Below are 113,485 nucleotides of genomic sequence, written 5' to 3' on the forward strand. Positions count from 1 at the left end.
CCGGTGCCGCCGCCGCTGGTGGCCCAGGTGAAGGCCTGGGCCGTGGCATCCCACTTGGCCACAAACACGTCATTGCTGCCCGCGCTGGTCAGGCGCGTGCCGCCAAAGCTCACCGAGCCCAAGAAGTTGCCCGTGATAAACACGTTGCCCCGGCTGTCGGTGGCCGTGGCGCGGGTGATGGAGGTGCCGCCCGTGCCGGGCTGGTTGTTGTTGCCGCTCAGGGCCAACTGCCAGGCGGGGGCCGGGGTCTGGGCCTGCGCCGCCCAGGGCAGCAGGGTCAGCAGCAACAAGAGGTGCCCCGCCACCAGCCGGCGGGTGCGGGCCGCGCAGGCGGCCAAAGAGAAGAAGTGCTTCATGCAAGCAACAGGACTGCCACGTCCGGGGGAAAAGGCCAGGACAAGAGCAACCGTTGCTGAAGGTCCGGTAGAAGATTGGGGAGAAGGTATTCCGGCAAAGCTACTACCGTTGAGGTTAGGTAACCAAGCGGGCGGGCGGGTTTTTGTCGGCAGCGGTGGCCCTAACGGCCTAAGTGCTACCGTTCCCACCCAGGCCCCGGGGCCGGCCCGGCCGGCTGGCCCCACGGCCCCGGCCGGCACGCAAAAAGCCGCCGCCCCGGCGGGGGCGGCGGCTTTTGCTCCAGGTGTATTGTGGGCCGGGCCGGGGGGACCTCACCCCCCGGCCCCCTCTCCTTGGGAGAGGGGGAGCCACGGCGGCGCGGCCGGAACCCTGGCAATTGACTGACGGCCGGCTCCCCCTCTCCCAAGGAGAGGGGGCGGGGGGTGAGGTCCCCACCACCCGCCCCCTACTGCACGATGCGCGCCAGCACCTCCGTGAAGGGCTGCTGGTCGGTGTCGCCGCCCACGGCGGCTACTTTGCAGTAGACCCGGTCGGCGGTTTTGCAGGCCGTGAGCAGCGCGTCGCCCTCGCGCACCACCACCACATACCACTCAATGTCGGGTAGGGTAGCATCGAGCGAGTAGAGATACTTGAGGGCCACGGCGTGGGGCGGGCGCTTGGCCTTGGCGCAGAGCGTGCCGGCCTGGGGCCCATCCACGAGCTGAAACTTGCCGGGCACCTCCAGCGTGGTGTGCCGCTCGCGCTCCTTGCTCAGGGTGAGGCCCGTGGAGAGCAGGGCCGCCTCATCGGTGGCGTAGAGGGAGTTGGCCAGCACAGCCACGGCGTTCAGGGCCTGGTTGAGGGCCAGGCGCAGCTGGGCCAGCTCGGCGGTCTGGGTAGGGGTGGCGTGCAGAATGCTCACGGCCGCCAGATACGGCGTCAGGGCGGCCTGCAGGGCATCGGTCTGGGGCTTGGCTTTGGGAAAGCGGGCGTTGCCCACCATGTTGGTCAGGCAGTTCTGGGCCAGCGGCCCGATGTCCATTTTGCTAACGGCATCATATGCGGTAATCAGTTTGCGGGAATTCATGGGAAGAAAGCAGGAAGAATAAAACAGCTAAACAACAGGCCGGTTGGCCGCGAAGCACTCGGTTTCTTCCTCACCACAGGGCCCCTTGCCGCTGCCCGATGCCGTTTTGCCGTTGGGCAACAGGCCGTTGCCCAACGGCAAAACGGTTTTGGTCTTGGGCAACGGCGTGTTGCCCAACGGCAAAATGATTTTGGTCGAGAGTAAAATGATTTTGCCCAAGACCAAAACCGTTTTGGTCGAGAGTAAAATCGTTTTGCCCAACGGCAAAATCATTTTGGTCTTGGGCAAAACGGTTTTGCCGTTGGGCAACACGCCGTTGCCCAACGGCAAAACCGTTTTGGTCGCAAGGAAAATGGTTTCGGTCTTGGGCAACGCGGCGTTGGCCCGCGCCAGAACGCAGGTAGTCCCGGCCGGCGCCCTGAGCAGGGAGAGGCATCCGCCAACCCGGACCGCCAGGCCGCCGGCCGCGCCGCCAAACGAGGGGCCGGGGGCAGGCACCACGGCCCGCCGGGGCCTTAGCGGCCCGCCAATGATAACCGGATAAACACACAGGACAGTAGCTACTTAGTCTATAAACGCGCCGGCCGCCGACGGGCTCCCCGCAGGGGGAGTCGCGCCTACGGCCGCGCCGCATTAAATATAGCTACCCGGGTTTCACTTCGTCTATTCGGCCGCCGAATTATTTTCCGGGGGCAGGCTCAGGCGCAGCAGGTTCAGCACCGCGCTGGTGGCGTACTCAATGTTGAGCTGGCGGCCGCGGTTGAAACTGATCTGGCGGGCCAGGGTCTGGTGCGCGTCGGCGTAGGCCAGCCAGAAGGTGCCCACGGGCTTGTCGGGGGTGCCGCCGTCGGGGCCGGCAATGCCGCTAGTGGCCAGGGCCACATCGGTGCCCAGGCGCTGGCGGGCGCCCTCGGCCATCTGGCGCACCACCGCCTCGCTCACCGCACCATGTGCAGCCAGGGTTTCGGTGCCCACACCCAGAAGGCTGGTTTTGACCGCGTTATCGTAGGCCACGATGCTGCCCCGGAAGTAGCGCGAGCTGCCCGCCACGCTGGTAAGCTTGTGGGCCACGTAGCCGCCGGTGCAGCTCTCGGCCGTGCCGATGGTGAGGCCGCGGGCGGCCAGCAGCTCGCCCACGGCCTGCTCCAGGGGGATGTCGGTTTCGGCGAAGATGTGGTTGCCCAGCTTCTCCCGCAGCGCCGGCAGCAGGGCCAGCATCCGGCCGCGCAGGTCGGGCTGGCCGTCGGCCTGGCCGGTAAGGCGCAGGCGCACGGCCCCCAGGCTGGGCAGGTAGGCCAGCTTCATATTGGGCGGCAGCGCGGCTTCCCAGTCGGCAATCTTCTCGGCCAGAAACGACTCGCCCAGGCCCACCGTCTGCACCACCACGTGCTCGATGGGCGGCACCTGGAAGTGGCGGGCCAGGCGCGGCAGCACCGTGTCGGTCATCATGCGCTTCATCTCGAAAGGCACGCCGGGCATACTCACAAACACGGTGCCCCGGTCCTCGAACCACATGCCGGGGGCGGTGCCCACCAGGTTGCGGATGGGCACGCAGGTGGCGGGCAGGTAGGCCTGCTGGCGGTTCACCTCCAGCATGGGCCGATTGAAGCGGGCAAAGATGGCTTCCACATCGCGCAGGGAGGCCTCGTGCAATACCAGCTCGGTGCCGAAGTACTCAGTGAGGATGTGCTTGGTCAGGTCGTCCTTGGTGGGGCCCAGGCCGCCGGTGGTCAGCACCACGTCGGCGCGGGTGCGGGCCAGGTCCAGGGCCGTCACAATTTCATCGGCGCGGTCCGACACGCTGGTAATCTGCCGCACCCGGATGCCGAGCTTGCCCAGCTCCTGCCCCAGAAAAGCGGAGTTGGTATCAATGACCTGTCCGTAGAGCAGTTCGTCGCCGATGGTGATGATTTCCGCGTTGGGCAGCTTGGGCATGGGGCGCAGGTTAGGAAGAAGAGGGAATTTGGTGCAATTTGTGCCCTTGAGCGAATAAGACCACCACAAAGGGCGTCTGGTTTTCGTTTTTTTTCTCTCTATGACCCGTTTTCGTATCCTCGTAGCCGTGGCGGCCCTGTCGCTGGCCGGTGCTCATGCCACCCAGGCCCAGACCACCAAGAAGACCACCACCACCAAAAAGACGACCACCGCCAAGAAGCCGGCCGTTAAGCCCAAGACTACGACCACCACCAAAACCACGGTGAAAGCCCCCGCGCCGGTGGTGCCCACGCTGCCACCCCTCACCGCCGACGATGCCAACTCGGCCCTGCACGAGGCCCTGACCACCAGCGTGACCAAGGCCGTGGCCGAGGCTAGCGCCGCCGACGGCTTCAACGCCAACGCCGACATTCGCCTGACGACCCCGCCCGAGGCCGAGCTGGTAGCCACCACCCTGCGCACGCTACGTCTGGGGGCTTTGGTCGATAATTTCGAGGTGGCTCTGAACCACGCCGCCGAAGCCGCCGCCGGGCAGGCCAAGCCCATCTTCGTGAATGCCATCCAGGGCCTCACGTTCTCCGATGCGCTGGGCCTGCTCACCACCCGCGAGCCCGACGCGGCCACCACGTATCTGCACGAGAAAACCGAGCCCCAGCTGCGGGCCGCCTTCACACCCATCATGCAGACAGCCCTGGAGCAGGCTGGTGCCACCCGGCTCTACGCCGAGATGGTGGCCCGCTACAACCGCATTCCGCTGGTCACCAAGCTCGACCCCAGCCTGACGCCCTACGCCACCCAGCAGACCATCAACGGCCTGTTCAGCCTCATTGCTTCCGAGGAAGGCCGCATCCGCATGAACCCGGCCGCCCGCACCTCCGAGCTGCTGAGCCGCACCTTCGGCCGCGGCAAGTAGCCGAAGCAGCAAAGCACCACTACCAAAAGGATTCGGCGCGCCACTTCCGGCGCGCCGAATCCTTTTTTGTTGGTGGCCGCGGCAGTGGTTTTTGGTCCGGTTTCTGTCTTAGCCCCGACACCGGCCGCGTTGGCTGGCTCCGTCTGCTCTTGCCTCGTTATGAAAAACCTCCGCTATTCCCTGCTCGTAGCCGCCGTGCTGGGGCTGCAAGTAAGCGCCTCGGCCCAGGTAATCCGGCTGCCCAAAATCGGCGACATCCTGCTGCCCAAGCCCGGTACTACTACCCGTACCACTACGCCTGGCGCCCCCGGCAGAGGCAGCCTGAGCCAGAACGAGGCCGCCCTGGGCCTGAAGGAAGCCCTCACCCAGGGCATCACCAAAGGTGCCGACCAGGCCTCGCGGCAGGATGGCTTCTACCTCAATAAGCTCATCCGCATCCCGTTCCCGCCTGATGCCCAGCGCGTGGCCACCACGCTCCGCGCCATCGGCCTGGGCGCCCAGGTCGATAAGTTCGAGCTGTCGCTCAACCGCGGGGCAGAAGACGCGGCCAAAAGCGCCAAGCCCATCTTTATTTCGGCTATCAAAAGCCTCACCTTCAGCGACGTGTGGGGCATCCTCACGGGCCAGAAGGACGCGGCCACCAACTACCTGCGCCGCACCACCACCGACCAGCTCACCACGGCTTTCAAGCCCATCATCCAGCAGAGCCTGGATAAGGTGAGCGCCACCCAGTACTACTCCGGCCTGGTGACGCGCTACAACCAGATTCCGCTGGTGAAGCCCGTGAACCCCGACCTGAACCAGTATGCCACCGAAAAAGCCATCGGCGGCCTGTTCACGCTCATTGCCCAGGAAGAAGCCAACATCCGCGAAAACCCCGTGGCCCGCACCACCCAGCTGCTGCGCCGCGTGTTCGGCGGGTCGTAGAGACCACCAAACCAAAAGACCTGTCATCCTGAGCAAAGCGAAGGACCTTCCTCGGTTAAGCGACAAACCTTTTGAAATGAGCAAAGCCCTTTACCACGCGAATGGTAAAGGGCTTTGGGCGTTGAAAGGCGAGTGCAGTAAACTGGGAGGAAGGTCCTTCGCTTTGCTCAGGATGACAGGTCTTTTGGTTTCACAAGCCAAGCGGCGACTTAATAATCGTCGTCGTCGTAGCGGCCTTTGCTGCGGCCGCGGCTGGTGTAGGTTTCTTCCTCGTCATCATCGGCAAACTCGTCGTCCTCGTCGTCGAGGCTGGAGAAGCTGCGGCTGCCGTCAGGATCTTCGGCGGCTTCGGCGGTGGCAAATTCGTCCTCCGTCATGCTGGCCAGGTCCAGGGCCTCGTCGTGGGACGAGCCTGTGTCGCGCCACATCAGGTAGTCGGCGTATTTGGCCGAAAGCCGGTCTTCGGAGCTGCCGCGGGTGGCCGCACCGCCGGATTTGGCAAAATTATCCAGCTCGTCGTCGTCGCCGAGCAGATCATCGTCGAGGTCGTCGTATTGTCTCATAGCCGTGTCAGGGCACTAATGGGTGAAAAAATGGAAAAAACTACGAAAGGCTTCCGGGCGCGAAGATACGGCACGACCGGGTTTGGGTTAATTGTCGGAGGGGAAAATAAGTTTCCCAAAGTGCCGCAGGATGCTCAAACCGGCAACTCCAGCCGCCGGTACACTTCGGCCAGCGGCAGCTCCAGGCTCAGCGCGGGCAGGGGCACTACGGCCTCCAGACCCTGGTACTCCTGAAACAGCCAGCTGCCCGCCGCCGCCCGCGAGTACACGGCAATGCTGACCCGCTGGCTGTCAACCAACACATAATGCTGCAGACTGGCAATGCTCTTGTAAAGCATGAACTTGCTGCCCCGATCGTTCTTGCCGGTGCTTTCCGACAGCACTTCCGCCAGCACCACCGGGTTGAGCAACGTGTCGAGGTAAGCTTCTTCCAGATACTCTTCTTTCCCGCATACCACCGATACGTCGGGGTAGGTGTAGAGGCCGTTGGCGGCCACATGCACGCGCATATCACTCGGAAACACGCTGCATTTGTCGCCAATACGGTTTCCCAGGCTAATAATCAGGTTTGAAACCAGCAGGTTGTGCGCCCGGCTGGCTCCCGACATGGCGAATACCTCGCCTTCATAATACAGGCTCTTGAAGTCGGCTGCCCGCTCAGCGGCCAGGTATTCTTCAGGCGTAATGTACGGTTTAGCTTGGGCTGACATCGGCGTGGGGTTTCACCAAAAATACGCAGCCGCCCCGACAATCGTAGCGCATCACCGGGCAGCCTGCGCCCCAAAATCCGTGACGCTGAGCTGCTGCGGGCAGAAATCGTATTCCTCCGGCACGTTGGAGCTGACCAGCACCAGGCGGCCGGGGGCGGTGGCGTGCACATGCTCACGATACCAGTCCATGCCGGTGCGGTCGAGGTTGGTGGTGGGCTCGTCGAGCAGGAGCAGAGGCGTATCGGCGTAGAGGGCCAGGGCCAGCTTGAGGCGCTGCTTCATGCCCGAGGAAAAGTCGCGGATCAGCTTGTGGCGCGACTTTTCCAGGTACATCAGCCCAATAAGGGCCTGGGGGCTGAGGCTGGGGCGCAGGGGCTTGAAGCGGGTATGAAAGTGCAGCAGCTCCGTCAGGGTCAGCTCCTCAATCAGCTCCAGATACGGGGCGCAGTAGGCCAGCAGGGGCGGCACGTCTTCCACGGCCACGGCGCGGCCGGCGTGCGAGTAGGCCAAAGTACCTTCGGAAGAGAGCAGCTGGCCGGAAATGGTGTTGAGCAGGGTGCTTTTGCCCGAGCCGTTGGGTCCCAGAATAGCGGTGGCGGTGCCGGGCTCGAAAACGTGGGTCAGGCCGCGGAAAATCCAATCCCGCTGGAAGCGCTTGCCCAGCCCGTTGGCTTCGATGCGCACCGCGTTAGTCGGCGCTGCTGCCGTTGCGGGAGTAGCCTTTGATCACGCCGCGGCCGGAGTTGCGCACGAAGTTCACCACCTCGTCGCGCTCGGGCGAGGGCAGCAGCTCCAGCTCAATCTTGTCCAGCGCGTCGTTGTTGTTCAGGCCGCTCATAAACAGCAGGCGGTAGAGCATCTGAATTTCGCTGATTTTCTGATCGGAAAACCCGCGGCGGCGCAGGCCGATGGAGTTGATGCCGCTGTAGGTGAGCGGCTCGCGGCCGGCTTTCACAAACGGCGGCACGTCTTTGCGCACCAGCGAGCCGCCCGAAATCATGGCATGCTGGCCCACTTTCACGAACTGGTGCACCGCCGAAGTGCCCCCAATGATGGCGTAGTCGCCGATTTCGACGTGGCCGGCCAGCTGCACGCCGTTGGCCAGCACGCAGTGGTTGCCGATGATGCAGTCGTGGGCCACGTGCACGTAGGCCATCAGCAGGCAGTTGGCGCCCACCACGGTCTTGAGCCGGTCCACGGTGCCGCGGTTCACCGTCACGCACTCCCGAATCACGGTGTTGTCGCCGATGTGAACGGTGGTTTTTTCGCCGGCAAACTTCAGGTCTTGGGGCATGGCGGCAATGACGGCGCCGGGGAAGATCTTGCAGTTTTTGCCGATGCGGGCCCCCGACATAATGGTCACGTTGGGCCCAATCCAGGTGCCTTCCCCGATTTCCACATCCTTGTCGATGGTCGTAAATGGTTCGACCACAACATTTTGGGCAATCTTGGCTTCGGGGTGAATGTAGGCGAGCGGCTGGTTCATTCTTTTCAATTAAAAATTGAGAATTAAAAATTAAGAATTGAAGCAAATGGCCTGTTCGCAAAGAGCCAGGGAAGCCATTTTTAATTCTTCATTCTTCATTTTTAATTTTCCTTCTTGACGATGGCGGCGCTCATTTCAGCTTCCATCACCACTTTGCCATTCACAAAGGCCTGGCCTTTCATTTTGGCGATGCCGCGCTTTACAGGGGCTAACAGCACGCAGCGGAAAATGATGGTGTCACCGGGCTTCACCATCTTGCGGAAGCGGCAGTTTTCGATGCCGATGAAGTAGGGCGTGTAGTTTTCCGGGTCGGGCACGGTGTTCAATACCAGAATGCCGCCGGTCTGAGCCATGGCCTCTACCTGCAGCACGCCCGGAAAAACGGGGTTGCCGGGGTAGTGGCCCTGGAAAAACGGCTCGTTCATCGTCACGTTCTTGATGCTCGTAACGGTGGTGGCATCCAGATGAATCACCTTGTCGATCAGCAGGAACGGGTAGCGGTGGGGCAGCACCTGCATGATCTGGTTGATGTCCATCACGGGCTCCCGGTTCGGGTCGTAGGTGGGCACCGGGGAGGCGTTGGCCTCCATCATCTTCTTCTTGATCTTCTTGGCAAAAGCCACGTTGGCGGCGTGGCCGGGGCGGGCGGCCAGAATCTGGCCCTTCAGCGGCCGACCCACCAGGGCCAGGTCGCCGACCAAGTCGAGGAGCTTGTGGCGGGCGGGCTCGTTTTTGTAGCGCAGGTCCACATTATTCAAAATGCCTTCCTTCTTCACGGCCACTTTGGGCTTGCCCAGCATGGTGGCCAGTCCGTCCAGCTCGTCTTCGCTCACCACGCGGTCCACCACCACAATGGCGTTGCTTAAATCGCCGCCCTTGATCAGGTTAGACTTGTAGAGCGCCTCCAACTCGTGCAGAAAGCAGAACGTGCGCGACGACGAGATTTCGGCCGTGAACTGCGAAATGTCGTTCAGCGAAGCGTGCTGCGAGCCCAGCACCGGCGAGTTGTAGTCCACCATCACCGTGAGGCGGTAGTCGTTCAGGGGCAGGGCGGCAATTTCCACGGCCCGGCCGTGCTCCACGTAGCGGATTTCCTCCGGAATCTCGAAGTAGTTGCGCAGCGCGTTCTGCTCTTCGAGGCCGGCTTCCATGATAGCCCGGATGAACTCGTAGCTGGAGCCATCCATGATGGGGGGCTCGGGGCCGTCGAGCTGAATCAGCACGTTATCAATCTGCAACCCGACCAGCGCGGCCAGCGTGTGCTCCACGGTATTCACGCGGGCGCCGTTCTGCTCGATGGTGGTGCCGCGGCTCAGATCCACTACGTTGTCCACGTCGGCATCCACGATGGGCTGGCCGGGCAAATCGATGCGCTGAAACTTATAGCCGTGGTTGACGGGCGCGGGGCAAAACGTCATGTTGGCCGTAACGCCGGTGTGCAGCCCAATCCCGCTCACGGTCACCGGGGCCTTTATCGTGTGTTGCTTGTCGTTCATTTGATCGGTTGTCAGTTGTTAGTTGTCTGTTGTCAGCTACCGGACTATCCTAAACAGAACTGACCTGACAACTGGCAACGAGCAACTGACAACTAAATAGGGCTGCAAAGCTAGGGCTTTTCCGTCGTCTGATTCTTATTCTCCAGATCACTCAGGCGGCGCTCCAGCTCGGGCAGGTGGCGGAAAACGGCGTTGGCCCGCAGGCTGTCGCGCAGGGCGAAGGCCGGGGAGCCCTGCAGCAGAATGCCTTCCGTCTTGGTGGATTTGCCCACGCCCGACTGCGCCGTAACGGTGGTGCGGTTGGCCAGCGTGAGGTGGCCGGCAATGCCGGTTTGGCCCGCCAGCACGCAGAAATCCCCGATTTTGGTGGAGCCCGAAATGCCCGACTGCGCCGCCACCACCGTGTGGCGCCCAATTTCCACGTTGTGGGCAATCTGCACGAGGTTATCAATCTTGGCCCCTTCGCGGATGATGGTGGCGCCCATCGTGGCGCAGTCGATGGTGGCATTGGCCCCGATGCTCACGTTGTCTTCCAGCACCACGTTGCCGATCTGCGGAATAGCACGGTAGGAGCCATCGGGCTGGGGTGCGAAGCCGAAGCCATCGGAGCCGACAACGGCGCCGGCGTGCACGGTGCAGCGGGCCCCAATGACGGTTTCGGCGTAAATTTTGGCCCCGGCATAGATGATGGTGCCGTCGCCGATTACGCACCGGTCGCCGATGTAGGCGTGGGGAAAAATCACCACATCGCGGCCGATGCGGCAGTTTTCGCCGATGTAGGAAAACGCGCCGCGGTAGTGGTTGTCGCCGATTTCGGAGCCGCTGCCCAGAAAGGCGGGCTCCTCCACGCCGCGCCGGCCGGTGCGGGTGGCCTGCTGGTAAAATTCGAGCAGGGTGGTAAAGCTGGTGTAGGGGTCGTCTACGCGAATCAGGGCCGTTTGCACGGGCTTGTGCAGCACCTGCGTGCGGCTCACAATCACGGCCGACGCGCCGGTGGTGTACAGGTAGGGCTCATACTTGGCATTGGCCAGAAAGGACAACGCGCCCGCCCGGGCTTCCTCGATTTTTGCCAACCGGTCAATGCGCTGCGTGGCGTCGCCTTCGACTGCGCCGTGCAGGACCTCCGCAATCTGGCCTACGGTAAATTCCATGGGTCAAAAGTAGCGGTTGGTTTTCGGTTTTTGGTTTTTGGCCGTCGAGGCTTGGTCTTTTTCGGCTGTCATCCTGAGCAAAGCGAAGGACCTTATGCCAGTGGAACGAGTCGTACTAACGATGATCGTTCTACACTGATAAGGTCCTTCGCAGGCTCACGATGACAGCCGAAAAAAATCAAGCCCCCACCAAACCAAGACTCTACCCCGCAATTTCCTTCGGGTAGCAGATGTAGTGCTTTTCCACGCGCTGGCCCAGGGCGCGGATGTTGGGCAAATCGGAGGCTTCGGCTACGTTCACGACGTGGCCGCGCTTGGTGAGTACCTCGATGGCATCCTTGCCGTCGGCGTCGTAGGCGTTGTTGCTGATGCGGCCGGCGAGCATGAGCTGGCTGGCGTCTTCCAGGGAAAGCCCGAAATGCTCGGTAATCAGCTCTACTACGCCCGCCTTGAACTCCTTGTCGAAGGGCTCGGTCTGGAGGATGATCTTGAAGAGCTTGCGGTCCAGAATGCTGCGCGCCATGTAGCTGAGGACTTTATCGGGGTGGTTTACCCACAGCTTTACGCCGCTCCACACGTCGGTATCGTCGAGCTGCACGAAGCGGTGCAGCACGGTGTCGTCCTGCTCAAAATCGGTGATGGTGACGGGCTTGCTCAGGAAAAAGTGCAGGTCGGGGGAGGCGGGCACCTCGTGGCCGGAGCGCACCAAGTCGCGGGCCCGCTGAATGATGCGGATAATCATTTGCTCGGCGCTGGTCACGGTTTTGTGCAGATACACCTGCCAGTACATCAGCCGCCGGCTCACCAGGAAATTCTCGATGCTGTACACGGCTTTTTCCTCCAGCACCAGCTTTTCATCGACCACCGTGAGCATCTTGATGAGGCGGTCGGCGCCGGGGCGGCCTTCCTGCACGCCGGTATAGAAGGAGTCACGGTTGAGGTAGTCGAGGCGGTCCATATCGAGCTGGCTGCTGACGAGCTGGTGGAAAAATGGCCTCTCGTAGGTGCCCTGGAAGATGCGGATGGCCAGATCGAGCTTGCCGCCATGCTCGGCGTTGAGCTTCTGCATCAGGTGCAGGCTCAGGTGCTCGTGGTGCACTTCGTGGAAAATGGCCGTTTCCAGGGCATGGGAGAGGGGGCCGTGGCCGATGTCGTGGAGCAGAATAGCAATGAGGGCGGCCTCGCCTTCCTTAGCCGAAATCTTCACGCCCTTGTCTTTGAGCGTGCGCAGGGCCAGCGTCATCAGGTGCATGGCTCCCAGCGCGTGGTGGAAGCGCGTGTGCAGCGCCCCCGGATACACAAACATGGTGAGGCCGAGCTGCTGAATGCGGCGCAGGCGCTGAAAATACGGATGCTCAATGAGGTCGAACAGCAGCTCAGTGGAGATGGTGACGAAGCCGTAAACCGGGTCGTTGAAGATCTTTTTTTTGTTCAATGGAGCAAATCTGGAGCACCGCCTTTGCGGCGGGCGTAGGAGCAGATAAAGACAAGGTTGGCGAGCCCGAATACGGCTGCCGCGGAAATCTGGGCCCGGCGGCTCCGGAACCCAAACCAACAATTTTTGGCTTCTTTACGGTGGAGTTAGCCCCGGAATAGCGGCTGGCGGTAATTTTTCATAACCAAAAGCCTCGGATTGGGAGTAAAGCTACTTATTGAACTTCATTTGCAACCTGGCCGCGCCGTTTCCCCTCCTTTGGGAGCGTAATCAGGCCGGGATTCGGCAAATGCAGCTGGTTTCACCCAACGCGTGGCTTGTAGCCGCGCCGTTTCCCATAAGTGCCTCTAAGACCCCAACATGCAGCGTTACTCCATACTCTGGGCCGATGATGAAATCGACCTGCTCAAGCCGCACATTCTCTTCCTGACCGAAAAGGGCTACGACGTGACCGGCGTAAATTCTGGGGCCGACGCCATCGAGCAGGTGCAGGAGCAGAATTTCGACATCGTATTTCTGGATGAGAACATGCCCGGCCTCACAGGCCTGGAAACCCTCACCGAAATCAAGGCCGCCAAGCCCACGCTGCCGGTCATTATGATTACTAAGAGCGAGGAAGAGCACATCATGGAGGATGCCATCGGCTCCAAGATTGCCGACTACCTCATCAAGCCCGTCAACCCGAACCAGATTCTGCTGAGCGTGAAAAAGGTGCTCGACAACAAGCGCCTGATTTCGGAGAAAACCAACAGCAGCTACCAGCGCGACTTCCGCCAGCTCGGCATGCAGCTCGGCGACCGGCTCTCGCCCCAGGAGTGGGCCGATGTATATAAGAAGCTCGTGTACTGGGAGTTGGAGATTGATGAAACCGAGGGCAAGAGCATGGCCGAGGTCTTCAACATGCAGAAGGACGAGGCCAATAACTACTTCTCCAAGTTCATTATGGACAACTACGAGGAGTGGGTGAACAAGGAAGTGGACGACGCGCCGCTGATGTCGCACGAGCTGTTCAAGGAGCGCGTGTTCCCGTATCTGAAGGAAACCGGCGACACGCCCGTGTACTTCCTGCTCATCGACAACCTGCGCTACGACCAGTGGAAAACGCTGGAGCCCATTATTGCCGAGCTGTTCACGGTGGATCAGGAGGAAATGTACTATTCCATTCTGCCCACCACCACGGCCTACGCCCGCAACGCCATCTTCTCAGGCATGATGCCCGGCGAAATTCAGAAGAAGTATCCCAACCTGTGGGTGAACGACGACGACGACGAGGGCAAGAACCTCAACGAGGCCGAGTTCATGGAAATCATGTTCCAGAAGGCCAACCAGAAGTACAAGTTCAGCTACAACAAGGTCACCAACCTGCAGGCCGGCAAGGACTTAGTAGGCAAGATGAGCAACCTGCACAACCAGTACAAGTGCAACGTCATCGTCTACAACTTCGTGGATATGCTCTCGCACGCCCGCACCGACATGGCCATGATCCGGGAGCTGGCCGCCGACGAATCGGCCTACCGCAGCCTGACCAAGTCGTGGTTTCTGCACTCGCCGCTGTATGAAATCATCCAGCAGATTGCCGAGAAAAAGGGCAAGATGATCATCACCACCGACCACGGCACCATCCGCGTGAAGCGCCCCTTCAAGATCGTGGGCGACCGGAACACCAACACCAACCTGCGCTACAAGCACGGCAAGAACCTGGGCTTCACCGACAAGGACGTGTACGTGGTGCGCAAGCCGGAGCGCATCTTCCTGCCCCGCGAAAACGTGAGCACCGCCTACGTCTTCACCCTGGGCGACTACTTCTTCGCCTACCCCAACAACTACAACTACTACGTGAACTACTACAAGGACACGTTCCAGCACGGCGGCATCTCCCTAGAAGAGGTGATTATCCCCTACATCACGCTGAGTCCAAAGGGGTAGTAGAGGCGGTTTTTACATATATGCGCAGTGGCGGGGTTCTTCGGAGTCCCGCCGCTTTTTTGTGGCCTAGAGCCAACCGACCCCGATAGCAGCCAGGGTTGGCGCGGAGTCAAACTGGGTAGGATGAAGCCGAAAACGGGAGGACTGGCGAAATCTTTTTCGCTCAGCACAAAGGATACTGCTTATTCCGAAATCAATTTCGGCGGTATGGGCTCTGAGAGGCTGGAAATGGACTTTGGCAGGCTGGCCCAGGGTTTGGAAAAAGGAGGGAGGAATTAATCCTTCACCCCAAACCGCTTGCGCCATGCACAACATAGATCGAACCCTGCAGGAGCTGGAAAGCCCGCTGGCCGGGGAATTTGAAAACGAATACGAGTACGGCGCCCAGGGCGAGTACGGCCAGGAGCTGGAGCTGGGGCAGGAGTTCAGCGGCGAAACCTATGAAACCAGCCAACAGGAGCAGCAGGAGCTGGAAATGGCCTACCAGCTGCTCGAAGTCAGCACGGAGCAGGAGCTGAGCCAGTTTCTGAGCAGCCTGATCAGCAAGGCGACCGGGGCGGCCTCGCGCTTCGTGGCTTCGCCGGCCGGCCGGGGCGTGGGCCAGTACCTGGTCGATTTTGGCAAGAAAACGCTGCCCCAGCTGGCAGGCCAATACGGCGGGCAGGCCGGGGGCTCGGCCGGCGGCCGGCTCGGTGCGGCCATCGGAGGGCGGTTTGGGGCTACCGGGGCCCGCCTGGGCAATTGGGCCGGGCAGAAAGCCGGCAGCTGGGCCGGCACCCAGGCCGGCGACTGGCTGGCCGGCAACGCCCAACGCATCTTCAACCTGGAACTGGAGGCCCTGAGCCCCGAAAACCAGGAGCTGGAAATCGCGCAGTCCTTCGTGCGCTTCGCCACCGACGTGGCCAAGCGCGCCAGCCAGGCCGTGCAGCAGAACCCCGGCATCAGCCTGGGCCAGCTCGGCCAGCAGGTGCTCAACGCCTCGGCGGCCCGGCACGCGCCCGGCCTGCTTCGCGGCGGCCTAAAGCCCGCCGCGCCCACCGCCGCCCGCCCCCGCGCCAACAGCGGCACCTGGGTCCGGCGCGGCAACGCGCTGGTAATTCTAAACGCCTAAACGGTGAGATGGTGAGATAGTGAGTTGGTGAGATAGTGAGTTGTCGTTCTGCTGGCGCGGAACGGCGCTACCGGCACCAGCTGCGTCACCAGCGCGGATTGAACATCAAACTCACCATCTCACCATCTCACTATTTCACCACTTCACCACTTCACCACTTCACCCTTCACCACTTCGCAATTTCACTCTTTACCCCTACAGTCATGTACAACAACGAGTTTGCGCAGGAATTTGAGGCCGCCCTTGGCCAGGAGCAGCAGGAGTATGGCTCCCACGAAACCTATGAGTTCAACCCCGAATTCGTGGGGGAAATGAGCGGCGAGACGTTCGAGATGAACGGGGAGCAGGAGCTCAACGAAACCCAGGAAATGGAGCTGGCTCACGAGCTGCTCGAAGTTAGCAATGAGCAGGAGCTGAACATGTTCTTGGGCAAGCTGATCAAGAGCGCGGGGAGGGCCGTCGGCAACTTTGCCCGCTCGTCGGTGGGGCGGGGGCTGGGCAACATCCTCAAAACCGTGGCCAAAAAGGCGCTGCCCATTGCCGGCGGGGCGCTGGGCTCCCTGGTTGGGGGGCCGCTGGGCGGCATGATCGGCAATAAGCTGGGCTCGGCAGCCAGCAACCTCTTCGAGCTGGAGCTGGAAGGGCTAAGCCCCGAAGACCAGGAGTTTGAAATGGCCCGCGCCTATGTGCGCTTCGCCAACTCTGCGGCCAGCCGCGCCGCCAACATGCAGCGCCGCCGGCCCGGCATGGCTTCCGCCGGCCTGCTGCGCCTGGCCCTGGGCCAGGCCGCCCGCCAGCACGCGCCGGGGCTGCTGCGGCAGCGTGCCTACTACGGCCGCCGGCCCCGCCGGGGCTACGCGGCCAATGGCTACGCGCCCCAGGATATGAACGGCAACGGCTTCGATCAGAACGGCTTCGGGCAGGATGGCAACGATGACAATGGTTCGGGCGGCTTCGGAATGCAGGGCACCTGGACGCGCCGGGGCCGCACGCTGACGATTCAGCTCTAGGCCATGCGCCGCGCCGCCGACACCCAGTTTCTGGTCAATGAGGCCCTGGCGCTGCTGAGCCGGCTGCAAACGGTCCGCTCATTTGCGCTTAGCACGCCCATGGTGCTGGCCGCAGCCGTGTCGGCGCCTGCGCAGGCGGCCATCAACAGCCACCTGGCCCACATTGCCTTCGGGCTGCGCCGCAAGCTGAAAGCCTTTATCAGCTGGCTGCGCAGCCCCGAAAGCCAGGCCACCGACGCCGAGAAAGCCCAGGCCCGCTACGTGCTGCTCAAGCTGCGCTTCAACAGCCTGCTCGACCAGTTCGACATCTTCGCCGACGTGCTCAGCCAGCGCGGCGAGCACGGCACCGGCACCTGGCTGGCCGGCCTCGACGTGCTGGCCGAAGATGCCCTGCACCTGCCCGGCGGCTACTACGAGCCCCCGCCGCTGATCTGCTTTCTGGAGCGCGGGCACGGGGCCGCCATCCGCCGGGCCCGCACCCGCCTGCCCGGCGGCGACGACAACCCGGTGGGCGTGATTCAGATTCCGCGGGAGCGGATGGTGGGCAGCGGCATCGCCTCCTCGCTCATTCATGAAGTGGGCCACCAAGGCTCCGAGCTGCTGGACCTGACCACCACCATCCGGGCCGAAATCGATAAGAAAGTGGCGGCCGGCGGCCCGGCGAAGGTGGCCTGGCAGCTGCTGAGTCGCTGGCTCAACGAAATCCTGTCGGACTTCTGGGCGCTGGGCCACCTGGGCATCGGGGCCACCTACGGCCTGATGAGCGTGGTGAGCTTGCCCAGCTACTTCGTCTTCCGCATCGGCACCGACGGGCCCCACCCGTTTCCCTGGATCCGGGTGCGCCTGAGCATTGCCCTAGGCGAGGCCCTGTTCCCGCACCGGCAGTGGGCCGACCTCACCCGGCAGTGGTCGGCGTTGTACCCTACCGATGGGCTGCCCTCGGGCAAGCAGCAGCTGATCGGGCAGCTGGTGGCGCTGCTGCCGGAGTTTGCCCAGCTGGTGGTGCGGCACCGCTCGCCAAGCCTGCGCGGGCAGCCGCTGGCGGGGCTGTTTCCGGTGGCCCAGCGGCAGCCGGCGCGGCTGCGGGCGTTGTACCGGCAGTGGCAGGCCCGGCCCGCGCTGCGCGAAGACTGCGCGCCCTCGCTGGTGTTTGCCGTCATCGGGCAGGCCAAGGCCGACGGCCGCATTACGGCCGGCGAGGAGGCGCGGGTACTCACCGGCCTGCTCACCCGCTGGGCACTGAACCGGGCCCGCAACTACTGCGGACTAGCCCCGCCCGCCGGGGCCCCGCCGCCCGCCGGCGCTTCTTCCCCTCACCCTTTAATCAGCAGAAGTCATGAACCGCAATTTAGTAACTGATGCCACCCAGGTTTCGCTCGGCGACAGCTCCACGCTGACGCTGGAACTGAGCACGGAAGCGGCGGAAACCTCGCTCAGCAAGGCGCTGAGCGGCCCCGACGCGAAGGGCAGCCTGTATCTGGCCTTCGACAACCTGACCTCCGATGCCCAGGTCCAGGGCTTCAACTTCGACTATAAGGTCGAAAAGGACCTGCTCATCATCAAGCCCCGCTCAGTAATGACGGGCGGCGACCTGTTCAGCAAGCTGAGGCTGCTGACGGATAAAATCAGCCTGAAAAGCCTGTCGTCGGTGACTATCGAGTGGCAGGTGGATGGCTGGGAGCAGGAGGGCACCTACCACCTCACCGGCCACGTGCGGGTGGGCGACAACGGGGAAAACCGGGACTTCGGCCCCGAGAAGCTCCAGGTGGCCGAGCTGGAAGCCGAGCGGCCCGTGCGCGTGACCTTGGGCGAGGCCAGCCGCGAAGACACTTCCGATGAAGGCCTCTGGGACCTCATCAAGCGCCGCACCCTCGACTTCAACCGCTACCGCGCCTTCATCGACAGCGTGCTGTGCAACGTGGACTCGCCGAATTACGCGCAGATAGTGGCAGCCAACAGCCGCGTGCCTTTCAACCGGCTGGCTTCCTACGCCATGCTGCGCCACGCCACCGAGCTGTATCTGATGCAGGAGGCCGGCCTGGCCGTGACGATGCCCACCTTCCCGCTGCCCGGCGGGGGCGGCAACCTGAACCTGCCGCCGCGCCGCAGCTCGGCCGCCGCCCGCCGCCTCAGCGACGCCCGCCGCAGCCTCAGCGAGCTGCGCGAGGAATACCTGCAGGAACTTGAAAAGGAGGAAGGCCGCGTGCTGCCTTATTTCAACCTGATCAAGCAGAAGCTCTCCGAAGTACCGCTCAAAACCACCAGCGACCTGGGCGGCCTGGGCCCGGATGTCTGCTACGGCATTCTGAAATCCAAGCTGGAAGCCCCGCCGCTGCTGGAGCTGATCTGGTCGTACTGGCACGAGGAGGGCGGGCTGGTGCAAACTATGAACGCCATCAGCCTGCGCTTCCAGAACGTGCGCCAGCACGGCCGCGGCCAGGATCCGCTGGCGGGGCTCAACATCGACCCGCTGCGCCCGCTCAGCAACCTGATCTGGGGCTACATCGAGGATGAGCGCAACCGCCTGACCCTGAACCGCCGCAACCTGGAGTACCAGTACGAATATGGCATCGGGCTCATCGGGCGGGCCGTGCAGACCATTCCGGTGGCCGAGCACCGCACGTTTTTCCTGCGCGGGTTCCACAGCCTGCTGCGGGCCGCCACCGAGTTCTACCAGCAGGCCAACTTCACCACCGTCATCCCCGACGGCTTCCCGGTGCTCAACCACCTGCGCGAGGTGCACCTGGTGCTGGCCGAAGGGGCTCACAACCAGTACGGCGACCTGCCCTGGACGGCCCGGGCCGAGATGCTGGTGCAGCAGTGGCTGCTGGCCCGGCCCGAGATGCGCGAGTTTCTGGGCGGCCGCGTGATGGTGCCCTACACCGAGCCCTGGATGGACCGGGTGGACAACATGAAGCAGCTGCAGGGCTGGAACCCGGCCAACGTCAGCCACTTCCACGACCTGGGCACCTTCGGCGAGCAGCTGCTGCTGAGCATCCGCTACGGCTCCTGGAACGACCCGAGTGTGGGGGCCGCCAACGCCGCCAACTGGGCCCACAGCTGGCGTCACGCCATTCAGCGCTACATCCACGCCTACAAGGCCGTCACCGGCGTCGACCTGGCTTCCGACATCGTGGATGCCCGCCTGAACCTGCCCGACAACGAGGAGCGCTACCTTGAGCCCGCCCAGCTGATTGAGCGGCAAACGGCCATGCAGCAACAGCAGCTGCGCCGCAACCAGCGGCTCAGCGGCCCCATGGCCTCGCCCAACTTCGGGCAGGCGCTGCCGGGCCGGGTGCCCCTGCCCCGCGGCAACGGCTTCCTGGAGTAGGCCGTGGACTTTACCTCGGCGTTGTACCTGGGGGCTCGGCCCGTCACGTTTCCCGCCGGCCTGCTGCTCACTTCGGGCCGGCCGGCGGCGCTGCAAGAGCCGCCCTGGCAGCGCCAAGTAGGTCAGGCGGTGGCCCGGCGGCAGGGCCTGGAAGCGGGCCTGCTGGCCCCCTCCACGCTCCACCTGTTCTGGGACGTATTCCGGTTAGCGCCCCGCTCGGCCGTTATTTTTATCGATCAGACCATGTACCCGGTGGGGCAGTGGGGCAGCCAGCGGGCCGCGCTGCGCGGGCTGCCGGTGGTGCCCTTCCGCGCCGCCGACCTGCCGGGGCTGGCGCGCCGGCTGCACGTCTGCCGACAGCAGGGCCGAACCCCCTGGCTGCTGACGGACGGCTGGAACCTGGCGGCCGGCCGCCCGGCCCCGCTGGCCCGCTACCTGGCCCTGCTCGCCCCGGACCCCGCCGGCGTGCTGCTAGTTGATGACACGCAGGCGTTCGGCGTGCTGGGGGCGCGGCCCGATGATGCGATGCCGCTGGGCTCCGGCGGGGGCGGGAGCCTGCCGTACCTGGGGCTGCGCAGCGGCAAGATTCTCACCATCACCTCCCTGGCCAAGGGCCTCGGGGTGCCGGTGGCGGTGCTGGCCGGCAGCGCCGCCCGGCTGGCCTGCTTCGAGCGGCGCAGTGAGGTGCGGGTGCATACCAGCCCGGTTTCCAACCTGCACGCCTGGGCCGCCCAGGAGGCGCTACGCCACGATGCCCGCCACGGCGACGCCGCCCGGCACCAGCTCGGGCAGCGCATCACCGCGTTTCGGCAGGCGCTGACCACGGCCGAAATTGAGCCGCTGGGCGGAATGTTTCCGGTGCAGCGGCTGCTTTTGCCCCGCGCTACGGCGGCCCTGGCGCTGCACGAGCAGCTGCGCCGGCAGGGTATCCGGGCGCTGCTGCTGGCCGATGAGGGGCGGCCCGCCGTGCCCCAGCTAGCCTTCTGCCTGCGCGCCGACCACTCGCCGGCCGACATCGGCCGCGTTACGCGCTGCCTGGCGGCGCTGGCCCGCTCCACCGACTGGTTTTCCCCGACTGCCCATGTCCTTATCCGCCATGAACATGCTCCTGAACTCTAACGCCACCCACCGCTCCGGGACTACGGCCAGCGCCGTTGCCAACGTGTATACCAAGGGCGGGCAAACCCTGCGCGTACCGCTGCGCCGGGCGCCCGCCGGCCCCGGCTGCGCCGGCCACCCCGAGCAGCAGCTCATGCGCTGGTTTAACCGCCGGGCGGCCGCCGAGCCGGGCTTTCCGGTGCGGGTGCGCAGTATTCTGATTATCAGCACTACCAGCGGCTGCGCGCCGTGCCGGCAAGCGCTGCTGCGGTTTCTGGGCCGCTACCGGCTGGCCGAGAAGCTGCGGCTGCTGGTCCGCCCCGGCTCCGCGGGTGGCTGCGGATGCCGCCGCTGCCGGTCGGCGGCTAATGTAGCAGCAGAAACCACGCTGCTGGAATCATGGCTGGGTGAGCTGGCTCCGGAAATGGCGGGGGAAAGTGTTGTTCAGGAAGCCGTGGGGCCGTACCGGCAGGTGCGGGGGCACCACATCCACCAGTCGGCCAGCTACGGGGTGGGCGGGGCGGCCCGCACCAACCCCAACCACCGAGCGGCCGTGGCCATTGCCCAGGGCGTACCCGGCTTCACCCACGCCCAGCATCACCGGGCCGCGGCGCTGCAGCGCTACCTCAACCAGGCGTACCGGGGTAAAAATCTGCGCCAGCAAACGGGCGGCGTCAGGGTGCAGGGCGGCGGAACCGGCCGGCTGGCGCCCGCGGCCAACCCGTGGTTTGAGGATCAGAAAGCCTACTACGCCCTGCGCGCCGCCGGCAAAACGCCGGCCGAAGCGTTGCGGCTCGTGCAGCTGTCGGCCCGGCAGCTGGCGGCGGCCGGGAGCCGGCCGGTGCGGGTGCCCAGCCGCTGAAACCCTCTATTTCCTTTTCGCCATGCTGATCATCGACTGCCACTGCCACGCGGGCAAAGGCGACGGCCTCACCGGCCCCTGGGACACCGACGCGCCGCTGGAGCATTACCTCGGCTGGGCCCGCGAAGCCGGCATTCAGCGCACGGTGCTCTTCGCCGCTTTTCATTCCGACTATGCCCTGGCCAACCGCCAGGTAGCCCGGCTGGTGCGCCAGAATCCGGCGCGGTTCTACGGCTTTGCCTTCGTGCACGCCCAGCGCGACCGGGGCCGGGTGCTGGAAATGGTGACCACGGCCGTGCAGCAGTACGGCTTCGTGGGCATCAAGTGCCACCGCTACGACGCGCGCATCAGCCGCGAAATCTGCGACGTGGCCCGCGCTTTCCGCCTGCCGGTGCTCTACGACGTGGTGGGCGAAATTGCGGTGGTGGAGCTGCTGGGCGAGCAGTACCCTGACGTGAACTTCATCATCCCGCACCTGGGCTCTTTTTCCGACGACTGGCGCGCCCAGGCCGGCCTAATCGACCAGCTCGTGCGCTTCCCCAACATCTACACCGACACCAGCGGAGTGCGCCGCTTCGACATCCTGGAGCGGGCCGTGGCGCGGGCCGGGGCCCGCAAGTTCCTGTTCGGCTCCGACGGCCCCTGGCTGCACCCCGGCGTGGAGCTGGCCAAAATCGAAGCCCTGCACCTGCCGGAAGCCGATGCCCGGCAGGTGCTGGCCGGCAACCTGCTGCGCCTCATCGGCCAGGTGCGCCCCGAGCCGGCCCGCCCCCCGCGCATCGCCGTAGCCGCCGAAGCCGCCACCGAATGGCGCGACCCGTGGCTTATGGTGAAATTGTGAGATGGTGAAATTGTGAGATGGTGAGATAGTGAGATGGTGAGATAGTGAGATGGTGAGATAGTGAGATGGTGAGTTGTCGTTCTGATTGCGTTAATGGCGCCGCCTGCGCAGATCCGCGCAAACGGAACGACAACTCACCATTTCACCATCTCACTATCTCACCACTTCACCATCTCCGGCTCGGCGCGGCGGTGCATCTGCAGGATTCTTTCGCTGCAGCCCAGGCGGTGAGCGGCCAGCTTGAGGTTGCCGTTTTCGTGCCGGATGGCTACTTTCTTGGCTATTTCCGTTACCTGGTCCTTGATTTCCTTCAGGCCCAGGCCCTGGTAGAGCAGCCGCTTTATGCCCGCCTCCAGGTCGTCGCCCTCCAGGGTGGGGCCCAGGTGGGCGAAATCGGGCCAGTCGGAGCGCGGAATGTCGCCGATGGTGATGGGGCCTTCGCCGAGGTGCTTGCTGGCAATGCGGTTGATGAGCTGCTGCAGCTCGCGCACATTGCCGGGGTAGTCGCGCAGCAGCAGGAAGTCGTACACCTGCCGGTCGACGGGCTGCCGGATGTGGTGCTGCTGGCGGAAAAAGTGCTCGGCCAGCACCACGATGTCCTCTTTCCGCTCGCGCAGGGGTGGCAGCTGGCACGTCCAGCCCGACACGCGGTAGTACAGATCCTGGCGGAACGTGCCCCGATGCACCTCGGTCAGCAGGTCGCGGTTGGTGGCACTCACCAGCCGGAAGCGGGCCCGGCGCCAGGTGTTGCTGCCCACGCGCTTGTAGGTGCCTTCCTGCAAAGCCCGCAGCAGCTCGGCCTGCAGCGGCAGGGGCAGCTCGCCCAGCTCATCCAAGAACAGCGTGCCCTCGTGGGCCAGGGCCAGGGCCCCGTCGCGGGTGCTGATGGCGTTGGTGAAGGCCCCTTTCTCGTGCCCAAACAGCTCGGAGCCCGACAGGCCCGGAATCAGGGTAGTGCAGTCTACTACCACGCACTCGCGCTTGGCGGGGCGGGGGTCGAGGCAGTGAATTTCCTGGGCCACCAGCTCCTTGCCCGTGCCGCTTTCGCCCATCACCAGCACCTGGCAGTCAGACAGGGCCATGTCCACGATCTGGCGCAGCGTATTCAGCCAGCACCGGCTCTGGCCCACCAGGCGCAGCTGCAGGTCGGCCACTTTTTCCTCCAGCGCCTGCCAGTATGCGAGGCGGGAGCGGATAATCTGCACCGGCTTTTCCACCTCCGTCCAGCAAAATACCTCCGCCACGCCCCCGCGCAGCAGGGCCCAGGTGGTGGTAGTGGGCAGCAGCCCCAGGGCTACGGCAATAATTTTGGTATCGGCATACAAAGTATAGGCTTCCAAGGCCTCCTGAATTTCGGGGAGGGAGGCTTCGGGGTCGAGAAAGATGATGCCCGCGCCTTCGGGCGTGTTGCCCAGGTGCACGGCTTCCAGCCCGATGCCCCCATGTTCCAGAGTCCCGATAATATCGACCAGCGGGCCTTGCTGGCTGGTAAAAGGCATAAACCACAGAGCAAATTCAGCCATAGCAAAGGGGGATTGGTGGCACGGGGCCACACCACAGTAGCGGCCCCGGCCTTCCGGGGTATCCTTTCGCAATAGGTTGAAGAAAACAGGCCGAAGCGCCTTCGGGAAATGCTGCGTACATGCCGGCAGGCCGCCTGGTGGGCAAGTGCAGCAGCGGGCCGAAGCGGAGTAGTTGAAGAGGGAAGATAAGAAAATCGAAGATAATATAGGCTAACATGAATATGTGGTGGTAGCCCGGGTCAAGGCCCGCCACCACGCCCTGCCAACCACAAAAACGGCCCCGCACCTTCGGATGTGCGGGGCCGTTGGCCCGGAAAAACCTGCCTGGGTGGGCTCAGGACCCACCCGCCCGGCGCTTTTCCTCCTCGGCCCCGCCGTTGCGGCGGCGCGAAGGGCTCAGCTTGTCGTTGCCGAAGCGGTAGGAGAAGCTCAGCGTGATGATGCGCTGGTCGCCGCGCTGGTAGAAGCGCTCCACGTAATTGTCGTAGGCCGAGGTGGCGCGGATTTTATTCGTGAACAGCACGTCGGTAGCATTGAGCTTGAGGGTGCCCTTCCGGTCCCACACGGCTTTCTGCACGCCCAGGCTCAGCTGCCCGTTGGGCCGCAGGTCGAAGAAGCCGTACTGCTCCCGCGACTGGTACAGGCCGTTGGCTTCTGCGCCCCAGCCCTTGCCGAAGGTGAAGGTGCTGTTGCTGCTCAGCGTGAAGGCCGCGCGGCCGCGGTTCAGGGCGGTGCCGGCCAGGCTGCCCTCGAAGCGGTTGTAGTAGAGCACGGCGTTGTTGTACACCGTCCACCACTTGGTCAGGTCCACGGGCGCGGTCAGGGTGAGGGCGTAGTAGTGCTGGCGGCCCAGGTTCACGTTCGTGGATACCACGGTGCTGTCGGTTTCGGGCTGCACCACGTCGATGATGGGGTTCTGGGTGATGCTGTAGCTCAGGCCGGTGGTGAATTTCTGCCGGAAAGTGTGGTTCAGCTCCAGGTTGTAGCTGGTCTGGGGCCGTAGGTTGGGGTTGCCGCTACCGGAAGTCGTGGGGTCTACAATAACGCGGAAGGGGTTGAGCTGGCCGTAGGAAGGCCGGTCGATGCGGCGGCTCAGGGAGACGGATACTTCGTGCTTGTCGCTAAGGGTTTGCTTGAGCGAGGCGCTGGGAAAGAGCTGGAAATAGTCGCGGCGGAAGCGCAGGTCGCCCACCACCTGCTGGCCGGTGGCGGTGGTTTGCTCGCCGCGCAGACCCGCCTGGGCGCTCAGCTTGCCCACGGTCTGGCTATAGCTCACGTAGCCCGCCGAAATCCGCTCGTCGTATTTGAAGCGGTTGGAGCGGCCCGCGTCCAGCGTCCGGATGCCGTCCACGGTATTCTCAAACCGCACGTCGTTGTCCGAAGTCACCAGGCTGAGCTTGGCCCCGGCTTCCAGCCGCGCCTGCTTGCTCAGCGGCCGGGTGTAGTCCGCCTTCACCGACTGAATAGTGAGCACGCCGCTCTGGTCGCTGTTCACCAGCGTCGGCGGTCGGCTCAGTAGCTCGGAGCGCGTCGCTACGTCCTGCAGGCGGTGGGTGCGGTAGCGGGCGTAGTCTGCATCGGCGGTCAGCTCGGCGCTGCCGCCGGAGTCGGGGGCGAAGGTGTGCTTGAAGTTGAGGTTGGCGGCAGCGTTGGGCGAGACAAAGCGGCGGCTCAGCGTGCCCGCGTACCGGTCGCGCACAGTGCCGTCGGCGGCGTAGAGCGTGGTGAGGTTGGTGCCTGGCATCCGCTTGAGGCGCGAATCCAGCCCGCTGATAATCGCGCCCACCACGGTTTTTTCGGTCAGATTATAGTCAGCCCCCGCTTTCCAGCTATTCGACTCCGACTCCGGATACTGCCGGTTCACCTGGTCGCTGCTGCCCGTGAGCACCCGGCGGCCGTCCTGCAGCTGATAGAAGTCCCGGTGAATATCGAGCTTGCCAAGCCCGTTGCGGTTGGCGTAGCTATAGGAGCCGAACAGGTTGAGGTCTTTTTGCTTATGGTTCAGGCTCAGACCACCGTTGAGCTTGCCGTAGTAGCCGCGCCCGTAGGCCACGTTGGCGCTGCCGTTGGTGCCCTGGCGCTGGTCTTTTTTCAGGTTGATGGCAATGATGCCCGCCCCGCCCTGGGCGTCATACTTGGCAGGCGGGTTGGTTATCAGCTCGATACTTTTCACCTGATCGGCGGGCAGGGCGCGCAGGTAATCGGCCAGCTCGGTGCCGGTCATGGGCTGGCGCTTGCCGTCGATGAGCACCAGCAGGCCCTGCTTGCCGCGCAAAGCGAGGTTGTCGTTGCCATCCACGGTCACGCCGGGGGAGCGGGCCAGCACGTCCAGGCTGGTGTTGCCGGCGGCTAGCGGGCTGCCCTCCACGTTCACGATGGTGCGGTCGGCCTGGCGTTCAAACAGCGGCTTTTGGCCCACCACCTTCACTTCCTTCAGGGCCGTGGCCCCGCTGGCTTTCAGCACGATGGCGGGCAGTTCGAGCCCGGCGGCCGGCAGCTCTACCGGCCCCAGCCAGCGTCGCACGTAGCCCACCTGCGCCGCCGAAACCAGGTAGCGCCCGGTCGGCACCTGATCGAACCGGAACTGGCCCTGCGCATCGCTGAACTCGGTTTTCACCACCGCCGAGTCGGGCCGGTGCAGCGTGAGGGTGGCAAACTCCATGGCGGCCCCGGCGGCCGTCTGCACGGTACCGGTGAGGGTGGCGCGGGTCTGGGCCGCGGCCGGCCCGGCGCACAGCCAGCCGGAAATGAAGTGCACAAGAAGCCCGGACCAGCGCCAGGGCCGGCCTGAAATGCGTGTTTTCATGGGAAGAAGCGGGATAGTGGGGCCAGCGGGAAACCCGGCCGGCGCTGGTTAGCGGGGAGTAGAGTAAGGCGACGAAGCACTGGCGTAGCTCGCCCGGTGGCTGTGCGCGGCAGCTCCGGGGTCTTCTACGAATGTCTTCGTAGTAAACATACGAATGATTTCGTATATACAAGAGAAACCCCGGAAATTTTGCCGGAAATACTGCCGGATCGGGTAGCTTCGCCGCTGCAAACTCACCCGCTGCCGCCTTTCCTCATGCACCTGACCATCCCCATTGCCTCGCTCGACGATTTGCCCCAGGCCGCCGCGCAGGTACAAGCCGCCCTGGGCGAGCACAAAATCATTCTGCTGGAAGGGGAGATGGGGGCGGGCAAAACTACCTTTATCAAGGCCCTGTGCCACCAGCTGGGCGTGCCCGACTACGTGAGCAGCCCCACCTTCGCGCTGGTAAACGAGTACCGCGACGCGCAGAATCGGCCCATCTACCACTTCGACTTCTACCGCCTCGACGACCCGCAGGAAGCCATCAACATCGGGGCGCAGGAGTACTTCGATTCTGGCTATCTTTGTCTGATCGAGTGGCCCAGCCGCGTGGGGGCGCTGCTGCCCGCCAACCGGCTGCTCCTCACGCTCACCGTCACCGGACCCTCTTCGAGGGAATTGAGAATTACAAATGAGCAATGAGCAAGCCGCTGTTGAAAAGGCATTGCTCATTGCTCATTGCTCATTGATAATTGATCAAGATGCCCGAAGCCGTACCACCCGGATTTGAGTCGCTGGCCACGAGCCGCGCCTACTTCACGCAGGAATCCATGCTGGCCGTGGAAACGCGCAAGCGGAAGCTGTTTATCGGGCTGCCGCGCGAGACGTCGCTGCAGGAAAATCGCATCTGCCTCACGCCCGAGGCCGTGAAGCATCTGGTGCAGGACGGGCACGAAGTGCTGATGGAAAGCGGAGCCGGCGAGCCCAGCAAGTACTCCGACCACGACTATTCCGAAGCCGGGGCCAGCATTGCCTATTCGCAGAAAGAGGTGTACGAGGCCGATATCATCCTGAAAGTAGCGCCCCCCAGCCAGACCGAAATCGACTACATGCGCTCCAACCAGACGCTGATTTCGGCGCTGCAGTTCGGCTCGCTCACCCCCGAATTTATCACGGCCCTCACGCGCAAAAAGGTGAATGCCATTAGCTTTGAGCTGATTAAGGACCCCTCGGGTGCGCGGCCGGTGGTGCGGGCCATGAGCGAAATTGCCGGCTCGACGGTGATGCTGATTGCGGCCGAATACCTGGCCCGGTCCAACGAGGGTAAGGGCATCATTCTGGGCGGCATAACGGGCGTGCCGCCGTCGCAGGTAGTTATTCTGGGCGCGGGCACCGTGGCCGAGTACGCTGCCCGCGCCGCTACTGGCCTGGGCGCCGAGGTGAAGGTGTTCGACAATCACCTCTACAAGCTGCGCCGCCTCAAGCACAACCTGGGCACGATGATGCTCTATACCAGTACCTTAGACACGGTGGTGCTCAACCAGCAGATCCGCCGTGCCGACGTGGTAATCGGGGCGCTGAACGCCGAGGATGGCCGCATTCCTTTTATGGTGCCCGAAAGCGTGGTGGCCAGCATGGCGCCCGGCTCCGTCATCATTGATGTGAGCATCGATCAGGGCGGCTGCTTCGAAACCTCGGAGATGACCAGCCACAGCAAACCCGTGTTCCGCAAATACGACGTGGTGCACTACTGCGTGCCCAACATCGCCTCGCGCGTGCCGCGCACGGCCACCAACGCGCTGAGCAACATTTTCACGCCCATGCTGCAGGAAATCAGTCAGCACGGCGGCATCAACGAGGTGCTGTTTACGAATGAGCATTTCCGCTCCGGGGTGTACGTCTACAAAGGCTCGCTTACGAATGCCGCTATCGCGAAGAAATTTAATATGCGGTATAAGGAGCTGAGCTTGATGATTGCCGTGCGTAACTAGGACCACGGATTCGCGCGGATTTCACGGATTTTACGGATTTTGTGGACGGGTTTCCTGGCTGGCTGGCGCGAGTTTAGGCGCAGCCGTAACTCGTGCCGGAATATAGCGGGAGGCTGCGCCTCCCCCGTCAGAACAAAATCGTTGGTATCTGTCGGCGTGGTGCCGGCTTGTCGCTGGCGCGGCAGTGGAGGTACAACCTCCACGAAATAAGTAGTCACGAGTTACGGCTGCGCCTAAACTCGCGCCAGCTTGAGCGCCAGCTTAATGGCAGGCTAATGCCTTATTCCCCGGCCAGCAGCAGCGTTTTCCAGGCTTCCTGCAGCTTGCCTTCCGCCAGAAACTGCTGGCCCAAAAGCGTCAGCTGCTTTCGAAGTTCCGGTGCGTCGGTGCGGTATTTATTCATTGTGTAGCTTACCAGCGGCTCCTGCCGGAAATCGGCTACCTGTTCCGGCGTGGGCAGAGCGCTCTGCTCGATGTTGGCCAAGCGGCCTAGGTTGTTGCCGGTGAGCAGGTCGGAGTTGCGGATGTGCGCCGGGAGCTGGTCGATGCCGATACCCAGGCTGCGGTTGGGTTTGGGCACTTCAAACAGGCTGCTGCCCGAGGCCCGGCAGTACCAGTCGCCACCGAGGCGGGCAATGGCGTCGAGCTTGAACGGGTCGATGCCCAGGCCGGAGGGCAGCACGATATCCTCGCGGAAGTGGGCCATGACCACCCGGCAGATGATTAGGTTGCCGGCCCCGTTGTTCTGGCCCAACTCAATGATCTGCTCCACCACGCACTCGAAAGCAGCCGGCGCTTCGGCCACGCGGGGGGGCCGCACGCGCTGGCTTGGTAGCTCCGTAAAACCAGCCTTCACGAACTCATTTACGCCCTTCTCATACTCCGTACTGGCCAACGACATCTGCTCTACCATGGCGTAGTCGCAGATATGAATCACGACTTCGGGCACCTCGCGCACGTTTTGCAGGGTGTGCTTCTGCGAGTTGTCGCGCACCCGATTGGCGGGCGAAAACACCAGAATCGGCGGGTTGGAGCCGAAGGCGTTGAAGAAGCTGTAGGGGCTCAGGTTCACGCTGCCATCGGCCGAGATGGTGCTGGCGAAGGCCACGGGACGGGGGGCAATGGCCCCCACCAGAAACGGGTGTAGCTCGCTGGGCTTGAGCTGGGCGGGGTCGATGGTGCGGAAGGAGGGGTGCATGGCGCTGGAAAAGGAGGGGGGCGAAGTTCGGGGTTCGGAAGAAATAAACGCGCTGGTATTTTTAGACCGTCGGCGTTGCCTGCTGCCGTGGGACGGAGAAACCGGCCCTGAGTTGGCTGCGCTGCCCTATCTTTACTACTCCAGAATAGCCTCACGCGGTCCTCCGCTTTCCTGCCCGCCCCGCCATGTCTCAGCCGGCCTGCCCCAAATGCGAATCGGTGGAAGCTACCAAAAGCGGCATAGTGGGCGGCCGGCAGCGGTACAAGTGCCGGAACTGCGGCTACCACTTTTCGGTGGCAAAGCTGGGGCGCGAGGTGAACACCTACTACGTTGTGAAGGCCCTGCAGCTGTATGTGGAGGGCGTGAGCTACCGCGAGATTGAGCGCCTGCTGGGCGTGAGCCACGTGAGCGTGATGAACTGGGTGAAGAAGTACGGCGTGAAGGCCCCGCGCCAGACCGCTCATCACCCCACTTACCACATCCTGACCCAGCAAGAGCTGGCCGAGTACTTTCAGAAGCCGGAAAACCTGCAGGGGGCGGGGCTGGTGGTCACGGAGCTGGGCGACAACTACCTGCTGTTTCGGTGGGAGCGGCTGAAGGCAAGCTGAGCCTGAGTGCCTGGCAAGCCTGGTGGCCGGCAGTATCCCGGAGGCCCCTCGGCTGCTCCGGAGGCCCCTCGGCTGCTCCGGAGGCCGCTCCGAAGCACCGGATTGGCAATCGGCTGCTTCGGTTTGCCATTCCGGTGCTCCGGATTGCCAACCTGGTGCAGCGGATTGCCGTTCCGGTGCTCCGGTTTGCCACTCCGGAGCATCGGTTTACCAAACCGGAGTACCGGATTGCCGTTCCGGTGCTTCGGATTGGCAAACCGCCGCACCAGGTTGGCAATCCGGCAGGGTGGGGCTTTGGTGCAGAAGCTGCCGACAACCAGATTTTTCCGTTTTTTTAGAGGCTACTTGCGTTGGGGGCGGTTTGCGTTGGCAAAAAACCGCCCAGCCCTGGGGCAGCAGCCGGCGTGCGGCGCCGCTACCCCACAGTTGGTGGCCTGCCCCACGAACGCAAACCGCTTGCAGGCAGTAAAACAAGTACACTCCCTCAACCCCCCGCCCTCATGCCCGTACCCCATCCCCGCCTCCACAGCTTCGCCGAGTACGAAGAAGCCTACCGCCGCAGCGTCGAAAACCCTGAGCAGTTCTGGGCCGAGGTGGCCGAACCGTTTACCTGGCGGCGCAAGTGGGATACCGTGCTCAAAGCCGACCTGGTAGGCGGCCACAACGAATGGTATAGCGGGGCCAAGCTCAACATCACTGAAAACTGCCTCGACCGCCACCTGGCCACCCGCGGCAACAAGCTGGCCCTGATCTGGGAGCCCAACGACCCCAAAACCCGCCAGATTCGCTATACCTACCGCGAGCTGCACCAGCACGTGTGCCAGTTTGCCAACGTGCTGCTGAATAACGGCGTGGAAAAAGGCGACCGGGTGTGCCTGTACATGCCCATGATTCCGCAGCTGGCCATTGCCGTGCTGGCCTGCGCCCGCATCGGGGCCGTGCATTCGGTCATCTTCGCCGGCTTTTCGGCCACTGCCATTGCCGACCGCGTGAACGATGCCCAGGCCACCGTGGTGCTCACCGCCGACGGCCTGAACCGCGGCCCCAAGCAGATTCCGGTGAAGCGCGTGGTGGACGAGGCCCTGGAAAACTGCCCCTCCGTGCGCCGCGTGATAGTAGTGGAGCACCTGGGCTGGCCCGTGCAGATGCGGGAGGGCCGCGACGTGTGGTATCACGAAGAAGCCAGAGAAGCCGCCAAAACCTGTCCCGCCGAGGAGATGGACGCCGAGGATATGCTCTTCATCCTCTACACTTCGGGCAGCACCGGCAAGCCCAAAGGCGTGGTGCACACCACCGCCGGCTACATGGTGTGGGCCGACTACACCTTCCGCAACGTGTTTCAGGTGCAGGAAAACGACGTGTACTGGTGCACCGCCGATATCGGCTGGGTCACGGGCCACTCGTATCTGCTCTACGGCCCCTTGCTCAGCGGCAGCACCACGCTCCTGTTCGAGGGCGTGCCCACCTACCCCGATGCCGGCCGCTTCTGGGAAGTTATCGACAAGCACGGCGTCAACGTGTTCTACACTGCCCCCACGGCCATTCGCAGCCTGATGGCCACGCCCCTAGACAACGTGCTGAGCTACTCGCTCGACTCGCTACGGGTGCTGGGCACGGTGGGCGAGCCGATTAATGAGGAAGCCTGGCACTGGTACCACACCCATGTGGGCAAAGAGCGCTGCCCCGTCGTGGATACGTGGTGGCAGACCGAAACCGGGGGCATCATGATTTCGGCGCTGGCCGGCATTTCGCCCCTCCGGCCCACCCACGCTGGCCAGCCCCTGCCCGGCGTGCAGCCTGTGCTGCTCACCCAGGAGGGCCAGGAAATCCAGGGCAACGACGAGGAAGGCTACCTGGCCATCAAGTTTCCGTGGCCCGGCATCATCCGCACCACCTACGGCGACCATGAGCGCGCCCGCCAGACTTACTTCGGCCCGTATCCCGGCTACTACTTCACCGGCGACGGTGCCCGCCGCGACTCGACCGGCCTCTACCGCATCATCGGCCGCGTCGACGACGTGATAAACGTGTCGGGCCACCGCTTTGGCACCGCCGAAATCGAGAATGCCATCAACCAGAACGCCCACGTGGTGGAAAGCGCCGTGGTGGGCTATCCGCACGACGTGAAAGGGCAGGGCATCTACGCCTTCGTCATCTGCCGCGAGCCGGTCGGCAAGGCCGACGCGGGGCACGTGGAGGCCAGCATCATCGAAACCGTGGTGGCCGAAATCGGCAAAATCGCCAAGCCGGATAAGATCCAAATCGTGTCGGGTCTGCCCAAAACCCGTTCCGGCAAGATCATGCGCCGCATCCTGCGCAAAGTAGCCGAGGGCGAAACCACCAACCTCGGCGACATCACCACCCTGCTCGACCCCGGCGTGGTAGAGGAGATTATTCAGGGGAAGAAGTAGTGAAAAAGGAACGGCCAAGCGGCCGTTCCTTTTTCTGTTAAGTTTACTAGCCTAACATGCAACGGAGCCTACCATGAATATTGAACTGGAACAGGAAGCGGATGGCCGTTGGCTGGCCGAAGTGCTGGAATTACCGGGCGTACTGGCCTATGGCGCTACCCGCGAAACGGCGCTGCTCCAAGCGCAAGCCCTAGCCTTGCGCGTCATTGCCGAGCGGCTGGAGCATGGCGAGGTCGTACCGGAGCTGGCGGCCCTGTTTGCGGTAGCGGCATGAGCCAGTGGCCAGCTTCCAAGGCCCGTCAAGTATTGGCGGCGCTCTTGCGGCTGGGCTGGCAGCTGAAGCGGCAGTCGGGCTCGCACCGCACTTTAGCACGCGAGGGCTGGCCCGATTACGTGTTTGCCTTCCATGATGGAGAGGAAATAGGTCCCGCTATGCTGGCCCGCATTGCCAAACGCACCGGGCTGGAACCTAAGAATCTATGAGGTCTTCCAAAAACAAATAAATCCCAGCTGGTAGGCTACCAGCCGGGATTTTCTGTTTTTAGCGCAAAGCCAACAGGTAGCTTAGCCGCTGTAGTCGCCGGTAGTGTAGCGCTGGCGGGGCTTGGGCCCTTTGAACTGCTGGCGCTTGGTTTTGCCCGACGATGACAGCCACACGGCCAGGCCCGCGCCGATGGCCGTCACGGTGGCCAGCTTCATAATCAGGCCCGAGCGGTTGTACTTCCAGTCCACATCGTAGCCTTTTTCGGCCCAGATATTCGGCACCTTGCCGTGGGCTAAGTCCTCTACAAGGCCTTCCACCATGTTCACCCGGTCGGCCACCACCAGGGGCAGCCAGTGGCGGTAGCGGTTTTCGCTGTAGCCGAAGGCAAAGCGGCGAATCAGGCCGCTGAGCCCCTTAGGCGGCTCCGGCGTACCGAACACCGCCGAAACCTGCGGCCGCTCCGATGACTTGAGCAGCTCAATATCCACGGGCTGCAAAGACTTGGGACGGTGCTTGCTGTCGGGATCCTGCCCCACGTTCATGCGGGCCCGCATGGGGTAAGTGGGGTCGTTTTTGGGGTCAGCATCCACGCCCCAGCCCTTGATCTGCTTGGGGTCGATGGGCGTATTTACTTTGGTCGTTTCCATGGTCGGCGGTGCTTACTGGTTGACGGTAGGGGGTATCATCACGGTTTTAATGCAGTTGTCCAGCTTGGCGGAGAACATGCGGTAGCCGTCGGCCACTTCCTCCAGCGGAATGCGGTGGGTGATAAGGCCCTTAGGATTGAGCGTGCCGTTCTGCACGTGCTCGATCAGGCGGGGCAGCAGGCGCTTCACCGAGGTCTGGTTGCCGCGCATCGTCAGTCCCTTGTTCATCATGTTGCCGATAGGCACCAGGTTATCCGTCGGCCCATACACGCCCACAATAGACAATACGCCGCCCTTTTTCACCGAGTTGATGGCCCAGTGCAGGGCCGTGGCCGAGCCGGCCTGCAGCAGCAGCTTGCGGCCCGTGATGGTCTGCAGCGCGTTGCCCTGGGCTTCGGCTCCTACCGCGTCAATCACGCAGTCGGCACCCATCCAGTCGGTTATTTTCTTGATGAACATCACCGGATCGTTCATCTCCCGGTAGTTGTAGGCCTCGCAGTAGGAGTAGCTGCGGGCGAAGTCGAGGCGGTAATCCTCCTTGTCGATGATGATGACGCGGCCGGCCCCGAACAGCCACGCGCAGCGGGCCGCCATGATGCCGATGGGTCCGGCTCCGAACACCACCACCGTGTCGCCGGTCTGGATGCCGGCCATCTCGGCGGCCTGGTAGCCGGTGGGCACCACGTCGGTGAGCAGCACGGCATCATCCAGGTCCATGTCAGCCGGAATGATGGTGGGGCCCACGTTGGCGTAGGGCACCCGGGCGTACTCGGCCTGGCCGCCGTTAAAGCCGCCGGCCGTGTGCGAGTACCCGAAAATAGCCCCCACGGCCGTCGATTCGGTGTTCGACTCGTGGCAGTTGCCATACATGCCCTGGCGGCAGAAGTGGCACTCGCCGCAGGCAATGTTGAAGGGCACCAGCACCCGGTCGCCCACTTTTACCTTGGTCACGTCCTTGCCGACTTCCACGATTTCGCCCACAAACTCGTGGCCGAAGGTGGAGCCCACGCGGGTGTCGGGCACGTTGCCATTATACAGATGCAGGTCGGAGCCGCAGATGCAGGTGCGCAGCACCTTCACGATGGCATCCTGCGGATGCTTGATTTCCGGCATGGGTTTCTGCACGGCACGGACCCGTCTAGGGCCCCGGTATTCCATTGCGAGCATAGTAGTTGTGGTTATTGGTGCAGGTAGGACGTTTCTCCGGCTGGGCGTTACCGGTAGCTTCGGGCCAGCTTGGGCCCAATGCCCGGGCAGAGCAGAGTAGCCTTAGCATACTGTGCAATAATTCTAAAGTTTCAGGCAAGGATACAATAAGTGGTAATATTTTGAATATCAAAGCCTTGTCCGGAATAAAACTCCGTTCGCACCAAAGCCTGATCATTTCAGCTTCCTTACCGTTTAACCCACTTCTATGCAAAACGCCAGCCTTTTCCGCCGCGAAACCCACCTGGCCCGCCTCGCCGAAACGCCGGAGTGGGACGTGCTCATCATTGGGGGCGGGGCCACCGGGCTGGGCGTGGCCGTGGATGCCGCCAGCCGCGGCTACCGCACCCTGCTGCTGGAGCGCGCCGATTTTGCCCAGGGCACCAGCAGCCGCAGCACCAAGCTGGCGCACGGCGGCGTGCGCTACCTGGCTCAGGGCAACGTAGGGCTAGTGCGCGAGGCCCTGCGCGAGCGGGGTCGAATGCTGCGCAATGCCCCGCACCTGGTGCGCCGCCAGGCCTTCGTAATTCCGTGTTATCGCTGGTGGGAGCGAGGCTGGTATCTGCTGGGGCTGAAGCTCTACGATATGCTGGCCGGCCGCTTCGGCATCGGCGGCTCCAGGGCGTTGAGCGCGGCCAAAACCCTGCGCCACCTGCCCGGGCTGCAGCCCGCGGGTCTGCGCGGCGGCGTGCTCTACTACGACGGCCAGTTCGACGATGCCCGCCTGGCCCTCGCGCTGGCCCGCACCGCCGCCGACCAGGGCGCCACCGTGCTCAACTACATAACCCTTACTGCCCTGCGCAAAGACGCGGCCGGCCGCATAACCGGCGCCACCGCCCGCGACGAGGAAACCGGCCAGCCCTACGAGCTGCGCGCCAAAGTAGTCGTCAATGCCACCGGCGTGTTCGTGGATGAAGTACTGTGCCTCGACCAGCCCGCCGCCGCGCCGCTGGTGCGTCCCAGCCAGGGCGTGCACGTGGTGTTGCCCCGGACGTTTCTGCCCGGCCCTGAGGCCCTAATGATACCGCGCACCCCCGATGGCCGGGTGCTCTTTGCCGTGCCCTGGCAGGGCCGCGTAGTGGTAGGCACCACCGATACGCTGGTAGCCCAGGCCGCCGCCGAGCCCCGCGCCCTACCCGCCGAAATCGACTTCATCCTGGACAGCGCCGGCCGCTACCTGGCCCGCCCGCCCCAGCGCGCCGACGTGCTCAGCACCTGGGCCGGCCTGCGCCCACTGGCCGCGCCCTCCACCGCCGGTGCCGCTACCAAGGAGATTTCGCGCAGTCACAAGCTGCTCGTGGCGGCCTCGGGGCTGCTCACCATCACCGGCGGCAAATGGACCACCTACCGCCAAATGGCTGAGGACGTAGTGGACCGCGCCAGTCAGCTCGGCCCGCTGCCCGCCCGCCCGTGCCGCACCGCGGAGCTGCCCCTGCACGGCGCGCCGGCCGCCGGCGCTACGCCAGCTACCAATGATCCGCTGGCCGCCTACGGAACTGACGCCCCGGCGCTGCGGCAGCTGCTCCAGGAAAACCCCGCCTGGGCCGCGCCGCTGGCTCCCGGCTTTCCATTTCTCCAAGCCGAAGTGGTGTGGGCTGCCCGCCACGAAATGGCCCGCACCGTGGCCGACGTGCTGGCCCGCCGCCTGCGTTTGCTGTTTCTGGATGCCGCCGCCGCCCAGGCTGCCGCGCCAGTGGTAGCTGCGCTGCTAGCTGCCGAGCTGGGGCAGGATGAAGCCTGGCAGCAGCAGCAGTTGGCCGAGTTTCGGGCGCTGACCGCCGGGTATTTGTTGCCCTGATGATCGGTAGGAGAATTCAGAAATAGAAGGCATGCAAGGTCATGTATGGGCTGAGCAAAGGCAAGTACAGTTCCCAGTCATTTTTACTTACTTACATGCAGCCAGCATTTTTCGGCTCACCCTCCTTGCGAACTGCTATGCTTAATCCCGAAGAAATACTGCCGCAGCCCGAGCCTACAAAACCGGAAAGTCTGGAAGAGTCTATTCTGGAGATGCTCCATCTGTTTGACCCTACCACGGCCCTGCACGAGCTGGAGGCGCTGGATGAGCTGGAGCACCAGCCAAACCCGCCTGATGCAGAACCGGGGAAAATCGAAACCCCGCCTCAGCCCTGAAGAGCATTTAGCAGCGGCTTTTAAGCTATGAGCCTGTTGTAGAGACGTATACTTGCGTCTTGTCGTTGAATGATAGCCCGTCGAATGGCGCGGCCGACGAGACGCAAGTATGCGTCTCTACACCGTTCGATGAACTCAACTGCCTTCTTATCTTTTCGTCCAAACACTGAACGCCGCCCTGATAAACAGGGCGGCGTTCAGTGTTTCAAAGCAAGCGGCTTTGCTACAGTAGGTTCGCTGGCAAAACTGTGCCGCGCACCTCGCCGAAGCCCAGGCGCAGGCCCTCGTTTTCGCAGTAGCCGCGCATGGTTACCGTGTCGCCATCGGCCAGAAACTTGCGCTCCGCGCCGTTGGCCAGGTGCAGCGGTTTGGTGCCTTTCCAGGCCAGCTCCAGCATCGAGCCGAACGAGTCGGGGGTGTGGCCGCTGATGGTGCCGCTGGCGTACAGGTCGCCGGCCTGCAGGTTGCAGCCGTTGCTGGTCTGGTGGGTGAGCTGCTGGGCCATGCTCCAGTACATATACCGGAAATTGGAGCGGCAGACCGTGGTTTCGGGGCCGTCGGCGGGCTGAATGGTCACTTCCAGATTAATGTCGAAGTTGTGCTCGCCGGACTGGCGCAGGTAGAGCAGCGGCTCGGGCTCCTGCTCGGGGCCGGCCACGCGGAAGGGCTCCAGCGCATCGAGCATCACCACCCACGGCGACACGCTGCTGCCGAAGCTCTTGCCCAGAAACGGCCCCAGCGGCACGTATTCCCAGCTCTGAATGTCGCGGGCGCTCCAGTCGTTGAACAGCACCAGCCCGAAGATGTGCTCCTCGGCGTATTGCAGCGGCACGGGGTGGCCCAGCTCGGTATCCTTGCCGCCCACGAAGGCGACTTCCAGCTCAAAGTCAAGCTGCTGGGAGGGGCCGAAGGTGGGCGCGGCGGCATCCGGGGCCTTGCGCTGGCCGTTGGGCCGCCGGATAGCAGTGCCCGATACCACGATGCTGCTGGCCCGGCCGTGGTAGCCGATGGGAATATGCCGCCAGTTGGGCAGCAGCGCGTTGGCCGGGTCGCGGAACATGATGCCCACGTTGGTGGCGTGCTCGATGCTGGAGTAGAAGTCGGTGTAGTTGGCCGGCTTCACGGGGCGGCGCATCGTCACCTCGCTCTGGCGCACGAGGCAGGTGTGCATGGCCTCCTCGTTGTCGCGCAGGGCCACGTTGTCGTGGCGCAGCAGCTCCGATACGCGCAGGCGCACGGCCCGCCAGGTGGGCCGGCCCAGGCGGATAAAGGCATTGAGCGAGGGCCGCCGGAACACCTTGGGCTGGGTCGGAATGTCGAGGTCCTCGAAGAAGCCGAACTGGCTCACCGCGTACAGATCCAGCACGTAGTCGCCGATGGCCACGCCCACGCGGGGGCCGCGCTCCGGGGTTTCGAAGATGCCGAAGGGCAGGTTCTGAATCGGGAAATCGTGGCCGGCGGGAATGTCGATCCAGGAGCGTAGCGCGGGGTTGTTCGGGTTGGGCATCGGGCGTGGTTGGGGTGGAGGAGGGGCAAAGGTAAACGAGTGGGGGAATCGGCGCGCTGGTTAGGAGAAATCTGCCCGAAGTTTCTACCTTGAGCCGCCTCTTTGGCCACGGATTGCTGCTACGGTAGCTTGGGGCTCAGTTGCGGCAAGTTGGTTGCCGTTGATATGATTGCCGCGGGTGGGAAATGGCAGAGTTACGGCCATACAGATGTTACCGACAATTCCTAAAGCCCTAGTGAAAATACTCAAATATGGAAATCATCGACACAAATATTTTATATTATAAGTTTAAAAATCCGAAATATCATATTGATATTCAAAGCAAGAACATTAGTTCTATTAATGCTCTTGAGTTTTTAAAAAATATTGAGAAAATTAACACAAATTCAGCTAAGTATTACATACCTTTGAACAATGGATTAAATTTTCGCTTTGGCATTTCGCTTTCAAAATTTCATAAAAATAGAGCATTCAACAAAAGACTGTCTGATTATGTAACTTTCGAATTTAATAATGACTTCCCTAGTTATAATTTGTATAATAATCTTTCTATTCAGCAGGTAATTAATAATAAACAAAACGAACTTTTAAAATCTTCAATAAATTTCCTGGCAAAAGAAGATTTTAAAGATATATATTCTAAATATAATTTTTTAATAGCCTGCAGCTTGAATTGTATTGCTCTTGAACAAATAGATGTTGACTTAGCTCTAGAGTTGTTAAGCAAGTTTCTGTTAAACCATTCTCTGAAAGATGATTTTAGAAATTGCTGGAATGACTTATTAATTGCTTCAATTGCGGTTAATAGAAATATGAATTTGATTTCAAAAGACAAATTGTTAAATAAATTTGTTTCAGAAGAATTTGGAATTAAAGAAAAAAAAATAACCAATGAAATAACTGAATATGACTTCTCTTCAAATGAAGTGTCCGAACGGAAGCATGAAAAATTTGAAAGTAAAGGATATATAAACAGAAGTTGGAATTATCGATTGAAAACAAAATAGGGATGTTGATAGTAAGAATTATGCATCATGAGGATTGAAGTGAAAATAATAAAAAATAGTTTTTCAATTGAATTTTAGCAATGATATCGGCTTTTGTGCTTCTATTTTCTGCCTAAACGTAAAGCCCTGAGCCTTTATAGAAGATTTAGCTAGTCTCATTCGGCTGTTATCATAAACTTATAAATAAAAAGGGCCAACTACAACAGCCGGCCCTTCCAAAAAAACAAATAACCAAAAATCACCTAACCTGCCCGGCCGGCTGCTCCTCCATCGGCGTCAGATTAATAGCCACCACCGACCGGATTTCCGGCACGGCCTTTTTCACCGATTCCTCCACGCCGGCTTTCAGCGTCATCGGTGACATGGGGCAGGTGCCGCAGGCCCCGAGCAGCTCCAGGTGCAGCACCATATCGTCGGTGATGGTGAGCACGCGCACGTTGCCGCCGTCGGCGGCCAGGTAGGGCCGGATGGTATCCAGGGCCTGCTCCACGCGGGGCAGCAGCGGGTGATTTTCGACGGCGGCGGTAGGAGAAGTCATATGGGAAGTAACTAGCGAAGGCAAGGCGAAGTTCGGGAAAGTTAGCGGTTCATCTCCACCACCTGCGTGCGGGGCGCTACGGCATTGCGGATGGAAATCTGCCGGGCCACTTCCTCGGCCAGCTGCTCAAATACGGCTCCGGCGGCGGTGCCGGGCTGCAGAATGGCCGGCGTGCCCTGGTCGCCGTTTTCGCGGATGCTCTGCACCAGCGGGATATGGCCCAGCAGCGGCACCTCGTGCTTGTCGGCTAGGGCTTTGCCGCCGCCTTCGCCGAAGATGAAGTACTTGTTGTCGGGCAGCTCGGCGGGCGTAAACCAGGCCATGTTCTCCACCACGCCCAGCACCGGCACGTTGATCTGGGGCTGGCGGAACATCTGCAGGCCTTTCTGCGCATCGGCCAGGGCTACTTTCTGCGGCGTAGTCACGATGATGGCCCCCGTGACGGGCAGCGTCTGCACCAGGGTGAGGTGGATGTCGGATGTTCCGGGGGGCATGTCGATGAGCAGGTAGTCCAGGTCACCCCATTCTACCTCCGTGATGAACTGCTTCAGCGCCGACGAAGCCATTGGGCCGCGCCACACGATGGCGCTGTCGGGCGGGGCCAGGAAGCCGATGCTCATGATGCGCACGCCGAACTTGACGATGGGCTGAATCAGGTTTTTGCCGTCGGGGGCCTGGTACACGTAGGGCTTCTCGTTTTCGACGCCGAACATGACCGGCATGCTCGGCCCGGAAATGTCGGCGTCGATCAGGCCGACTTTGGCGCCGCTGTTGGCCAGGGCAATGGCCAGGTTGGCCGTAACGGTGCTTTTGCCCACGCCGCCCTTGCCGGAAGCCACGGCAATGATGTTTTTGACGCCATTGAGCACAGCCGAGTTGGCGGCCCGGGCGGTAGTCACGCGCGAGGTCAGGTTCACCTTCACCTCCGCGTCCTTGTCCACCATCGTATGAATGGCGCGCACGCAGGCGTTGTGAATCAGCTCTTTGAGCGGGCAGGCCGGCGTGGTCAGGATGACGGAAAAAGATACGGTGTTGCCGTCGATGTGCACGTCCTCAATCATGTTGAGCGTGACGAGGTCCTTGCCCAGATCGGGCTCCTCCACGTAGCTCAGGGCTTTGAGGACGGCTTCTTTGGTGATGGTTGCCATTATAAATCGGTCGGGAAGTGCGGATTCGAAGCACAAAGATAACCCGGAAATGCGGGCGGAGGTTGTAGGGCGGGAGGGAAGCTAAAGCTAGGGCTAAGCTCCCCTCCTTTTTTCAAGGAGGGGTTGGGGGTGGTTCCGGCGTTGAACGAAACATCCAGGCCGTGGTGCGTAGGCTAGGCGTGGTTCAATCGTTGCAGTCGTCAGAACAAACTAGCCTAAACGCCCACTATCGTTGCAGTCGTTAGTTTTAACCAAGATGAAAACCACCTCCCGCCACAACCGCTCCGAGCTGAAAGCCGCGCGCCACGACCTCCGCGCCAACCTCACGCCTGCCGAAGCCACCCTCTGGCGGGCTCTGCAAAACAGCCAGCTGGACGGCCGCAAGTTTCGCCGCCAGCATAGTATTGGAAGCTACATCCTGGATTTCTACTGCCCTGGTGAAAGGCTGGCCGTGGAGCTGGACGGCCAAGGGCACTACACGGTTTCCGGCGAAGCCAGTGACCTGGAGCGTGCAAACTATCTGCAGAGTGTCGGTATCCGGGTGGTGCGGTTCGAGAATAAGCGGGTATTTGAGCAGCTGAAATTTGTGTTGGAGGGCATCCGGCAGGCGTTTCGGTCCTGATGGTTTGTTCTGACGACTGCAACGAGTGAACCACCCCCAACCCCTCCTTGAAAAAAGGAGGGGAGCTTAGCCTTAGCTTCTAACTCCTAAATCCTAGCTTCTCCCCATCACAACCTCGTACCTTCGTAAGCCCGAACCTTCACCACCCGTTGCCCGCACACCTTGGCCCGCATCCCCAAAGAAACCATTGACCAGATCATTCACCTCGCCGACATCGTGGAGGTGGTGGGTGATTTCGTGAGCCTGAAGAAAAAGGGCCATAATATGTGGGCCTGCTGCCCGTTTCACCACGAAAAGTCGCCGTCTTTCTCCGTGGCGCCGGCCAAGGGGCTGTACAAGTGCTTCGGCTGCGGCAAGGCCGGCGGGGTGGTGCAGTTCATCATGGATATTGAGGGCAGCAGCTACGTGGAGGCCCTGAAGTATCTGGCCAAAAAGTACGGGGTCGAGATTCAGGAGGAGGAGAAGACGCCCGAGCAGCAGCTGGCGCAGAATGAGAAGGACTCCCAGTTTATCGTGTCGAACTGGGCCAAGGACCACTACCACCGGCTGCTGCTGGAGAGCGAGGAAGGGCAGAGCATCGGGCTGAGCTACCTGCGCCAGCGGGGACTGAACCAGAGTACCATCCAGACCTTCGAGCTAGGCTACTCACTCGACGCCTGGGACGACCTGCTGAAATCGGCGCAGAAGGAAGGATTTCAGGCCAAGTACCTCGAAAAAACCGGCCTCACCATCATCCGCGAGGATGAGCAGGGCAAGGACTCCGGCCGCCGCTACGACCGGTTCCGGGGCCGCGTCATGTTCCCAATTCACAACGTGTCGGGCCGGGTTATCGGCTTCGGGGCCCGCACGCTCAAGGCCAACGACAAGACCGCCAAGTATTTGAACTCGCCCGAGTCGGACATCTACCACAAGTCGGATGTGCTGTACGGGCTCTACCAGGCCCGGCAGGCCATCCGCTCGGAGGAAGTGTGCTACCTCGTGGAGGGCTACCTCGACGTGCTGAGCCTGTATCAGGGCGGCATCAAAAACGTGGTGGCCTCGTCGGGCACTTCGCTCACCGAAAGCCAGATCCGGCTTATCGGGCGCTATTCGGAAAACGTGACGGTGCTCTACGACGGCGACGCGGCCGGCATCCGGGCCTCGCTGCGCGGCATAGATATGCTGCTCGAAGGCGGCCTGAACGTGCGCGTGGTGCTCTTTCCCGACGGCGACGACCCCGACAGCTACATCCGCAAAGTGGGCGACCAGCGCTTCAAGGAGCACCTGGAAAGCGCCAGCCAGGACTTCATCAGCTTCAAAACGGCTGTGGTGGCCAAGGAAGCCGCTCAGGATCCGGTAAAGAAGGCCGAAGCCATCCGCGACGTGCTGCAGAGCATTGCCAAAGTGCCCGACCCGATCAAGCGCCAGGTGTTTCTGCAGCAGACCTCGGGCGCGTTCGGCATCGACGAGCAGGTGCTCATTACGGAGTATAACAAGCTGGTCAAAACCGCTACCCAGAAGGCGCCTACCTCGGGCGGCGGTGCGGGCGCGGGCAGCCACAACGGCGGCAACAGCACCTGGTCGAATGGCCAGCCTGCGGCCGCGCCGCGGGTGCCCGCGCCCTCCATGAGCCCGGAGGAAGAGGCGGAAATGGCCATGTACGGCGCTATGCCCGAGAATTTTGCCACCATGGGCGGTGGCACCATCACCGCCCCGGCCGACGACGACATGGAGCCGGTGCCGGACCTGGTGCAGGTGTGCGAGCGGGAAATCGTGCGGCTGCTGGTCCTGTATGCCGCCCAGCCGCTCACGGAGGAAATTGCCGTGGCCCAGTACATCTTCGGGCAGCTGGAAGAAACGCCCCTGCGCACCCCGCTCTACGCCGACCTGATGCACCTGTGCCGCCAGGAAATGGAGCAGGGCCGCTGGCCTGAAGTGCGCAACCTGATCCAGCACAGCCGCGCCGATATCCGCGCCGTGGTGAGTGATTTGGCCACCGAAAAGTATGACCTGAGCCCGAACTGGAGCACCCACCAGATCTACGTGCCCCGCGAGCTGGACCAGCTCCAGCAAGCCTGCGACAACGCCATTCTGCGCCTCAACAAAGTGAACGTGCAGCGCGAGCTGGCTATCCAGCTCGACGCCCTGCGCCACCCGATGGATGAATTGACGATGCTCGAAACCCTGGGCAACATCAAGCTGCTCAAGGAGATGGACAACCGCCTCGGCGACCTGCTCGGCACCGTCATTCCGCGCGGCGCCATGTAGCTTGCGCCTGTCATTGCGAGCAAAGCGAAGCAATCCGTCCTCTGAAACGTAGAAAGCCTTGTTGACCCACAAAGCCCCGGCGCAGGCTTACGTCAGGGCTTTGTAGGCTAACAAGGCTTACTTTGTTGCTCAGGACGGATTGCTTCGTCCTTCGTCCTCGCAATGACAGGCAGTTTCACCATTCCATGACCTCCCATAACAACCTCCTTGCGCTCTGGAAGCGGGCCAACCTGAACCGGTTTGTGCTGGCGCTGGTGCTGGCCGGAGTCAGCTTCGGGGCGGGCATTCTGGGCTTCATGGTCATCGAAGACTACAGCCTGCTCGATGCCGTGTACATGACCATGATTACCGTGTCCACGGTCGGGTTTGGCGAGCTGCACCCCATGTCGGCGGCGGGGCGGCTGTTTGTTTCCATCTACATCTTCTTCAACTTGCTGGTCATCGCCTACCTCGTGTCGGTGCTGACTACCTATATCTTCGACGGCGAGCTGCGCACCATTTTCAAGATGTTTAAATCTGACCACGAAATCCGCGGCTTTTCCAACCATGTTATCGTCTGCGGGTTTGGCCGCAACGGGCGCAAGGCCTACCACGAGCTGCGCGCCAACGGGGCCCGCGTGGTGGTGATTGAGCAAAGCCCGGACCTGCTGCGCGATGAGGTGGACGAGGACGGCAGCACGATTTTCGCCGTGTTCGGCGATGCTACCACCGACGAAACCCTGCGCGCCGCCGGCGTGGAGCGGGCCCGCGCCCTCATCACGGCCCTGCCCAAAGACGCCGACAACGTGTTTGTGGCCCTTACGGCCCGCGAGCTGAACCCGAGCCTCAAAATCATTGCCCGCGCCAGTCTCAAAACTTCCGAAAGCAAGCTGCTGCGCGCCGGTGCCGACTCGGTGGTGATGCCCGACGAAATCGGGGGCTCGCACATGGCCAACCTGGTGATGCGCCCTGAAGTGATTCGCTTTCTGGAAATGATTAATGGCCTGGGCCCCAATAAGCTGCGCCTGGAAGAGTTGAGCTACCGCGACCTGCGCAGCGAGTGGCAGGGCATGAGCATCCGGGAGCTGGATATCCGCTCCCGCACCGGCGCCACCGTTATCGGACTCAAGCTGAATGCCGGCGAATTTGTGGTGAGCCCCAACGCCGACACCCGCCCCGGCCCCGGCGATATTCTGCTGGTGCTGGGCACCGATGAGCAGGTGAAAGCCCTGGTGCTGCAGTTCAAGAATATGAATCCGCAGTACCGGAACCGGGGCTGATGAGGGCCAAAATGCGGCCGGCCGCGCCAACGCATAGCCTTTCTGCGTAGCTTTGCAGCCCCTAAAAACCGGCTTCCTTTCCGCTTCCCGTGCGCATTCTCCAAGTCTGTCCCCGCGTCCCGTTTCCGCCCCACGACGGCGGGGCCATTGCCATGCACGACGTGGCCGCCGGGCTGGCCCGGCAGGGCCACGCCGTTACAGTGCTGGCCATCAACACGCCCAAGCACTTCCAAGACGACGACGCGCTGGCCCACCTGGAAGGCGTGCGCCTGGTCACGGTGCCCGTCGATACCAGCCTTTCGCCGGGGCGGGCGCTCAAAAACCTGCTCACCAGCTCCCTGCCCTACAATGTGGAGCGCTTCGTGAGCCCGGCCGTGGCCGCGCGCCTCACGGAACTGCTGCAAAATGAGTCGTTTGATGTGGTGCAGATCGAGGGCACGTTTGTGGCGTGGTACGTGGACGTGGTGAAGCGCGTGGCCCCCGCGGTGCCAGTGGTGCTGCGGGCGCACAACCTAGAGCACACCATCTGGCAGATGCTGGCCGAGCGCGAAATGAACCCGCTGAAGCGCGTTTATCTGGGCCACATGGCGCGGCGGCTGAAGAAGTTTGAGGAAGAATATCTGTGCCGGTTCGATGCGGTGGCCGCCATCACCGAGCCCGACCAGCGCCGCCTGCGGGCCCTGGGCGCGCCCGAGCCGGTGGTGTTCGTGCCCGCCGGCGTCGATATGAGCCGCTTCCAGGTGGATGCGGCCATCCGGCCCAAGCCCCGCACGCTGTTCATGATCGGCTCGCTCGACTGGCTGCCCAACCAGGAAGGGCTCGACTGGCTGCTGCGCGAAGTATGGCCCCAGGCGCACGCCCAGATGCCCGAGCTGGAGCTGCACATTGCGGGCAAAAACATGCCGGCCCGGTTTCAGAATCTGACGCTGAAAAATGTGTTCGTGCACGGCTTTGTAGCATCGGCGTCGGCATTTATGCAGCAGTATGAGGTGATGCTGGTGCCGCTGCTCTCGGGCGGGGGCATGCGCATCAAAATCATTGAGGGCATGGCCCTGGGCAAGTGCATCATCAGCACGGGGCTGGGCTCGGAGGGTATTTTTGTGCGCAACGGTCACGACATCGTGCTCTGCGACGAGCCCTCGGAGTGGGTGCGCCGCCTGGGCAGCTACTACCGCGGCGAGCTGGGCCACGCGGCCATCGGGCAGGAGGCCGCCCGCACCATTGCCCGCCTCTACGACAACGGCCGCGTGGTGGAAAGCTTCCTGGACCTGTACAGCGTGGTGGGCCGCCGCGTGCAAACCGCGTAAGTCTGCCCCGCCCATGAAGCTGCTCGTTCTGCTGTCCCGGTTCCCGTTTCCGCTCGATAAAGGCGACAAGCTGCGGGCTTACCACCAGCTCCGCTACCTGGCCCGCCACCACGAAATCTGCCTGCTGGCCCTCACCGATGAGGCCGTGACGCCCGAGGCCGAAGCTGCCGTGCGCCCGCTGTGCCGGGGTGGCCTGCACGTGCATACGCTGCACAAGCCCGGCATTGCCGCCAATATGGCCCGCGCCCTGGCCACCGGCCGCCCGCTGCAGGTGGGCTACTTCTACGACAGCGCCGCTCAGCGCCGCCTCGATGCGCTGCTGCGCGAGTTTCAGCCCCGGCACATTTACTGCCAGCTCATTCGGATGGCCGAATACCTGCGCCCCCACGCCGGCCGCTACCCCATGACGCTGGACTACATGGACGTGTTTTCGGCCGGCATGGCCCGGCGGGCCGGCAATGCGCCCGCCTGGCAGCGCCCCGTCATGGCCCTGGAAGCCCGCCGCCTGCTGGCCTACGAGGCCGAGGCGTTTGGCTGGTTTCAGCACCACTCCATCATTTCCGACCAGGACCGCCAGCTCATTAACCATCCGCAGCGCCAGCAGATCCACGTCGTGCTCAATGGCATTGATACCGATTTCTTCCAGCCCACCGTCCGGCCCAAGGAGCACGATATTGTATTTTGCGGCAACATGAGCTACCACCCCAACGTGGATGCGGCCGTGTTTCTGGCCACCGAAATCCTGCCGTTGGTGCAGCAGGCCCACCCCGCGGCCCGGCTGCTCATTGCGGGCACCACGCCCGCCCCGCGGGTGCTGGCGCTGGCCTCGCCGCACGTCAGCATCAGCGGCTGGCTGCCCGATATTCGGGATGCGTATGCGTCGGCGCGGGTATTTGTGGCCCCCATGCGCGTGGGCACGGGCCTGCAAAACAAGCTTCTCGAAGCCATGGCCATGCGCCTGCCCTGCGTGACGACGCCGCTGGCCAACAACGCCCTGCGCGGCACGCCCGGCCAGGATTTGCTGGTTGGCGAAACCGCCGCCGAGCTGGCCGCCCATATCACGCGCCTACTGGCCGAAGCGCCGCTGGCCGAGGCACTGGCCGCGAGAGGGCAGGAGTTTGTGCGGCAGCAGTACAACTGGGCCGCCGCCACGCGCAAGCTGGAAGTGTTATTTGAGGAGTAACTTCCGGCCCTGTCATCCTGAGCAAAGCGAAGGACCTTACAGAATAAGAACGACAGGCGGAACGACGACTTGTTCTGGCATGATAAGGTCCTTCGCAAGCTCAGGATGACAGGGCTGGGGGTTAATCCAACCAAACGGCTCCGTTTCCGCATCCCCACGCCGCAAAGCCCGCCGATACCCCGTAACTTCGCCCCGCCGTTGCCGGTTGTATTGCCGGAGCCCCCGTTATTCCACCCGCTCCCCACTTCCCATGCTTGATTCCATTGAAGACGCCATTGCCGATATCCGGGCGGGCAAAGTTGTAATCGTTGTTGATGATGAGGACCGCGAGAATGAGGGCGACTTTATCTGCGCCGCCCGCTGCGCCACGCCCGAGGTTATCAACTTCATGGCCACCCACGGCCGCGGGCTGGTATGCGCGCCCATCACTGAGGCCCGCTGCGAGGAGCTGGGGCTGGAATTGATGGTAGGCCGCAACACGGCTCTGCACGCCACGCCCTTCACTGTGAGCATCGATTTGCTCAAGAACGGCGTGACCACCGGCATTTCGGCCTCCGACCGCTCCAAAACCATTCTGGCTCTCATCGACCCCGAAACCAAGCCCGAGGAGCTGGGCAAGCCGGGCCACATCTTCCCGCTGAAAGCCCGCAAGGAAGGCGTGCTGCGCCGCGCCGGTCACACCGAGGCGGCCGTCGATCTGGCCCGCCTGGCCGGGTTCGAGCCGGCCGGCGTGCTGGTTGAGATTCTGAAAGAAGACGGCGAAATGGCCCGCCTGCCTGATCTGGAATTGGTGGCCAAAAAGTGGGACCTGAAGCTGATTTCGGTGCAGGACCTGATCAAATACCGCCTGCAGAAGGAAAGCCTCATCACCCGCGACATCTCGGTGCAGATGCCCACCGCCCACGGCGACTTCGAGCTGTTTGCCTTCACCCAGCGCTCCACCAACGCCCAGCACCTGGCCCTGGTGAAAGGCGACATCAGCGGCGACGAGCCCGTGCTGGTGCGCGTGCACAGCTCCTGCGTCACCGGCGACATCTTCGGCTCCTGCCGCTGCGACTGCGGCCCCCAGCTGCACCAGGCCATGGAGCAGATTGAGCGCGAAGGCCGCGGCGTGGTGGTGTATATGAACCAGGAAGGCCGCGGCATTGGCCTGCTGAACAAGCTGCGGGCCTACAAGCTCCAGGAAAACGGCCGCGACACGGTGGAAGCCAACATCGAGCTGGGCTTCGGCATGGATGAGCGCGACTACGGCGTGGGCGCGCAGATTCTGCGCGACCTGGGTATCTCCAAGATGCGCCTGCTCACCAACAACCCCCGCAAGCGCACCGGCCTGGTCGGCTACGGCCTCGAAATCGTGGACACGGTGCCCATCGAAATTGTACCCAACAAGCACAACGAGAGCTACCTGGCCACCAAGCGCGACAAGCTGGGCCACACCATCCTCACCAAAGACCGCACCGCCCACGCCGACCCGGACGCGGCGGTATCAGTGGGGTAGGAGCAGCCCCTTCCCCAACGCCCGCTTTTTCTAACGCCCCGCACGACATCGTGCGGGGCGTTTTTGTTGGGGGCGTCGCCGCTGAAGTTGTTGTACCCGTACAACAGGGCTCCACTTCGCGCTGCAATTCCTGCCAATGCTCTTGCCCCAGATTATCATGCTCAGAAAGCTCCGCCAACGGTCGAAAGCCAACGCCCCGGATGGGGCGCTGCCCTCCCTGGAGCCGGCGAAAGCCATGCTCGATGGCGTTAAAAACGTGGCGCTCATCGTGGCCGGCATTCTCAGCGCGGGCATGGGGCTGAAGGGTTTTCTGCTCTCGAGCCATTTCATTGATGGCGGGGCCACGGGCGTGTCGATGCTGCTGGCGGCGGGGCTGCAGTTTCCGCTGGCCTGGGGCATTCTGCTGATTAATCTGCCATTTCTGCTGCTGGGCTATCGGCAGATCGGGCTGCGGTTTGCTCTGAAAAGCGCGGCGGCCATTGCCGGGCTGGCCCTGTGCCTGGTAGTGGTGCCCTACCCGGATGTAACGCCCGATCTGCTGATTACGGCCGTGTTTGGCGGCGTTTTCATCGGAGCGGGCATCGGGCTGGCCATGCGCGGCGGGGCCGTGCTCGACGGCACCGAAATCGTAGCCCTGCTCATCAGCCGGCGTAGCTCCCTGCTCAAAGTAAGTGATGTGGTGCTGCTGCTCAACATCGTTATTTTCGGAGTGGCGGCGTTTGTGCTGGGCGTTACGGAGGCGCTCTACTCCATCCTGACGTACGTGGCCGCTTCCAAAACCCTCGATTTTATTCTCACGGGCATCGAGCAATACACGGGCGTTACCATCATTTCCAGGCGTAGCGAAGATATCCGGCACGTTATCACGCGGTGGCTGGGCGGGGGCGTCACTATCTACAAGGGCGAAAGCGGCTACGGCCGGCGCGGCGAGCAGGAGCAGATGGACATTGTTTTCACCGTCGTGACGCGGCTGGAGCTGCCCCGGCTGCGGGAAGAAGTAAACCGCCTCGACCCGCGCGCTTTCATCGTGCAGCACCGCGTGGATGATGCCGTGGGCGGCATGCTCAAGCGCCGGCCGCTGCACTAGCGCCGCGCTGGGGCATTGGCAGTATGGCAAGGCTACGCCGCCACCGGCCCCGATTTTTCTTTCCCCACGCGGCCCAGGTGGGTATCGTGGAAGCTGGTGCCATACTTCAGCCCGTAGCCCAGCAGCCGGTCGAAGGCAAGATGAAACAGCAGCACGCAGCCGGCCAGCAGCAACGTGGGCTGCGCCAGCCACCACCCGGCCACACCCAGCGCCAGGGCAGCCACCTTGTTATGAGCTAGATTATAACAGAAAGCGCCCGCGCGCGGGCCGGCCAGGTAGCCCAGCATACTCAGGTCGGGCAGCAGGAACAGGGCAGGCAGCACCCACCAGGCGTAGGGCAGGCGGCTGAAAACCAACAGGGCCAGCAGCAGCTCGGCCAGGTCTTCGGATTTGAGCAGAATTTTCATGGCGTAAGGGCGTTGAGGCGAACAGGAATTAACTCCTCAAAGGTCTGCCCCTCAGCTGCCGCCCAACGATAACAAACGCTAAGAAACGCGCCTACCCACTCCGGCGCACCCGGGCCCGGATGCGGCTCAAGGACACGGGCGTGATGCCCATGTAATTGGCTACCAAGTGCTGGGGCACCCGCTCCAGAATCTTGGTTTTGCCACTGGCCAGCAGGGCCCGATACCGCTCCTCGGGTGAAAGCAGCAGCAGTTCCGTCAGGCGGTCATCGGTGCCCAGCAGGTGGTATTCGGCCAGGCGGCGGCCAAACCGCTCGTAGGCCGGCACCTCGTCGTAGAGGCGACGCAGCACGGCGTAGTCGAACACCACCAACTCAGTGTCGGCGAGGGCCTGAATGCTGAGCCGGCTGGGCTGGCCGGTAAGGCAGCCGGCGTAATCGGCCAACAGGTGGTTTTCAAAGAAGAAATACGTGGTGCGCTCCTCGCCATCGGGGCGGGGATAATAGAGGCGGCAGGCCCCGTGCAGGAGCAGGGCCACCTCGGAGCAGGTTTCGCCGGCTTGTACAAAATGCTCCCCTTTGGCCAGCCGGCGCGGGCGCAGGGCCAGAGCCAGCAGGTCCCACTCGGCCGCGGTGAGCGTGGGCACAAAGCGGAGCAGATAGGCGCGAAGTGGGTGCATAGGCCGCAGGGCGGGAAAACGGGCCGGAAAGCCCTCCGCCAAGGGAAAACCAGAGTATCGGGCCGGGTTATCTCCGGACCGGGCGGGTTTCGTGGTTCAGCAGATACAGCAGCACGCCGTTGGTCCAGCCGAAGCCATCCTGCAGCGGATATTCGCCGCCACCGGCGGGCAGGCTCGTGTTCTGCACGTTGTATTTTTCCAGCAGCTTGCCGGTTTGCCGAAACACGCGCGTATTCAGGCGCACCCAGCGGTGGGCGATGGTATCGGCCAGGACCTGGTGCTGGTAGCGGGCGAGGCCCTGAATGGCCAGATACTGCAGCGGGGCCCAGGCATTGGGCGCATCCCACTGCTGGCCGCTGGCATTGAGAGTCGTGATGAGGCCGCCATCCTTCAGAAAATCAGCTTTCAGGCCGGCGGCAACCCGTTTGGCCTGTGCCGGAGTAGCTACGCCGAAAGCCAGCGGAAACACGCCTGCCAGCGTGCGGATGGCAGCCGGGCGGCGCTGGGGCAGGTCATAATCGGTGTACCAGCCGGCGGTTTCGTTCCAGCAGTAGCGGCGGATGGCGGCTTGGCGCTTGTCGGCCTTCAGCTGCCAGGTGCGGGCCGCGGCGGGCTGCTGCTGGGCGGTGTAGGCACGGGCCAGGGTTTGCTCCAGCGTGAGCAGCAGGCAGTTCAGATCGACGGGCACCAGCTCGGTGGTGCGGATGGAAGCCAGCGTGCCGGCCGGCCCGAACCAGCGGGTGCTGAAATCCCAGCCGGAAGCCGCCGCCGCCCGGATGTTGCGGTAGAGTAGGGCGGGGTTGGCGTGGCCCCGGGCGGCGGCCACATCTTCGGCGTACGACTCTTCGCGGGGCTCGGTGCTGGTGTCCCAGTAGCGGTTCAGCAGCTCGCCGCCGGGCAGGCGCACCACGCGGCGGGTGGCGGCACCGGGGGCCAGGGAGTCGGCCCCGGCCATCCAGTAGGCATATTCGCGCAGCAATGCCGGTTGGTAGCGCCGCAGCACCGAGTCGCCCTGCTCCTGGGCCAGCAGCTGCACCATAAGGGCAAAGAAGGGCGGCTGCGAGCGGGTGAGGTAGTAAGTACGGTTGCCGTTCGGAATGAAGCCGTAGCGGGTGAGCAGGAACGCAAAATTGTCGGTCATGCTGCGCAGCAGGGCCGGACGGCGGGCTTCGCGCAGGCCCAGCATCGTGAAATACGAATCCCAGTAGTACACCTCCCGAAACCGTCCGCCCGGCACCAGGTAGGGCCGGGGCAGCGGCAGCAACGACGAGTACCGCGCCACCGAATCGGGCGGGCGGCGCTCCAGCACGCGCCAGAGCGTATCGAGGTGGGCCCGCAAACCGGCGGCCACGTTGCTGCGGTACGTGGCGGTATCGGCCACGGGCAGGCGGAAGCGGGCTTTGGTGAAGCGGCCCAGATCGAAGCCCGGCTGCCGGCGCTGCTGCTCGTAGTCGGCCACGATGCGGGCCGGGCTGGCCAGCGGCACCATGTCCACGAAGGTCTTATTATCAGCAAACACGCGGCCCAGCTGCACGGCCTCAAACAGGCCGGGGTAAAGCTGCCGGGGCGTGGGCTGCGCCTGCGCCGCCGCTTGCCAACCCAGAATCCCCAGCCACAACAGGAGCAGATTTCGCATAAGAAGAAGTTGAAAGGAACGAGTAATAGTAGCGCGAAAATTCGTTACGCGCCGGGCCGGGCGCAAAGTTGCCGCGCTGGCCGGAGCAAATGCGTCTGGGCCGCGCGGGCCGCTGCCGAAGCTGCCGACTTTTCGTGAACCCCGGCCCCAGTTCGCGGGTTCTGGCAGAAGCAGCCCGTGGCGGGCCGGTGCCCGAAAAACGCCGGCTCCGCAGTAGCGGCCGCACTTTTTTCGGCTATCTTTCTCCGGCTATGAAAACGCTCCGCCTTGCCTTTCTTCCGCTGCTCGCCGGCTGCCTGACGCTGGCCGGCCCTGCCCGCGCCCAGCGCACTTCCTACGTGCAGCAGTTTGCCGGCAGCACCGTACTGCTGGCCAGCGGCGACACTTTGCAGGGCCCCCTGGCGCTGCACCACAGCGAAGACGTGGTGCTCATCACCCTACCCGACAATACGGTGAGCACGCTTTCGGCCGTAGCCGTGCAAAGCTTCGCCGTGAAAGGTGAAAAAGAGCAGCGCCGCAATTCGTACGATGACTTCTACGATGCCCGCCAGGGCTACTACTACGGCAACCCCTACTACAACGGCCTGATGCCCCGCCAGCGCCGCGAGCGGGTGGATACCAGCCTAGTGCGCGTGTACCGCACATACCGCTGGAACCACGACAACGACTACAGCGACTTCAAGTCGCCGGCGTTTTTTGAGCAGCTCAGCCGGGGCCCGCAGGTGCTGCTGCGCCGCGAAATTCTGGTGGAGCGCCCCCTGAACTACGCGCCGGGGCCGTATGGTTACGGGGGCGGCCTCGGCGGTGTGCCACGCTACGCGGGCTCCTACACCGAAATTCAGGACAAGTTTTACCTCGGCACGCCCAAGGGCACCGTGGTGCCGCTGCGCAACCCCAAAAAAGACTTGCTGGCCCTCTTCCGGCCCCAGGCCCGGCAGCTGGAGCAATACGCCAAGGAAAACAAGCTCAGCTTCACCGAGCCCCGCGACCTGGCTTTTATTGTGAACTACGCTAATTACCTGCAGGCTCAGAAGTAGTTGAGTTTGTCAGCCCCGGCGGGGCGGCATGTCGGTAGAAACGGATGCCCGGAGCACCAAATTGTCCGAGTAGCCGCATCGCGGTGACAGGTTTGTAGAGGGTTTGGATCATTGCATGACAAAGCCGCGTAGCGGTGACAGAGTCGTTCGAGCGTTTCTGTCACCGCTACGCGGCTTTGGGTTTTCCGACAACTGGATTACTACAAACCTGTCACCGCTCTGCGGCTGATGGGCGCTGCGTTTACAAAAATCTATGAGCAGCGCTTCCCTACAAATCCCGGTTACGCAGAAGCAGGTAGCTCAGCAGCCAAAACAGCGCCGCGTACGCCAGGGCCAGCGGCAGCGCCTGGGTGGGCAGCAAGGCGCTGGACGGGCCCGTTACGGTATCGAGCAGCTCCTGGCCGGGCGTGGGAGTGAGGGCGGAAAAGACTTTGGTGGGGAAGTAGCGGTCAATTTCGTCGGGCACGAGCAGGCGGCTCAGCGGCTCCACCACCCAGGCATACAGCATGAAAGCCAGAATGGCCGGCCCGCTTTTGCGCAGCAGAAAAGCCAGCAGCGCCGCCAGGGCCAGGTAGCCCAGCGCCTGCGCCCCATACAGCAGCACCGCGCCCAGCTGCTGCCCGGCCTGCCCCGCCGAGGCCGGCGACCGGGTGAGGCCGAAAAATAACCCAACCGCCAGCACCGTCAGTACCCCGAAAGCTGCTAAAAGCGCTGAAACGGCCAGCTTGCCCTGCACCAGCGCCGCCACCGAGCTGCCATCAATAACCTGCTGGCGGAAGGTGCGGAACTGGAATTCATCGGTAATCAGGATGATGAGCAGGATGCCCAGCAGAAGGTTGAAGTAGCTGGCCACGTAGCTCAGCTTGTGCCACAGCTCCGGAAAGGCATACAGCGTGTTGCCCACCGGCTGCCCATTTATCACCACGCCGCTACCCACCGACACGAACAGCGCCAGCAGCGCCGCATATAGCAGCAGGATGAACCAGACCGTGCGGTAAGGCAGAATTTTACGAAGCTCAGCACGCAGCATTTTGGGGGAAGGTGAAGTTGTGAAAGGGTGAAGTTGTGAAGTTGTTGAACTCGTCTGTCATCCTGAGCCTGCGAAGGACCTTATCACGTCAGAACGATAATCGTAATAACGACTCGTTCTTATCTCATAAGGTCCTTCGCTCTGCTCAAAATGACAGACTGAGTGAATACACCATCTGCCTTATTTAGTCAGCTCCAGAAACTGTGCTTCCAGGGTGCGGTGGCGCAGCTCCAGGCCAGCCAGAATGATGCCCTGCGCGAACAGAGCCCGGTTTAGGTCGGCGGGGGAGTGGCCGGGGGCCAGTACGGCGCTGATGGTGCCGGCGGGCTCGGCCTTCACATCCGACACCCATGCGAGTTGGCTCAGGGCTTGCAGCAGGGCGGCGGGCGGCACGTCGGGGGCTACGCGCACGGCCACCCGGTCGGTGGCGGCCAGAATGCTGCTTACGGGGCCGGCCACGCGCAGCTCGCCGCGCTGCAGCACCGCCACGTGGGTGCAGACTTTCTCAATCTCATCGAGCAGATGGCTGGCGATGATGATGGTTTTGCCCTCGGCCGCCAGCCGCTGAATCAGCTCGCGCACCTCGGCAATGCCTTGGGGGTCGAGGCCGTTGGTGGGCTCGTCGAGCACCAGCACTTCGGGGTTGCCGAGCAGGGTAGAGGCTAGGGCCAGCCGCTGCTTCATACCCAGTGAAAAGCTCCGGAAAGCATCATGCTGACGGTCTTTGAGGTTCACCAGCGCCAGCGCTGTATCCACGGAGGCCGGGTCAGCGTGCTTGACGTCGGCGGCCAGCAGCAGGTTCTGGCGGGCCGAGAGGTAGGGGAAAAAGTTGGGCGTTTCGAGTAGAGCGCCCACGCGCCGCTTGCTCTGCGAGGAAAGCGGCTGCCCGAACCAGCGTACCGCGCCGCCGCTGGCCTGCAGCACGCCCAGCGCCAAGCCCAGCGTGGTGGTTTTGCCGCTGCCATTCGGCCCCAGCAGTCCATACACGCTGCCGGCCTCAATCTGCAGCGTAAGCCCGCGCAGCGCCTGCGTGCCGCCGTAGCTCTTGGAAAGATTATCGAGTTCGAGAATCATCTGGGAATTATGAAGAGTAGGAAGCCTGTCATTGCGAGCAACGCGAAGCAATCCGTCCTGGGCAACAAAGAAAGCCCTGTTAACTCACAAAGCCCTGACGTTAGCTCATGCGAGGGCGTAGTGGGTCAACAGGGCTTTTTACATTTCAGAGGACGGATTGCTTCGCGTTGCTCGCAATGACAGCGTTTAGTCAATCACCCTCGCTATCGGATAGCGCAGGTGCGACTTTTCGTAATGCGGTGACTGGCGGTACACCCAATCCAGTTGGGCCGCGCCGCTTTGGGCAAATACGGCATTCTGCGCCTTCAGCTTTTCCAAGCGCGCCCGCAGGGCCGGGTCCTGGCGCAGCAGCTCGGTGGCAATATCCTCGAACACATAGTCCGAGAAGTACTCCTTTTGCTGCAAGATGCTGTCGAAAAAGCCCCAAGCGAAGAATGAGTCGGTGGCTTGGGGCTCCAGCGCTTCTATAAGGTAGCGCGCGGCGGGCTGTTGGGTGGTAGCCACAAAGTCGCCGGCGCGAAAGGTGCGGGGCTGCTGCTCGGTGCGCAGCTCCACGGCCGTGTGCACGTAGTGGCCCTCGTAGGGGCGCGGGCCGGTTTTGTAGTCGGCAATGTAGTAGGTTTCGGCGGTGAGGGTAGTATCCTGAGTGAGCGTGCGGAGCTGCACGCCCGAGAGGCGCAGGCGCTCCAACACCTCGCCCCAGGCCTGCGGAATGATATAGGCCGCGGGCCGCGTCACGCTCACCGAGGGCCGGAACGTGTTATAGTAAGGCACGGAGCGCGTGTAGGGCTTGGTGCGGTCATAAAAAAGGCGCGGCTGCCCGCTCACGGCGCTGGGCTGCAGGCGGCCCTCGTAGCCCCGAAAAGTTATTTTTTCGGCCTGCGTGGTGTCCAGCCGCCAGGCCAGCGGGAAGGTGGTTTGGGTGCGCAGTTGGGCCTGGGCGGTGGCGCGGGCCTGGGCCAGCACGGCGGCCTGGGCGTGCACGGTGCGCACCATCAAATCCAAAAAGTCATACTGGGCCCGCACCCGCGGCGCGTAGGCTTTCAGCATGTGGGTTTCGGTGATAACGCCGATGGTATTGAACAAGGTGGTGTAGCCGGTGGCGTAGCGCGGCGTTTCCAGAAAGCCCACCAGGCCGCGGGCATCGGGCGTGCGGCCCTCAAAATCCACGTAGGGCGTCATGATGGTTTTGCGCCGGGCCATGCCGTCGTACAGCGCGGGCAGCAGGCTTTGCTGCAGATACTGGCCCAGCACCGGGTGCAGCTTGTCTTTCTGCGTGGCAATGAGCGTCATGGTATATTGATAATCAGCGCCATCGGAAGTGTGCGTATCCACGAACACATCGGGCTGCCAGCGCTGAAACAGCTGGGCGAAGCTGCGGGCATTGCGCGAGTCCTGCTTGAGGTAGTCGCGGTTCAGGTCGAGGTTGCGGGCGTTGCCGCGAAAGCCGTACTCCTCGGGGCCGTTCTGGTTGGCGCGAGTGGTGCTGTTGCGGCTGAGCATGCCATCCACATTGTAAGCCGGTATCACGACCAGCGTCACGTTTTCGAGCTGGCGGCGCAGCTCCTTTTTCTGCACGTAGTCGCGCACCAGGGCCATGCAGGCATCAATGCCCTCCGGCTCGCCGGGATGAATGCCGTTTTGAATGAACACCACGCGGCGGTTTTTGCCGCGCACCGAGGCCGGCTCCGCGTCGCCATCCAACGACACGATGACTTCGTGCAGGGGCTCGCCGCAGTCGGTGGGGCCGGCCGCGCGCATCGTTATTTCGGGGTATGACGCATCCAGCTTCCGGTAGTAGGCCAGGCACTCGGCGTAGGTGGCCGTAGTGTTGCCGTTGCCCTTCTCAAAGGGCGTGCGCCAGTCGTCTTTGGGCGCGGGCGCGGCCAGCAGCAGCGCTGAAAGCAGAAATGAAAACATGTTTTAATTCTGAATTATAAATTAGGAATTCTGAATCGATACTGAACGGGCTCAAAACCAGCCAACGAGCCGTGATAGGGGCTGCCGGTTCAGATTTTCAATTCATAATTCAACATTCAGAATTCAGAATTTCCTTAATAAAGCCGGCGGCGGGGCGGAAACAGCACCTGGTCGAGGCTGAGGCGGCCGGGGCCGATGAGCAGCAGACCCAGAAACAGAATGGCCGATTCCAGCGCGTGGGAGTAGGAGCCGAAGTCGTCGCCGTTGGTCAGATGCATGATGGTGGCCATGAGCATGGTGCTGAGCAGCAACCCGCAGGCTACGCGAAAAAACAGCCCTAGCGCCAGCAGCTGGCCGCCCACGGCCTCGGCAACGGCCGCCATAAAGCCCCAAAAGGCCGGGGCGAAGTTCAGGCCGATGGCTTTCATGGCGCCGCCCACCTGCGTCCACTGTTCAGGGCCGCCCATCAGCTTAGGGTAGCCATGAATGGTGAACATCACGCCGATACCGATGCGCAACAGCAGCAGGCCGAGGTCGTGCGTGCGGTAGCGGTTTTCAAACAGAGTCATACAGAAAAGAGCCCGGTTGAGTGCTGAGAGAAGATGAATCCGGGTATAGTAATATCCCCGCCGCCACCAAAGTACAGGAAATAACGCGGATTGCAGCACTATATGTTGAGCGACAATTATTCCGTAGCTCAGTGGCGGCCTGCGGCCGTCGTAAGCGCCCGGCTTGCGTACCTTTAGGCCGTTGCTGTTCACCTAAACCCCCGCTGCCGTGGCTGCCAAACCCCGTAAACCGCTGATTCTGATTTCCAACGACGACGGCATCACGGCCCCCGGCATTGCCACGCTCGTGCGCGTGATGCGGCGCATCGGCGAGGTGGTGGTGGTAGCGCCCAACTCGCCCCAGTCGGGCATGGGCCACGCCATCACCATCGGCTCATCCTTGCGCCTCGACCCCAGCACTATCTTCGAGGGCATTGAGGCCTACGAGTGCAGCGGCACGCCCGCCGACTGCGTGAAGCTGGCCAAGCATTTTGTGCTCAAAGACCGCCGCCCCGATATCGTGGTGTCGGGCATCAATCATGGGTCCAACTCGTCGGTGAACGTGCTGTACTCGGGCACCATGTCGGCGGCCATCGAGGCGGCCATCGAGGGGCTGCCCGCCATCGGCTTCTCGCTCTGCGACTACGGCCACCTGGCCGATTTCTCGCACACCGAAGAGTGGATTGAGCACCTCACGCGCCAGGCCCTGAAAAACGGCATTCCGGCCGGTACAGCCCTGAACGTCAACATTCCCAAGAAATCGGCCCACCCGATAAAAGGGGCGCGCCTGTGCCGGCAGGCCCGAGCCAAGTGGCAGGAGAATTTCGACCTGCGCTACGACCCGCACCAGCGCCCGTACTACTGGCTGATCGGCAACTTCGTGAACGAGGACCAGGGCGAAGACACCGACGAGGTGGCGCTGGCCAACAACTACATTTCGATCGTGCCCTGCCAGTTCGACCTAACGGCCCTGCACGGCCTAGCCGAAATGAACGAAAGCTGGACCCTGGATCTGGCCGGCCGCAAGCCCGCCACCAACCCGGTGCACGAGGAAACCGCTACCGATAAGCCACTGGGCCAGAAACGGAAAAAAGCCGTCAAGAAATAAGCTTGGGCGGCATTTGTCCTGCTGAGCTTGTCGAAGCATCTCTCCCGCTTCGTTGCAACGGTAACCTAAGCCCCTCCCTTTTGGGGAGGGGTACAACGAAGCGGGAGAGATGCTTCGACAAGCTCAGCAGTACCCGTTTCAATATATGCTTCAAGCCCAGTACTGTTTCCTGGCTGCTCAGGCCCTTTTCCTCCTTTTCCTTGCTGCTCCCCATGCCTAAAAATCGATTTTTCCTGCTTCTGCTGGCACTGCTGCTGCCCGTGAGCCTGCTGCTGGCCACCCAGCCGCCGCGCGGCACCAAGAAGAAAACCACCGTGTACATCGTGCGCCACGCCGAAAAGGACCTCACGCCCGGCCTCACCGACCCGCCCCTGACGGCTGCCGGCGAACAGCGGGCGCTGGCATTGCGCCAGCAGCTGCAGCGCCGCCGTGTGGCCGCCATCTTCACCACCGATACCCGCCGCACCCGCGCCACCGCCGCGCCCCTGGCCGAGGCCCTAAACCTGACGCCGCAGGTGTACGACGCCAAAAACCTGCCCGCGCTGGCCACTCGCATCCGGCAGGAATACGCCGGCCGTGCGGTGCTGGTAGTGGGCCATTCCAACACCCTGCTGGAAACCGCCGAGGCGCTGGGAGCCACCCGCCCCGTGCCCACGGTGGCCGATGCGGAGTATGATTATCTGCTGGAAGTGAAGCTGCCCGCCACGGGCGCGGCCACGGCCACCGCCCGGCGCTACGGCGTGGCTTCGGCTCAATCGGCGGTTAAACCAGTGCTTAAATAAGGCGTTACCTTAGCGCGTTGCCGAAAGCCCTCCGTTGCTTGCCGGCTCGCTTTTTTGTTGGTTTTTTTCGCTGAATATCATTTGCTTATGCGCTTATTTCTTTGTCGCGGGCTGCTGCTTGCGGGCTTTGGCTTGCTGACTTTTGCGGCCCAGGCCCAGACCGCGGCTCCCACCAAAACGGACTCCATCAACATTCGCCGCCTCTACGACGAAGCCTTGCTGCGCGGCCAGAGCTACGACAACCTGCGCCACCTAACCGGCCGCATCGGTGCCCGGCTCAGCGGCTCGCCCCAGGCCCAGCAGGCCGTGGACTGGGGCAAGCTGACTATGGAAAAGCTGGGCCTCGACCGGGTGTATCTGCAGGAAGTGATGGTGCCGCACTGGGTGCGGGGCGCGAAGGAAAAGGGCGAAATCAAGCCCGCCAAAGGCAAGGGTATTGAGTTGAACGTGTGTGCTTTGGGTGGCTCAGTGGGCACCGGCGGCAAGCTGCGGGCCGGGGTGGTGGAGGTGAAAACCTGGGCCGAGCTGGCCGCGCTGCCGGCCGAGAAAGTGAAGGGCAAATTTGTGTTCTTCAACCGGCCCATGAACCCGACCTACGTCGAAACCGGCCGGGCCTACGGCGAGGCCGGCGACCAGCGCCGCAATGGGGCCATAGAGGCCGCCAAACGGGGCGCGGTGGGGGCCCTGGTTCGTTCGCTCACGCTGGCCCACGACGACTTTCCGCACACGGGCACCATGCGCTACGACGAGCAGGTAGCCAAGCTGCCCGCCGCCGCCCTCAGCACCAACGGTGCCGACCAGCTCAGCCAGCTTCTCAAAGCCGACCCCGGCCTGACCTTCGAGCTGGAAATGAGCTGCGAAACCCTGCCCGAAGTGAAATCCTACAACGTGGTAGGCGAAATTACCGGCTCCAAATACCCGGCGGAAATCATCACGGTGGGCGGCCACCTCGACTCCTGGGACCTGGGCCAGGGTGCCCACGACGACGGCACCGGCTGCGTGCAGAGCATGGAAGTATTGCGCCTGCTCAAGGCCACCGGCCTGCGCCCCGAGCGCACCGTGCGGGCCGTGCTCTTTATGAATGAGGAAAATGGCGTGCGCGGCGGCGAAAAATACGCCGCCCTGGCCAAAGCTACCGGCGAAAAGCACCTGGCCGCTATGGAGTCCGACGGCGGCGGCTTCACACCCCGCGGCTTCAGCATTGAGGCCCCCGCGGCCGTGGTGCAGCACATGCAGCAATGGCAGCCGTTGTTCGTGCCCTACTTTAGTGGTGCGTTCGAGGCCGGCCACGCCGGCACCGACATCGGCCCGCTGAAAGATCAGGCCAAAGCCCTGATCGGCTACCGCTGCGACTCGCAGCGCTACTTCGACCTGCACCACACCGCCGCTGACACCTTCGACAAAGTGAACCGCCGCGAGCTGGAACTGGGCGGCGCCAGTATGGCCAGCCTGATTTATCTGCTGAGCAAATACGGGCTGTAAGCCCTGGCCATACCGGGCCAGCATGCCTGTACTGCCTGGCTTAAGACACACCTATTCAGCCCAGCTTGCAGAACAGCCGCAGCGCGGCGACAGGTTTGTAGAGAATCGCGCATGAACTGATTCAAAAGCCGCGTAGCGGTGACAGAACCGCCCGAACGACTCTGTCACCGCTACGCGGCTTGTTCGTTTTCTACAACCAGATGCTACAAACCTGTCGCCGCGCTGCGGCTGTTCTGCAAGCTGGGTTCCGCTATACTTCATCTGGAAAGCCTGGCGAAATGGGCGCGATGCTTCGATAAGCTTAGGCAGAACAACAGAATGACTCATTCCCCGAAATCGGCCAAGGAAGTGAAACCGCTGTTTTTCGTGGCCATCGTGCCGCCGGAACCGGTGCTGGCCCAGGTGTGGGCGCTGAAACAGCAGGTGCACCAGCGCACCGGCAGCCGCAATGCCGTGCGCCTGCCGCCCCACATCACCCTGCTGCCGCCCACCCGCCAGCCCGCCGAATTTGAGGCCCCCTGCCGCGCGGTACTGCAGGATTTTGCCGCCACTCGGTCGCCTTTCGGCATAAGCTTGGAGAATTTCGGTTGGTTTGGCAGCCGTACGCTTTTTGTGCGCGTGCTAGAGTGCCCCGCTCTGCCCCAGCTACATGCTGACCTGTTGGCCTTCTGCGCCCAACAATTGCCCGAAGTCTCGTCGGAAAACCGCCCCTTCACGCCCCACATGACCCTGGCCACCCGCGACCTGCCCGCCGACCAGGTACCGGCGCTTCAGCAGGAATTTGCAGCCCGCACTTTTGCCGCCACCTTCGAGGCCCGCGCCCTCACCCTGTTCCGTCACGATGGCCAGCACTGGCACGCCGTCGCCGACTTCCCACTAGGCATCTAGGCCCGTCAGCACTCTGCGAATCTCAGCGAAACCTCCGCGCACCCCTGCGGGAACCAACCTGCGCGTCGTACCTTTCGCTTTTCATAGCCGCTGCTGCTTTGTTGTCTTTTACTGATCTGAAAATCTGCGCCCCGCGGCTCGTATTGGCTGGCATTCTGCTGTTTATTAGCAGTGCGGCCCAGGCCCGGCAAGGCCCACCCGCGGCCTACTGGGTGCTGCTGCGCGATAAAGCCGGCACACATCTGGATGCCGCCCGCTACCTTTCCGCGCCCGCCCAAGCCCGTCGCCAGCGCCAGCACCTGCCGCCCTGCGACAGCACCGATTTCCCCGTGCGCCCCGACTACGTGCGCCAGATCCGGGCCCTGACCGACACCGTGACGCTGGTCAGTCGCTGGTTTAATGCCGTGGCCTGCCGCGCTACGCCGGCCCAGGCCGCTGCGCTGCGCCGGCTGCCCGGCGTGCGGGCCGTAGAGCTGCGCCCCGCCGCCCCGCTCACGCCCGCCAGCCAGCGCCCGGCCCCGGCCGATTGGGAACTATCGGCCGCCGACCGGCAGCTGGCCCAGCGCCAAACCGGCAGCTTGGGCGGCCCCATTTTCCAGCGGGCCGGCCTCACCGGCAAAGGCCTGCGCATCGCCATTTTCGACGTGGGCTTTATCCGGGCCGACCAGCATCCGGCTTTCCTCCAGCTTTTTGCCGAGAAGCGCGTGGTGCTCACCCACGATTTTGTCCGCAATCAGCCCAACGTGTTTGTGGGCGGCTCGCACGGCACGGAGGTGCTTTCCTGCCTTGCCGGCCGCCTGCCCGATGGCACGCCGCTGGGCCTGGCTCCGGAGGCTGAGTTTCTGCTGGCCCGCACCGAACGAAATCTGCGCGAACTGTATGCCGAGGAGGAAGCTTGGCTGGCTGCCGCCGAATGGGCCGACCGCAACGGCGCCGACATTATCAACTCGTCCCTGGGCTACACCGCCCGCCGCTATTTCCCGGAGCAGATGAACGGCCGCACCAGTCTGGTGGCCCGCGCTGCCGAGCTGGCCGTGCGCAAGGGCATGCTGGTGGTGAATGCCGCCGGCAACGACGGCGACGACGAAACCTGGCGCACCATCGGCACGCCCGCCGACGGCGACTCGGTGCTGGCCGTGGGGGGCCTCGACCCCGACACGTATCTGCACGTACCCTTCAGCAGCTACGGCCCCAGCGCCGACCGCCGCCTGAAGCCCAACGTGGTGGCTTTCGGCCGGGTGCTGGCCGCCGCGCCGGAGGGGTATTCGGTGGTAGAGGGTACTTCGTTTGCCAGTCCGCTGCTGGCGGGCTTCGCGGCCTGCGCTTGGCAGCAGGAGCGGGGCCTGAGCGTGATGCAGCTGTTTCAGAAAATCCAGCAGTCGGCCGACCTGTACCCGTATTTCGACTACGCCCACGGCTACGGCACCCCCCAGGCCCGCTACTTCCTGCCCGACAAAACCCCGCTGCCCACGCCCGCTACCTTCGACATAACGCGCCACGACAGCATTCTGACGGTACTCATCCGGCCCGAAGCAGCACAAGTGGCCGCCTATCAGCTGCCACTCTACGCGGACTCGGCGGCCGGGCCTGCCACTGCCGAAAAGGCTGCCAGCCTGCCCGCCCTGGGTCGCGAGGCGCCGGTGCCGCTACTTAGCGAAACCGCACGGGCCGCGCCGCCCGGCCCCGCCGGCTCCCCATCGCTGCCAGCCCACCCCGAGTATTTGTACTGGCACATAGCCGACCGCCGCAACGTGCTGCGCAGCTATGAAGTGCGCGAGGTGAGCCAGCGGGCCATCCTGCGCCTGCCGCTGCGCCGCTTGCAGCCCGGCGACACGCTGCGGGTGCAGTATCGGGGCTTCACCCAAAGCTACTCCGCCCAATGAGGCCGCTGATTCTGCCCGTCCTGCTGGGCGCCCTGCTGAGCTTTTTCGCGCCTGCCTCCGTGCTGGCCCAGCGCGTACTGCTGCGCGAAAACGTGGCCGACGACACGGTGCGCTCCACCTTCGGCCCCAACCGTGCCTTCTACAATCATGCGTACCTGAGCTACGGCCTGGTGGCGGGGCCAGCGGGTGGCGCGGGCGCGGCGCTGCGCTACGGCCGCTCGGCGGAGGTGCAGCTGGGGCTGCGCAACAAGTGGCGCATCAGCCAGCCGCTGGCCCTAGGTCTGGATGTGCGCTATGCCCGCCCGGTGTACCACCTGGCCCAGACCGGACAAAAAACGGTGCCGAATGCCGTGCTGCATCGCCGGGAATATCTTGCCCTGCCCCAGGCACAGACCGAGGCGTTTGTGCGGCTCAGCTACGGCCGGCGCGGCAACGCCATCGGCCGCTACGTGGATGCGCTGGGCTGGGGCGGCTGGGTTATCAGCTCGGTGCATCATTATGAGGATGGAGCGTCCAACGGCGCCAAAAAAGTGCAGACCTCGGAGCGGGGCCTCGCCTACGTGAACCGCTGGACCTACGGCGCGGGCGCCCGCCTGGGCTCGGGTCGCTACGCGCTGGTCGGCCGCTACCGTCTCTCCCATGTATTCCGCCCCGGCACCCAGCCCCGCTACCCGGAACTGCCCCGCTGGCTGCTGGGTCTGGAACTAAGCTGGTTGTAAGTGAGCTGGTAAGCTGACGTTTAGTATGCGCTACCTGCGCCATCAGAACATCAACTCACTATTTTACCATCTCTCTATTTCACTATTCCAGTATCTCACTATTTCACTATCGCGCCGGGAAACCCTGGGGCTATTTTTGATGTACATGCTTTGGCCCTCCCGGCCCAGCTTAAAACCTCTGGAAAACGGCTCCGTCTATGCGGGGTAGCAGAGGTTTTGTATTTTGCCGAACTGATAAGACGATGGTTGCCTACCCCTCAATGAAAAAGACAGTACTTTTTGCCGTTTCTGCCGCCGTACTCCTCCAGCTTACTTCGTGTCTGAACACGGAGCGCGAAGTGGGCACGTCCCGCAATGCCGACCGCGTGTATACGCCGCCTACTACCACAGCGCGCGTGAGTGACCGTACGGTGCTGAACACGGTGCGGGCGTCGCACTACTTCTCCAATACCAAGGCCAAGGATAATTTCATTCTGCAGCTGCAGGGCCCGAAAATCATGAACGGGCAGGCCCGGTTCATCATTGTGAGCAGCACCGGCGACACGCTACGTAAAGAGGTGATGCCTGCCACCGCGCTGCTCGATGAGCGCCAGCTCGACGATCCGCAGGCCGCCACCGTGCGCGACAAGGAAATTGCCATCCTGCGCGGCATGAACAGCTTTTTTGCTGAAGACCGCTTCGTGCAGCCCGCCGTGAGCAAAACCGCCACCCAGCCCGGTGAAGTGGATGCCGAATCCTGGACCTCCGTGAAGGCTGACTCCCGCGCCGTGGGCTTCGACTACGTGACGGCCGCCGGCAAAGAGCGCCGCATTGCCTTCGACAAAAAGCAGCAAAAAGCCGTCGTGGTGGCCGAGTAGCCGCTTCTGGTTCCGACATAGCAAAAGCCCCAACGGACTACCGTCGGGGCTTTTGCTATGTCAAAGGATTTTTCCTGAACAAGAAAACGGCGCGGCCTTCCTGCGAAAGCTGCGCCGTATTCGATCCAATCACCTGGGCGAAAGGTCGATGGAACTGCATGAAGAACAAATGAACGCCGGCTGCTAGCCGCGGGGCGCGGCGGCTGGCTTCAGCCAGCCTACCAGTCCCGCCCCGTTGCGCACCAGTCGAAAACCGCCGAATTCGCCCAGCACGGCCACCTGGCTGCGGGCCGGCAGCGTATCCAGGGCTGCTGCGCCGGCCTGGGGGCGCGTGTATAAGTCGGCGGCCGCGAGCAGCGACTCCCGGCGCAATGGTTCGGCGGCCACCGCCTGGGCCGCTACGTAGCCCATCTGCCCGTCGGGCTGCTCTACCCGATACCAATTGGCCTGGCTGCCCACCACAAACAGGGGCGTGTGACGGGCCAGCGCGGCGGCCCGCGGGGCCTGGGCGGTGGGGCTATGACGCAGGCTCGTTTGCTTGTCCTTCACCCGCACCCAATGGCCCAGCCGCTCGGGTTTAGTGGCCGGAGCCGCCGGCTCGGGATCGGCGCGGCGCAGGGAGGGGAAAGGGTCTATGGCACCCCAGCCGCCGCGGTAGATGCCGAAGTGCAGGTGGGGCACGGTCGTGCGGGCATTGCCGGTATTGCCGACCAGGCCCAGCGTATCGCCCATTTTTACCAGCTGGCCGGGCGCTACCAGCTGCTTATCGAGGTGGGCGTAGTAGAGGTGCTGGCCGTGCGCGGCATCGGCCAGCCACACCACTTTGCCGCCCCGCGGGGTTTCGCCGGTGCGCGTAATCAGGCCGCTGGCGGCGGCCACCACGGGCGTGCCGCGCCGGGCAAAAATATCGACGCCCTCGTGGCGGCGGGCGCCGTTGTCGCGGTCGGCGCCCCAGAAGCTACCCACGGCCACGTCGTTTTTGCCCCGCACCGGGAAGCCCAGCGACGGCGCCCGCCGGATGCTGAGCGTGTAGCGGCCGGTGCGCAGCAGTGCGGGCTGCACGCGCAGCAGGTGCTGGCGGTCGGCCTCGGCGAAGTAGCTGAATGACAGCGCGGCCGTATCGGCGGAGGCCACGGGGTGGGGCGCGGCACGGTCAGGGCTCAGCTCGAAGGCATCAAGGAAGACGTGGGCTTCGGTGCCGGGGGCCAGGGTGAGGCGGATGTTGATCTGCTCGCCGGCCCGCACAGCGTAGCGGTAGGCGGCGGCAGTGGCGCGGTCGGCGCGGAAAAAGCCGGTTTCCTGGAAGGGGAGGGCCACCGTGAGCGAATCGCGCAGGGCGCGGTCGGCGGCGGCGAGCCAGTCGCGGCCTAGCGCGGTTTCGTCGAGGTGGGCCTGGCGCAGGCGACGGGCGTATTCCTGGTGGGCGGTGCTTTTCTGGAAGATGCCCTGCAGGGTTTGTTGTTTGCCGCAGGCAGTGAAGAGAAATATGAACAGGAGTAGGCGGAAGGACAAACGAATAGCGGTCATTGCACGAAGTTTATACAGCTGGATAAACCCGGTTTGGGGGCGGGTGGTTCGTTTGGAGCCGGGCGGCCGGCAAGCTGGCTCAGAAAGCCGTATTATTGGCCGATCCTTCGCGCTGCTGCTCTTTTTTATTATGTTTTCGGCTACTCGTATTCAATCTATTCGCAAAAGCAAAGGCCTTTCGCAGGAGCTGCTGGCCGAGCAATCGGGCGTGAGCCTGCGCACCATTCAGCGGGTGGAGCAAGGCGAAACCATGCCGCGCGGCTACACGCTGCAGGCCCTGGCCGCCGCGCTGGGCGTAGAGCTGGAGGCGTTTCGGCCCGCGCCGGAGCCGGTGCTGCAGCCGGCGCCGGAGCCGGCGCCCATCCGGCGTGCCGAAAGCCAACTGGCCCCCGCGGCCCCGGTGGCGCTGGTGGTGCGGCGCGTCGCCCCGGCCCTGCGCCCCGACCCCGACTTTGTGCAGCTGCTCAACCTGAGCGCGCTGAGCTTTCTGGCCCTGCCGTTTCTGAACATTGTGGTGCCGCTGCTGCTGTGGCGGGGCCGCCGCCATACCATCATTGATGTGGCGGCGGTGGGCCGCCGGGTGCTGGGCTTCCAGGTGCTGTGGCAGGCGGGGTGCGCCGTGGCCTACCTGCTGCTGGCGCTGGGGCAGCTAGTGGCCAGCCACTACTTCCACACGGTATGGCGGGGCGGCTACGTGGTGGTATTTGCCCTGAGCTATGGGCTGAACGTGGCCGCCATTGGGCACGCGGCCTGGCAGCTGCGGCGCGGCGAGCGGAACGTGTACCCGGTTCGGCTGTAATTAATCATCTTGAATTTCAGGTTTTTATAGCATTGGCGGGCAAGTGGCGGCAAAATGACGCAGGCCCGAAGGCCCGGGCGAGGTAGGTTTGAGGCATCAATCACCCCAATTAATCCGCCCTATGAAACGGCTCCCCAAAATCCTGCTGACGCTGTTGGCGCTGTTCGTGCTGAGCAGCATCGGCGGCTATTTTTACTTCCGCAAGAAATTTCAGGCCCCGGCCAATCAGCTGGTAGTAACGGGGCTGCCCGGCACCACGCCGTTTGTGTGGAAGGCCGATAGCAGCACCACGCCCGTGACGGCTCAGGCCGCGCTGCTACTGCCCGTGCGGCTGCCCGGCTGCCCGCGCACCTGCTACCTGCAGTTCGATACCGGCGCGCCCACGTCCCTGCTCTACGCCAACCCGCTGGCCGCGCTGCGCACCCGCTACCCGGCCACCCGCGCGGCCCTGCTGGTGCAGGCCGATACCCTCCACAACTTCACGTTTGCGCTGGGCGCGGGCAAGGTGCGGGCCCGCCGGCTGCGCGTCATTCGGCACGGCCTGAGCGAGCTGCCCGCCGATACCACCCGCCCGCTGATCATCGGCACGCTGGGAGCCGATGTGCTCGACGGCCGCGCCCTCGCGCTCGACTTTGCCCGTCGGCAATTCAGCCTCTACGATAGTCTGCCCGCGGCGCTGGCCCGGCCGGCCACCTTCGCTCCGCTGCTGTTTGCCGAGCGCCGCGTGCAGTTTACCACCACCGTGCAGGGCCAGCCCAAGCAATTGCTGTTCGACTCCGGCAGCAGCGCGTTTGCCCTGCTCACCAGCAAAACCATTTTTGGGGAGCTGGCCCGGCCCGGCGCGCCGGTGAAGCAGGCCGCCGTCAATTCGCTGAACCGGGTGCTGACTTCGTACACGGCCCCCACGGCCGCTACGGTAGCCGTAGGGGCGGTGGCCGTGCCGCTGGGCACCGTTACGCACATCGAGGGCACCAGCTTCGTGGAGCGAAACCTGATGCGCTTTTCGGGGATGGGCGGGATGCTCGGCAACGCGCCCTTTCTGGACCGCACCCTGATTCTGGACGTGCGCGGTGGCCGGTTTGGCGTGCTGCGGTAGGCCGGATGCCGGAAATTTCCTTCATAGAGACTGGGGGCTGGACTGGGCGTTGGAAAAATAGCTGACGGCTGACCAGCCCCCGAACCGATGGGGAAGAAATTGGCGGTGAGCAAAACGGGTTACTTTTGCCCCGCCTACCCAACTGTTCCCGCTTATGAAGCTCATCGAATGCCCCCGCGACGCCATGCAGGGCCTAACCGAGTTTATCCCGACGGCCACCAAAACCGCCTACCTGCAGGCCCTGCTGGCCGTGGGCTTCGACACGCTGGACTTCGGCTCGTTCGTGTCACCGAAGGCCATTCCGCAGCTGCGCGACACGGCCGAGGTGCTGGCGGGGCTGGACCTGAGCCAGACCAAAACCCAGCTGCTGGCCATCGTGGCGAACCTGCGCGGGGCCGAAACGGCCGCGCTGCACCCCGAAATCCGGTACATCGGCTTCCCGCTGTCGGTGTCCGAGACGTTTCAGCAGCGCAATACCAATAAGAGCATCATCGAAGCCTTGGCTGAGCTGGCGCAGATGCAGAACCTGTGCGAAAAGTCCGGCAAAACGCTGGTAACGTATCTTTCGATGGGTTTCGGCAACCCCTACGGCGACCCGTGGAACCCGGAAGTAGTGGCCGAATTCACCCAGACGCTGGCGGACATGGGCGTGGGCATCGTGGCGCTGTCGGATACCATCGGGGCCTCCACGCCGGCTACCATCGCGCCGCTGTTTGGCCAGCTGATTCCGGCTTTTCCCGGCATTGAGTTTGGGGCCCACCTGCACACCACGCCCACCAGTTGGCGCGAGAAAGTGGAAGCCGCCTACCAGGCCGGCTGCCGCCGCTTCGACGGCGCCATCGGTGGCTTCGGCGGCTGCCCCATGGCCACCGACGTGCTAACCGGGAATATGGCTACCGAGAATATGGTGGCGTATTTTCGGGAACAGGGGGAGGAGCTGGGGCTGGATATGGCGGCGCTGGGCGAGGCGCAGCGGTTGGCCGGGGGCGTGTTTCATTTTTAGGGGAATGTCCTGTAAATCGTCGGTTGTTCCTCCCACTCACCTGTCATCCTGAGCTTGCGAAGGACCTTATGCTAGTTAAACGACACTCGTAACAACGACTCGTTTCTATCCCATAAGGTCCTTCGCTCTGCTCAGGATGACAGGATAAATAAGAATCTCCCATGCCTACTCCGCAAGTCGATCTGTTCATTCCCTGCTTCGTTGATCAGCTTTTTCCCGACACCGCCATGAACATGGTGAAGGTGCTCGAAAAGCTGGGCTGCGCGGTACATTACAACGCCAACCAGACCTGTTGCGGGCAGCCGGCCTATAATGCCGGCTACAAGACCGAAAGCTGCGAGGTAGCCACCAAGTTTCTCAACGATTTTCCTTCGGCCGAGGGCCACTACATCGTGAGCCCGTCGGCTTCGTGCGTGGGTATGGTGCGCAATGCGTATGCCGGGCTGTTTGAGGGCAGCGCCGACCAGGGCCGCTACCACGGCGTGCAGCGCCGCATCTTCGAGCTGACCGAGTTCATCGTGGACGTGCTGGGTGTGCCGAGCATTGCGGGGGCGCGGCTGGCCGGCAAATACACCTACCACGACTCCTGCTCCGCGCTGCGGGAGTGCGGCATCCGGGCGGCCCCGCGCCAGCTGCTGGATGCCGTGCAGGGGCTGGAGCGCCTGGAAATGGCCGAAACCGAAACCTGCTGCGGCTTCGGTGGCACCTTCGCCGTGAAGTTCGAGGCCATTTCGGTGGCCATGGCCGAGCAGAAAGTGGAGCACGCCCTGGCTACCGGTGCCGACTACCTCATCAGCACCGACACGAGCTGCCTGATGCACTTGGACGCGTATATCCGGAGGGAGAAAAAGCCGATTAAAACCCTGCACGTGGCTGATGTGCTGGCGAGCGGGTGGTAGATTTTCAGTTGTAAAAAGTCCCAGCATTTGTAAAAATGTCGAGACTTTTTGCTTTTTCAAGGCCCCGCTTACTTTCTTATTTGACGGCCGTGCGGTACATCACATCGGAGCGCAGCACGTATTTTACTCCCTGCGTGACTTCGCTGCCTTCGTGGTAAAGATTGTGCAGAAAAACCAGCGCCATGCCCTACCGGGGCTGAATGCGCAGCCCCCGAAACGTAGTGTCGCCGCCCTGAAAATTGTCATTCAGGTAGACCATAAAGGTGAAGTAGCTCGCCTCCTGCGCATTGCGAATATAGCTCTCATCGAAATGGCCTTTGAACTGGTGCCCACGCTGGTAGCGGTAAAACCGGAACAGTTCATTGAGGCCAATGGGAGTGCTGTTGCCCAGCTGGCCGGGCACGAATGGCTGGAGTTTTCCCCAAAGCGTTTGGGCCAGCTCTTCGCTGCGGTAGAATCCCCGGTTGTTGTTGCGGATGTCAGTTCGCACCTTACTTCCGGCTGCCGTATTGACTTTGGCTAGCTCGTAGCCAATCTTTTCACTGAGCACAATATTCTCTAGGCATTGCTGCCGGGTCAGAAAATCAGCTATGGTGAAAATTGAGTCGGCGACTTGAGTAAGATGCATATTTTTAGAGTTTTATAAATTTCTGTTAATCCGCTCCTTTAGCCCTTCCGAAGCCTCCAGCAGCGGCAGGCGCACAGCGGCGGCGCAGATTCCCTGGGCTTCGAGCACGGCTTTCACGCCCACGGGGTTGCTTTCCTCATACATCAGCGGATTCAGGTCCAGGAACCCGAACAGCAGCCGGGTGGCCGTGGCGAAATCGCCGGCCAGGGCGGCGCGGGTCAGGTCGCTCATGCGCTGGGGGTAGGCATTGCCGAGCACGCTGATGACCCCGGCGGCCCCGAAGGAAATCATGGGGGCGGTGAGCATGTCGTCGCCGCTGATAAGCAGGAAACCTTCGGGCTTGCGGGCGGCAATGGCCATGCACTGCTCCAGGTTGCCGCTGGCTTCCTTGATGCCGATAATGTTGGGGTGCTGGGCCAGGCGCAGCGTGGTGTCGGCGGTGAGGTTGGAGCTGGTGCGGCCGGGCACGTTGTAGAGCAGAATCGGCCGTGGGCTCACCTCGGCCAGGCGCAGGTAGTGCTGAATGATGCCCTGCTGGCTGGGCTTGCTGTAGGCCGGCGAGGCCGACAGAATGGCGTCGATGCCCTCCAGATCGGTGGTGCGCAGCAGGGTTTCGAGGCCGGCCGTGTCGTTGCCGCCGATGCCGTAGACCAGCGGCACGCGGCCGGCCACGTGCTCTTTGCACACCCGCAGAATTTCGGTTTTTTCGTCGGCCGTTACCGTCGGCGACTCGCCGGTGGTGCCGTTGATGACGAGGTATTCAACCCCGCCCTCGATGCAGGAATCGAGCAGGCGGCGCAGGGCCGGGTAGTCTACGGCGTGTTCGGGGGCGGGAGTGAAGGGCGTGATGAGGGCGATGCCGGTGCCACGGAGTTTGTCCATGCGGGAATTAAGCTGTTGTTTTGTAGGCGGAAACGTCGGGCAAAGGTACACAGCTGCCTGTCACGACGGTTCCGGCCGTCTTTGTCCTTTCAAAAGTACCCGGTTGGCCTCTTGCCGACCCTATTTCTCCATGATTTTGTTGCGCACTCCCCTTTTTGTTACGGCCGCAGCCCTGGCCGCCAGCACGCTTTTCACTTCCTGCGATACCAAGCCCGCCACGGCTTCCGAAGCCGTAGGTAGCCCCGCCGCCACCGCCGAAGCCGTGGCCGCCGACTCGGCCGGCAAGCCCGTGACTTCGGGCACCGTCGCCACCACGGCCGCCGAAGCCAACGCCACGCCCGCCCCGGACCCCAAGAGCATTGCGGCCGGCAGCATGGCCGACGCGGCCACCATCACGGCCCGCCCGCAGGTGCCCATTCTGTGCTACCACCAGATCCGCAACTGGCGGCCCAAGGACTCGAAAGGGGCCAAGGACTACATCGTGCCCGAGCAGGCGTTCAAGGATCAGATCAAGATGCTGGCCGATTCGGGCTACCACACCATCCTGCCCGATCAGCTCTACGCCTACCTCACCACGGGCGCGAAGCTGCCGAGCAAGCCCATCATGCTCACCTTCGACGACACCGACCTCGACCAGTTCACGGTGGCCCGCCCCACGCTCGATAAGTACGGCTACAAGGCCGTGTACTTCATTATGACCGTGAGCCTGGGCCGCCCAAACTATATGAGCAAGGCGCAGGTGAAGCAGCTTTCGGACGAGGGCAACGTCATCGGCTCGCACACCTGGGACCACCACAACGTGAAGAAATACCAGGGTCAGGACTGGGTGACGCAGATTGAGAAGCCGACCAAGACGCTGGAGGAAATCACGGGCAAGAAGATCAACTACTTTGCCTATCCCTTCGGCCTGTGGAACCAGCAGGCCATTCCGGAGCTGAAGAAGCGCGGCTTTGTGGGCGCCTTCATCCTGGCCGAGAAGCGCGACCCGATTGACCCGCTGTTCACCATCCGCCGCATTATCGCCAGCGGCTACTGGAGCCCGCGCACGCTGCACAACAGCATCGTGCAGAGCTTCTAAGCCCGATCTGCCGCGAAGCGCGTACTTTCAGCCCGTCCTGCTCCCCGGAGCAGGACGGGCTTTTTGCTGCCCGATTTTTCACCCGTAGCTCCCGTTCCTATGCCGGCCTTCCCTAACTCCTGTTTTCAGATATCCGTTCTTCTGCTGGGTCTAGCGGCCGGCCCGGGCCTGCTGGGCTGTGCGCGCGTCGTGTCGGCCACCACCAGCGCCGCCGCCGCCGACTGCCTTGTGTACGTGGGCACGAACGTGGCCTCGGAGCAGGAAAATACCATTTACCTTTACCGCCTGCAGGCCGCTACCGGCACGCTCACCAGGCTCGATGCGCAGCCCGGCGGCGCGGCCCCCACCTACCTGACGATGGATGCGGCGCGGCGGCACTTATACGCCGTGAGCGAAACCCAGACGTTTCGGGGCGCGGCCAGCGGCGGCGTGAGTGCCTTTGCCGTGGATAAAAAGACCGGCCACCTCACCCTGCTCAATCAGCAGCCTTCCGGGGGTGGGGCGCCCTGCTACATCAGCCTCGATAGGAGTGAAAAGAACGTGCTGGTGGCCAACTACGTGGGCGGCAATGTGAGTCTGCTGCCCGTGCAGGCCGATGGCCGGCTGGCCCCGGCGGCGTCCGTTCATCAGCACGAGGGCCGCGGCCCGCACCCAAACCAGACGAGCCCGCACGCGCACTGCATTCTGCCCGACCCCTCTAACCAGTTCGCCTTTGCCGTGGATCTGGGCACCGATAACGTGTACGGCTACCGCCTCAACGCCAAGGAGCACCAGCTCGCCCCGGCGGCGGCGCCCGCCTTCACGGCCGCGCCCGGGGCCGGGCCGCGCCACCTCACCTTTCACCCCGATGGCCGCTACGCCTACCTCATCAACGAGCTGAACTCGACCATCACGGCGCTGCAATACCAGGACCGGCAGTACGAAAAAGGCCCCGCTGCCTTCACGGAGCTGCAAACTGTATCGATGCTGCCGGCCGGCTTCACCGGCCCCAATTCCTGCGCCGATGTCCATGTCTCGCCCGATGGCCGGTTCGTGTACGGCTCCAACCGGGGCCACAACAGCCTGGCCGTCTTTGCCATAAACCCCGGCGACGGCCGGCTCACGCTGGTGCAGCACGTCAGTACCCAGGGCCAGACGCCCCGCAACTTCGCCCTCGACCCCAGCGGCCAGCTGCTATTGGTGGCCAATCAAAACTCCAACAACATCTTCACCTACCGCGTCGACCAGGGCACGGGCAAGCTCACGCCCACCGGTCACTCCGTGGAGGTACCCTCGCCGATGTTCCTGCAAGTGGTAAGCGACTTTACACGTTAGGATTTACAGCTGTCATTGCGAGGACGAAGGACGAAGCAATCCGTCCTGGATAATGAGTTGAGCTTTGATAAAGCAGAAAGCCCTGACGCAACCATACGTCAGGGCTTTCTGCTGAAAAGGAGCTTTTTACATTTCAGAGGACGGATTGCTTCGCGTTGCTCGCAATGACAGCGCTTACTCCGTCTTCAAACCCGCCTCTTTCAGCGTCTTAAAGCCGCCGCCGTTCACCACTTTGCGGAAGCCCTGGGCCTGCAGGATAGCGGCAGCCTGGCCGCTGCGGTTGCCGGAGGCGCAGTAAAGCAGGTAGGTTTTGGTCGTATCCAGCCGGGCGGCTTTGGTGGCGAAATCCGGGGCTTTCACGTCCAGATTTTGGGCGTGGCGCAGGTGGCCGGTGGCGTATTCGGCCGGCGTGCGCACGTCGAGGATTACAACCTGGCGCTGCTTTGCCAGCTTCTGCGTGGTGGCCAGGTCGGCCACGGGGAGCTTGGCTTGGGCGGCGGCTGGGGTGGATGTCAAAAGATTGGCCAGCAGGAGGGTAGGGGCGGCGGAAAACAGGAAACGGCGCATGGGGTAGGGGTGTTTTGGGAAATAAGGGTTAGCCGGTCGTGAGTAAAAGTACGGCCCTGCTGAAAAGAACGATCATGCTGAGCGAAGTCGAAGCGGTAGAGATGCTTCGACTTCGCTCAGCATGACGTTCTTCTACTCACGGCCATTCCTTTAAAACAGCGAAGCCTGCTCGCCCTGGCCTGCCGGGCGCGCCGGGGCAGCGAAGGTTTCCGGCTCCGGCGCGGTCGGCGCGGCTGCTTCCAAAGCATCGGCGGCATCGGTAGGTTCCCCCGGTGCCGGAATCATGGCCAGCAAATCGGTTTCCGAGATGATGGGGACTTTCAGCTCGGTGGCTTTTTCGCGCTTGGCGGGGCCCATTTTGTCGCCGGCTACCAAATAGCTGAGCTTCTTGCTGATGGAGCCCGTGATTTTGCCGCCGTTCTGCGTGATTAGCTGCTGCAATTCTTCGCGGCTGTGCTGCTCAAACACGCCCGACAGCACGAACGTGAGGCCCGCCAGCCGGTCGCTCACGGCCTGGGGCGCCTCGCCCGTGAGGGCCAGCTGCACGCCCGCCGCCCGCAGCCGCGCCACCAGCTCCCGGTTGCTCGCGTGCGCCCCCCACGCCGCCAACGACTCGGCAATAACGCCGCCCACCTCGGGCACGGCGGCCAGCTCCGGGGCCGTTGCGGCCAGCATTGCATCTATCGAGCGGTAGTGGGCGGCCAGCTTTTCGGCCACGGTTTCGCCCACGTAGCGGATGCCCAGCCCGAACAGCACCCGATCAAACGACACCTGCTTGCTGGCCTCAATGCCGCTGAGCAGGTTCTGGATGGACTTTTCGCCCAGGCGCTCCAGCCCCGTGAGCTTCTCGGCGTTCAGGTCGTAGATGTCGGCGGGGGTGCGCACCAGGCCCAGCTCGAAGAAGCGGGCCACGGTTTCGGCTCCCAATCCATCAATATTGAGCGCCTTGCGCGACACATAGTGCTCCAGGCGAGCCTTGAGCTGGGGCGGACAGGCCGTGTCGTTGGGGCAGCGGAAATGGGCCTCGCCCTCGGGCCGCACCAGCGCCGTGCCGCAGGCCGGGCACGCGGTGGGGTACTGAATGGGCTGGCTGCCTTCGGGGCGGGCCGTGAGGTCCACGCCGGTGATTTTGGGAATGATTTCGCCGCCTTTCTCCACGAAAACCATGTCGCCCAGGCGCAGGTCGAGGGCCGCAATCTGGTTGGCATTGTGCACCGAGGCCCGCTTCACCACCGTGCCGGCCAGCGCCACCGGCGTGAGCATGGCCACCGGCGTCACGGCCCCGGTGCGGCCCACCTGGTACTGAATCTCATTGAGCCGGGTGCGGCCCGCCTCGGCCGGATACTTGTAGGCAATGGCCCAGCGCGGACTTTTGGCCGTGAAACCCAGCACTTCCTGCTGCTGAAAATCGTCCACCTTCACCACGATGCCATCGGTAGCCACCGGCAGCTCAAAGCGCTTTTTCTCCCAATGATGAATGAAGTCGAGCACCTCGGCCAAGGACGTGCAGCGCCGCCAGGTGTCGGATACGGGCAGGCCCCAGGCTTTCAGGGCTTCCAGCGCGGCGCTGTGCGAGGGAAACACGTTGCGCTCGGGGCTGAGGAAGCTGTAGGCGAAAAAGCGCAGCCGGCGGGCGGCCACCACGGCCGAATCCTGGAGCTTGAGCGTGCCACTGGCCGCGTTGCGGGGGTTGGCTAGCAGGGCCTCGCCGTTCTGCTCCCGCTCCCGGTTCAGGTCCTCGAATACGGGCAGGGGCAGGAAGATTTCGCCGCGCACCTCAAACTCCGGGGGCTGGGGCGGGCCGGCCTCGCGCAGGCGCAGCGGCAGGTTCTTGATGGTGCGCACGTTGCTGGTCACTACGTCGCCGCGGGTGCCGTCGCCGCGCGTGACGCCCTGCGTGAGCTGGCCGTGCTCGTAGGTCAGGCTCATGGCCACGCCGTCGAACTTCATTTCGCAGACGTAGGCCACCTCCGCACCCTCCAGCCCCTTGCGCACCCGCTCGTCGAAGTCGCGCAGGTCGGCTTCCGAGTACGTGTTGCCCAGGCTCAACATGGGGTATTTGTGCAGGGCCGTCGGGAATTGCTTGGTAACGGTGCCGCCCACGCGCTGGGTGGGCGAGTTAGGCAGGGTCAACTCCGGGTGGGCCTTTTCCAGGGCCTGCAGCTCGGCCAGCAGCTGGTCGAATTCCTGGTCCGGGATTTCGGAAACGTCGTTCTGGTAGTACTGATAGTTGAGGTAGTGCAGGCGCTCGGTCAGCGTCTGGATGCGGTGCGGGATGGAATTCTGGTCGGGCATGGGACAAAAATAACCGGCGGCGGGTCAGGGTAGGCAGGGGAAGTAAAAGTTTCCGTGCGCAAGTTCAAGCGCCTGTCCCCAAGCGTCTGTCCCCAACCGTCTGTCATCCTGAGCTTGCGAAGGACCTTCCTCGTAGTTTACTGCAAACCTCTTTCAACGCACAAAGCCCTCTACCGCCGTAACGGTAAAGGGCTTTGCTCATTAAAAAAAGCTTTGCACCGGCGAAGAGGAAGGTCCTTCGCTCTGCTCACGATGACAGTTCCGGGAAGACAGCAGCGGTGCTACTCCTGCACCAGCACGCCATCAGCCTCGAAATTCAGCTGCTCCTCGGGCTTGGTAATGGCCGCAATTTCCTTGGCCGACTTGCCCGCATCCTTGGCGTAGTGCTGCAAGTCGCTCACCGGCACCTGCTCGCGGTGCGCCCAGCCGTTGACGACCACAGTTTTGTCCTTGATGTCTTTGGGCACGAAAAAGGCGTAGTCCTTGAAGCGCACGCGCATCTCGCGCCCATCCAGAGTGGCCATGGTAAGCCAGCAGCCTTTGGCCTGGCACACGCTGCTGGCCGTGCCCACCAGCTTCACCTGCGCCGAATCCTGGGTGCCCAGCACTTTGCCCAGCTCACTCATCGGCAGGGCGCCGTCGGCGGTGATGGCGGCACCGTAGGTTTTGCCGGTGATGGCGGCGGCCTCAGCTTTGGGCGCGGCGGCAGCGGCGGCCGTGGTTTCGGTGGCCGGAGCCGATTGGCAGGCGGCCAGGGAGGCCAGCGTAGCGGCCAGAAAGAGGGTTTGCAGCTTCATACGAGGTAATGAAGGGAGGTTTGAGGTCCCGAAAATACAGATTTTCAGCCAGCTCCCTACTTGCGTCCGGATAGCACGGCCAGCGTGCGGGTTTCGGCCAGCTTACCGTTTTTGCCATAAATCTCCGTCTTCACTACGCCCACCGAAGGCGCATAATAATCGACTACCCGCACGGTGGTGCGGAACGCTACGTCAGTGCGGGCCCTGGTCATCGTCTCGCGCTCCGACTCCACTTTGTAGCACTGAAAGGTGCCGGCCGGGGTTTTCACGGCCGCCGGGCCGCTCACCACCCGCCGCTTGCGCAGCAGCGTGCTCACTTTGGCAATATCGACGGCCGAGCTACGCACCTGCACCTGGGTGCCCCCATCGGGCAGGCGGCTGCCGATGGTGGGCTGGTTGGGCCACGCAATGCTCAGGGGGCTGAAATCGAAGATTCGGTCGCGGAACGACTTCAGGGTTTCGGGGTTGAACTGGGTCAGGCCGTCGGTGAAAGTGGTATCGCGGGAGCAGCGGAAAGTGAGGTCCTGCTGACTGAGCAAGCGGCTTTTGGCATCGTAGAGGCCGCTTTTGAGCAGCACGGTGGTGGTGGCGCGGGTCTTTTTCTTGTTCAGCTCGGAGCCCAGGCGCACCACGCGGTAGCGCAGCTCGCCGGTGGGCTTGCCCTCGCCGCTGGCCAGCCGATACACCAGCTCCATATCATCATGCAGGCCAAATGGGTGGGCGCAGGCGGCTCCGGCAGTCTGGGGCGGGGCGGCGGCGGAACGGGCGGCGGCCGTATCCGGGGTGGGGGCAGTCGGCGGCGGCGTGGTCTGGGCGTGTGCAGCGGTTAGGGCCAGCACGGACAGCAGTACGGATAATTTCATGGCGCGGAAGGAAAGAAGGGGCATGGGGGCACATACGAAGCCGGCCCGGTTTAGATTTTAGGCCCGCCCGGCCGTACCTGGCGGCGGTGGCTGCCGCCAGGGCAAAAGCCCGGCCAACCTGATTTTGCGGCCCCAGGCTACCAACCCGCCGCCCGGCAGCGTAACTTGTGCCGCCCGGACCCGTTTTTTGATAACGCGGTTTTTCGGGCCGTTTCCTCAACCCATTCTCTCCCCACCTTATGGCTGATTCTTCTCAACCCGCCGCCAACTGGGCCGATATGGCCGCCTCGCTGCTCTCCAAGCTCTCGGGCGGCGTCGAGCTTTCCTGCGCCTTCGACCAGATGGAGCTGCAGGTGCCCAACCCCCAGAACCCCACCGCTACGCCCGCCACCTGGCGGCTAAACGGCTCGGTGCGCATTCGCACCCGCGGCGAAAACCCGCCCGCCGCCCCGGCTCCGCAGCTGCCCCCCGCCAATCCGACGACCCTTGGCTAGCGGCCTCGACATTGAGGCGCGGCTGGTCATCAGCTTCGACGGCGACGATATTCAGCTGGCGGGCTCGGGCACTTACCTCATCGTAAACATTCCCAGCCAGCGCGTGCTTGACAAGCTCACGGCCGGCCCGCCCAAGCCGCCCGGCCCGCCCCGCCCCAAGCGCCCCGGCCCCGACCCGATGCAGCAGATAAACGACTTGGCCCGGCAGCTGGGCCTGGTGCTCGATCTGCGGGTGGCGGGCAAAACCTACGTCACTTTCGGCACGGCCCGCACGCCCAAAATCACGCTCAACGCCGTGCTGGGCAAGATTGGGTCGTTTTTTTCGTGATGCTGGACATCAGTAGCGTACCTCTGGCTGGTTTGCAACATTGTTCGGGAATGCAGCCCACAGCCGCGTAGCGGCGACAGGTTTGTAGCATCGACGGCAGCCTAAAAGAACAAGCCGCGTAGCGGTGACAGAAACGCCCGAACGGTTCTGTCACCGCTACGCGGCTTGTTGTTCTCTGCGGCTGCTCTCTACAAACCTGCTGCCGCACTGCGGCTGTGGGGCGCTTTACGCCCGATTCCGGCGGATTCTGTCCCGGCTCCGAATCCGCAATGGATATGGCGCTTTGGGGAATATTTGGGGAAACCAGGAGCGTTGCGCCTACGCTAAAAAAGACCGGAATATTAGCGGTCCGGGCGCGGGTTTTTTGCGTATCAATTCCGGAAGCCAGAAGCGGTGCCGGAAGGACGGGGCGCGGAACTTATGGCTGCCTAATTGGTTTGCCAGAAGTACGTTGCTCTCCCTCTTTCCTCCATGATGAATTCCGACAAAGAACGCAAAGACAGGGTAGGAGCCGGGCAGCCGACCTCCACGTTTTCCCGCATCGAGCGGGTGCCGCCGCTGCTGATGCTACTGTATCTGGGCCTGGCCGGCATCACGGTGCTCTTTGTGATTCTGCTGGCGGCCTACATGCAGACGCGCCACCTGAGCGGCCTGCCCACCGGGCTGCATCCGCTGCCGCGCTATTTCTCCCTCAGCACCATTGTGTTGCTTGCTAGTAGCTACACGCTCAGCCAGGCCGCCCGCATCTACCGCCAGGATGATGTGACGGGCCTGGGGCGCTGCTTGGGCGCTACGCTGCTGCTGGGCTGTGTTTTTGCCGGCTTGCAGGTGCTGGGCTGGCGCGAATTGATGGCCCAGGGCGTGTTTTTCACCGGCGAGGCCAGCGGCACCTACATCTACCTCATTTCGGCCCTGCACGTAGCGCATCTGCTGGGCGGAATGCTGTTTCTGCTCTCCTTGCTTCTGCGCACCCTGCACGCCTCCCGCGACGCGGTACGTAGCCTGGTGTTCATCCGCAACCCCTACCGCCGCCTGCAGCTGCGGATGCTGGGCCTCTACTGGCACTTCATCGATGGCCTCTGGGTGGTGATGTTCACGCTGTTTCTGTTTCTGTATTAATTGCCCAACTGGCTGTGTAATCAGCAGCCCGCATCAAGGTAGCCGCGTAGCGGCGGCAGGTTTGTAGTAACCAGAGCAAGAAGAAAATAAAGCCGCGTAGCGGTGACAGAGCCGTTCGGGCGTTTCTGTCACCGCTACGCGGCTTTGCGTTTAGCTACAACCTTGCAGCCAATCTGCCGCTACTACGATGCGGCGGCTCTCACCGCTACTTACGATGTCCGCGAATTAAGCCGGCGCATCAGCCACGACAACGCGCGTCGTCGCTCCGCTATAGCGAAATCGTCACGGTGCCTTTGAATTTTTTGTCCGTGTATTCAATCAGGTAGAAATACACGCCGGCCGGCAGCCCGCCGCCGTCCCAGCGGAAATTGCGGTCGGTGGTGCGGTAGACCTCGTTGCCCCAGCGGGTGAAGATTTTGATGCTGCTCAGGCGCGACTCGCAGAAGTCGGGCGGCAGCTCGGGCAGCGCGAAGTAGGCGTTCAGCTTGTCGCCGTTGGGGGTAAAGACGTTGGCCGGCAGAAAGGGCGGGGCCACCGGCGGAATAACCTCCAGCCGCACCGTACGCTTCTGGGGCTGGGGCAGGCAGGTGGTTTCCTGCAGCTGAAACGTGACTTCCAGCCCATTCAGCCGCACGGCCTCGCAGTCGGGGTTCCAGCTGAAAGTGGCCGTGGCGCGTCCCGCCCCGTTCTGGGGCACGAAGCGAATGCCTGCCGCCGCCAGGTCGAAGCTTTGGCCCGCGGCCGTGAGCGCCAGTGGGTTAGCGTCGGCATCTATGCCCGTCAGCGTGGCCTCATACACCTCGCCCAGCCGCCGCCGGATGGTGGGTGGCCGCCCGGCCGAATCGGGCGGCAGGGTAGTGGTGAGCACGGGCGGCGCATTGGAGTAGTCAATCTGAATGGGCACCACCAGGCTGGTGGCCTGCCGCTCGTTGCAGGGGCTGGCCGCAGCCGTGAACTCAAACTCGAACACCGGCCGGTTCACCGCCCCGCAATCGACGCGCCAAGTGAATGTGCCGCGGGTTTGCCCGCTGGTGGCGGTCTGGGCCAGCTGCGCGCCAAACGCGGCCGGGGTGAAGCCGCGCCCGCGCATTTCGAGCGTCACCGGGTCGTTGTCGGGGTCAAGGCCGGTGAGCGTGAACGTGACCAGGTCGCCGGGACGGGCGCGCAGCGGCAGCGCGGGGCCGGCGGTAGTAGTCAGGGTGGGGTTGGCGTTGGGGTCGGGCACCGAGGTGAAGGCCACGCGCACCGTGTCGCGCCGGGGCAGGCTGCAGCCGTCGTCGGCCACTATCACATCCAGCAAAAACACTTTGCCGCGCGTGTTCAGACAGTCCGGAAAGCACAGCTGCGACACCAGCGTATCGGGCGCGCCGGCAGCGTGCACCATGCCTTTCAGGATAGAAAACGTGGGCAGCACGCCGGTGTAGTTCACTGGGTTCAGCGACAGACTCAGCGTCGAGCTGGGGTCAGGGTCGGTGAAGCGCAGGCGCAGGCAGCGGTTGCTGCCGGGCGTGAGGCGCAGCGTATCGAGGCCGGCGCGGTAGGGCTGCACCCGGCCCGGCATCTGCACGCTCATGCTGGGCGTGGCATTGCGCGGGCAGTCGAGCACCTGTAGCTGAAAGTCGCGCCGTACCTCGCCAATCTTCACGCCCCGGCGGTATTCCGCGCACTTGATGCTGAACACAAATAAGCCCAGCTGCCGGGGCCGCACCTGCAGCCGGCCCGTGAGGCGCTCAATGCTGAGCGGCGGGCTGCCCGGAATCTGGTTCAGCACGCTCAGGCCGGGCTGCCACTGAACCGGCTCATACGGGGCCGGATCAGCCACCGGAGGCTTGGGCAGGCCCGGCGAAGAGTGGCCGTTGAGCGGCGTGCTCAACTCATACACCAGCGAATCCCGGTCGGCATCCTGGCCCCCGAAGCTGTAGTAAAACAGCTCGTTGCGGCAGGCGTAGTCGCTCAGGGGTGGAAATATCTTGGGCGTGGAGTTGATGAAGGGCTGGCCGTTGCGCACTACGGCCGGAAACTCCAGATAGAACGTCTGGCCCGCGCTGCCGGGGTCCTGAATGTTGCTGATGCCGTTATTGCGGCAGCAGCGCTCCACGGCCGCGTAGTAGCCGCCGGCGCTGGTATACTGGTCGGCCGGCAGGCTGATAAGGGCGGTGTAGATGAGCCGCCGCGTGCTCAGGCTGGGCACCGTGCAGGCAATGTTGGAGTAGGCCACGAACGTGTTGCTGCCCAGCGGCAGCACCACGTTCTGCATCCGGCGGTTGGAGGCCTTCTCAAAAAGGCTGACGGTCATATCCTGATCCAGCGCGCCGGGGTTGCCATTCACGGCATCAAAGTACAGGTTCAGGGAAATCCGGTACTGGCTGCCGGTCACGTGCTGCAGGTCCAGCTCGCCGCCCACGATGTGCGTGGCCCGCACGCCGGTGGCGGCCAGCAGCAACAGCAGCAGGCTCAGGCTTCCCCGCAAAAGCACCCGCGCAAATCCTGGCATCGGTCGTCGGTTTAAAGTCATTTTATTTCTACCGAAAGATACAAACGCCGGAGCGGAACCAGGGTGTGTCGTGGGGAGTTTATCTGGCCGGCTGCGTATCTTGTTGGCCACTTTGGTCGGGGCTGGTGCCGCGGCTTTTTTTATCCTCCTAACTCTTTGCATGAAGCATTTTTTCTACTCGACTATGCTGGGTCTGCTGCTGGCCGCGCCGGCCGTGGCCCAAACCCCCGCGTACCGCCCCAAACCGGCTGACCTGGCCACCGACGCGGCCATCAGCTGCGCCCAGGCCCACCAGAGCGCGGCCCTGCGCCAGCCCGCCGCCACCGTGCGCCACGTTCAGAAGATGGAGCGCTACGACGTGAAGTATTACAAGCTCGACATTGCCCTCGAAAACAACGCCCGCACCGTGGGCGGCTCCGTCCGGATGCAGGCCCGCACCAAAGGCCAGGCCCTGGACTCGCTGGCTTTCGAGCTGTATCCCACCCTCATCATCGACTCGATTGTAGTAAACGGCCGCCGCAGCCCCGGCCTGCGCCGCGCCGCCGGCGACGTGACGGCCCGCCTCGCTCAGAGCGTGCCCGCCAACTCCCTCTTTAACGCCTACATCTACTACCGCGGCACGGCCCCCAACGGCGGCTCGGCGGCCATCGGCAACGCCCTCGATACCGAGTACGAAACCAACTACGGCGTGAATGTGACCTGGAGCCTGAGTGAGCCCTTCAACGCCTATGAGTGGTGGCCCTGCAAACAGGTGCTCACCGATAAAGCCGACTCCACCGACGTGTGGGTGACCACCGCCAGCCTGAACAAAGTGGGCTCCAATGGCGTGCTGGAGCGCATCACGCCACGCCCCAACGGCAAGAGCCGCTACGAGTGGAAGTCGCGCAAGCCCATTGCCTACTACCTGGTTTCGGTGGCCGTGGCCCCGTATATCGAGTATGTGAACTATGCCAACCCCGTCGGCGGCCCGCGCATTCCCATCGTCAACTACCTCTACAACGCCGCCGCCCAGGCCGACTACCAGACCGAAATAGACCGCACGCCCGGCTTCATCGAGAACTTCTCCAGCCTGGTGGGCCTCTATCCGTTTGCCACGGAGAAATACGGCCACGCCATGGCGCCCATCGGCGGCGGCATGGAGCACCAGACCATGACCACGCAGGACGGTTTCGGCTTCACGCTCACGGCCCATGAGCTGTTTCACCAGTGGTTCGGCGACAACGTGACCTGCGCTTCCTGGCAGGATATCTGGCTCAATGAAGGCTTCGCTTCCTACGGCGAATATCTCTCGCTCACGGCCTTCGCCAACTCGGCCCCCTACACTGCCCGCGCCTGGATGGACAACGCTCACGCCAACGTGTTGCAGTCGGTCAGCGGCAGTGTTCGGGTGACGGATACCACCAACGTGGGCCGTATTTTCAGCTCCCGCCTCACCTACAAGAAGGGCGCGGCCGTGGTGCACATGCTGCGCTACCTGCTCCACGACGACGTGAAGTTCTTCCGTGCCCTGCGCACCTTTCAGACCACCTACGGCGGCAGCACGGCCCGCACCAGCGACCTGCAGCGCATCTTCGAGGCCGAAGCCGGCACCTCGCTCACGTATTTCTTTCAGCAGTGGTTCGTGGGCCAGGGCTACCCCATGTTTGCCGTGCGCTGGAATCAGGTGGGCAACAACCTTTTCCTGCGCAATACCGAAACGGTTTCCATGCCCTCGGTCACGCCGTTCTTCGACATGGAGCTGGACTACCGGATTACTTACACCTCGGGCCAGAGCCAGGTGGTGCGCCTGCGCCAGAGCCAGCTGGTTTCGTCGTTCACGGTGCCGGTCACGGGTTCCGTCAGCAGCATCCAGCTCGACCCCGACCAGTGGGTGCTGAACGGCACCGGCAGCATCCTGCGCGACAACACGCTCGTGCTGGCTTCCAAAGCCGCCGCCAAGCTGGCCTCGCTGAATGTGTACCCGAACCCCTGCCGCGAAACGCTGCGCCTGGCCAACCTGACCACCCGCGCCGCCCAGGCCGAAGTGACTGATGCCACCGGCCGCGTGCTGCTGCGCCAGACCGTGAGTGCTGCCCAGCCCCAGCTCGATACCCACGCGCTGGCCTCGGGCCTCTACCATCTGCGCCTCACCTCCGCCGAGGGCGACGTATCCTTGGCCCGCTTCGTGCGCGAGTAGCCGCCCATATTTTTCAATAGCAAAAACGCCCCGTCAGATTCTGACAGGGCGTTTTTGCTTTGTTGAGCAAGCAGGGAAATAACTTGGGCAGATGTCTACTTCGCGTAGTGCCGGATGAGGCTTTGCACTTCCGGCGGCGCGGGCGGCAGGTTGAATACCCGCTCCATCAGGGCATCGAAGGAGTGCGCGGGCGTGAAGATGGCATCGTGGTAGGGGTTGGCCGAAAACCGAATGAAGCCCGGTTGCCCGTTCACGCTCACCATATCTACCGTCACGGTGCCAAACTGCTGGTTGCAGCGCCCCGACTGCGTGCAGTCTTTGGGCTGGGGCTTCAGAAAATGCTTGTCGATGGTTTCGATGTAGCGCTCGTGGCGCAGGGTGCGCTGGTCGGAAGTAGAGAGGTTGTAGCCCAGCGCCAGCACCCGGTCGCGGATAAAGTCAAACAGGTGGCGGAAGTTGCCGGGGCCGATGCTGGGGTCGAAGAAAAACAGCGCGCCCTGACGGCCACATTCTTCCAGCAGCTGCACGCGCAGCCCCTGCCCGCACACGCCGGTTTTGCGAAAGTGGTACGCTTTGAAATACGGCCCCATCCAGTTCAGATACACCTGTTGCGCCACCCATTGGTCGTGCGCCCGCACCTGCGCCGGCGTGCGGGCCAGAGGCTGCCACTGCGCCGCCTGCTGGGTGCCGGGCGAAGCCAGAATACGTTTTAGAAATCGGAACAAGGGAATAAGTCAGTTTAAAGAGAGAACACCGGCTTTCTGAAATAGTTTTTGGGCAATCCGGCCGCTGGGGTCGGGGAACGGTTGTGTTTATATTGAGTTTTTTATATATTATTTACTCAAACCAGCCTCCCATGCCCACGCAGCAACGCACCACCCTTCGGCAGCAGTTATTAGCCGAATGCTGCCGGATACAGCAGCTGAAGGCTGATAATGCCCGCCAGGCCATGCTGGAAGTGCAGGAAAGCGCCAACGAGGGTCAGGGAGCCATTGAAGACATGTTTGAGTCGTTTCGGGCGGCCTGCCAGATTCAGCGCGACCTGTTTGCCCGCCAGCTCGACGAGGCGCTGCTGGGCCTGCGGGTGCTGCAGCGCATTCCGGCGGTTCAGCCGCACCCGGAGCAGCCCAATCTGGGCACCATCATCATCACCGACACCCAGCGGTTTTTTATTGCCCTCAGCCTGGGCGAAATAACCGTAGCCGGCGAGGTCTACTGCGTCATCTCGGCCTTTTCGCCGCTCTACCTGGCCATGGCCAGCCGCCGCGTGGGCGACACGTTTGCCTTCCGCGACAAGAAATACTGCATAAAAAGTATTGTGTAGCAGATGTTTGCTTGTTGAATCAGGGCTTAGCGCACCCGCGCCCAGTAGTGCGAGCGGCCGATGAGCGAGAAGCCGATGAAGCCTTTCACTTCCAGCCGGTCTTTGCTCAGGCGCATGTAGCACGAGTAGGTACGGCCGCTGGCGGGGTCATAAATCTGCCCGTCTTCCCAGCGCTCCGAGTCGGGGTTGTAGCGCAAGTCCTGGAGCACCACCAGGTTGTGCAGCGGCTGGGTGCGCTTGTCAGCGTTGGGGTTGCGCTGGTCGAGCTTGGGGCGGCCCGTGTTGGCATCCAGCGGCTCGCGCAGCCACACCACGCGGCCGCAGAGCCGCTCGCCGCAGCGGTATATCTCAATGTGCGTGTCGCCCGTGTCATCGGCCCACACCCCAAAAGGCACCGGCGACTGCGCCCGCGGGCCAAACGGCACCGCCAGCCAAAGCAGCAGACTCAACAGCAGGAGCTTCAAGGGAGAGAAAGCGAAAAAGGCGTTGGGGAAGAGAGAAGGAGCAGAATGGGAAGGTAACAAAAAAAGCGACGCTCCGGTTTGGGAGCGTCGCCGGAGAAGCGGGCCGAAGAGCCGGGGTTATTTCACCCGCGTCCAGGTCTGCGATTTGCCGATGAGCGAGAAGCCGATGTAGCCTTTCACTTCCATCGTGTTGGCATTGATGACCTTCATGTAGCAGGAGTAGGTTTTGCCATCCTCGGGGTTATAGATGGTGCCATCGTCCCACTTGTTGTCATCGTCCTTCTCGAAGTTCTTCATAAACACGAGGCCCAGACGCGGGCGGTTGCGCAGCTTCGGGTCGGGGTTCTGCGTGTCGAGCTTGGGCTTGCCGGTGGCCGGGTCGTTGGGCACGGTCAGCGACACGATTTTGCCGAACAGCTTGTCGCCGCTCTGGTAGATTTCAAACGTGGCTTTCTTCTCGGCGTTGGTCCAGATGCCGAGGGGTGATGCTTTCTGAGCCGAGGCCAGGCCGGTGAAGCCTAGGAGCATGGTCAGGCAGAGGAACAGGGTTTTTTTCATGTGACAGGGAGGGATATGATGGTTTTCGGGAAAAAGATAAGCGAAAACTCTGGAAGTGCCACAAGGCAGTTCAGCAAGTTGGCCGGGTTGCGGATTGCAAGTTTGAGGCCGAAATCCGTGGCGCCCCAAAGTGAGGGAGAATTGCAAAAAAGAAGCGCTTGACACTCAGTGGAATGGCCCGGAAGCCAGCTTGGAAGGCAAAAAAAAGCGTTTTTAATTTTGAACCATCCGGGGGCCTTTTAACTTTACCAGCCAGTAGTGAGTGCTACGACCCCGCCCAAGCAACCCTAAGATGTTGGGCCGCGCCGGCGGGGGTATGTCGGATCTAAAGAAAGGAGGTACAACATGTCTAGTAGTCCCAAACAAATCCTGCCAAGCCTGTCGAATGTAGTCCGCTTCACCGCCGGACGCGCCTAACAACAGCTTTCGCGCGGAAACGGCCCAATCTGGCTTTTTCCCGCATTCTGGCAAGGTCTTACACAAAGGATGACGGGGCTGTACCCCAGCCTCGCCGCTTGGTAAGATTTGAAGGATTAGATGCCCGGTTCGCCCAGCAGCCTCTCTGGAGGTTCTGCATAGGCGACCGGGCATCGTTTTTTTGTGCCCTTTCTGAGCTAGCGCGGGGCTGTTTTGCGGCTCGTAGCCGGCTTACGAACGGCCGACTTGCTAGCCGTTGTCTTCCGGGCCACCCGCTTGGGTGCCACGGCCTTCTTCTTCACATACCGGGCCGGGCTGGCGGCCCGCGCAGTGCTCCGGGGCTTGGGCCGTAGCCGCACGGCGGTGGCGGAGCGCTTTGCTTTGCTCAGACCGCGCACCCTTGGCGGCGGAACCACCAGGGTGGTAGCCAGCCGGGGCTTGCGGGCCGGCAGCGCGGCCACTACGGCCGCCGCCGGCGCTGCCGCAGGTGGGGTCGGCGCTTTAGCTTTAGCTGCCGGGCCGCCTGGCACCACGCCCAGCACGCGCCGGATGCCCATGAAGCGCCGCTCGTAGTCGGTGCCCTCCACCTGGCTGATCTTCACGCCTGACTCGCGGCGGGCCGACGACGAATGAATGAAGCGCAGCGGCTCGCCCCCCTCCGAAATAACAATGCCTGCGTGGCCGGGCGTGGTAGAAGTAGTGGCGGTGCCGGTGAAGATGACCATATCGCCGCGGCGGGCCTGGCTGCGCTCTACGGGGCGGCCGGTATTGATGAGCAGCGCCGTAGAGTGGGGCACCGGCACGCCGAAATGGCCATACACGAACATCAGAAAACCGGAGCAGTCGAAGCCGCCGGTGGGGGTGGTGCCGGCGTAGGTGTAGGGTGAGCCCAGCTGCTGCATGGCAAAGTGCACGAGGCTATCGGCCCGCGGCTGGGCGCTGGTGGTTATCACGGAGGCCATACGGGCCGGGGCCGCAGGAGTGGCCGCGGCCAAAGCCGGAACAGGAGCCGTGGCGGCCAGCGGCTGGGGGCTGGCCGGCCGCAGGTACTGCCACCCCACATAACCCAGAAGGCCGGTAATCAAAGCAAGAAAAGCAAGCCAGACGTAGCGCATAAAACCAGAAACTGAAAGCCCGGAAAAGCCGGCTTCACCCTGCCCTAACGGTGGGGCCTGGGTGCGGGTTCCTGGGGGCACGGGGTGCAGCAGGGGCAAATGGACGGTGCCGTGGTGGGGTTTCGGCGCTATCTTGCAACCCCGGCCGGTTTTTGCCGTCGGGGAGGTGGCGCACGGCGCGTCGCCTGTTTCCTTCACTCACTCCCGTTTCTTTCGCATGATGCACTCTTATTTCCGCCGGCTGCTGGCCGTGGCCGCGGTACTGCTGCTGGGCCCGCTTTCGTCGGTGCTGGCGGCCTCTACGCTGCGCTACACGCTGGCCATGCCGGCCCCGCAAACCCACTATTTCGAGGTTGAAATGGCTCTGGGCGATTTTGGCAAGCCGTTCACCGACGTAAAAATGCCCGTCTGGGCTCCCGGCTCGTATCTGGTGCGGGAATTTGCCAAAAACGTGGAAGGCTTCGGGGCCCAGGCCGGCAGCGCAACGCTGCGCACGGAGAAGATTAGCAAGAATACCTGGCGCGTCTATCATCCCAAAAGCAAGAATTTCACGGTGCGCTACCGCGTGTATGCCTTCGAGCTGAGCGTGCGTACCAGCTTCATTGATGCGGCCCACGGCTACGTGAACGGTACCAGCGTGTTCATGTACCCCGAAGGCGAGCAGAAGCTGCCCAGCACCCTGCTGGTGCAGCCCGCCCCTGGCTGGACGCAGGTGAGCACCAGCCTGAAGCCTGCCGCGGGCGGTGCGCCCTTCAGCTTCCGCGCGGCTAATTATGATGAGCTGGCCGATTCGCCCATCGAAATCGGCAACCAGAAAATTCTCTCGTTTGAGGCCAACGGCACGCCGCATACGGTGGCCATGTTCGGCACGGTGCAATACGACGAGGCCCGCCTGCTGCGCGATATGAAGAAGGTGTGCGAGGAAGCGCACCGCGTGGTAGGCCAAAATCCGCTGGACCGCTACGTGTTTATCATTCACAACATCGACCGGGGCACGGGCGGGCTGGAGCACCTGTTTTCCACCACGCTGTCGGTTTCGCGCACGGCGTATAGCTCGGAGGCGGGCTGGAAGGGCTTTCTAGGCCTGGTGGCCCACGAATACTTTCACCTCTGGAACGTGAAGCGCATCCGGCCGGTGGCGCTGGGGCCGTTCAACTACGATCAGGAAAACTACACCCGCATGCTGTGGGTGAGCGAGGGCGGCACCGAGTACTTCTCGAACCTGATTATGCAGCGCGCCGGCTTTCTGACCCCGGATGCCTACCTGGCCGACCTGAGCAATGGCATCGGCAGGGTGGAGAACACGCCCGGCAACAAGCAGCAGTCGGCCGCCGAGTCGAGCTTCGATGCCTGGATCAAGTACTACCGGCCCAACGAAAACTCGGGCAACACCGGCATCAGCTACTACGATAAGGGAGAGGTAATCGGGGCGGTGCTGGATTTGATGGTGATAAACGCCACCAACGGCAGCAAGAGCCTCGACGACGTGATGCGCTACCTCTACGCGCAGTACTATCAGAAGCTGGGCCGCGGCTTCACCGATGCCGAGTACCAGGATGCCGTAGCCAAAGTAGCCGGCCGCCGCTTCGATGAGTTCTTCCGCGACTACGTGTACGGCACCAAAACCCTCGACTACGCCACCGCCCTGGGCTACGCCGGCCTCACGCTGAGCACCGCACCCACCACCACCGATGCCGTGCTGGGAGCCAACGTGAGCACCAGCGGCGGCAAGTACACCGTGAGCAGCGTGCTGCGCGACGGCAGCGCCTGGCAGGGCGGCTTGAGCGTGGGCGACGAGCTGCTGGCCCTGAACGGCACCCGCCTCACCGACGACCCCAACAAGGCCCTGACCGGGGCCCCCGCCGGAGCCAAAGTGACCCTGCTGGTAAGCCGCGATGGGCAGCTGAAGGAGGTGAGCTTCCCGCTGCTGGCCAACGCCGCCCAGCGCTACCGCATCGAGCGGATGGCTAGCCCCACCGAGCAGCAGCAGCGCGTGCTGGCCAAGTGGCTGCCGGTGACGAAGTAGCGGGAAGCTTTGGTTTGCTACGCAAAACGCCCCGTCCGGACTCCGGACGGGGCGTTTTTGCTTTCTGACTTAAGCTGTGGAGTAGCCGCAGCGCGGTGACAGGTTTGTAGCAACCACATTAGCTGAATGAACAAAGCCGCGTAGCGGTGACAGAGTCGTTCGGGCGGTTCTGTCACCGCTACGCGGCTTTGTTCTTCGCAAATAATACGTACTACAAACCTGCCGCCGCGCTGCGGCTACTTCACAGCTTGAGGTTTTCTACTTGCTGTAATGCCTACTGCCCGGAGCGGGCTATGGCCCCCGGCAGCCGCCCGGCGTTGCGGGGGGAACGGAGCCGATAAATGGTTTCGAGCAGGCCGGCCAGCTCGGCGGCGGGCAGCAGGGCCATTGCCTCTTTGCCGCGGCGCGAAATGATGATGGCTTCCCGGTCGCTGGCGGCTTGATCCATGAGGGCGGCCAGGTTGGCGCGGGCTGCGGAGTAGGAAACGGTGGTCATGGCGTTATCGGCCGGTTGTACAAGTATATTAAGACTTACGCAAAAGGCCGGCTTTGAGCCCCAGCGGGGCGGCATATCGGTAGTAAGTAGCGGATGAACAATAATTAAGCCCCAGCGGGGCGACACATGGCTGCCGAAAAACAGGTGTCGCCCCGCTGGGGCTTTCGTTCAGGTAGTCAAGAAATTACTACCGATATACCGCCCCGCTGGGGCTTGAAGCCGACCTTTTGCATAGGTCCTATATAGCTAAAAAACGGCTGGCCTACTCCCTTGTCTTCATTCACCGGGCAGGGAGGGGCTGACATGCACTCAGTTCCTGAGAAATCAGTCGAAATCAGAAGGCCCCAACTGCAGTGCAGCTGGGGCCTTCTGATTCAGGCGTAGCTACACGCGCTACAGCGGCAGCGCCCCGACGGCGGCGGCCACGTTCACTCGGCCCCAGCCGAAGCTGCTGCTGCGGGCGTTGCGGTTGGAGCTAGCGGCCACCAGGCGGGCCATAATCTGGGCGCGGGTTTCGGTGGGGTACTTAGCCCACACCACGGCGGCCATGCCGGCCATGCTGGCGGTGGCTACTGAGGAGCCGCCCACGGTGCTGGGCGCGTCGCCGCTCATGGCCAGCGTGAGGGGGCGCAGGTTATTGCTGGTGGGCTGCATCACTACCGTGAATTCTACGTCGGCCCCTACGTGGCACTCGTCGCAGCGGGTGCTCAGGTCCGATTTCATGCCTGTCACGGCTACGGCTTCGGGCAGGGAGGCGGGATAGATGACCCCTACCAGACCAGCCGTCCAGTCGAGGGAGGTGCCGGCGGCGCAGAAGATGAGCTTGCCGCGGCCGTAGGCGTAGCGGATGGCATCGGTGATCTGCGAAGAACTGGTGAGGCGGCCCATGCTCATGCTGATAACGCGCACATCGGTGCGGTTGCCGGCCAGTACGTAGGCGTCGGCCACGCCCTTCACCTCGCGGCTGGCATCAATGAACACGTCTTCGGCGGCCCGCACCGTTAGCAGGTTGGCGTTGTAGGCAATGCCCACGGCCGCCCCATCGGTGCCGCGGGGGCCGGCGGCGGCTCCGGCCATGCTGGTGCCGTGGCCGCAGCCGTCGTTGGGCGTTTCGTAGTCGCCGTAGGGGATGCCAAAGATGGAGTTGCGCGGCAGCGTGACCAGGCGCTCCACGGTCCGGCCGCTGCTCAGGCCCTGGTTGAAGGCCGAGCCCAGGTTTTCCTGCGCGTCGGAGCAGCCCGTATCAATTACCACCAGCTTCATGCCTTGCCCCGTGCTCTGGCTCCAGCCCGCCCGGATGCCGTGGTATTGGTCGGCCTGGTTCCACGACGATTTGCTGCCGTTATTGAGAATCGTGTAGTCGTCGCCTGCTACCAGGCCCGCGGTTGCGGTGTTGTTGCCGCAGCCGCTGCTCGAAAGCGCAGCCGCGCCCTTGTTGGCTACGGCGTGGTAGGGCTCGTAGCCCATCGGCTCGGCGTAGCGCACCAGGCCCGAGCGGCGCAGGCGCTGCACGGTGCTCAGCTCGTGCACCTGCACATCGAGCACGGGCAGCACGTTTTCCTCAAATACGAGCAGGCCATTCAGCGTCAGCTTGGGGTTGGCTTTGCGCTCTTCTTCCAGAATAATCTGGAGCACCTGCTGGCGGGCGGCCTGCCAGTCGGTGGCCTGGCCGGCATCGGCGGGCGGGGTGCAGCCGCGGGGCTGGCTGGCCGGCTGGTAGCCCACCGAGAGCACGAAATCGGAGCGGGTGAGGGCGCTCCAGATGGTGTGGTCGGAGGCCTGGGACCAGTCGTAGCGGCCGTCTTTGCGCAGCCCGGCCCAAATCTGGTCGTCGAGCTGCTGGGTGGTAAGGGCTTCCTTGGAGGCTTCGGGCGGCGCGGGCTGGGCTTCTTCGGCTTGCTGCTGGCAGCCGGCCAGCGTGAGGGCCAGCAGTGCCGCCGGTACGAGGGTAGAGGTACGCATAGGGCAGTGAGTTTTGGTGGTGGGGTAGGAAAGAACTGGACTAAAGAAAGAATATTCCTTTTGGTATGCAAGCCTACCAAAGCCCCCGAGCCGAGAGAAGAACCGTCCAAAACCAAAAAGCCCCAACGCTGAGCGTCAGGGCTTTTATCGAAAAAAGGAAAACCAAAAAATTTAGGAGCGCGGGCCGCCTACATCACCCGCTTCAGGGCCACGTCGCGCACGGGCGTTATCACCAGCGGCACCTTCTCTACTTTCACCGAGCTGGTATCGAGGCCGAAGTATTTGTCTTCAGAAGCCGTGAACTGCTTGATGTAGAAGTAGGCCTGCATCACGAGCTTCTCTACCAGCGGGAATTCGTTTTCCACCGACAGGAATTTCTCCAGCACCACGAAGCGGAAGTCGCCGGTGACGTGCTGCTTGCTCAGGGATTCGTAGCGCGAGGTAATGTCCACTTCCTTGTTGCGCACCAGGTCTTCCACCACTTTGCGGAAGTACAGGTTGATGCGCTGCTCGACCCGGAAACCCAGCCGGAACGTGATGCGGAAGGCATCATCGGGGGCCAGTTCCACCACTTTGTACTCCATGGTATACGGCTCGTCGGTGGTGTCTACGTGCACAAACCAGTAGATATCGGCCCGCTTGGGGCGCTTCTGAAAGATGGAGTAGATGATCTTGGACTCAATTTCGGAAGCCCGCTCAGCCGAGGTCATGAACACGAGGTGAGTGGAGTATTTCGGCACCGACTCGTCGTTGCTCAGCTCGCGGAGCGCGTCCATGTAGGGCTCAATCTTCACGAACTCCGTGAGGCGGCGCTTGATGTAGTAGGCCCGCAGCCAGATGTACATCACCGCCATGAGAGCTGCGCCAATGGCCAGCGACACCCAGCCGCCGTGCGGAAACTTGATGAGGTTGGCAACCAGGAACGACCCTTCGATGAGGCCATACAGCAGCGCAAACGCCACCACAATGAGCAGCGGCACGCGGCGCGTACGCAGCCACACGGTGAGCAGCAGCGTGGTCATGAGCATGGTTAGGGTGATGGCCAGCCCGTAGGCCGCTTCCATGTTGCTGGACTCGCGGAAGTAGAGCACCACCCCGATGCAGCCCAGCAACAGCAGCCGGTTCATGCTGGGCACGTAGAGCTGGCCTTTCACGTCGGTGGGGTAGTTGAGGCGTACTTTGGGCCACATATTCAGCCGGATAGCCTCGGCTACCAGCGTGAAGGAGCCCGTGATGAGCGCCTGCGAGGCAATGATGGCCGCAATGGTGGCAATGCCGATGCCGATGAGCAGAAACCACGGCGGCATCAGCTCATAGAACGGGTTGCGGCCGTTCAGCTGCTCGCCCTGGTGTGCCAGCAGCCACGCACCCTGGCCCATGTAGTTGAGCACCAGGCAGCTTTTAACAAAAATCCAGCTGATGCGAATGTTGCCCTTGCCGCAATGGCCTAAGTCGGAGTATAGGGCCTCGGCCCCCGTAGTGCACAGAAACACGGCTCCGAGCAGCCAGAAACCGCCCGGATATTCCACCAGCAGCTTGTAGGCATAATAGGGATTCACAGCCTTCAGAATCTCCGGGTTCTGGGCAATCCAGCTGCCGCCCAGCACGCCCAGCATACTAAACCAGAGCAGCATAATGGGTCCGAAGGCCTTGCCTACTATCTGGGTGCCAAAGCTTTGCAGGAAAAATAGCCCGGCAATGATGGCAATGACTATGTAGACGATAACGTCCTGCGTGAGGTGCGGATACACCTGCTTGAGCCCTTCAATGGCCGAGGACACCGAAATAGGCGGCGTAATCACGCCATCGGCCAGCAGGGCCGCGCCCCCGATGATGGCGGGCACCGTGAGCCAAGCCGCCCGCCGCCGCACCAGGGCGTAGAGCGAAAAAATGCCGCCTTCCCCGTTGTTGTCCGCGTTCAGCGTGAGCAGCACGTACTTGATGGTCGTCTGCAGTGTCAGGGTCCAGAGCACGCACGAAATGCCGCCCAGAATAAGCCGCGGGTCAATCAGCTCCGGCACAATGGCCTTCATCACATAGAGCGGCGACGTACCAATATCGCCGTAGATAATGCCCAGGGCAATGAGCAGTCCGGCGGTTGAAATAGCCGTGTGCGGATGTTTGGCGTCCAGTTGTTTGGCGTCCATGAGGAAGATAGAGGGAAACAGGCGCGGTGTAAAAAGTGGCCAAAGGTAGAGCAAATGCGCTGAACCAAAATGCCCAGGCGCTTACGCAGCCGCGCGGGAAAAAGGCGGGGTAGCTACGAAAAAAAAGATGGATCGGTGGAAGCAGCAGGCAGCTGTGCAGCGGCAGTGGCGGCTTCCTGCTCGGCCTGCCACGCCAGTAGCGCGGCGGCGGCCGCGGCGGCCTCGTCATGGCGCTGCCGGATGCAGCGGTTGGTTTCCGCGGCCAGCCGGTGCCAGGGTTCGGGGGCTCCCGGCAAGGAGAAATAAACGGCCTCGCGCCCCAGCCGGAACAGCCGCAGCCGGTTGGTGCCCCTCGTGCCATAGGCCAGCAACAACGCCCCGGCCGCTACGCCCAGCATGGCGGGCGTGGTGCGCAGCCAGTTTTGCAAAAACGCCAGCAGGAAGCCCGCCAGCGCAAAGCCACCCAGCAAAAACCACAGCAGCCAGCGCACCGGCGTCAGCTCCACGCCCTCCAGCTCCAGCAGCCCGAATGTCTGGCCCTGCACTTCCAGCCGGTCGTGCGTGAGTGTGAGGCGGCCGTCGTCGCTGCGTAGCGTGGATAGCGGGGCCTCGGCCGGCGGCGCTGGCGGCATGGGTGTAGGGCCGGTGGGCTCCGTCGGCGCGGGGCCGGCCGGCGGGGTAGGCGGGGTAGGGGTGTTCATGGGGGTGGCGGGGCCAAACGTAGGCTCTGCCGTAGCGGTGCGCGTCCAGCGGGGCCGGACGGCACTTGTTGCTACGGCAGAGCCCGTCGTCGGGCCGGGGCTTCAGTTATTCACTTTCAGCAGCTCCACGTCAAAGATCAGAGCCGAGTCCGGGCCGATGTCGCGTCCGGCACCGCGCTTGCCGTAGGCCATTTCCGACGGGATGTACAAGCGCCACTTTGAGCCTTCGGGCATCAGCTGCAGGGCCTCTGTCCAGCCGGCAATCACCTGGTTTACGCCGAACGAAGCGGGCTGGCCGCGCTGGTAGCTGCTGTCGAATACGGTGCCGTTGAGCAGGGTGCCGTGGTAGTGGGTGGTCACGTTGGAAGTGGGGCCGGGCTTTTTGCCGCTGCCTTCGGTCAGCACTTCATACTGCAGGCCGCTGGGCAGGGTGTGCACGCCGGGCTTGTTCTTGTTTTCGGCCAGGAAGTCTTCGCCGGCCTGCTTGTTGTTGCTCATATCTGCGGAGTTTGGGGTGTCGTCGTCATCTTCTTCGGGGCCGCCCATCTGGGCCTGCAGCTGCTCCATGGCTTCGCGCATCTGGTCCTGGCTGAGGCGGCTGGGCTGGCCGCTAAGGCCCTCCTTCATGCTGGCGGCCAGCACATCCACGTCCAGGTCGAGGCCCTGCTGGGCGAAGTTGCGGGCCAAATCGCGCCCGATGATGTAGCTGATCTGCTCTTTGAGGCTGCTCAGGTTCATAAATCACTGATTTTCGCTGATTATTCGGCCTGTGCTGATCTGGGGAACAGTCGGAATAACAGCAGGTGGAAAAATGCCGACGGCCCCGCGTGGGCCGCCGAACTGTGAAGTACCGAAAACAGCCGCGAATAGATGTGGTTTTTTTCGGCCCGCCCCACTAACCCACTGATTCAGACCCCCGGATTCTTTACCGGCCCAAAACAAAAAAGCTCCGCCGGGGCGGAGCTTAGGTTGTAACGAGGCTGCAAGCCAGCAAAGCTTAGCAATAATAGCAGTGTTCTTCGTCGTGCAGATCGAAGTGCAGGTTCAGGTCGAGGAGTTGGGCGGTAAGGTAGCCCAGGGAGCCCAGGCCGCCCAGAAACAGGAGTGACGAAAAGGCAGTGGTCTTTTTCATGGCAAAAAACGGTATGTAGAAGCAATTCAGCTTGTTGGCTGGAAAGATAATACGTAGATGTCAGCAAATTGTTATGCAAGCATCATTTATTTGTTGGCAAAGCCTCGCCGCGAGCCTTGCCGGGCTTGGGCTGGTTTGAACTCCTGTTCAACTGCGCGACAGGGGAGGATTCCGTCCGTTTCGGGGCCACGCTATTATAAGGCCGTGGGCGAGAAGCTTTGGCAAGCGGATGCCGGATAAAGCATGAAACATCATCCAAACTACAATACGCGAGATTCCTCGGGTTCTGGCTTGATGTGCCACCTGCCAGGAATGATGGGCTGTTGCCTCTGACTCTACCCACTCTCTGAATCGCTATTCAAGTAAAAAAATATTCATAAAAAATATTTTAAAAATAATAAATTTGATATACTTGCTGTTGCTTCGCCTCCGCTTCTATCCACCTTCAGCACCGCTTCATGTTATTCAACAGCTTTGAGTTTTTGGTGCTGGTACTCGTCACGCTGGCGCTGTATTATCTACCCCTGCTCCGCCGCTGGCAGGTGCCTATCCTCATTGGGAGTAGCCTGTTTTTCTACGCCTGGACCAATCCGTGGCTGTTGCTGCTGTTCCTGCTTTCGGCCTTCGTGAACGTGGCTACCAGCTACCAGGTGGTGCACGCGGCCCCGGAGCGGCGGTTTTTCTACGCCGCGCTGGGCGTGGTGAGCAACCTGGGCATTCTGGCGTTCTTTAAGTATAGCCCCCTCATCGGGCACTCGCTGTTTCCGGATACCAGTGAGGCCGGCCGGTTTCTCTCCCAGATTCCGCTGCCCATTGGCATTTCGTTCTACACATTTGAGGGCATTTCGCTGCTGGTAGATGCCTACCGGGAGCGGGACCGGCACGCGGCCCAGGAGCTGGTGCCCAAATCCATTGGGCAGCACGTGCGCAACACCACCTTGTTCGTGGCTTTCTTCCCGCACCTCATTGCCGGCCCCATCCTGAAAGCCCACCAGTTTATTCCCCAAATCAAGCCCAAATACCTGACGGATATTGACTGGGAGGCGTTTTTTCGGGCCGTAGTAGTGGGGTATTTCCTCAAGATAGTAGTAGCCGACAACCTCAAGGAGCAGACGTTCTGGATTGCCTACCCATACTTCGAGCGCCAGAGCAGCCTGATGCTGATTACCATGCTCTTTGGCTACTCGATGCAGATTTTCGCCGATTTCGCGGGCTATTCGCTCATTGCTATCGGGGTGGCGCACCTGTTTGGCTACAGCCTGCCCGACAACTTCAACTTTCCTTATATCAGCCAGTCTATCACGGAGTTTTGGCGGCGGTGGCACATTTCGCTCAGCTCGTTTCTGCGCGAGTACCTCTATATCCCGCTGGGCGGCAACCGCAAGGGCGAAACCCGCACGTATCTGAACCTAATGGTGGTGATGTTTCTGGGTGGGCTCTGGCACGGGGCGGCCTGGAGCTATGCCGTGTGGGGCTCGTTTCATGGCATTGCGCTGGCCGTGGAGCGCCTCTCGGGGCAGGCCAACCGGGTGCCGCGGACGGTGCTGGGCCGGGTGGCGGCCACGCTGTTCACGTTCGGGCTGGTGTCGTTGGCGTGGCTGCTGTTTCGGCTGCCGAATTTCGAGCAGGCGCTCAGCTACCTCTACCACATGGGCAGCAACCGCAGCTTCGCCATTTCGGGCCTCGAATACCTCACCATTGCCTGCATTCTGATTTATTCGCTGCCGGTGGTGCTCTACCACGTCTGGTACTTAGCCCAGGAAAGCGCCGTGGGCTTCGGGCTGCAGCGCCTCAGCTACGCTTGGTACGGGCTCATGCTGTTTCTGACCCTGACCAACGCCGGGCCCGCGGGCAGCTTCATCTACTTCCAGTTTTAACCGCCAAAGCGTATGCGTCTTATCGTTCGTTCGCTGCTGATTGCCGGGCTGCTGCTGGGCGGCTATAGTCTGCTGCTGCACCAGCTGCCGGCCGCGCTGGTTATTCCGCAGGGCATCAATCAGGACAACCAGATTAAGATGCAGCAGTACGTGTACGGCCGGCCCGAGGCGTATTCGGCCGTGATTGTGGGCTCGTCTTTGGCGGCGAAGCTGCGCTCGTACGCCTTGCCCGCGCACACCTACAATCTGGCTTTTCGGGGGCAGAGCGTGTTTGAGGGCTTCGAGATTCTGCGGCGCACGGGGCAGGTGCCCAAACTGATCTTAGTGGAAGTGGACGTGCTGGACCGCGCCTCCGATGCCAGCACGGCCGCCACGCTGTTTCATCCCATTATGCACCCGCTGCGGCAGGCGCTGCCGGCACTGCGCGAGCAGAATCAGCCCCTCAACCAGCTGTTTGGGCTGGGCTTTCGGGTGCTCGAAAGGCTGAAACCGGCTGCGGCGGGCCGGATTCGGGAGAAGGTAGGCGGGGCGGCGCTGCCCTCGGCTACGGCGGCGGCCGCCGAGGCGCCGGAGGCCCCCACCACGGCCCAGGATGCCGCCCTGGCCCTCAAGATGGAGCAGGGCATGCGCCAGAACTTCGCCCAGCTGCCCGATACGGCCATGTTCCGGCAAAACGTGCAGGCCCTGCGCACCTACATCGATTATTTTAGCCAGCGCGGCAGTCGGGTGGCGTTTTTTGAGATGCCCATCAGCGCGGTGGCCTGCCAGAGCAACAAGCTCAACTACATGCGTCAGCAGCTGCTGACGATGTTTCCGCGGCAGCGCTTCACCTACCTGCCTCAGCCCGATTGCCAGGCCTACACCACCACCGACGGCATGCACCTCTCCGACGCCAGCGCCCTACGCTACTCCCACGAGCTGAACCGCCAGCTGACGCTGCTGCACTCGCTGAGCTACGCGCAATAGGCAGTTGGGGCCAAACCGGGCCAAGCCGGGCTAAAAACAACGGATGCTCTGAGCCGCCTTCGGTAGCTACCGCGGCAAACTTATCGGGCAGTGCCCGCAGTTTTCTGCTCCAACTCCAGTAGCCACTGCTTGCGCCACAGGCCGCCGGCGTAGCCCGTCAGGTGCCCATCGGCCCCGATAACGCGGTGGCATGGAACCAGGATGGCAATGCGGTTCATGCCGTTGGCCGTGGCCACGGCCCGCACGGCGCTGGGCCGGCCCAGCGTCGCGGCCTGCTGCCCGTAGGAGCGGGTGGTGCCGTACGGAATCCGGCCCAGCTCCTGCCACACGGCCTGCTGAAACGCGGTGCCGGGCGCGTGCAGCGGCACCGAAAACTGCTGGCGGTGGCCCGCAAAGTATTCCGTGAGCTGCGTGCGGAGCAGAGCAAAGTGCGGGTTGTCGCTTTGCACGATGGTGGCGTTGAGGCGGCGGGTGAGGTCTTTTAGCTCAGTTTCCAGCATGCGGCGGTCCGTGAATTCGAGCAGGCAGATGCCCTGTTCAGTGCCGCAGGCCAGCATGGTGCCCAGCGGCGTTTCGAGGCGGGTGAGGTTGATGAGCTGCTGCTGCCGGCCCTGAGTGGGCGCCACGCCAAACACGGCTTTAAATGAGTCCTGAAAGCCACTCAACGACTCAAAGCCACTATCAAAAGCGGTGGCCGTAACGGTTTCTCCCCGCTGGAGTTTTTGGAAGGCTAGGTTGATGCGGTTGAGGCGCTGGTAGGCCTGGAATGTGATGCCGTGCTGCCGCTGGAACCAGCGCCGCACCGTGGCCGGCTCCAGGCCCTGCTCACGCAAATCGAAGTCGGTGATTTTGATGGCGGGCTGCTGGCTGAGTTGGTGTAGTAGCGTTTGGATGAATTCTGGCGCAGTGTCGCGGGCGGCCAGCGGTGTGCACACCTTGCAGGGCCGGTAGCCGCGCAGCAGCGCTTCTTTGGTAGTGGCGAAGAACTCCACGTTTTCGGGCTTGGGCTTGCGGGCCGAACAGGTGGGGCGGCAGAAGATGCCCGTGGTTTTCACGGCCGCAATAAATCGGCCCTCATACGTGCCATCTTTGGTAAGCAGCGCCTGGTAGCACTCGGCCGCCGTAGGTATTATCGGTTCTGCAGTCATCAACATCAGGCTGAGGGAAGAGGTGGGAAGCATGGTTTCCCGACAAAGGACGTTGTCAGCCGCGGCCCCCGCAACCGCTAAAGCGACAGGCATTTTCTCAGGAGGCAGCTGCTGCGCAAAGGCTCCGTGGAAGGCGCAAATCCGCGAAACAGGCCCTATATCATGCCAGAGCAGGGCCCAACTTATGAATTGAAGCATGGTGTCTGGCTGGAATGCAGAGGTTTGTCTCACTTCCCCGCCAAGGCTGCCGCCCGGTAGCTGCCGAGGGAAGGCCGCATGGTTTCACCCTTTTCCTCCCTAACTATGCTCTCCCTGCTTCGCCGATTAATACGCCCGTTGTTGCTGCCGCAGTGGTGGCAGGATGCCTTGCTGCTACTGCTGCCGCGCGTGGTGTGTGGCTACCTGCTGGCCTTTGAGTTTGGGGCTGTGAAGTTCGGGCTACCCTGGTCGCCGCCCGACCACAACATAGGGCTGTTTGAAGTGGCGTTCTGGTTTCCGAACGACGTGGCCGCGTACGGCGGACTTTTCGCGCTGCTGCCGGGCTTCTTTGCCTGGATGGGGGCCTTTAGCGAGGCGGTGGGCGGCATCCTGCTACTGCTGGGTTTAGGCACCCGCGTGTCGGCCTTCCTGGTTATCTGCACGATGCTGGTGGCCATTTTCATGCAGCAGATTCACCAAGGCATGTGGAACACGCTGCCCGCGGCCGGCTTCCTGTGGGCCTGTTTGGCGCCGCTGGTGCTGGGCTCCGGCCGCTTCGGCCTCGATTATTTACTCGCCAAACCCCGCACCCATGAAACGCTGTAACGCCTTCATTCTACTGGCCCTGGCCGGCCTGCTGCTGCCCGGCTGCGTGCAAAAAGCCACCGACAAAACTGTGGTCTATCTGCTCGATGTGAGTGGTTTGCCCAACGTGCAGAAGGTAGGTTTGCGCGGCCGTGACAAGCCCCTAAGCTGGGACCAGGACCTAGAGCTGATGTCAATGGTGAAGGACAGCCTCTACCGCGCCGTCGTTACCACGCACACCGGCTACCTCATCACGGAGGTGAAATTCACCATCAACGGGGAATTTGAATTAAAAGAGGCTGACAACCGCCGAATCGAATTTGGCCCCGGTGATACAACTGTGTACCGCGCGCGGTTCAACGTACGGGAGTAGTTTGGCGGAAATGAAACAGCCCCAGTCACACGGGTGGCTGGGGCTGTTTGCAGGGGTAAGGCGAAGGCTATTCCATGTGCAGCTCGCCTTCGTCTTCGTTCTGCCAGTATTTGATGCGCTTGGCTTCCACGCGCACCAGCACCACGCCGGGCGTATCGACACCCTGCGGAAACCACTGATTGAGGCTGGGCACCCAGTGCTGCTGCATGGTGGGCTTGTGCCGGATCAGATGGGCCCGGCCTACTATCGTCAGAAACAATCCTTTCGAACCAGTGAAGCCCAGGCTTACGTGCGGATCTTCGGTGATGTCGCTGACTGTGCGCGACTGCTCGAACGTGAAATAGTAGGAGTTGCCGTCGTAGTTCACGTCGCCGTTGTTGCTCATGGGGCGGGTGCTGAGCTGGCCCCAACTCGTGCGCGTCGTGAGCAGGGCGTAGTCGAGGTTGGCCATTTAGGCGGCAATCTCCTTGAGTGTTTTGGTAGGCATATGAGTATGACGTTGGGGAGGTGGTAGTACGCAGGCAGCGAATGGCGGTTGGGCTACGTGGAGACGCGTAGTTGCGTCTCGCTATTGTAACGTCTTGCCGTTGTAGCTCAAGTCCTAGAGTGTCTGCTAGCCCCAGCGGGGCGGCATATGGGTAGAAGTGCATGGTAGCGTTATAAACCAAGCCCCAGCGGGGCGACACCTTAATTGCGCGGCCAAGGTGTCGCCCCGCTGGGGCTCTCGGGGATTCTTTATCTGCGTTTCTACCGATATGTCGCCCCGCTGGGGCTAGCAGACGCTCCGCAACTTGGGTTTGACAAGGGTATTTAGCAGCACGTCATGCAGCGGCGCAGCCGAAGCATCTCACCGGTATAGTAGAATCAGCTGTTACACTGGCGAGATTCCTCGCTGCTCTCGGAATGACAGAGTCGGGCGTTCTGACGACGAGACGCAAAGTATTGCGTCTCTACATCGTTCAGTTACCAATCAACTGCCGCCTACTCCTGCCGGGCCCGGCTCATGATGCGCCGTTCCCAGCGCTTACGCTTGGGCGCGATGCTGCCGCGCAGGTACTTCTCCATCACCAGCACGGCGCAGGGCGCGGCGGCGGTGGCCCCGAAGCCGGCGTTTTCGAGGTACACGGCCACGGCTATTTCGGGGTTGGAGGCCGGGGCGAAGCCGACGAAGGCGGCGTGGTCGTCGCCTTCGTCGTTCTGCACGGTGCCGGTTTTGCCGGCTACGGTGATGCCCACGTCGGCGAGGCTGGAGGCGTCGGCGGTGCCGCCGCGCTGCAGCACGGCTATCATGCCGGGGATTAGGGCGGCGAAGTTGGCGCTGTCGATGAGGGTGTAGCGCTTTATGAGGAAGCGTGGCAGCGGGCCGCCCTTCCCGATGCCGCGTACCAGGTGGGGCGGGTAGTACCAGCCGCGGTTGGCGATGATGGCCGCCATGTTGGCCATTTGCAGGCCCGTGAGGTTGATTTCGCCTTGCCCGATGCTGAGCGAGTAGATGGAGCGGTAGGTCCAGCGGCGGGTGCGGCGGGCGTGGTCGTAGTAAGCCGGCGTGGGCAGGAAGCCAGGGGCCTCGCGCGGCAGGTCCACGCCCAGCACCGAGTCGAGGCCACAGGAGCGGACGAGGCGACGCCATTGGGCCAGGTTGGCGTGGCGGGCGGCCACGGTGTCCTGCGTGAGGCTGTCGGGCACGTAGTCGATGACGTGCTGCATTACCTGGTAGAAGTAGGGGTTGCAGCTGTACTTCAGGCCGGCGGTGAGGCTGTTGGCGCGAGGATGGTCGTGCACGCAGCTCACCAGGGTCTGGTCGCAGCGGAAGGCGCTGGTGGGGCTGATGGCGCCCAGCTGCAGCGCGGCGGCGGCATTCAGCAGCTTGAACACCGAGCCGGGCGGGTTGGCCAGCATGGCCGGACGGTTGAGCAGCGGCATATCCTCGCTTTCGAGCAGCTCAGCGCGTACGCCGGCCTGGTCGGGGGCGGTGAGGGTGGCGGCGGGGTACACGGGCGCTGAGACGTAGGCCAGGATTTCGCCGGTGCGCGGGTCGAGGGCCACGAGGTAGCCTTTGCGGCCCCCGAGCAGCTTTTCGGCGTAAGCCTGCAGCTTCACGTCGAGGGTGAGGTGCAGGTCTTGGCCTTGCTGGAAGGCGGTGTCTCGGGCCCAGCTGCCGTGCTGCTGGCCCTGCTTGTCGAGGAGGGGGTGCTGGTAGCCGCGGTGGCCGCTGAGCAGGCCGTTGTAGTAAGCCTCCGTGCCGCCGTTGCGCAGGCGGTAGAACCGGCCGCGCCCGGTGCGCTGGGCCTGGCGAAAGAACGGCTGGGCCTCGGCGCTCAGGTAGCCCAGCACCGGGGCGCCCGCGCCGGTGGTATACACGCGCCGGGTACGCTGGGTCACTTTCAGAGTAGGCCAAGCGGCGCTATCCTTCCGCACGCGCTGCACTTCGGCCGCCGTGAGGCGCAGCTGCAATCCAAAATTGGGCCGCGCGCCGGGGTAGGGCAAGGCTTCGGCTATGCGGCGGCGCACGGTCAGAGAATCCCAACCCAGCAGCGCGCCCAGGGCCAGGGTATCGAGGAGCGGGCGGCGCGGCAGCTGCAGCAGAAACTGCGGGCGCGTGGCTAGTAGCACTGAGTCGTGGCGGTCGAGGAGGCGGCCGCGCTGGGGCATCTGGGGTAGGGCTACACGGCGGGCGGTGTAGCGCACGCGCACGTCCTGGGTTTGGGGCGGCAGGTGTTGCTGATCGGGGGAGGAGCAGGCGACCAGCCCGGCCAGCAGCGCCAGCAGGTGGTTTCGCCAGGAAGTGTGAGCCGTGCGCATGGGCTAAAGCTAACCAATTGCCGGGCGCGGGCGGGGGGCGGGGGAGTTTGAAACAGGTCGGTGTACGGTGTAGAGACGCGAAGGGTCGCGTCTCTACACCGTTTTGGCGGAAGGGGTTTTGCTTTGGTCGGAGGGTGTTGCGCCTTGGTCGGGAGGTGTTTTCGAACAGTCGGAGGGTGTTTCGCTTCGCTCGGGAGGTGTTTTCGATTAGTCTGGAGGTGTTTCGGCTTGGTCGGAGGGTGTTTTGCTTTGGTCGGGAGGTGTTTTGCCTTGGTCGGAAGGTGTTTCGTCTTAGTCGGGAGGTGTTTTGCTTTGGTCGAGAGGGGTTTTAGGTGGGTAGGTATTGTGGCGTAATTCGAATACTTTGGGTGCGGTAAGCAAGGGCTTATCACGCCGGGCAGAGCGGTTCTGCTATGTATATCGTTTTATGAATAAGGACAAAGAAGACCAGTTAGTGATGTGTGGGCAGGTGGTGGATTATGTGACGGAGAACAAAGACGCGCTGGCGGCCAGCGAGGTGGCGGCTGAGCAGGCCGACGAGGTAGCCGAGCACTATGCCCAGGTGGAGGGCGCCCGCGGCGGCACGGCCAAGCGCACCAAGAGCCTGACGGCCGATGCCAAAGCGGCCAAAAAGACGCTGCTGGAGCTGCTGCCGGCCCTGCTGGGCCCCCTGAGCCGCATTGCCACCCGCCTCCAGGACAACGACCTGCTGGCCTCGGCCACGCTCAGCAGCAAGCAGCTGCGGAAGCTGCGGCCGCTGGCGTTCGTGGGGGTGGTAGACGCGGTGCTGGCCAGCGCCGCCCGCCCCGACGTGGTGCCGGAGCTGGCCAAGCAGGGCCTCACGGCCAAGGCCCTGCAGCCGCTGCGCGACGCGCTGGCCACTTTCAAAACGGCGCAGCCCGCCGCGCGCAAAACCATTAACGAGCGGGTGGTGGCGGGGGCCGCGCTGGAAGAACTGTTGGATGCCCTGATGGACGAGGTGCGCCAGTTGGATGCCGACATGAAAGCCTTCAAACTGCTTGACCGGGAGCTGTACAACGGCTACACCCAGGCTCGCAAGCTGGTGACGACGGGCGGGAGAGGCGGCGCGGCCGTGGCGTAGAGGTTGGGTGAAATAAGAGCCGGCCCGCTTGTGAGAGCGGGCCGGCTTTGTTTCGGGTAACGGGTGTAGAGACGCGTACTCGCGTCTCCTCGTTGCTGACGTTGTTTGTCGGTATGGTGTTGGCCGTTCAACGAGGAGACGCGAATACGCGTCTCTACAGCGGGTAGATAGATGCTGGTTATTCGAGTGGCGCGAACGGTGTAGAGACGCGTATTCGCGTCTCCTCGTTGCTGACGTTGTTTGTAATGGGTATGGCTGGCGCGGTGCTGGTCGTTCAACGAGGAGACGCGAATACGCGTCTCTACAGCGGGCTAGCGGAACAGGCCTTCTTCGCCGAAATGCTCGTGCTGCCAGCGGCTGGGATTGGTGATGATGTAGCTGCGGATTTTGTCTAGCTCTAGGTCGTTGCGCACCACCCGGTCGTGGTAGCGGGGTTGCCAGGCGAGAGGCAGGGCGGCGTGGCGGGCCTGGGAGGTGGCACCGGCTTTGAAGCCGCGCAGGATGGCCGCCAGGTTTTCGCGTTGGGGAGTAAAGCGGTTTTCGTAGTACAGGTTTGGGACGGGTTCGGTGGGCTTATCGAACAGCAGCAGGCCGTGCAGGTGGTCGGGCATGAGGACGAAGGCATCCAGCGTCACGAAGGGAAAGCGGGTTGGGATCTGCTGCCAGCAGGCCTGCACCAGCGCGGCCACCAGAGTAGGCGCCAGGTGGGCCTGGTCCCAGTCGTGGTTCGGCACCACGATTTCGCCGAAGTAGCGGGTGCGGTGCCGGGTGCAGATGGTGACGAAGTAGGCCCCGTTCTGCCCGTAGTCATAGCCCCGCAGCCTAGCTGTGGCCACGCGGTATCGGTCGCTGTATAATTCGGTATCCATAAATAGAACGATGTAGAGACGCGTATTCGCGTCTCGTCGTTGAACGAGGACGCTTGCGCGCAAGATAACCAACGTCAGCAACGATTGAGACGCAACTATGCGTCTCTACACCCGGCGGTATGGCTCAGCAAAACGCCGCCTGGATTGCTCCAGACGGCGTAGCTGTAACTCGTGCCAGGTTGTAGTTGGCTTACTGGGCCGCCGGATACCAGTTGCGCAGACGGACGTCAATTTTCTTGTTGGCCGTGTTCACGGTTTTCTTGAAGCCGTCCACGTCGCTCAGGCCGCTCTGGCCCCGATAGTGATACGGATACACAATGCCCGGCTTGAAGGCCAGTACACCCTGCGCGGCCTGCTGCACGTCCATGGTGTAGGGCAGGTTCATGCACACGAAGGCCACGTCGATGCCCTTGAGGGCGCGCATCTCGGCAATGTCTTCGGTGTCGCCGGACAGGTACACGTTTTTGCCGCCCAGGCTGAGCACGTAGCCGTTGCCCCGGCCTTTGGTGTGCATGGCGTCGGGGGCTTCGGGCAGGTTGTACATCGGAATGGCCGAAACCTGCATGCCCAGCGTGTCGAGCCGCTGCCCGTTGCGCAGGATGCGGACCTGGGCTTTGTATTCGGCGGGCAGCTTATCGGCCACGGCCTGGGGCACGATCATCAGGGCCTTGCCCACGGAAAGACCCGCCAGTGTTTTCGGGTCGAGGTGGTCGCCGTGAATGTCGGTGATGACGATGACATCGGGGGCGGCCAGGCCGGCGTAGGCCGCGGCTCCGCCGTAGGGGTCCACGTAAATGGTCTTGCCGTTCCAGGTAAACACCACGCTGCCGTGGGTGATGGGCTGCACCATGAGCGGGCCTTTCTTGGTAGCAATCTGGTCGGCGGCCGCGCGCGGCGCGGGGGCGGTTTGGGCTTGGGCCGATGTAGTAAACGCCGCCAGGGCCGCCGCGAGGATAAGGGTGGATTTCATTAGGTTTTTACTGGTGAGGTAGAAGGCAATAAGTTGCTAACTCAGGGCGGGGGTGAAAGTTCTGGGGAAGGCGTTTGCAGAGGGTAACTGGCGTGTTGCAGTCGCTCGGCTGTGCCGAGTGACACTTACGCGTGAGCAGCTCTGCTGCGAATTGGCTGGTGCGGCTAGAACGAGCCAGCGGCGCGGGACGCTCGGGGCAGAGCCCCTCCGGCACACGTGTCACTCGGCACAGCCGAGCGACTGCATGGGGGGGTACAACCTCCACAGTATAGCTGGGTACGAGTTACGGCTGCGCCTAAACGCGCGCCAGTTTGGCGAATCCACTTATCTTTCGCTGGTTATGCAGCCACTCTCCTTGTACTCTGAAGCTCTCAAACACCTGTGCCAGCAGCACCGGGTGCGCCGACTGATGGTATTCGGCTCGGTGCTGACAGACGGTTTTCGCCCCGACAGTGACGTTGACTTAGTGGCCGAGTTTGAGCCCATGCCGCTGGAAGACTATGCCGATAACTATTTCCGCTTCAAGTTTGCGCTGGAAGAGGTACTAGGCCGGTCGGTTGACCTGCTCGAAGCCCAGGCCGTGCGCAACCCGTACTTCCGGCAGCAGCTCGAAGCCACGCAGCAGTTGGTATATGCAGCCTGAAATTCGCGCCTGCCTGCACGATGTGCTACAGGCCATTACCGAAACGGAAGGCTTCTTCGCCGGGCAGCCGCTGGACTTCACCCGCTACCAGCAGGATGTGCGTACCCGCCGCGCCACCGAGCGCAACCTGGAAATAATGGGGGAGGCCGTAGGGCGAATCCTGAAGCTAGAGCCAGCTTTCGCCCTTACCAGTGCCCGTCAGATCATAGCCACCCGCAACCGCATCATCCACGGCTACGATACTGTGTCGGATGAGATGGTGTGGAGTATCGTGGTGCGCCACCTGCCGTTGTTGAAGGCAGAGGTGGTGGCGCTGCTGGGTGGGGAATAAGTAAGTTTTCTGGAAACGAACCGCGCCGCCCAAATTGCTTCAGGCGGCGCGGTTCCGGCTTGCCGCTGGCGCGGCAGTGGAGGTACAACCTCCACGTTATGGCTGGACACGAGTTACGGCTGCGCCTAAACTCGCGCCAGATGGGGTGTTATATAACCAATTGACTTTGGTAATCATGCATTATCTGTCCGATAGATCTAGCCCTAGAGTTATCAGTGAATTTTCCAAGCCCTTTCAATCTATTTATTATAGAAGTTTTAGATAGTTCAAGGCGTATAGACATAGCATTGATGATTTTTATAAAGTCCTTAATGTTGCCAGGCTGATCATCTACGTATAGATGGCCTTCTCTTACACCGAATCTTCTTTGGTATTGTAGTAGCGTAGCCATAAGCGGGACTTTGGGCATCGTTAAACATGCGGCGAAGTAATTTGCTTGCCACTCTATCCACTGCTTTTCGTTCTTCAGGCTATGTTTGTTCGTTTTAAAGCTGTACTCGGAATCAGGTAGTGTGTTTATTAATTCACTTTCAACAATTGTCCCGTCATGGATTATACAGTGGCCAATTTCATGTGCTAAAACAAATTTATATCTTTTTGCTTTGTACAAACTATGGTTAACTTGGATGTTTTGGTTGTTAGCATCGAAGCATCCGAAAATAGCTGCGTTGTTGGTGTTCTTGATTCTAAGGCCTAAGATTTTATTTGTGTATTCAACCAAGTCGTCTATAGATGCGACTCTTTCGCAGTTTAATATTCCTGGGTCTATATGATTGAGGACTTCGTTGGCTATTAATTCTATATTTTCTTTGGAGTAATTTTTAACGTTGTTCTCAATGCCTTTTATATTCTGGAATGCCTTGATCAGTGTCGTATCTATTTCTTTTTCTAAGTGCTTTTCTCCTTGATCTAATTTGACTTTATTCTTGTTATAGAAGTCTATGACTGTATTTGATCTTAATTTATTGTACAATACAATATTGTATTGATTACTTATGTCTACGCCAACAAGCATTATGCCTTGTGATTCAGCAAAATTGTGAGCCGATTTTTGAAATCTGCTTGTGGCAATGAATACTGCCTTTGAGTTTCTAGGTGCGACTTGTTCAATCTTTTTGGAAAAAGCTTCGAGTCTATCTATTGATATTGGTGTCTTATAGTCCTTGCACTCTATGATATAAATGAGAGAATATCTATCGGCGCCAGGAGGTTGAACTTCTACTGTTAAATCAAAAATAATATTGCCTTTTCTAGCGTGTGAATAATATGGTTCCTTTTTCTTGATTGTATATGCGTCAGCCATGACAGCGATTCTCTTTTCCTCTATCATGGTTTCAATAATGCGTAAAGCTCTTTCTTCAAAAGCATCTCCTTTTGCGGTAGTATTCATGATATCAGATTTTTGCAAGTATTAGCTAATATAAAAAAGAATGGTTTTATACGCGGCTGACGGATGTCAATTCGTGTATAAAACCATTCTTATATAATGGCTTCATCCAGCCAAGATAGCTACGAATTACATATTCCGACGATACTGCCCCCCAACCTCGAACAGCGCATTTGTAATCTGCCCCAATGAGCAGAACTTCACCGTTTCCATCAGCTCGGCGAAGAGGTTGCCGTTGGCAATGGCGACTTGCTGGAGCTGCTTGAGGCGGCTGGCGGTCTGGTCGGCGTTGCGGGTGTGCAGGATGTTGAGCATTTCGATCTGGTACTGCTTTTCCTCGTCGGTGGCGCGGATCACCTCGGCGGGCACCACCGTGGGCGAGCCTTTGGAGGAGAGGAAGGTATTCACGCCGATGATAGGGTACTCGCCCGTGTGCTTGAGCATCTCGTAGTGCATGCTTTCCTCCTGAATCTTGCCGCGCTGGTACATGGTTTCCATGGCGCCCAGCACGCCGCCGCGCTCCGTTATGCGGTCAAACTCCATGAGTACTGCCTCTTCCACCAGGTCGGTGAGCTCCTCGATGATGAAGGAGCCCTGGAGCGGGTTTTCGTTTTTGGCCAGGCCCAGCTCCCGGTTGATGATGAGCTGGATGGCCATGGCCCGGCGCACCGATTCCTCGGTGGGCGTGGTAATGGCCTCGTCGTAGGCGTTGGTGTGCAGGGAGTTGCAGTTGTCGTAGATGGCGTAGAGGGCCTGCAGGGTGGTGCGGATATCGTTGAAGTCGATTTCCTGGGCGTGCAGGCTCCGGCCGCTGGTCTGGATGTGGTACTTCAGCATCTGGCTCCGGGCGTCGGCACCGTACTTCAGCTTCATGGC

Annotated in this window: 104 protein-coding genes and 1 pseudogene (1 of these 105 cut by a window edge); 54 read left to right on the forward strand and 51 right to left on the reverse strand. The window is 62.5% G+C overall.

Annotated features, from left to right (window positions below; translation table 11 throughout):
• The 4 genes and pseudogenes from BUB62_RS13720 to BUB62_RS13735 all read right to left on the reverse strand — a co-directional run.
• Positions 1–356: pseudogene (locus BUB62_RS13720) on the reverse strand (hypothetical protein); the annotation flags it as partial.
• Positions 357–802: 446 nt separating this feature from the next.
• Complete coding sequence (locus tag BUB62_RS13725) at positions 803–1,423, reverse strand: hypothetical protein (RefSeq protein WP_073111002.1); 621 nt, start codon at positions 1,421–1,423, stop codon at positions 803–805.
• A 27-nt stretch (positions 1,424–1,450) separates the two neighbouring features.
• Positions 1,451–1,924 (reverse strand): hypothetical protein, encoded by a 474-nt coding sequence (locus tag BUB62_RS13730; protein ID WP_143164179.1) that lies wholly within the window; start codon positions 1,922–1,924, stop codon positions 1,451–1,453.
• A 162-nt stretch (positions 1,925–2,086) separates the two neighbouring features.
• On the reverse strand, positions 2,087–3,358 hold the full coding sequence (locus BUB62_RS13735) for a competence/damage-inducible protein A (protein WP_073111005.1): 1,272 nt from the start codon (positions 3,356–3,358) through the stop codon (positions 2,087–2,089).
• 100 nt (positions 3,359–3,458) lie between these two features.
• Between BUB62_RS13735 and BUB62_RS13740 the strand changes: the two genes are divergently transcribed.
• Both BUB62_RS13740 and BUB62_RS13745 read left to right on the forward strand, forming a co-directional pair.
• Positions 3,459–4,271: a DUF4197 domain-containing protein gene (locus BUB62_RS13740; protein WP_073111007.1), complete on the forward strand. Its 813-nt coding sequence runs from the start codon at positions 3,459–3,461 to the stop codon at positions 4,269–4,271.
• Between the two features lie 159 nt (positions 4,272–4,430).
• Positions 4,431–5,198, forward strand: coding sequence for a DUF4197 domain-containing protein (locus BUB62_RS13745; RefSeq protein WP_073111009.1), 768 nt, complete (start codon positions 4,431–4,433; stop codon positions 5,196–5,198).
• A 209-nt stretch (positions 5,199–5,407) separates the two neighbouring features.
• On the opposite strand, the gene BUB62_RS13750 is transcribed toward BUB62_RS13745, so the two are convergent.
• From BUB62_RS13750 to BUB62_RS13780, 7 genes are all read right to left on the reverse strand, one after another.
• Positions 5,408–5,761, reverse strand: coding sequence for a hypothetical protein (locus BUB62_RS13750; RefSeq protein WP_073111011.1), 354 nt, complete (start codon positions 5,759–5,761; stop codon positions 5,408–5,410).
• A 134-nt stretch (positions 5,762–5,895) separates the two neighbouring features.
• Positions 5,896–6,471, reverse strand: a complete 576-nt coding sequence (locus BUB62_RS13755; RefSeq protein ID WP_073111013.1) for a Uma2 family endonuclease — start codon at positions 6,469–6,471, stop codon at positions 5,896–5,898.
• 51 nt (positions 6,472–6,522) lie between these two features.
• A complete protein-coding gene (locus BUB62_RS13760) occupies positions 6,523–7,155 on the reverse strand; it encodes an ABC transporter ATP-binding protein (RefSeq protein WP_073111015.1) in 633 nt (210 codons plus the stop codon).
• 4 nt (positions 7,156–7,159) lie between these two features.
• Positions 7,160–7,957 carry an acyl-ACP--UDP-N-acetylglucosamine O-acyltransferase gene (lpxA, locus tag BUB62_RS13765; RefSeq protein ID WP_073111017.1) on the reverse strand — a complete coding sequence of 266 codons (798 nt, stop codon included), beginning with the start codon at positions 7,955–7,957 and terminating at the stop codon, positions 7,160–7,162.
• Positions 7,958–8,058: 101 nt separating this feature from the next.
• Positions 8,059–9,453: a bifunctional UDP-3-O-[3-hydroxymyristoyl] N-acetylglucosamine deacetylase/3-hydroxyacyl-ACP dehydratase gene (locus BUB62_RS13770; protein ID WP_073111019.1), complete on the reverse strand. Its 1,395-nt coding sequence runs from the start codon at positions 9,451–9,453 to the stop codon at positions 8,059–8,061.
• Positions 9,454–9,563: 110 nt separating this feature from the next.
• On the reverse strand, positions 9,564–10,604 hold the full coding sequence (gene lpxD / locus BUB62_RS13775; RefSeq protein ID WP_073111021.1) for a UDP-3-O-(3-hydroxymyristoyl)glucosamine N-acyltransferase: 1,041 nt from the start codon (positions 10,602–10,604) through the stop codon (positions 9,564–9,566).
• Between the two features lie 202 nt (positions 10,605–10,806).
• Positions 10,807–12,039, reverse strand: a complete 1,233-nt coding sequence (locus tag BUB62_RS13780; RefSeq protein WP_073111022.1) for an HD domain-containing protein — start codon at positions 12,037–12,039, stop codon at positions 10,807–10,809.
• Positions 12,040–12,399: 360 nt separating this feature from the next.
• Here BUB62_RS13780 and porX point away from each other — a divergent pair, with 360 nt between their 5' ends.
• From porX to BUB62_RS13825, 8 genes are all read left to right on the forward strand, one after another.
• The gene (gene porX / locus BUB62_RS13785; protein ID WP_073111024.1) at positions 12,400–13,965 is read left to right on the forward strand and encodes a T9SS response regulator signal transducer PorX; all 1,566 of its coding nucleotides are present in this window, start codon (positions 12,400–12,402) and stop codon (positions 13,963–13,965) included.
• Between the two features lie 304 nt (positions 13,966–14,269).
• Positions 14,270–15,076: a hypothetical protein gene (locus tag BUB62_RS13795; RefSeq protein ID WP_073111028.1), complete on the forward strand. Its 807-nt coding sequence runs from the start codon at positions 14,270–14,272 to the stop codon at positions 15,074–15,076.
• Positions 15,077–15,279: 203 nt separating this feature from the next.
• Positions 15,280–16,086: a hypothetical protein gene (locus BUB62_RS13800; RefSeq protein ID WP_073111030.1), complete on the forward strand. Its 807-nt coding sequence runs from the start codon at positions 15,280–15,282 to the stop codon at positions 16,084–16,086.
• 3 nt (positions 16,087–16,089) lie between these two features.
• Entirely contained in the window at positions 16,090–17,445 is a 1,356-nt protein-coding gene (locus BUB62_RS13805; protein WP_073111031.1) for a hypothetical protein, read from the forward strand.
• Complete coding sequence (locus tag BUB62_RS13810) at positions 17,423–19,417, forward strand: hypothetical protein (protein WP_073111033.1); 1,995 nt, start codon at positions 17,423–17,425, stop codon at positions 19,415–19,417. Before BUB62_RS13805 ends, BUB62_RS13810 begins: the two co-directional genes overlap by 23 nt.
• 3 nt (positions 19,418–19,420) lie before the next feature.
• The gene (locus BUB62_RS13815) at positions 19,421–20,536 is read left to right on the forward strand and encodes an aminotransferase class I/II-fold pyridoxal phosphate-dependent enzyme (RefSeq protein WP_143164180.1); all 1,116 of its coding nucleotides are present in this window, start codon (positions 19,421–19,423) and stop codon (positions 20,534–20,536) included.
• Positions 20,520–21,377, forward strand: a complete 858-nt coding sequence (locus BUB62_RS13820) for a hypothetical protein (protein ID WP_143164181.1) — start codon at positions 20,520–20,522, stop codon at positions 21,375–21,377. The genes BUB62_RS13815 and BUB62_RS13820 overlap by 17 nt, the downstream gene beginning before the upstream one ends.
• Before the next feature lie 22 nt (positions 21,378–21,399).
• The gene (locus BUB62_RS13825; protein ID WP_200799932.1) at positions 21,400–22,218 is read left to right on the forward strand and encodes an amidohydrolase family protein; all 819 of its coding nucleotides are present in this window, start codon (positions 21,400–21,402) and stop codon (positions 22,216–22,218) included.
• A gap of 158 nt (positions 22,219–22,376) precedes the next feature.
• Here BUB62_RS13825 and BUB62_RS13830 read toward each other — a convergent pair whose 3' ends face one another.
• Together BUB62_RS13830 and BUB62_RS13835 are read right to left on the reverse strand one after the other, a co-directional pair.
• Positions 22,377–23,741, reverse strand: coding sequence for a sigma 54-interacting transcriptional regulator (locus BUB62_RS13830; protein ID WP_073111038.1), 1,365 nt, complete (start codon positions 23,739–23,741; stop codon positions 22,377–22,379).
• A 334-nt stretch (positions 23,742–24,075) separates the two neighbouring features.
• Positions 24,076–26,499 (reverse strand): TonB-dependent receptor, encoded by a 2,424-nt coding sequence (locus BUB62_RS13835; protein ID WP_234988720.1) that lies wholly within the window; start codon positions 26,497–26,499, stop codon positions 24,076–24,078.
• A gap of 237 nt (positions 26,500–26,736) precedes the next feature.
• Between BUB62_RS13835 and tsaE the strand changes: the two genes are divergently transcribed.
• Together tsaE and BUB62_RS13845 are read left to right on the forward strand one after the other, a co-directional pair.
• On the forward strand, positions 26,737–27,231 hold the full coding sequence (gene tsaE, locus BUB62_RS13840; RefSeq protein WP_234988723.1) for a tRNA (adenosine(37)-N6)-threonylcarbamoyltransferase complex ATPase subunit type 1 TsaE: 495 nt from the start codon (positions 26,737–26,739) through the stop codon (positions 27,229–27,231).
• 59 nt (positions 27,232–27,290) lie between these two features.
• On the forward strand, positions 27,291–28,520 hold the full coding sequence (locus tag BUB62_RS13845) for an alanine dehydrogenase (protein WP_073111397.1): 1,230 nt from the start codon (positions 27,291–27,293) through the stop codon (positions 28,518–28,520).
• Positions 28,521–28,800: 280 nt separating this feature from the next.
• On the opposite strand, the gene BUB62_RS13850 is transcribed toward BUB62_RS13845, so the two are convergent.
• Entirely contained in the window at positions 28,801–29,718 is a 918-nt protein-coding gene (locus BUB62_RS13850) for a flavin reductase family protein (protein ID WP_073111040.1), read from the reverse strand.
• A 185-nt stretch (positions 29,719–29,903) separates the two neighbouring features.
• Here BUB62_RS13850 and BUB62_RS13855 point away from each other — a divergent pair, with 185 nt between their 5' ends.
• From BUB62_RS13855 to BUB62_RS19750, 5 genes are all read left to right on the forward strand, one after another.
• Entirely contained in the window at positions 29,904–30,326 is a 423-nt protein-coding gene (locus BUB62_RS13855; RefSeq protein ID WP_073111042.1) for an IS1/IS1595 family N-terminal zinc-binding domain-containing protein, read from the forward strand.
• 134 nt (positions 30,327–30,460) lie between these two features.
• Positions 30,461–30,664 (forward strand): hypothetical protein, encoded by a 204-nt coding sequence (locus tag BUB62_RS13860; RefSeq protein WP_073111044.1) that lies wholly within the window; start codon positions 30,461–30,463, stop codon positions 30,662–30,664.
• A 162-nt stretch (positions 30,665–30,826) separates the two neighbouring features.
• A complete protein-coding gene (acs, locus tag BUB62_RS13865; RefSeq protein WP_073111046.1) occupies positions 30,827–32,737 on the forward strand; it encodes an acetate--CoA ligase in 1,911 nt (636 codons plus the stop codon).
• A 73-nt stretch (positions 32,738–32,810) separates the two neighbouring features.
• Positions 32,811–33,011, forward strand: coding sequence for a type II toxin-antitoxin system HicB family antitoxin (locus BUB62_RS13870; RefSeq protein ID WP_073111048.1), 201 nt, complete (start codon positions 32,811–32,813; stop codon positions 33,009–33,011).
• Positions 33,008–33,220 (forward strand): type II toxin-antitoxin system HicA family toxin, encoded by a 213-nt coding sequence (locus tag BUB62_RS19750; RefSeq protein ID WP_073111050.1) that lies wholly within the window; start codon positions 33,008–33,010, stop codon positions 33,218–33,220. The genes BUB62_RS13870 and BUB62_RS19750 overlap by 4 nt, the downstream gene beginning before the upstream one ends.
• An 81-nt stretch (positions 33,221–33,301) precedes the next feature.
• On the opposite strand, the gene BUB62_RS13880 is transcribed toward BUB62_RS19750, so the two are convergent.
• Positions 33,302–33,868, reverse strand: a complete 567-nt coding sequence (locus BUB62_RS13880) for a hypothetical protein (protein ID WP_073111052.1) — start codon at positions 33,866–33,868, stop codon at positions 33,302–33,304.
• A gap of 12 nt (positions 33,869–33,880) precedes the next feature.
• A complete protein-coding gene (locus tag BUB62_RS13885; RefSeq protein ID WP_073111054.1) occupies positions 33,881–35,035 on the reverse strand; it encodes a zinc-dependent alcohol dehydrogenase in 1,155 nt (384 codons plus the stop codon).
• A gap of 247 nt (positions 35,036–35,282) precedes the next feature.
• Between BUB62_RS13885 and BUB62_RS13890 the strand changes: the two genes are divergently transcribed.
• Complete coding sequence (locus tag BUB62_RS13890; protein ID WP_073111056.1) at positions 35,283–36,872, forward strand: glycerol-3-phosphate dehydrogenase/oxidase; 1,590 nt, start codon at positions 35,283–35,285, stop codon at positions 36,870–36,872.
• A 137-nt stretch (positions 36,873–37,009) separates the two neighbouring features.
• Positions 37,010–37,207 (forward strand): hypothetical protein, encoded by a 198-nt coding sequence (locus BUB62_RS13895; RefSeq protein ID WP_073111058.1) that lies wholly within the window; start codon positions 37,010–37,012, stop codon positions 37,205–37,207.
• A gap of 223 nt (positions 37,208–37,430) precedes the next feature.
• Here the strand turns inward: BUB62_RS13895 and fahA are convergent, their stop codons facing one another.
• A complete protein-coding gene (gene fahA / locus BUB62_RS13900) occupies positions 37,431–38,714 on the reverse strand; it encodes a fumarylacetoacetase (protein ID WP_073111060.1) in 1,284 nt (427 codons plus the stop codon).
• A 251-nt stretch (positions 38,715–38,965) separates the two neighbouring features.
• Between fahA and BUB62_RS19080 the strand changes: the two genes are divergently transcribed.
• Entirely contained in the window at positions 38,966–39,721 is a 756-nt protein-coding gene (locus BUB62_RS19080) for a hypothetical protein (RefSeq protein ID WP_143164182.1), read from the forward strand.
• A 238-nt stretch (positions 39,722–39,959) separates the two neighbouring features.
• Here BUB62_RS19080 and BUB62_RS13905 read toward each other — a convergent pair whose 3' ends face one another.
• Both BUB62_RS13905 and BUB62_RS13910 read right to left on the reverse strand, forming a co-directional pair.
• Positions 39,960–40,259, reverse strand: coding sequence for a NifU family protein (locus BUB62_RS13905; protein WP_073111062.1), 300 nt, complete (start codon positions 40,257–40,259; stop codon positions 39,960–39,962).
• A 41-nt stretch (positions 40,260–40,300) separates the two neighbouring features.
• Positions 40,301–41,407 (reverse strand): Mrp/NBP35 family ATP-binding protein, encoded by a 1,107-nt coding sequence (locus BUB62_RS13910; protein WP_073111064.1) that lies wholly within the window; start codon positions 41,405–41,407, stop codon positions 40,301–40,303.
• A gap of 256 nt (positions 41,408–41,663) precedes the next feature.
• Here BUB62_RS13910 and BUB62_RS13915 point away from each other — a divergent pair, with 256 nt between their 5' ends.
• The 7 genes from BUB62_RS13915 to BUB62_RS13945 all read left to right on the forward strand — a co-directional run bounded on the left by BUB62_RS13915 (position 41,664) and on the right by BUB62_RS13945 (position 50,610).
• Positions 41,664–42,029, forward strand: a complete 366-nt coding sequence (locus tag BUB62_RS13915) for an endonuclease domain-containing protein (protein ID WP_073111066.1) — start codon at positions 41,664–41,666, stop codon at positions 42,027–42,029.
• 162 nt (positions 42,030–42,191) lie between these two features.
• Positions 42,192–44,276, forward strand: coding sequence for a DNA primase (gene dnaG, locus BUB62_RS13920; protein WP_073111068.1), 2,085 nt, complete (start codon positions 42,192–42,194; stop codon positions 44,274–44,276).
• A 185-nt stretch (positions 44,277–44,461) separates the two neighbouring features.
• Positions 44,462–45,535: a potassium channel family protein gene (locus BUB62_RS13925; RefSeq protein ID WP_234988727.1), complete on the forward strand. Its 1,074-nt coding sequence runs from the start codon at positions 44,462–44,464 to the stop codon at positions 45,533–45,535.
• Between the two features lie 89 nt (positions 45,536–45,624).
• A complete protein-coding gene (locus tag BUB62_RS13930) occupies positions 45,625–46,842 on the forward strand; it encodes a glycosyltransferase family 4 protein (protein ID WP_143164183.1) in 1,218 nt (405 codons plus the stop codon).
• A 13-nt stretch (positions 46,843–46,855) separates the two neighbouring features.
• Complete coding sequence (locus BUB62_RS13935) at positions 46,856–48,025, forward strand: glycosyltransferase (RefSeq protein ID WP_073111072.1); 1,170 nt, start codon at positions 46,856–46,858, stop codon at positions 48,023–48,025.
• Between the two features lie 250 nt (positions 48,026–48,275).
• Positions 48,276–49,523 (forward strand): bifunctional 3,4-dihydroxy-2-butanone-4-phosphate synthase/GTP cyclohydrolase II, encoded by a 1,248-nt coding sequence (locus BUB62_RS13940; protein ID WP_073111074.1) that lies wholly within the window; start codon positions 48,276–48,278, stop codon positions 49,521–49,523.
• A gap of 157 nt (positions 49,524–49,680) precedes the next feature.
• A complete protein-coding gene (locus BUB62_RS13945; protein WP_394333427.1) occupies positions 49,681–50,610 on the forward strand; it encodes a YitT family protein in 930 nt (309 codons plus the stop codon).
• Positions 50,611–50,642: 32 nt separating this feature from the next.
• Here BUB62_RS13945 and BUB62_RS13950 read toward each other — a convergent pair whose 3' ends face one another.
• The 3 genes from BUB62_RS13950 to treF all read right to left on the reverse strand — a co-directional run bounded on the left by BUB62_RS13950 (position 50,643) and on the right by treF (position 53,395).
• Positions 50,643–51,017, reverse strand: coding sequence for a DUF4260 domain-containing protein (locus tag BUB62_RS13950; protein ID WP_073111075.1), 375 nt, complete (start codon positions 51,015–51,017; stop codon positions 50,643–50,645).
• 91 nt (positions 51,018–51,108) lie between these two features.
• Positions 51,109–51,693 carry a Crp/Fnr family transcriptional regulator gene (locus BUB62_RS13955; RefSeq protein WP_073111402.1) on the reverse strand — a complete coding sequence of 195 codons (585 nt, stop codon included), beginning with the start codon at positions 51,691–51,693 and terminating at the stop codon, positions 51,109–51,111.
• 67 nt (positions 51,694–51,760) lie between these two features.
• Positions 51,761–53,395 carry an alpha,alpha-trehalase TreF gene (treF, locus tag BUB62_RS13960; protein ID WP_262490513.1) on the reverse strand — a complete coding sequence of 545 codons (1,635 nt, stop codon included), beginning with the start codon at positions 53,393–53,395 and terminating at the stop codon, positions 51,761–51,763.
• A gap of 185 nt (positions 53,396–53,580) precedes the next feature.
• Between treF and BUB62_RS13965 the strand changes: the two genes are divergently transcribed.
• Complete coding sequence (locus BUB62_RS13965) at positions 53,581–54,366, forward strand: hypothetical protein (RefSeq protein WP_073111080.1); 786 nt, start codon at positions 53,581–53,583, stop codon at positions 54,364–54,366.
• Between the two features lie 268 nt (positions 54,367–54,634).
• Here BUB62_RS13965 and BUB62_RS13970 read toward each other — a convergent pair whose 3' ends face one another.
• The 4 genes from BUB62_RS13970 to BUB62_RS13985 form a co-directional block, all read right to left on the reverse strand.
• Positions 54,635–55,396: a hypothetical protein gene (locus tag BUB62_RS13970; protein WP_073111082.1), complete on the reverse strand. Its 762-nt coding sequence runs from the start codon at positions 55,394–55,396 to the stop codon at positions 54,635–54,637.
• A 180-nt stretch (positions 55,397–55,576) separates the two neighbouring features.
• Entirely contained in the window at positions 55,577–56,470 is an 894-nt protein-coding gene (locus tag BUB62_RS13975; protein WP_073111084.1) for an ABC transporter ATP-binding protein, read from the reverse strand.
• Between the two features lie 186 nt (positions 56,471–56,656).
• Positions 56,657–58,390, reverse strand: coding sequence for a M14 family metallopeptidase (locus BUB62_RS13980; protein ID WP_073111085.1), 1,734 nt, complete (start codon positions 58,388–58,390; stop codon positions 56,657–56,659).
• A 134-nt stretch (positions 58,391–58,524) separates the two neighbouring features.
• The gene (locus BUB62_RS13985; RefSeq protein ID WP_073111087.1) at positions 58,525–58,959 is read right to left on the reverse strand and encodes a DoxX family protein; all 435 of its coding nucleotides are present in this window, start codon (positions 58,957–58,959) and stop codon (positions 58,525–58,527) included.
• 208 nt (positions 58,960–59,167) lie between these two features.
• Here BUB62_RS13985 and surE point away from each other — a divergent pair, with 208 nt between their 5' ends.
• The 7 genes from surE to BUB62_RS14020 all read left to right on the forward strand — a co-directional run bounded on the left by surE (position 59,168) and on the right by BUB62_RS14020 (position 66,657).
• A complete protein-coding gene (surE, locus tag BUB62_RS13990) occupies positions 59,168–60,046 on the forward strand; it encodes a 5'/3'-nucleotidase SurE (protein WP_084539073.1) in 879 nt (292 codons plus the stop codon).
• A 212-nt stretch (positions 60,047–60,258) separates the two neighbouring features.
• Entirely contained in the window at positions 60,259–60,828 is a 570-nt protein-coding gene (locus BUB62_RS13995; protein ID WP_073111089.1) for a histidine phosphatase family protein, read from the forward strand.
• A gap of 87 nt (positions 60,829–60,915) precedes the next feature.
• A complete protein-coding gene (locus tag BUB62_RS14000) occupies positions 60,916–62,310 on the forward strand; it encodes a M28 family peptidase (RefSeq protein WP_073111090.1) in 1,395 nt (464 codons plus the stop codon).
• A gap of 318 nt (positions 62,311–62,628) precedes the next feature.
• Positions 62,629–63,198, forward strand: coding sequence for a 2'-5' RNA ligase family protein (locus BUB62_RS14005; RefSeq protein WP_073111092.1), 570 nt, complete (start codon positions 62,629–62,631; stop codon positions 63,196–63,198).
• 98 nt (positions 63,199–63,296) lie between these two features.
• The gene (locus tag BUB62_RS14010) at positions 63,297–65,081 is read left to right on the forward strand and encodes a S8 family serine peptidase (RefSeq protein ID WP_143164184.1); all 1,785 of its coding nucleotides are present in this window, start codon (positions 63,297–63,299) and stop codon (positions 65,079–65,081) included.
• Entirely contained in the window at positions 65,078–65,800 is a 723-nt protein-coding gene (locus BUB62_RS14015) for a hypothetical protein (RefSeq protein ID WP_073111095.1), read from the forward strand. The genes BUB62_RS14010 and BUB62_RS14015 overlap by 4 nt, the downstream gene beginning before the upstream one ends.
• Before the next feature lie 260 nt (positions 65,801–66,060).
• Positions 66,061–66,657, forward strand: coding sequence for a hypothetical protein (locus BUB62_RS14020; protein WP_073111097.1), 597 nt, complete (start codon positions 66,061–66,063; stop codon positions 66,655–66,657).
• 183 nt (positions 66,658–66,840) lie between these two features.
• On the opposite strand, the gene BUB62_RS14025 is transcribed toward BUB62_RS14020, so the two are convergent.
• A complete protein-coding gene (locus BUB62_RS14025) occupies positions 66,841–68,184 on the reverse strand; it encodes a M23 family metallopeptidase (RefSeq protein ID WP_073111099.1) in 1,344 nt (447 codons plus the stop codon).
• A 130-nt stretch (positions 68,185–68,314) separates the two neighbouring features.
• Between BUB62_RS14025 and BUB62_RS19350 the strand changes: the two genes are divergently transcribed.
• From BUB62_RS19350 to BUB62_RS14045, 4 genes are all read left to right on the forward strand, one after another.
• Positions 68,315–68,983 (forward strand): helix-turn-helix domain-containing protein, encoded by a 669-nt coding sequence (locus tag BUB62_RS19350; protein ID WP_073111101.1) that lies wholly within the window; start codon positions 68,315–68,317, stop codon positions 68,981–68,983.
• A 121-nt stretch (positions 68,984–69,104) separates the two neighbouring features.
• Entirely contained in the window at positions 69,105–70,079 is a 975-nt protein-coding gene (locus tag BUB62_RS14035; protein WP_073111103.1) for a hypothetical protein, read from the forward strand.
• Positions 70,080–70,233: 154 nt separating this feature from the next.
• Positions 70,234–71,082 carry a hydroxymethylglutaryl-CoA lyase gene (locus BUB62_RS14040; RefSeq protein ID WP_073111106.1) on the forward strand — a complete coding sequence of 283 codons (849 nt, stop codon included), beginning with the start codon at positions 70,234–70,236 and terminating at the stop codon, positions 71,080–71,082.
• A gap of 161 nt (positions 71,083–71,243) precedes the next feature.
• Positions 71,244–71,981: a (Fe-S)-binding protein gene (locus tag BUB62_RS14045; protein WP_073111108.1), complete on the forward strand. Its 738-nt coding sequence runs from the start codon at positions 71,244–71,246 to the stop codon at positions 71,979–71,981.
• A gap of 187 nt (positions 71,982–72,168) precedes the next feature.
• Here the strand turns inward: BUB62_RS14045 and BUB62_RS19430 are convergent, their stop codons facing one another.
• On the reverse strand, positions 72,169–72,609 hold the full coding sequence (locus tag BUB62_RS19430) for a 2OG-Fe(II) oxygenase family protein (RefSeq protein WP_200799933.1): 441 nt from the start codon (positions 72,607–72,609) through the stop codon (positions 72,169–72,171).
• A gap of 12 nt (positions 72,610–72,621) precedes the next feature.
• Positions 72,622–73,491: a 4-hydroxy-tetrahydrodipicolinate synthase gene (gene dapA, locus BUB62_RS14055; protein WP_073111109.1), complete on the reverse strand. Its 870-nt coding sequence runs from the start codon at positions 73,489–73,491 to the stop codon at positions 72,622–72,624.
• Positions 73,492–73,621: 130 nt separating this feature from the next.
• Between dapA and BUB62_RS14060 the strand changes: the two genes are divergently transcribed.
• The gene (locus BUB62_RS14060) at positions 73,622–74,569 is read left to right on the forward strand and encodes a polysaccharide deacetylase family protein (RefSeq protein WP_073111111.1); all 948 of its coding nucleotides are present in this window, start codon (positions 73,622–73,624) and stop codon (positions 74,567–74,569) included.
• 99 nt (positions 74,570–74,668) lie between these two features.
• Positions 74,669–75,883: a lactonase family protein gene (locus BUB62_RS14065; RefSeq protein WP_084539076.1), complete on the forward strand. Its 1,215-nt coding sequence runs from the start codon at positions 74,669–74,671 to the stop codon at positions 75,881–75,883.
• Between the two features lie 174 nt (positions 75,884–76,057).
• On the opposite strand, the gene BUB62_RS14070 is transcribed toward BUB62_RS14065, so the two are convergent.
• The 4 genes from BUB62_RS14070 to BUB62_RS14085 all read right to left on the reverse strand — a co-directional run bounded on the left by BUB62_RS14070 (position 76,058) and on the right by BUB62_RS14085 (position 80,405).
• The gene (locus tag BUB62_RS14070) at positions 76,058–76,399 is read right to left on the reverse strand and encodes a rhodanese-like domain-containing protein (RefSeq protein ID WP_159437469.1); all 342 of its coding nucleotides are present in this window, start codon (positions 76,397–76,399) and stop codon (positions 76,058–76,060) included.
• 201 nt (positions 76,400–76,600) lie between these two features.
• On the reverse strand, positions 76,601–78,745 hold the full coding sequence (gene ligA / locus BUB62_RS14075; RefSeq protein ID WP_073111115.1) for an NAD-dependent DNA ligase LigA: 2,145 nt from the start codon (positions 78,743–78,745) through the stop codon (positions 76,601–76,603).
• A gap of 281 nt (positions 78,746–79,026) precedes the next feature.
• Positions 79,027–79,542 carry a DUF4920 domain-containing protein gene (locus BUB62_RS14080; RefSeq protein WP_073111116.1) on the reverse strand — a complete coding sequence of 172 codons (516 nt, stop codon included), beginning with the start codon at positions 79,540–79,542 and terminating at the stop codon, positions 79,027–79,029.
• A gap of 56 nt (positions 79,543–79,598) precedes the next feature.
• Positions 79,599–80,405 carry a TapB family protein gene (locus BUB62_RS14085; protein ID WP_073111118.1) on the reverse strand — a complete coding sequence of 269 codons (807 nt, stop codon included), beginning with the start codon at positions 80,403–80,405 and terminating at the stop codon, positions 79,599–79,601.
• Positions 80,406–80,644: 239 nt separating this feature from the next.
• On the opposite strand from BUB62_RS14085, the gene BUB62_RS14090 reads away from it, so the two are divergent.
• From BUB62_RS14090 to BUB62_RS14100, 3 genes are all read left to right on the forward strand, one after another.
• Complete coding sequence (locus tag BUB62_RS14090; protein WP_073111119.1) at positions 80,645–80,899, forward strand: hypothetical protein; 255 nt, start codon at positions 80,645–80,647, stop codon at positions 80,897–80,899.
• A complete protein-coding gene (locus BUB62_RS14095) occupies positions 80,892–81,227 on the forward strand; it encodes a hypothetical protein (protein WP_073111121.1) in 336 nt (111 codons plus the stop codon). The genes BUB62_RS14090 and BUB62_RS14095 overlap by 8 nt, the downstream gene beginning before the upstream one ends.
• Before the next feature lie 471 nt (positions 81,228–81,698).
• On the forward strand, positions 81,699–82,346 hold the full coding sequence (locus BUB62_RS14100) for a cytochrome c oxidase subunit 3 (RefSeq protein WP_234988731.1): 648 nt from the start codon (positions 81,699–81,701) through the stop codon (positions 82,344–82,346).
• Positions 82,347–82,614: 268 nt separating this feature from the next.
• Here the strand turns inward: BUB62_RS14100 and BUB62_RS14105 are convergent, their stop codons facing one another.
• Complete coding sequence (locus BUB62_RS14105; RefSeq protein ID WP_159437470.1) at positions 82,615–84,840, reverse strand: T9SS type B sorting domain-containing protein; 2,226 nt, start codon at positions 84,838–84,840, stop codon at positions 82,615–82,617.
• 160 nt (positions 84,841–85,000) lie between these two features.
• Between BUB62_RS14105 and BUB62_RS18765 the strand changes: the two genes are divergently transcribed.
• Positions 85,001–87,016 (forward strand): M1 family metallopeptidase, encoded by a 2,016-nt coding sequence (locus tag BUB62_RS18765; protein ID WP_073111125.1) that lies wholly within the window; start codon positions 85,001–85,003, stop codon positions 87,014–87,016.
• Between the two features lie 95 nt (positions 87,017–87,111).
• On the opposite strand, the gene BUB62_RS14115 is transcribed toward BUB62_RS18765, so the two are convergent.
• Entirely contained in the window at positions 87,112–87,741 is a 630-nt protein-coding gene (locus BUB62_RS14115; protein WP_073111127.1) for a hypothetical protein, read from the reverse strand.
• Positions 87,742–87,872: 131 nt separating this feature from the next.
• Here BUB62_RS14115 and BUB62_RS14120 point away from each other — a divergent pair, with 131 nt between their 5' ends.
• A complete protein-coding gene (locus BUB62_RS14120; RefSeq protein WP_073111129.1) occupies positions 87,873–88,340 on the forward strand; it encodes a hypothetical protein in 468 nt (155 codons plus the stop codon).
• A gap of 26 nt (positions 88,341–88,366) precedes the next feature.
• Here BUB62_RS14120 and BUB62_RS14125 read toward each other — a convergent pair whose 3' ends face one another.
• The 3 genes from BUB62_RS14125 to BUB62_RS14135 form a co-directional block, all read right to left on the reverse strand.
• A complete protein-coding gene (locus tag BUB62_RS14125) occupies positions 88,367–88,804 on the reverse strand; it encodes a DUF2147 domain-containing protein (protein ID WP_073111131.1) in 438 nt (145 codons plus the stop codon).
• 117 nt (positions 88,805–88,921) lie between these two features.
• Positions 88,922–89,362: a DUF2147 domain-containing protein gene (locus BUB62_RS14130; RefSeq protein WP_073111133.1), complete on the reverse strand. Its 441-nt coding sequence runs from the start codon at positions 89,360–89,362 to the stop codon at positions 88,922–88,924.
• A 614-nt stretch (positions 89,363–89,976) separates the two neighbouring features.
• Positions 89,977–90,864, reverse strand: coding sequence for a C40 family peptidase (locus tag BUB62_RS14135; protein WP_234988738.1), 888 nt, complete (start codon positions 90,862–90,864; stop codon positions 89,977–89,979).
• A gap of 247 nt (positions 90,865–91,111) precedes the next feature.
• On the opposite strand from BUB62_RS14135, the gene BUB62_RS14140 reads away from it, so the two are divergent.
• A complete protein-coding gene (locus BUB62_RS14140) occupies positions 91,112–92,920 on the forward strand; it encodes a M61 family metallopeptidase (RefSeq protein WP_073111136.1) in 1,809 nt (602 codons plus the stop codon).
• Positions 92,921–93,194: 274 nt separating this feature from the next.
• Here the strand turns inward: BUB62_RS14140 and BUB62_RS14145 are convergent, their stop codons facing one another.
• From BUB62_RS14145 to BUB62_RS19685, 6 genes are all read right to left on the reverse strand, one after another.
• Positions 93,195–93,416, reverse strand: a complete 222-nt coding sequence (locus BUB62_RS14145; RefSeq protein WP_073111138.1) for a type II toxin-antitoxin system Phd/YefM family antitoxin — start codon at positions 93,414–93,416, stop codon at positions 93,195–93,197.
• 393 nt (positions 93,417–93,809) lie between these two features.
• Positions 93,810–95,378, reverse strand: coding sequence for a S8 family peptidase (locus BUB62_RS14150; RefSeq protein ID WP_073111140.1), 1,569 nt, complete (start codon positions 95,376–95,378; stop codon positions 93,810–93,812).
• A gap of 188 nt (positions 95,379–95,566) precedes the next feature.
• Entirely contained in the window at positions 95,567–97,525 is a 1,959-nt protein-coding gene (locus tag BUB62_RS14155) for a KUP/HAK/KT family potassium transporter (protein ID WP_073111142.1), read from the reverse strand.
• Positions 97,526–97,638: 113 nt separating this feature from the next.
• On the reverse strand, positions 97,639–98,226 hold the full coding sequence (locus BUB62_RS14160; RefSeq protein WP_073111143.1) for a hypothetical protein: 588 nt from the start codon (positions 98,224–98,226) through the stop codon (positions 97,639–97,641).
• A gap of 102 nt (positions 98,227–98,328) precedes the next feature.
• Complete coding sequence (locus BUB62_RS14165) at positions 98,329–98,964, reverse strand: BamJ family beta-barrel-assembly machinery protein (protein WP_073111145.1); 636 nt, start codon at positions 98,962–98,964, stop codon at positions 98,329–98,331.
• Positions 98,965–99,223: 259 nt separating this feature from the next.
• Entirely contained in the window at positions 99,224–99,358 is a 135-nt protein-coding gene (locus BUB62_RS19685) for a hypothetical protein (RefSeq protein ID WP_262490514.1), read from the reverse strand.
• A gap of 458 nt (positions 99,359–99,816) precedes the next feature.
• Between BUB62_RS19685 and BUB62_RS14170 the strand changes: the two genes are divergently transcribed.
• Both BUB62_RS14170 and BUB62_RS14175 read left to right on the forward strand, forming a co-directional pair.
• Positions 99,817–101,235 carry an MBOAT family O-acyltransferase gene (locus tag BUB62_RS14170; protein WP_073111146.1) on the forward strand — a complete coding sequence of 473 codons (1,419 nt, stop codon included), beginning with the start codon at positions 99,817–99,819 and terminating at the stop codon, positions 101,233–101,235.
• A gap of 12 nt (positions 101,236–101,247) precedes the next feature.
• Positions 101,248–102,201, forward strand: coding sequence for a hypothetical protein (locus BUB62_RS14175; protein WP_073111148.1), 954 nt, complete (start codon positions 101,248–101,250; stop codon positions 102,199–102,201).
• An 80-nt stretch (positions 102,202–102,281) separates the two neighbouring features.
• On the opposite strand, the gene BUB62_RS14180 is transcribed toward BUB62_RS14175, so the two are convergent.
• A complete protein-coding gene (locus BUB62_RS14180; RefSeq protein ID WP_143164186.1) occupies positions 102,282–103,349 on the reverse strand; it encodes a bifunctional transcriptional activator/DNA repair enzyme AdaA in 1,068 nt (355 codons plus the stop codon).
• A gap of 303 nt (positions 103,350–103,652) precedes the next feature.
• On the opposite strand from BUB62_RS14180, the gene BUB62_RS14185 reads away from it, so the two are divergent.
• Together BUB62_RS14185 and BUB62_RS14190 are read left to right on the forward strand one after the other, a co-directional pair.
• Positions 103,653–104,153: a DoxX family protein gene (locus BUB62_RS14185; RefSeq protein WP_200799934.1), complete on the forward strand. Its 501-nt coding sequence runs from the start codon at positions 103,653–103,655 to the stop codon at positions 104,151–104,153.
• Positions 104,140–104,505, forward strand: coding sequence for a hypothetical protein (locus tag BUB62_RS14190; protein WP_073111152.1), 366 nt, complete (start codon positions 104,140–104,142; stop codon positions 104,503–104,505). The genes BUB62_RS14185 and BUB62_RS14190 overlap by 14 nt, the downstream gene beginning before the upstream one ends.
• A 67-nt stretch (positions 104,506–104,572) precedes the next feature.
• On the opposite strand, the gene BUB62_RS14195 is transcribed toward BUB62_RS14190, so the two are convergent.
• Together BUB62_RS14195 and BUB62_RS14200 are read right to left on the reverse strand one after the other, a co-directional pair.
• A complete protein-coding gene (locus tag BUB62_RS14195) occupies positions 104,573–104,956 on the reverse strand; it encodes a pyridoxamine 5'-phosphate oxidase family protein (RefSeq protein WP_200799935.1) in 384 nt (127 codons plus the stop codon).
• Positions 104,957–105,486: 530 nt separating this feature from the next.
• A complete protein-coding gene (locus BUB62_RS14200; protein ID WP_073111154.1) occupies positions 105,487–107,307 on the reverse strand; it encodes a peptidoglycan D,D-transpeptidase FtsI family protein in 1,821 nt (606 codons plus the stop codon).
• 427 nt (positions 107,308–107,734) lie between these two features.
• Here BUB62_RS14200 and BUB62_RS14205 point away from each other — a divergent pair, with 427 nt between their 5' ends.
• On the forward strand, positions 107,735–108,409 hold the full coding sequence (locus BUB62_RS14205; RefSeq protein ID WP_073111155.1) for a hypothetical protein: 675 nt from the start codon (positions 107,735–107,737) through the stop codon (positions 108,407–108,409).
• A gap of 311 nt (positions 108,410–108,720) precedes the next feature.
• On the opposite strand, the gene BUB62_RS14210 is transcribed toward BUB62_RS14205, so the two are convergent.
• Positions 108,721–109,278 (reverse strand): transposase, encoded by a 558-nt coding sequence (locus BUB62_RS14210; RefSeq protein WP_073111157.1) that lies wholly within the window; start codon positions 109,276–109,278, stop codon positions 108,721–108,723.
• A 190-nt stretch (positions 109,279–109,468) separates the two neighbouring features.
• Positions 109,469–110,248, reverse strand: a complete 780-nt coding sequence (locus BUB62_RS14215; protein WP_073111159.1) for an MBL fold metallo-hydrolase — start codon at positions 110,246–110,248, stop codon at positions 109,469–109,471.
• Positions 110,249–110,588: 340 nt separating this feature from the next.
• Between BUB62_RS14215 and BUB62_RS14220 the strand changes: the two genes are divergently transcribed.
• Positions 110,589–110,891, forward strand: a complete 303-nt coding sequence (locus BUB62_RS14220; RefSeq protein WP_073111161.1) for a nucleotidyltransferase family protein — start codon at positions 110,589–110,591, stop codon at positions 110,889–110,891.
• The gene (locus tag BUB62_RS14225) at positions 110,881–111,222 is read left to right on the forward strand and encodes a HepT-like ribonuclease domain-containing protein (RefSeq protein ID WP_073111163.1); all 342 of its coding nucleotides are present in this window, start codon (positions 110,881–110,883) and stop codon (positions 111,220–111,222) included. The genes BUB62_RS14220 and BUB62_RS14225 overlap by 11 nt, the downstream gene beginning before the upstream one ends.
• 148 nt (positions 111,223–111,370) lie before the next feature.
• Here the strand turns inward: BUB62_RS14225 and BUB62_RS14230 are convergent, their stop codons facing one another.
• Both BUB62_RS14230 and BUB62_RS14235 read right to left on the reverse strand, forming a co-directional pair.
• Entirely contained in the window at positions 111,371–112,612 is a 1,242-nt protein-coding gene (locus tag BUB62_RS14230) for an ImmA/IrrE family metallo-endopeptidase (protein WP_073111164.1), read from the reverse strand.
• Between the two features lie 126 nt (positions 112,613–112,738).
• Positions 112,739–113,485: the 3' portion of a methylmalonyl-CoA mutase family protein gene (locus tag BUB62_RS14235; RefSeq protein ID WP_073111166.1), read on the reverse strand. The gene runs 2,742 nt beyond the window's last position; the window shows 747 of its 3,489 coding nt (coding positions 2,743–3,489); its start codon lies beyond the right edge, outside the window — the gene reads right to left on this strand; its stop codon occupies positions 112,739–112,741.

The sequence above is a fragment of the Hymenobacter daecheongensis DSM 21074 genome (assembly GCF_900141805.1).
GTDB lineage: Bacteria > Bacteroidota > Bacteroidia > Cytophagales > Hymenobacteraceae > Hymenobacter > Hymenobacter daecheongensis.

Coding starts and splice junctions, on each gene's coding strand:
- BUB62_RS13725 (WP_073111002.1), bottom strand. CDS start 1,423: ATGAATTCCCGCAAACTGATTACCGCATATGATGCCGTTAGCAAAATG.
- BUB62_RS13735 (WP_073111005.1), bottom strand. CDS start 3,358: ATGCCCAAGCTGCCCAACGCGGAAATCATCACCATCGGCGACGAACTG.
- BUB62_RS13740 (WP_073111007.1), top strand. CDS start 3,459: ATGACCCGTTTTCGTATCCTCGTAGCCGTGGCGGCCCTGTCGCTGGCC.
- BUB62_RS13745 (WP_073111009.1), top strand. CDS start 4,431: ATGAAAAACCTCCGCTATTCCCTGCTCGTAGCCGCCGTGCTGGGGCTG.
- BUB62_RS13750 (WP_073111011.1), bottom strand. CDS start 5,761: ATGAGACAATACGACGACCTCGACGATGATCTGCTCGGCGACGACGAC.
- BUB62_RS13755 (WP_073111013.1), bottom strand. CDS start 6,471: ATGTCAGCCCAAGCTAAACCGTACATTACGCCTGAAGAATACCTGGCC.
- lpxA (WP_073111017.1), bottom strand. CDS start 7,957: ATGAACCAGCCGCTCGCCTACATTCACCCCGAAGCCAAGATTGCCCAA.
- BUB62_RS13770 (WP_073111019.1), bottom strand. CDS start 9,453: ATGAACGACAAGCAACACACGATAAAGGCCCCGGTGACCGTGAGCGGG.
- lpxD (WP_073111021.1), bottom strand. CDS start 10,604: ATGGAATTTACCGTAGGCCAGATTGCGGAGGTCCTGCACGGCGCAGTC.
- porX (WP_073111024.1), top strand. CDS start 12,400: ATGCAGCGTTACTCCATACTCTGGGCCGATGATGAAATCGACCTGCTC.
- BUB62_RS13795 (WP_073111028.1), top strand. CDS start 14,270: ATGCACAACATAGATCGAACCCTGCAGGAGCTGGAAAGCCCGCTGGCC.
- BUB62_RS13800 (WP_073111030.1), top strand. CDS start 15,280: ATGTACAACAACGAGTTTGCGCAGGAATTTGAGGCCGCCCTTGGCCAG.
- BUB62_RS13805 (WP_073111031.1), top strand. CDS start 16,090: ATGCGCCGCGCCGCCGACACCCAGTTTCTGGTCAATGAGGCCCTGGCG.
- BUB62_RS13810 (WP_073111033.1), top strand. CDS start 17,423: ATGAACCGCAATTTAGTAACTGATGCCACCCAGGTTTCGCTCGGCGAC.
- BUB62_RS13820 (WP_143164181.1), top strand. CDS start 20,520: ATGCTCCTGAACTCTAACGCCACCCACCGCTCCGGGACTACGGCCAGC.
- BUB62_RS13825 (WP_200799932.1), top strand. CDS start 21,400: ATGCTGATCATCGACTGCCACTGCCACGCGGGCAAAGGCGACGGCCTC.
- BUB62_RS13830 (WP_073111038.1), bottom strand. CDS start 23,741: ATGGCTGAATTTGCTCTGTGGTTTATGCCTTTTACCAGCCAGCAAGGC.
- BUB62_RS13845 (WP_073111397.1), top strand. CDS start 27,291: ATGCCCGAAGCCGTACCACCCGGATTTGAGTCGCTGGCCACGAGCCGC.
- BUB62_RS13850 (WP_073111040.1), bottom strand. CDS start 29,718: ATGCACCCCTCCTTCCGCACCATCGACCCCGCCCAGCTCAAGCCCAGC.
- BUB62_RS13855 (WP_073111042.1), top strand. CDS start 29,904: ATGTCTCAGCCGGCCTGCCCCAAATGCGAATCGGTGGAAGCTACCAAA.
- acs (WP_073111046.1), top strand. CDS start 30,827: ATGCCCGTACCCCATCCCCGCCTCCACAGCTTCGCCGAGTACGAAGAA.
- BUB62_RS13870 (WP_073111048.1), top strand. CDS start 32,811: ATGAATATTGAACTGGAACAGGAAGCGGATGGCCGTTGGCTGGCCGAA.
- BUB62_RS19750 (WP_073111050.1), top strand. CDS start 33,008: ATGAGCCAGTGGCCAGCTTCCAAGGCCCGTCAAGTATTGGCGGCGCTC.
- BUB62_RS13880 (WP_073111052.1), bottom strand. CDS start 33,868: ATGGAAACGACCAAAGTAAATACGCCCATCGACCCCAAGCAGATCAAG.
- BUB62_RS13885 (WP_073111054.1), bottom strand. CDS start 35,035: ATGCTCGCAATGGAATACCGGGGCCCTAGACGGGTCCGTGCCGTGCAG.
- BUB62_RS13890 (WP_073111056.1), top strand. CDS start 35,283: ATGCAAAACGCCAGCCTTTTCCGCCGCGAAACCCACCTGGCCCGCCTC.
- BUB62_RS13895 (WP_073111058.1), top strand. CDS start 37,010: ATGCTTAATCCCGAAGAAATACTGCCGCAGCCCGAGCCTACAAAACCG.
- fahA (WP_073111060.1), bottom strand. CDS start 38,714: ATGCCCAACCCGAACAACCCCGCGCTACGCTCCTGGATCGACATTCCC.
- BUB62_RS19080 (WP_143164182.1), top strand. CDS start 38,966: ATGGAAATCATCGACACAAATATTTTATATTATAAGTTTAAAAATCCG.
- BUB62_RS13905 (WP_073111062.1), bottom strand. CDS start 40,259: ATGACTTCTCCTACCGCCGCCGTCGAAAATCACCCGCTGCTGCCCCGC.
- BUB62_RS13910 (WP_073111064.1), bottom strand. CDS start 41,407: ATGGCAACCATCACCAAAGAAGCCGTCCTCAAAGCCCTGAGCTACGTG.
- BUB62_RS13915 (WP_073111066.1), top strand. CDS start 41,664: ATGAAAACCACCTCCCGCCACAACCGCTCCGAGCTGAAAGCCGCGCGC.
- BUB62_RS13925 (WP_234988727.1), top strand. CDS start 44,462: ATGACCTCCCATAACAACCTCCTTGCGCTCTGGAAGCGGGCCAACCTG.
- BUB62_RS13935 (WP_073111072.1), top strand. CDS start 46,856: ATGAAGCTGCTCGTTCTGCTGTCCCGGTTCCCGTTTCCGCTCGATAAA.
- BUB62_RS13940 (WP_073111074.1), top strand. CDS start 48,276: ATGCTTGATTCCATTGAAGACGCCATTGCCGATATCCGGGCGGGCAAA.
- BUB62_RS13945 (WP_394333427.1), top strand. CDS start 49,681: ATGCTCAGAAAGCTCCGCCAACGGTCGAAAGCCAACGCCCCGGATGGG.
- BUB62_RS13950 (WP_073111075.1), bottom strand. CDS start 51,017: ATGAAAATTCTGCTCAAATCCGAAGACCTGGCCGAGCTGCTGCTGGCC.
- BUB62_RS13955 (WP_073111402.1), bottom strand. CDS start 51,693: ATGCACCCACTTCGCGCCTATCTGCTCCGCTTTGTGCCCACGCTCACC.
- BUB62_RS13965 (WP_073111080.1), top strand. CDS start 53,581: ATGAAAACGCTCCGCCTTGCCTTTCTTCCGCTGCTCGCCGGCTGCCTG.
- BUB62_RS13970 (WP_073111082.1), bottom strand. CDS start 55,396: ATGCTGCGTGCTGAGCTTCGTAAAATTCTGCCTTACCGCACGGTCTGG.
- BUB62_RS13975 (WP_073111084.1), bottom strand. CDS start 56,470: ATGATTCTCGAACTCGATAATCTTTCCAAGAGCTACGGCGGCACGCAG.
- BUB62_RS13980 (WP_073111085.1), bottom strand. CDS start 58,390: ATGTTTTCATTTCTGCTTTCAGCGCTGCTGCTGGCCGCGCCCGCGCCC.
- BUB62_RS13985 (WP_073111087.1), bottom strand. CDS start 58,959: ATGACTCTGTTTGAAAACCGCTACCGCACGCACGACCTCGGCCTGCTG.
- BUB62_RS13995 (WP_073111089.1), top strand. CDS start 60,259: ATGCCTAAAAATCGATTTTTCCTGCTTCTGCTGGCACTGCTGCTGCCC.
- BUB62_RS14000 (WP_073111090.1), top strand. CDS start 60,916: ATGCGCTTATTTCTTTGTCGCGGGCTGCTGCTTGCGGGCTTTGGCTTG.
- BUB62_RS14005 (WP_073111092.1), top strand. CDS start 62,629: ATGACTCATTCCCCGAAATCGGCCAAGGAAGTGAAACCGCTGTTTTTC.
- BUB62_RS14015 (WP_073111095.1), top strand. CDS start 65,078: ATGAGGCCGCTGATTCTGCCCGTCCTGCTGGGCGCCCTGCTGAGCTTT.
- BUB62_RS14020 (WP_073111097.1), top strand. CDS start 66,061: ATGAAAAAGACAGTACTTTTTGCCGTTTCTGCCGCCGTACTCCTCCAG.
- BUB62_RS14025 (WP_073111099.1), bottom strand. CDS start 68,184: ATGACCGCTATTCGTTTGTCCTTCCGCCTACTCCTGTTCATATTTCTC.
- BUB62_RS19350 (WP_073111101.1), top strand. CDS start 68,315: ATGTTTTCGGCTACTCGTATTCAATCTATTCGCAAAAGCAAAGGCCTT.
- BUB62_RS14035 (WP_073111103.1), top strand. CDS start 69,105: ATGAAACGGCTCCCCAAAATCCTGCTGACGCTGTTGGCGCTGTTCGTG.
- BUB62_RS14040 (WP_073111106.1), top strand. CDS start 70,234: ATGAAGCTCATCGAATGCCCCCGCGACGCCATGCAGGGCCTAACCGAG.
- BUB62_RS14045 (WP_073111108.1), top strand. CDS start 71,244: ATGCCTACTCCGCAAGTCGATCTGTTCATTCCCTGCTTCGTTGATCAG.
- BUB62_RS19430 (WP_200799933.1), bottom strand. CDS start 72,609: ATGCATCTTACTCAAGTCGCCGACTCAATTTTCACCATAGCTGATTTT.
- dapA (WP_073111109.1), bottom strand. CDS start 73,491: ATGGACAAACTCCGTGGCACCGGCATCGCCCTCATCACGCCCTTCACT.
- BUB62_RS14060 (WP_073111111.1), top strand. CDS start 73,622: ATGATTTTGTTGCGCACTCCCCTTTTTGTTACGGCCGCAGCCCTGGCC.
- BUB62_RS14065 (WP_084539076.1), top strand. CDS start 74,669: ATGCCGGCCTTCCCTAACTCCTGTTTTCAGATATCCGTTCTTCTGCTG.
- ligA (WP_073111115.1), bottom strand. CDS start 78,745: ATGCCCGACCAGAATTCCATCCCGCACCGCATCCAGACGCTGACCGAG.
- BUB62_RS14080 (WP_073111116.1), bottom strand. CDS start 79,542: ATGAAGCTGCAAACCCTCTTTCTGGCCGCTACGCTGGCCTCCCTGGCC.
- BUB62_RS14085 (WP_073111118.1), bottom strand. CDS start 80,405: ATGAAATTATCCGTACTGCTGTCCGTGCTGGCCCTAACCGCTGCACAC.
- BUB62_RS14090 (WP_073111119.1), top strand. CDS start 80,645: ATGGCTGATTCTTCTCAACCCGCCGCCAACTGGGCCGATATGGCCGCC.
- BUB62_RS14100 (WP_234988731.1), top strand. CDS start 81,699: ATGATGAATTCCGACAAAGAACGCAAAGACAGGGTAGGAGCCGGGCAG.
- BUB62_RS14105 (WP_159437470.1), bottom strand. CDS start 84,840: ATGCCAGGATTTGCGCGGGTGCTTTTGCGGGGAAGCCTGAGCCTGCTG.
- BUB62_RS18765 (WP_073111125.1), top strand. CDS start 85,001: ATGAAGCATTTTTTCTACTCGACTATGCTGGGTCTGCTGCTGGCCGCG.
- BUB62_RS14120 (WP_073111129.1), top strand. CDS start 87,873: ATGCCCACGCAGCAACGCACCACCCTTCGGCAGCAGTTATTAGCCGAA.
- BUB62_RS14130 (WP_073111133.1), bottom strand. CDS start 89,362: ATGAAAAAAACCCTGTTCCTCTGCCTGACCATGCTCCTAGGCTTCACC.
- BUB62_RS14140 (WP_073111136.1), top strand. CDS start 91,112: ATGATGCACTCTTATTTCCGCCGGCTGCTGGCCGTGGCCGCGGTACTG.
- BUB62_RS14145 (WP_073111138.1), bottom strand. CDS start 93,416: ATGACCACCGTTTCCTACTCCGCAGCCCGCGCCAACCTGGCCGCCCTC.
- BUB62_RS14150 (WP_073111140.1), bottom strand. CDS start 95,378: ATGCGTACCTCTACCCTCGTACCGGCGGCACTGCTGGCCCTCACGCTG.
- BUB62_RS14155 (WP_073111142.1), bottom strand. CDS start 97,525: ATGGACGCCAAACAACTGGACGCCAAACATCCGCACACGGCTATTTCA.
- BUB62_RS14160 (WP_073111143.1), bottom strand. CDS start 98,226: ATGAACACCCCTACCCCGCCTACCCCGCCGGCCGGCCCCGCGCCGACG.
- BUB62_RS14165 (WP_073111145.1), bottom strand. CDS start 98,964: ATGAACCTGAGCAGCCTCAAAGAGCAGATCAGCTACATCATCGGGCGC.
- BUB62_RS19685 (WP_262490514.1), bottom strand. CDS start 99,358: ATGAAAAAGACCACTGCCTTTTCGTCACTCCTGTTTCTGGGCGGCCTG.
- BUB62_RS14170 (WP_073111146.1), top strand. CDS start 99,817: ATGTTATTCAACAGCTTTGAGTTTTTGGTGCTGGTACTCGTCACGCTG.
- BUB62_RS14175 (WP_073111148.1), top strand. CDS start 101,248: ATGCGTCTTATCGTTCGTTCGCTGCTGATTGCCGGGCTGCTGCTGGGC.
- BUB62_RS14180 (WP_143164186.1), bottom strand. CDS start 103,349: ATGACTGCAGAACCGATAATACCTACGGCGGCCGAGTGCTACCAGGCG.
- BUB62_RS14185 (WP_200799934.1), top strand. CDS start 103,653: ATGCTCTCCCTGCTTCGCCGATTAATACGCCCGTTGTTGCTGCCGCAG.
- BUB62_RS14190 (WP_073111152.1), top strand. CDS start 104,140: ATGAAACGCTGTAACGCCTTCATTCTACTGGCCCTGGCCGGCCTGCTG.
- BUB62_RS14195 (WP_200799935.1), bottom strand. CDS start 104,956: ATGGCCAACCTCGACTACGCCCTGCTCACGACGCGCACGAGTTGGGGC.
- BUB62_RS14200 (WP_073111154.1), bottom strand. CDS start 107,307: ATGCGCACGGCTCACACTTCCTGGCGAAACCACCTGCTGGCGCTGCTG.
- BUB62_RS14205 (WP_073111155.1), top strand. CDS start 107,735: ATGAATAAGGACAAAGAAGACCAGTTAGTGATGTGTGGGCAGGTGGTG.
- BUB62_RS14210 (WP_073111157.1), bottom strand. CDS start 109,278: ATGGATACCGAATTATACAGCGACCGATACCGCGTGGCCACAGCTAGG.
- BUB62_RS14215 (WP_073111159.1), bottom strand. CDS start 110,248: ATGAAATCCACCCTTATCCTCGCGGCGGCCCTGGCGGCGTTTACTACA.
- BUB62_RS14220 (WP_073111161.1), top strand. CDS start 110,589: ATGCAGCCACTCTCCTTGTACTCTGAAGCTCTCAAACACCTGTGCCAG.
- BUB62_RS14225 (WP_073111163.1), top strand. CDS start 110,881: ATGCAGCCTGAAATTCGCGCCTGCCTGCACGATGTGCTACAGGCCATT.
- BUB62_RS14230 (WP_073111164.1), bottom strand. CDS start 112,612: ATGAATACTACCGCAAAAGGAGATGCTTTTGAAGAAAGAGCTTTACGC.